Annotated in this window: 97 protein-coding genes, 1 tRNA gene and 1 riboswitch (2 of these 99 cut by a window edge); of the genes, 67 read left to right on the top strand and 31 right to left on the bottom strand. The window is 44.5% G+C overall.

The window, feature by feature from the left end:
* The 7 genes from AC27FN_RS07890 to AC27FN_RS07860 form a co-directional block, all read right to left on the bottom strand.
* A protein-coding gene (locus tag AC27FN_RS07890; protein ID WP_487167458.1) for an ATP-binding cassette domain-containing protein crosses the window boundary here: on the bottom strand, positions 1–1,023 show its 5' portion. It extends 405 nt beyond the left edge of the window; 1,023 of the gene's 1,428 nt are visible here — the first part of the coding sequence; the start codon lies at positions 1,021–1,023; its stop codon lies beyond the left edge, outside the window.
* Between the two features lie 28 nt (positions 1,024–1,051).
* Positions 1,052–1,633 carry an ECF transporter S component gene (locus tag AC27FN_RS07885; protein WP_487167457.1) on the bottom strand — a complete coding sequence of 194 codons (582 nt, stop codon included), beginning with the start codon at positions 1,631–1,633 and terminating at the stop codon, positions 1,052–1,054.
* 125 nt (positions 1,634–1,758) lie between these two features.
* Positions 1,759–1,847, bottom strand: a riboswitch (TPP riboswitch).
* A 200-nt stretch (positions 1,848–2,047) separates the two neighbouring features.
* A complete protein-coding gene (locus AC27FN_RS07880; RefSeq protein WP_487167456.1) occupies positions 2,048–2,659 on the bottom strand; it encodes an ECF transporter S component in 612 nt (203 codons plus the stop codon).
* 49 nt (positions 2,660–2,708) lie between these two features.
* Entirely contained in the window at positions 2,709–3,026 is a 318-nt protein-coding gene (locus tag AC27FN_RS07875) for a hypothetical protein (RefSeq protein ID WP_487167455.1), read from the bottom strand.
* 228 nt (positions 3,027–3,254) lie between these two features.
* Complete coding sequence (locus AC27FN_RS07870) at positions 3,255–4,226, bottom strand: nucleoside hydrolase (protein WP_487167454.1); 972 nt, start codon at positions 4,224–4,226, stop codon at positions 3,255–3,257.
* 327 nt (positions 4,227–4,553) lie between these two features.
* Entirely contained in the window at positions 4,554–5,213 is a 660-nt protein-coding gene (locus tag AC27FN_RS07865; RefSeq protein ID WP_487167453.1) for a metal-dependent transcriptional regulator, read from the bottom strand.
* 160 nt (positions 5,214–5,373) lie between these two features.
* Complete coding sequence (locus AC27FN_RS07860; RefSeq protein WP_487167452.1) at positions 5,374–6,624, bottom strand: aminotransferase-like domain-containing protein; 1,251 nt, start codon at positions 6,622–6,624, stop codon at positions 5,374–5,376.
* Positions 6,625–6,834: 210 nt separating this feature from the next.
* Between AC27FN_RS07860 and AC27FN_RS07855 the strand changes: the two genes are divergently transcribed.
* Both AC27FN_RS07855 and AC27FN_RS07850 read left to right on the top strand, forming a co-directional pair.
* On the top strand, positions 6,835–7,266 hold the full coding sequence (locus tag AC27FN_RS07855) for a CopY/TcrY family copper transport repressor (RefSeq protein ID WP_487167451.1): 432 nt from the start codon (positions 6,835–6,837) through the stop codon (positions 7,264–7,266).
* 226 nt (positions 7,267–7,492) lie between these two features.
* Positions 7,493–9,535, top strand: a complete 2,043-nt coding sequence (locus AC27FN_RS07850) for a heavy metal translocating P-type ATPase (protein WP_487167498.1) — start codon at positions 7,493–7,495, stop codon at positions 9,533–9,535.
* Between the two features lie 83 nt (positions 9,536–9,618).
* On the opposite strand, the gene AC27FN_RS07845 is transcribed toward AC27FN_RS07850, so the two are convergent.
* Positions 9,619–10,191 carry a DUF805 domain-containing protein gene (locus AC27FN_RS07845; protein ID WP_487167450.1) on the bottom strand — a complete coding sequence of 191 codons (573 nt, stop codon included), beginning with the start codon at positions 10,189–10,191 and terminating at the stop codon, positions 9,619–9,621.
* A 135-nt stretch (positions 10,192–10,326) separates the two neighbouring features.
* Between AC27FN_RS07845 and AC27FN_RS07840 the strand changes: the two genes are divergently transcribed.
* The 5 genes from AC27FN_RS07840 (at position 10,327) to lepB (ending at position 14,758) form a co-directional block, all read left to right on the top strand.
* A complete protein-coding gene (locus AC27FN_RS07840; RefSeq protein ID WP_487167449.1) occupies positions 10,327–10,842 on the top strand; it encodes a GNAT family N-acetyltransferase in 516 nt (171 codons plus the stop codon).
* A gap of 278 nt (positions 10,843–11,120) precedes the next feature.
* Positions 11,121–11,264 (top strand): hypothetical protein, encoded by a 144-nt coding sequence (locus AC27FN_RS07835; RefSeq protein WP_487167448.1) that lies wholly within the window; start codon positions 11,121–11,123, stop codon positions 11,262–11,264.
* A 202-nt stretch (positions 11,265–11,466) separates the two neighbouring features.
* Positions 11,467–12,930, top strand: coding sequence for an amidase (locus AC27FN_RS07830; RefSeq protein WP_487167447.1), 1,464 nt, complete (start codon positions 11,467–11,469; stop codon positions 12,928–12,930).
* Positions 12,931–12,946: 16 nt separating this feature from the next.
* On the top strand, positions 12,947–13,942 hold the full coding sequence (locus AC27FN_RS07825) for an NAD(P)/FAD-dependent oxidoreductase (protein WP_487167446.1): 996 nt from the start codon (positions 12,947–12,949) through the stop codon (positions 13,940–13,942).
* A 222-nt stretch (positions 13,943–14,164) separates the two neighbouring features.
* Complete coding sequence (gene lepB, locus AC27FN_RS07820) at positions 14,165–14,758, top strand: signal peptidase I (RefSeq protein WP_487167445.1); 594 nt, start codon at positions 14,165–14,167, stop codon at positions 14,756–14,758.
* Between the two features lie 363 nt (positions 14,759–15,121).
* On the opposite strand, the gene AC27FN_RS07815 is transcribed toward lepB, so the two are convergent.
* Complete coding sequence (locus tag AC27FN_RS07815; protein WP_487167444.1) at positions 15,122–17,209, bottom strand: LTA synthase family protein; 2,088 nt, start codon at positions 17,207–17,209, stop codon at positions 15,122–15,124.
* Positions 17,210–17,383: 174 nt separating this feature from the next.
* Here AC27FN_RS07815 and AC27FN_RS07810 point away from each other — a divergent pair, with 174 nt between their 5' ends.
* The 5 genes from AC27FN_RS07810 (at position 17,384) to AC27FN_RS07790 (ending at position 20,691) form a co-directional block, all read left to right on the top strand.
* Positions 17,384–18,043, top strand: coding sequence for a histidine phosphatase family protein (locus AC27FN_RS07810; RefSeq protein WP_487167443.1), 660 nt, complete (start codon positions 17,384–17,386; stop codon positions 18,041–18,043).
* Positions 18,044–18,110: 67 nt separating this feature from the next.
* Positions 18,111–18,599, top strand: coding sequence for a GNAT family N-acetyltransferase (locus tag AC27FN_RS07805; RefSeq protein ID WP_487167442.1), 489 nt, complete (start codon positions 18,111–18,113; stop codon positions 18,597–18,599).
* A complete protein-coding gene (locus AC27FN_RS07800) occupies positions 18,599–19,084 on the top strand; it encodes a MerR family transcriptional regulator (RefSeq protein WP_487167441.1) in 486 nt (161 codons plus the stop codon). Before AC27FN_RS07805 ends, AC27FN_RS07800 begins: the two co-directional genes overlap by 1 nt.
* Positions 19,081–19,713, top strand: a complete 633-nt coding sequence (locus tag AC27FN_RS07795) for a TMEM175 family protein (RefSeq protein WP_487167440.1) — start codon at positions 19,081–19,083, stop codon at positions 19,711–19,713. The genes AC27FN_RS07800 and AC27FN_RS07795 overlap by 4 nt, the downstream gene beginning before the upstream one ends.
* On the top strand, positions 19,714–20,691 hold the full coding sequence (locus tag AC27FN_RS07790; protein WP_487167439.1) for a linear amide C-N hydrolase: 978 nt from the start codon (positions 19,714–19,716) through the stop codon (positions 20,689–20,691).
* A 70-nt stretch (positions 20,692–20,761) separates the two neighbouring features.
* Here AC27FN_RS07790 and AC27FN_RS07785 read toward each other — a convergent pair whose 3' ends face one another.
* From AC27FN_RS07785 to spxB, 6 genes are all read right to left on the bottom strand, one after another.
* On the bottom strand, positions 20,762–21,679 hold the full coding sequence (locus AC27FN_RS07785; protein ID WP_487167438.1) for a magnesium transporter CorA family protein: 918 nt from the start codon (positions 21,677–21,679) through the stop codon (positions 20,762–20,764).
* A 21-nt stretch (positions 21,680–21,700) separates the two neighbouring features.
* Positions 21,701–22,747, bottom strand: a complete 1,047-nt coding sequence (locus AC27FN_RS07780; protein ID WP_487167437.1) for a YdcF family protein — start codon at positions 22,745–22,747, stop codon at positions 21,701–21,703.
* Positions 22,748–22,787: 40 nt separating this feature from the next.
* Complete coding sequence (locus AC27FN_RS07775; protein WP_487167436.1) at positions 22,788–23,933, bottom strand: VanZ family protein; 1,146 nt, start codon at positions 23,931–23,933, stop codon at positions 22,788–22,790.
* Between the two features lie 282 nt (positions 23,934–24,215).
* Positions 24,216–24,440 (bottom strand): hypothetical protein, encoded by a 225-nt coding sequence (locus tag AC27FN_RS07770; protein ID WP_487167435.1) that lies wholly within the window; start codon positions 24,438–24,440, stop codon positions 24,216–24,218.
* Between the two features lie 32 nt (positions 24,441–24,472).
* Positions 24,473–25,003 carry a GNAT family N-acetyltransferase gene (locus tag AC27FN_RS07765; protein ID WP_487167434.1) on the bottom strand — a complete coding sequence of 177 codons (531 nt, stop codon included), beginning with the start codon at positions 25,001–25,003 and terminating at the stop codon, positions 24,473–24,475.
* A gap of 327 nt (positions 25,004–25,330) precedes the next feature.
* A complete protein-coding gene (spxB, locus tag AC27FN_RS07760; RefSeq protein WP_487167433.1) occupies positions 25,331–27,076 on the bottom strand; it encodes a pyruvate oxidase in 1,746 nt (581 codons plus the stop codon).
* 148 nt (positions 27,077–27,224) lie between these two features.
* Here spxB and AC27FN_RS07755 point away from each other — a divergent pair, with 148 nt between their 5' ends.
* The 6 genes from AC27FN_RS07755 to AC27FN_RS07730 all read left to right on the top strand — a co-directional run bounded on the left by AC27FN_RS07755 (position 27,225) and on the right by AC27FN_RS07730 (position 32,239).
* Positions 27,225–28,124, top strand: coding sequence for an RluA family pseudouridine synthase (locus AC27FN_RS07755; protein WP_487167432.1), 900 nt, complete (start codon positions 27,225–27,227; stop codon positions 28,122–28,124).
* 115 nt (positions 28,125–28,239) lie between these two features.
* Positions 28,240–29,013 carry a TerC family protein gene (locus AC27FN_RS07750; protein WP_487167431.1) on the top strand — a complete coding sequence of 258 codons (774 nt, stop codon included), beginning with the start codon at positions 28,240–28,242 and terminating at the stop codon, positions 29,011–29,013.
* Between the two features lie 125 nt (positions 29,014–29,138).
* A complete protein-coding gene (locus AC27FN_RS07745) occupies positions 29,139–30,239 on the top strand; it encodes a lactate oxidase (protein WP_487167430.1) in 1,101 nt (366 codons plus the stop codon).
* 108 nt (positions 30,240–30,347) lie between these two features.
* On the top strand, positions 30,348–30,671 hold the full coding sequence (trxA, locus tag AC27FN_RS07740) for a thioredoxin (RefSeq protein ID WP_487167429.1): 324 nt from the start codon (positions 30,348–30,350) through the stop codon (positions 30,669–30,671).
* 115 nt (positions 30,672–30,786) lie between these two features.
* Positions 30,787–31,611 (top strand): alpha/beta hydrolase, encoded by an 825-nt coding sequence (locus AC27FN_RS07735; RefSeq protein ID WP_487167428.1) that lies wholly within the window; start codon positions 30,787–30,789, stop codon positions 31,609–31,611.
* Positions 31,612–31,804: 193 nt separating this feature from the next.
* Positions 31,805–32,239, top strand: a complete 435-nt coding sequence (locus tag AC27FN_RS07730; RefSeq protein ID WP_487167427.1) for a MarR family winged helix-turn-helix transcriptional regulator — start codon at positions 31,805–31,807, stop codon at positions 32,237–32,239.
* 101 nt (positions 32,240–32,340) lie between these two features.
* Here AC27FN_RS07730 and AC27FN_RS07725 read toward each other — a convergent pair whose 3' ends face one another.
* Positions 32,341–32,892, bottom strand: a complete 552-nt coding sequence (locus AC27FN_RS07725; RefSeq protein WP_487167426.1) for a TetR/AcrR family transcriptional regulator — start codon at positions 32,890–32,892, stop codon at positions 32,341–32,343.
* 295 nt (positions 32,893–33,187) lie between these two features.
* Positions 33,188–33,367 carry a hypothetical protein gene (locus tag AC27FN_RS07720; RefSeq protein WP_407884873.1) on the bottom strand — a complete coding sequence of 60 codons (180 nt, stop codon included), beginning with the start codon at positions 33,365–33,367 and terminating at the stop codon, positions 33,188–33,190.
* A gap of 587 nt (positions 33,368–33,954) precedes the next feature.
* On the opposite strand from AC27FN_RS07720, the gene AC27FN_RS07715 reads away from it, so the two are divergent.
* Entirely contained in the window at positions 33,955–34,365 is a 411-nt protein-coding gene (locus AC27FN_RS07715; RefSeq protein WP_487167425.1) for a CPBP family glutamic-type intramembrane protease, read from the top strand.
* Between the two features lie 240 nt (positions 34,366–34,605).
* Here the strand turns inward: AC27FN_RS07715 and AC27FN_RS07710 are convergent, their stop codons facing one another.
* Positions 34,606–35,034, bottom strand: coding sequence for an ArsC/Spx/MgsR family protein (locus AC27FN_RS07710; protein ID WP_487167424.1), 429 nt, complete (start codon positions 35,032–35,034; stop codon positions 34,606–34,608).
* 382 nt (positions 35,035–35,416) lie between these two features.
* On the opposite strand from AC27FN_RS07710, the gene AC27FN_RS07705 reads away from it, so the two are divergent.
* Positions 35,417–35,890 (top strand): MarR family winged helix-turn-helix transcriptional regulator, encoded by a 474-nt coding sequence (locus AC27FN_RS07705; RefSeq protein WP_487167423.1) that lies wholly within the window; start codon positions 35,417–35,419, stop codon positions 35,888–35,890.
* A gap of 347 nt (positions 35,891–36,237) precedes the next feature.
* Positions 36,238–36,669 (top strand): MarR family winged helix-turn-helix transcriptional regulator, encoded by a 432-nt coding sequence (locus AC27FN_RS07700; protein ID WP_487167422.1) that lies wholly within the window; start codon positions 36,238–36,240, stop codon positions 36,667–36,669.
* Positions 36,670–36,901: 232 nt separating this feature from the next.
* Here the strand turns inward: AC27FN_RS07700 and lplA (AC27FN_RS07695) are convergent, their stop codons facing one another.
* Positions 36,902–37,927, bottom strand: coding sequence for a lipoate--protein ligase (gene lplA, locus AC27FN_RS07695; RefSeq protein WP_487167421.1), 1,026 nt, complete (start codon positions 37,925–37,927; stop codon positions 36,902–36,904).
* A 417-nt stretch (positions 37,928–38,344) separates the two neighbouring features.
* Here lplA (AC27FN_RS07695) and AC27FN_RS07690 point away from each other — a divergent pair, with 417 nt between their 5' ends.
* The 4 genes from AC27FN_RS07690 (at position 38,345) to AC27FN_RS07675 (ending at position 45,166) form a co-directional block, all read left to right on the top strand.
* On the top strand, positions 38,345–39,676 hold the full coding sequence (locus AC27FN_RS07690; protein ID WP_487167420.1) for a hypothetical protein: 1,332 nt from the start codon (positions 38,345–38,347) through the stop codon (positions 39,674–39,676).
* Between the two features lie 138 nt (positions 39,677–39,814).
* A complete protein-coding gene (locus tag AC27FN_RS07685) occupies positions 39,815–41,971 on the top strand; it encodes a hypothetical protein (protein WP_487167419.1) in 2,157 nt (718 codons plus the stop codon).
* A gap of 45 nt (positions 41,972–42,016) precedes the next feature.
* Positions 42,017–43,546, top strand: coding sequence for a glycosyltransferase (locus tag AC27FN_RS07680; protein WP_487167418.1), 1,530 nt, complete (start codon positions 42,017–42,019; stop codon positions 43,544–43,546).
* Between the two features lie 12 nt (positions 43,547–43,558).
* Complete coding sequence (locus tag AC27FN_RS07675) at positions 43,559–45,166, top strand: glycosyltransferase family 4 protein (protein WP_487167417.1); 1,608 nt, start codon at positions 43,559–43,561, stop codon at positions 45,164–45,166.
* Positions 45,167–45,274: 108 nt separating this feature from the next.
* On the opposite strand, the gene AC27FN_RS07670 is transcribed toward AC27FN_RS07675, so the two are convergent.
* Complete coding sequence (locus AC27FN_RS07670) at positions 45,275–45,538, bottom strand: hypothetical protein (protein ID WP_487167416.1); 264 nt, start codon at positions 45,536–45,538, stop codon at positions 45,275–45,277.
* A 288-nt stretch (positions 45,539–45,826) separates the two neighbouring features.
* Here AC27FN_RS07670 and AC27FN_RS07665 point away from each other — a divergent pair, with 288 nt between their 5' ends.
* The 14 genes from AC27FN_RS07665 (at position 45,827) to AC27FN_RS07600 (ending at position 72,556) form a co-directional block, all read left to right on the top strand.
* Positions 45,827–52,918 (top strand): Ser-Ala-175 repeat protein, encoded by a 7,092-nt coding sequence (locus tag AC27FN_RS07665; RefSeq protein WP_487167415.1) that lies wholly within the window; start codon positions 45,827–45,829, stop codon positions 52,916–52,918.
* Positions 52,919–52,986: 68 nt separating this feature from the next.
* Positions 52,987–55,701: a bacterial Ig-like domain-containing protein gene (locus AC27FN_RS07660; RefSeq protein WP_487167414.1), complete on the top strand. Its 2,715-nt coding sequence runs from the start codon at positions 52,987–52,989 to the stop codon at positions 55,699–55,701.
* Positions 55,667–55,951, top strand: coding sequence for a bacterial Ig-like domain-containing protein (locus tag AC27FN_RS07655; RefSeq protein ID WP_487167413.1), 285 nt, complete (start codon positions 55,667–55,669; stop codon positions 55,949–55,951). The genes AC27FN_RS07660 and AC27FN_RS07655 overlap by 35 nt, the downstream gene beginning before the upstream one ends.
* A gap of 146 nt (positions 55,952–56,097) precedes the next feature.
* A tRNA-Ser gene (locus AC27FN_RS07650) sits at positions 56,098–56,185 on the top strand.
* 437 nt (positions 56,186–56,622) lie between these two features.
* The gene (locus AC27FN_RS07645) at positions 56,623–59,094 is read left to right on the top strand and encodes a CAP domain-containing protein (protein WP_487167412.1); all 2,472 of its coding nucleotides are present in this window, start codon (positions 56,623–56,625) and stop codon (positions 59,092–59,094) included.
* A gap of 439 nt (positions 59,095–59,533) precedes the next feature.
* Entirely contained in the window at positions 59,534–64,552 is a 5,019-nt protein-coding gene (locus AC27FN_RS07640; RefSeq protein ID WP_487167411.1) for a mucin-binding protein, read from the top strand.
* Positions 64,553–64,626: 74 nt separating this feature from the next.
* Positions 64,627–67,023, top strand: a complete 2,397-nt coding sequence (locus tag AC27FN_RS07635) for a mucin-binding protein (protein ID WP_487167410.1) — start codon at positions 64,627–64,629, stop codon at positions 67,021–67,023.
* Positions 67,024–67,212: 189 nt separating this feature from the next.
* A complete protein-coding gene (locus AC27FN_RS07630; RefSeq protein ID WP_487167409.1) occupies positions 67,213–68,034 on the top strand; it encodes a class A sortase in 822 nt (273 codons plus the stop codon).
* A 259-nt stretch (positions 68,035–68,293) separates the two neighbouring features.
* Positions 68,294–68,527: a hypothetical protein gene (locus tag AC27FN_RS07625; protein WP_487167408.1), complete on the top strand. Its 234-nt coding sequence runs from the start codon at positions 68,294–68,296 to the stop codon at positions 68,525–68,527.
* 29 nt (positions 68,528–68,556) lie between these two features.
* Positions 68,557–69,750 carry a hypothetical protein gene (locus tag AC27FN_RS07620; RefSeq protein ID WP_487167407.1) on the top strand — a complete coding sequence of 398 codons (1,194 nt, stop codon included), beginning with the start codon at positions 68,557–68,559 and terminating at the stop codon, positions 69,748–69,750.
* A 30-nt stretch (positions 69,751–69,780) separates the two neighbouring features.
* Positions 69,781–70,413: a WxL domain-containing protein gene (locus AC27FN_RS07615; protein WP_487167406.1), complete on the top strand. Its 633-nt coding sequence runs from the start codon at positions 69,781–69,783 to the stop codon at positions 70,411–70,413.
* 76 nt (positions 70,414–70,489) lie between these two features.
* Positions 70,490–71,512: a WxL protein host-binding domain-containing protein gene (locus AC27FN_RS07610; protein ID WP_487167405.1), complete on the top strand. Its 1,023-nt coding sequence runs from the start codon at positions 70,490–70,492 to the stop codon at positions 71,510–71,512.
* Between the two features lie 41 nt (positions 71,513–71,553).
* Entirely contained in the window at positions 71,554–72,165 is a 612-nt protein-coding gene (locus AC27FN_RS07605) for a hypothetical protein (protein ID WP_487167404.1), read from the top strand.
* Positions 72,152–72,556, top strand: a complete 405-nt coding sequence (locus tag AC27FN_RS07600) for a hypothetical protein (protein ID WP_487167403.1) — start codon at positions 72,152–72,154, stop codon at positions 72,554–72,556. The genes AC27FN_RS07605 and AC27FN_RS07600 overlap by 14 nt, the downstream gene beginning before the upstream one ends.
* Before the next feature lie 395 nt (positions 72,557–72,951).
* Here AC27FN_RS07600 and AC27FN_RS07595 read toward each other — a convergent pair whose 3' ends face one another.
* Positions 72,952–73,416, bottom strand: coding sequence for a universal stress protein (locus tag AC27FN_RS07595; protein WP_487167402.1), 465 nt, complete (start codon positions 73,414–73,416; stop codon positions 72,952–72,954).
* A 338-nt stretch (positions 73,417–73,754) separates the two neighbouring features.
* On the opposite strand from AC27FN_RS07595, the gene AC27FN_RS07590 reads away from it, so the two are divergent.
* The 5 genes from AC27FN_RS07590 to lplA (AC27FN_RS07570) all read left to right on the top strand — a co-directional run bounded on the left by AC27FN_RS07590 (position 73,755) and on the right by lplA (AC27FN_RS07570) (position 79,115).
* Positions 73,755–74,432 carry a metal-dependent hydrolase gene (locus AC27FN_RS07590; RefSeq protein ID WP_487167401.1) on the top strand — a complete coding sequence of 226 codons (678 nt, stop codon included), beginning with the start codon at positions 73,755–73,757 and terminating at the stop codon, positions 74,430–74,432.
* Positions 74,433–74,522: 90 nt separating this feature from the next.
* A complete protein-coding gene (locus AC27FN_RS07585) occupies positions 74,523–75,086 on the top strand; it encodes a recombinase family protein (protein ID WP_487167400.1) in 564 nt (187 codons plus the stop codon).
* Between the two features lie 333 nt (positions 75,087–75,419).
* Entirely contained in the window at positions 75,420–75,803 is a 384-nt protein-coding gene (locus tag AC27FN_RS07580; protein WP_487167399.1) for a MarR family transcriptional regulator, read from the top strand.
* A 217-nt stretch (positions 75,804–76,020) separates the two neighbouring features.
* A complete protein-coding gene (locus AC27FN_RS07575; protein ID WP_487167398.1) occupies positions 76,021–77,940 on the top strand; it encodes an ABC transporter ATP-binding protein/permease in 1,920 nt (639 codons plus the stop codon).
* A gap of 152 nt (positions 77,941–78,092) precedes the next feature.
* A complete protein-coding gene (gene lplA / locus AC27FN_RS07570; protein WP_487167397.1) occupies positions 78,093–79,115 on the top strand; it encodes a lipoate--protein ligase in 1,023 nt (340 codons plus the stop codon).
* Positions 79,116–79,181: 66 nt separating this feature from the next.
* Here the strand turns inward: lplA (AC27FN_RS07570) and AC27FN_RS07565 are convergent, their stop codons facing one another.
* Entirely contained in the window at positions 79,182–80,087 is a 906-nt protein-coding gene (locus AC27FN_RS07565; protein ID WP_487167396.1) for a LysR family transcriptional regulator, read from the bottom strand.
* Positions 80,088–81,217: 1,130 nt separating this feature from the next.
* Between AC27FN_RS07565 and AC27FN_RS07560 the strand changes: the two genes are divergently transcribed.
* From AC27FN_RS07560 to AC27FN_RS07495, 14 genes are all read left to right on the top strand, one after another.
* Positions 81,218–82,489 carry a NupC/NupG family nucleoside CNT transporter gene (locus AC27FN_RS07560; protein WP_487167395.1) on the top strand — a complete coding sequence of 424 codons (1,272 nt, stop codon included), beginning with the start codon at positions 81,218–81,220 and terminating at the stop codon, positions 82,487–82,489.
* A gap of 437 nt (positions 82,490–82,926) precedes the next feature.
* Entirely contained in the window at positions 82,927–83,487 is a 561-nt protein-coding gene (locus AC27FN_RS07555; RefSeq protein WP_487167394.1) for a VanZ family protein, read from the top strand.
* 169 nt (positions 83,488–83,656) lie between these two features.
* A complete protein-coding gene (rsmG, locus tag AC27FN_RS07550) occupies positions 83,657–84,391 on the top strand; it encodes a 16S rRNA (guanine(527)-N(7))-methyltransferase RsmG (protein ID WP_487167393.1) in 735 nt (244 codons plus the stop codon).
* Between the two features lie 26 nt (positions 84,392–84,417).
* On the top strand, positions 84,418–85,260 hold the full coding sequence (gene noc, locus AC27FN_RS07545) for a nucleoid occlusion protein (RefSeq protein WP_487167392.1): 843 nt from the start codon (positions 84,418–84,420) through the stop codon (positions 85,258–85,260).
* Positions 85,261–85,327: 67 nt separating this feature from the next.
* Positions 85,328–86,095: a ParA family protein gene (locus AC27FN_RS07540; RefSeq protein WP_487167391.1), complete on the top strand. Its 768-nt coding sequence runs from the start codon at positions 85,328–85,330 to the stop codon at positions 86,093–86,095.
* Positions 86,085–86,981 (top strand): ParB/RepB/Spo0J family partition protein, encoded by an 897-nt coding sequence (locus tag AC27FN_RS07535; RefSeq protein WP_487167390.1) that lies wholly within the window; start codon positions 86,085–86,087, stop codon positions 86,979–86,981. Before AC27FN_RS07540 ends, AC27FN_RS07535 begins: the two co-directional genes overlap by 11 nt.
* 29 nt (positions 86,982–87,010) lie before the next feature.
* Positions 87,011–87,202, top strand: coding sequence for a DUF951 domain-containing protein (locus AC27FN_RS07530; RefSeq protein ID WP_487167389.1), 192 nt, complete (start codon positions 87,011–87,013; stop codon positions 87,200–87,202).
* Between the two features lie 25 nt (positions 87,203–87,227).
* Complete coding sequence (gene ychF, locus AC27FN_RS07525) at positions 87,228–88,331, top strand: redox-regulated ATPase YchF (protein WP_487167388.1); 1,104 nt, start codon at positions 87,228–87,230, stop codon at positions 88,329–88,331.
* A gap of 29 nt (positions 88,332–88,360) precedes the next feature.
* The gene (locus tag AC27FN_RS07520) at positions 88,361–89,113 is read left to right on the top strand and encodes a DUF1129 domain-containing protein (protein ID WP_487167387.1); all 753 of its coding nucleotides are present in this window, start codon (positions 88,361–88,363) and stop codon (positions 89,111–89,113) included.
* Between the two features lie 173 nt (positions 89,114–89,286).
* Complete coding sequence (gene croR, locus AC27FN_RS07515; protein ID WP_487167386.1) at positions 89,287–89,976, top strand: response regulator transcription factor CroR; 690 nt, start codon at positions 89,287–89,289, stop codon at positions 89,974–89,976.
* 5 nt (positions 89,977–89,981) lie between these two features.
* The gene (locus AC27FN_RS07510) at positions 89,982–91,145 is read left to right on the top strand and encodes a sensor histidine kinase (protein WP_487167497.1); all 1,164 of its coding nucleotides are present in this window, start codon (positions 89,982–89,984) and stop codon (positions 91,143–91,145) included.
* A gap of 251 nt (positions 91,146–91,396) precedes the next feature.
* Complete coding sequence (locus AC27FN_RS07505) at positions 91,397–94,195, top strand: YhgE/Pip family protein (RefSeq protein ID WP_487167496.1); 2,799 nt, start codon at positions 91,397–91,399, stop codon at positions 94,193–94,195.
* A gap of 297 nt (positions 94,196–94,492) precedes the next feature.
* Complete coding sequence (locus AC27FN_RS07500; protein WP_487167385.1) at positions 94,493–95,320, top strand: AzlC family ABC transporter permease; 828 nt, start codon at positions 94,493–94,495, stop codon at positions 95,318–95,320.
* Positions 95,313–95,627 carry an AzlD domain-containing protein gene (locus AC27FN_RS07495; protein WP_487167384.1) on the top strand — a complete coding sequence of 105 codons (315 nt, stop codon included), beginning with the start codon at positions 95,313–95,315 and terminating at the stop codon, positions 95,625–95,627. Before AC27FN_RS07500 ends, AC27FN_RS07495 begins: the two co-directional genes overlap by 8 nt.
* Before the next feature lie 69 nt (positions 95,628–95,696).
* On the opposite strand, the gene AC27FN_RS07490 is transcribed toward AC27FN_RS07495, so the two are convergent.
* Entirely contained in the window at positions 95,697–96,896 is a 1,200-nt protein-coding gene (locus AC27FN_RS07490) for a class I SAM-dependent methyltransferase (protein WP_487167383.1), read from the bottom strand.
* 514 nt (positions 96,897–97,410) lie between these two features.
* Here AC27FN_RS07490 and AC27FN_RS07485 point away from each other — a divergent pair.
* The 3 genes from AC27FN_RS07485 to AC27FN_RS07475 all read left to right on the top strand — a co-directional run bounded on the left by AC27FN_RS07485 (position 97,411) and on the right by AC27FN_RS07475 (position 100,545).
* Positions 97,411–98,544, top strand: a complete 1,134-nt coding sequence (locus AC27FN_RS07485; RefSeq protein ID WP_487167382.1) for an ROK family protein — start codon at positions 97,411–97,413, stop codon at positions 98,542–98,544.
* Between the two features lie 154 nt (positions 98,545–98,698).
* Entirely contained in the window at positions 98,699–99,781 is a 1,083-nt protein-coding gene (locus AC27FN_RS07480) for an AI-2E family transporter (RefSeq protein ID WP_487167381.1), read from the top strand.
* A gap of 77 nt (positions 99,782–99,858) precedes the next feature.
* Positions 99,859–100,545, top strand: coding sequence for a 2,3-diphosphoglycerate-dependent phosphoglycerate mutase (locus tag AC27FN_RS07475; protein ID WP_487167380.1), 687 nt, complete (start codon positions 99,859–99,861; stop codon positions 100,543–100,545).
* Positions 100,546–100,960: 415 nt separating this feature from the next.
* Here the strand turns inward: AC27FN_RS07475 and AC27FN_RS07470 are convergent, their stop codons facing one another.
* Positions 100,961–101,335, bottom strand: coding sequence for a winged helix-turn-helix transcriptional regulator (locus AC27FN_RS07470; RefSeq protein ID WP_407884595.1), 375 nt, complete (start codon positions 101,333–101,335; stop codon positions 100,961–100,963).
* A 141-nt stretch (positions 101,336–101,476) separates the two neighbouring features.
* Here AC27FN_RS07470 and AC27FN_RS07465 point away from each other — a divergent pair, with 141 nt between their 5' ends.
* Both AC27FN_RS07465 and AC27FN_RS07460 read left to right on the top strand, forming a co-directional pair.
* A complete protein-coding gene (locus tag AC27FN_RS07465) occupies positions 101,477–102,658 on the top strand; it encodes an NADH-dependent flavin oxidoreductase (protein WP_487167379.1) in 1,182 nt (393 codons plus the stop codon).
* A gap of 429 nt (positions 102,659–103,087) precedes the next feature.
* Positions 103,088–103,738 carry an endonuclease III domain-containing protein gene (locus AC27FN_RS07460; RefSeq protein ID WP_487167378.1) on the top strand — a complete coding sequence of 217 codons (651 nt, stop codon included), beginning with the start codon at positions 103,088–103,090 and terminating at the stop codon, positions 103,736–103,738.
* On the opposite strand, the gene AC27FN_RS07455 is transcribed toward AC27FN_RS07460, so the two are convergent.
* A complete protein-coding gene (locus AC27FN_RS07455; protein ID WP_487167377.1) occupies positions 103,735–104,151 on the bottom strand; it encodes a pyridoxamine 5'-phosphate oxidase family protein in 417 nt (138 codons plus the stop codon). The two genes, AC27FN_RS07460 and AC27FN_RS07455, sit on opposite strands and share 4 nt — an antisense overlap.
* 231 nt (positions 104,152–104,382) lie before the next feature.
* Between AC27FN_RS07455 and AC27FN_RS07450 the strand changes: the two genes are divergently transcribed.
* Complete coding sequence (locus AC27FN_RS07450; RefSeq protein WP_487167376.1) at positions 104,383–105,462, top strand: AEC family transporter; 1,080 nt, start codon at positions 104,383–104,385, stop codon at positions 105,460–105,462.
* A 32-nt stretch (positions 105,463–105,494) separates the two neighbouring features.
* Positions 105,495–106,493, top strand: coding sequence for an NAD(P)-dependent oxidoreductase (locus AC27FN_RS07445; RefSeq protein WP_487167375.1), 999 nt, complete (start codon positions 105,495–105,497; stop codon positions 106,491–106,493).
* A gap of 113 nt (positions 106,494–106,606) precedes the next feature.
* Here AC27FN_RS07445 and AC27FN_RS07440 read toward each other — a convergent pair whose 3' ends face one another.
* From AC27FN_RS07440 to AC27FN_RS07415, 6 genes are all read right to left on the bottom strand, one after another.
* The gene (locus tag AC27FN_RS07440) at positions 106,607–107,299 is read right to left on the bottom strand and encodes a response regulator (protein WP_487167374.1); all 693 of its coding nucleotides are present in this window, start codon (positions 107,297–107,299) and stop codon (positions 106,607–106,609) included.
* A gap of 15 nt (positions 107,300–107,314) precedes the next feature.
* Positions 107,315–108,931, bottom strand: coding sequence for an ATP-binding protein (locus tag AC27FN_RS07435; RefSeq protein WP_487167373.1), 1,617 nt, complete (start codon positions 108,929–108,931; stop codon positions 107,315–107,317).
* Between the two features lie 267 nt (positions 108,932–109,198).
* Entirely contained in the window at positions 109,199–110,089 is an 891-nt protein-coding gene (locus AC27FN_RS07430; RefSeq protein WP_487167372.1) for a PfkB family carbohydrate kinase, read from the bottom strand.
* Complete coding sequence (locus tag AC27FN_RS07425; RefSeq protein ID WP_487167371.1) at positions 110,090–111,445, bottom strand: purine-cytosine permease family protein; 1,356 nt, start codon at positions 111,443–111,445, stop codon at positions 110,090–110,092.
* 30 nt (positions 111,446–111,475) lie between these two features.
* Positions 111,476–112,504 carry an ADP-ribosylglycohydrolase family protein gene (locus AC27FN_RS07420; protein ID WP_487167370.1) on the bottom strand — a complete coding sequence of 343 codons (1,029 nt, stop codon included), beginning with the start codon at positions 112,502–112,504 and terminating at the stop codon, positions 111,476–111,478.
* A gap of 2 nt (positions 112,505–112,506) precedes the next feature.
* Positions 112,507–113,217, bottom strand: a complete 711-nt coding sequence (locus AC27FN_RS07415) for a GntR family transcriptional regulator (RefSeq protein ID WP_487167369.1) — start codon at positions 113,215–113,217, stop codon at positions 112,507–112,509.
* 499 nt (positions 113,218–113,716) lie between these two features.
* Here AC27FN_RS07415 and AC27FN_RS07410 point away from each other — a divergent pair, with 499 nt between their 5' ends.
* Positions 113,717–114,529, top strand: a complete 813-nt coding sequence (locus tag AC27FN_RS07410; RefSeq protein WP_487167368.1) for a TrmB family transcriptional regulator — start codon at positions 113,717–113,719, stop codon at positions 114,527–114,529.
* An 11-nt stretch (positions 114,530–114,540) separates the two neighbouring features.
* On the top strand, positions 114,541–115,343 hold the 5' portion of the coding sequence (locus tag AC27FN_RS07405; protein ID WP_487167367.1) for a sulfite exporter TauE/SafE family protein. Its footprint extends 82 nt past the window's final position; 803 of the gene's 885 nt are visible here — the first part of the coding sequence; the start codon lies at positions 114,541–114,543; the stop codon falls past the right edge of the window.

The following is a 115,343-nucleotide window of genomic DNA, read 5'->3' as shown; positions in this document are numbered from 1 at the left end:
GGCCTGCTGAAAGACTAGGGCCACCTGTTTAGCATACCGCGCGCGTCGTTGCTTGCTGACTTGTTGATCCTGCCAAGTCAGTGAACCATGGTAGTCTTGCAAACGAACGAGGGCGTTAAAAAGGGTCGATTTGCCAGTTCCGTTGGCCCCGGTGACGACGGTCAATTGATTGGCAAAAAGGTCGAGTGCGTCTTGGACGATCAAGGGATGCTGATGCCCAACAGAGAAATTATTCAATTTAAATACCGGTTCAAGCGTGGCGAGATCAGGTAATGATACGGGCTGCTGCTGATGTTGCTGCTGGTCAAAGTCGGCAAAGCGCGCTGTTGCTTCAGCATTATCAGCAAGGTGGACACGTCGTTTGGTTGGATCGAGAATAAACAACTGATTGATTCGCGCCTGGTAATCAGATAAATCGTGATCTGCAATAAGAATAGTTTTACCCTGCTGGTTAACAAGCTTGGTTAATTGAGCCAATAAGAAGCGCCGTGCCGCTGGATCAACATTTGCGAATGGTTCATCTAATAAAATGACTTGTGCATTAAGTGCGACGATAACTGCTAAAGATACCTTTTGCTGTTCACCGCCAGAAAGCGTTGTAAATTGGCGATCGGCAAAGGCGGTGACACCCGAAAATTCAAGGGCCGCCTGTGCTCGTGTTGGAATATCACTCACGGGAACTTGTAGGTTTTCCAAGGTAAAGATAAGTTCTTCGCGTGGGGTTTGCATCGCGAACTGTTCACTGGGGTTTTGAAACATCATTGAGACGATTTGTGCACGTTTGGCGGGAATCATCTCGGCAATAACCTGCTGATTGACGGTCACCGTGCCAGCTGTTTGAATGCCAGTGAAACTAGGATATAAACCAGCAATGAGCTTGAGGAGGGTTGATTTACCAGTTCCAGAAGGACCCGTCAATAGGTTAAAGGTTCCTTTATCGATGGTCAGTGACTGATCATCTAGAATGGGAGAATCTGTTTCATCGTATTTAAAAGTCAGATGGGAAAGCTCAATCATTGTCATTAAGATTACACTTTAAGTTGGTTTGCGATTAGTGACGACTACGATTCAGCAGTTTCGAGCGATCAAGCAAATGCGTGACAGCTGAAACTAATAATGCGCCAAATACCCACATTGAAATGAAACGCGTGATGAATAATGCGATAATCATCCAGAGATGATACTGGTTGTATCCGGATCGGAACAAGTCCCAACCAAAAGTAACGATCGCAGTCGTTAAGGCAGATAACGTTAAACTGAACATGTCGTAACGTCGATATAGTGTGAACGTAAAGCCTAATTCAGAACCGATCCCTTGGACAAAGCCAGAAATCAACGTACTTGGGCCCCATTGGCCACCGATGATTGCTTCAACGGCAGCAGCCAAAATTTCACCGATTGTTGCCGCGCCAATTTTCTGTAACATAAACGCAGCTAGCGGACCGGCCATCGTCCAAATGCCCAGAATAGAATCATTGGCAAACGGCGCTAAGCCAAAGGGCGTTAACAGTGCAGTTAGCCCGTTATATAAAAAGCCGGTAACAAAGAAAATGATCCCCATAAAAATGGCGATGATGGTAATCAGGATCACATCGCGAAGATGCCAACCGTTAGAATGACTTGCTTGTTGCATAAAAAGACCTCCGTTTGGGGTGACCAGCGCAATCAATGTGCCCGCCATGATGAGGAAAAAAAAGACCCCTCACCAGTGTCGAGCCTGAGTGAGAGGTCGTAAATGTCAATAAGACAAATAATCCGCATTCGGATTACGTAACTCCCTTCGCCGGTATTAACCGGATCAGGTTCAATGGGTTTTATCTCAGCCAATGGCACCCCAGTTATTATTTGTGAAGCAACCTAAGCGTAAAGGAAAGTTTGAAAAAAAGCAATAGAAGATCAGATCAGAGCGTGAGCCAGGCCGTTTTGAGCCCGAGCAACAACTGGAAATCACGGACGGGTGGGTTTCACCCGGTAGTGATTGCAGGTTGTGCACAGGGCTCAGGCCTGGCGAGCGCGTTTACATTATGAGTCAGCATGGTTTCAAAGACTAGCCTCGTGATCGGCGGACGGCCAAGATCGCGCTCCCGACGATCGGCACGATAATGACACCCGCAATCATCTCAGCAATGCCATTGACGCCGACTAAGGATAATAGAATCCACATAAAAGTCCCGCTGTGGGGAATACCAGGGAAGTAATAACCAAAGCCGGCGATTGTAATCCAAGAAAACAAGACGACGAGGGCAGTATTGGTAAAGGAAGCCAAGAATCCTGATAAAGTTAGCGCTAACCCTCGATGCTGACGTTTAACAGCGAGCTCTTGGAAGACATAACCAACCACAATGCCAATCATGATTCGAGGAACAATCGCTGTTACCGGGTTACGAAATAAAAAGGCACCTAGATTATAGACTTGGGTCCACGCTTGAATGAGTGACGCGAGTCCCCAGACGCCACCGATGAGGCCACCCCACCAAGGGCCCATCATAATGGCGGCAATTGCAACTGTAAATTGGATAATCGCGATCTGTAGGCCAACGGCGGTTAGGCCAAGGGGAATGTAACCCAAAAAGGGAACCAAGACCTGAACCAAGACAATGGCAATAAATAAGGCAGCTAAAACTAAATTACGTGTGTTTGATTTTGTTGCTGTTTTCATGAGCGATTCCTCACTTAATTTCATTTAATCATGAGTTGATCCGGGCTGATTAGACAACCAGCATCCGGATACCCATCACAATGTTGTAAAACCATAGAATGACTGACAGCAAACATAGAACACCAATGAACAATAGGGTTAACCAACCCAGACCAGCGGTGGCGCCGATTGTTAATCCGTAGACGGCAATGAAAAAGAATAGCATAAAAGCAAAAATGGCTGGAATTAGTTGGCTCCAAAATGCGTGTGCGGCATGATGGGTGATGTCTGGTTGACCCGCGCCGACAATCCATACGATGAGTGGAAAGATAACTGGTAAGAATAAGATGCTGAGGTAACTGAGCGCGTTAACGATCCGATGTTGCATGATGACACCTCCCATGAACAGTTGCCTGAGTTTTGTATACATTCTACGCTAGGAAGCGTTTGTGTGACAAAGTTTTTTGTTCGCCAGTCCGTAAATTTTTGACTAGCGCAACGGACAGTGAATGGCAGAAAGTTGATTATGATTTTTGAGTAAGAATTGATATTGACTTCAACAAAACCACCTCGCCGGTTAGCGAGGTGGTTGTTTTAGCGAGTATTTAGAAAAAGTTTAGTGCTTAGCGAATAAGTTCGTTAGCAGATCCATAAAGTGAGCAAGATAGCGTTCTTTGTCTACATCAACCGCGACACGCATGTTGGTCGTAGGAGCGTTCAACCGCGCTGTGTCACCGATGGTCCGACCGATGTCAGCTGGATTAGCGGCATCGTCGTGGGTAACTTTCATGTTGAGGTCAATGAGCTTAGCGTAAGAATCGTCAATGGAAATGCCAACCGCTAATGGATCGTGAATGGCACAACCGTTTTTGTCGATGTCTAAGTCATAATAAGCATCGATGTAGTAGTCAGTGATGTCAGCGAATTTTTCACCGGCGACAGTGTCCAAATCACGCCACTGTTGTGTTTCTTTCTTAGTGAGCAGTGTTCGTAACGTGACGTCCAACCCAACCATCGTTGCACGTAATGGTGAACGGAAAACCCGATCTGCAGCGGCAGGGTCTTGATTAATGTTGGCTTCAGTAAAGGCAGTGACGTTACCAGGAACGGTTAAAGCACCGCCCATAAACGTCATATTACCAATTAACTTGGCAACTTCGGGATCCTTTTGGATAGCAGCATCTAGATTGGTTTGTGGGCCAGTAGGGACGAGAATCAAGTTATCACCGTACTTGTGAGCCGCGTCAATAATAAAGTCAACGCCACTGCCACTTTCAACCGGACGTTTAGCCGCTGGAATTTCAACTTCACCAATTCCATTGACACCATGAATCTTTTGACTGATTTCCATCACATCAAAATGATCCGTCGTACTAGAATGTGATTCGCCCAAGAAGACGGGTACATCCGTGGCACCGAGTAACTCGAGTAAGTTCAATGAGTTTTCTGCTGATTTATCAACGAGCACGTTCCCATAGGATGAAACGATCCCAATGAGATCAACTTCTGGTGCAGCGATGGCGTAGGCTAATGCCAACGCGTCGTCAACCCCAGTATCAAGGTCAAGAATCATTTTTTTTGTTGCCATCTTGTTATCCCCACAATCTTATGATTTAAAACAGGTAAAACTGTCTAATTACAATTCCATAATAGACGAATGAAAGCCCTTACTCAAGTCAGCTTGGCTAATTCTCATGACATTGTTAACAATTAACGAATTGTTTTGATTAGCTAGTTTATCATGTTAACGGACCGGTGGCGCTGGGTTAGGCACAGGCATTAGGCTTGACTAGCGGTAGAAAAAACAGCCACTTCCTAACTGCGGGAACTGGCTGCTGTCCAACGGTGCTTATGCTCAAAATAGTTTTAGGCGATGTGTTCACCAACCTGAAGAGGCTGGTGAACTAACGTAAATTTACGAAGCCGATAATTCGTCAACAAAAATATTATTGGCTGCTTTAAAGCTAACATCAATCGTGTGACCAGAGTCCGTTTGAACGGTTATTGGCCCTTCGAATGGCGCATGATTGGTGACGACATAGTCCTGATCGACGGCAAACTTCAAGCTTTCAAGGTATTCAAGTAGGTCATGATTATCGACGAAGCGGGATAATTTGACTCGCTGACCATCTGCAATCGTGGCTAAGGCAATGCGACTGCCCTCATCATAATGGCCCTCGCGATCCGGAATCGCCCCACCGTGCGGGCAGTGTGCCGGGTGGTCCAAAAAGACATCGAGTTGGTCAATCATTTGATCGCTGGAACTGTGTTCAAGTTTTTCTGCTTCTTGATGCACGTTAGCCAATGAATAATTTAATTTGTCAAAGAGAAAGCACTCCCATAAGCGGTGTTTACGAACCAATTCTTCAGCTGCACGCCGGCCGGTTGCAGTTAAAGAAATACCAGCATATGGCGTATGTGAGACGAGCTTTTCTTCGACGAGCTTATTGATCATTTCTGTGACTGAAGCGGCTGCAATGTCTAAGCTCAAAGCGAGCTGTTTGTTTGAAACTTTTTCAGAAACCCCACCTAATTCGAAAATCATTTTTAGGTAGTCTTCCTTCATTGGTGTCATGTCTATCCACCCATCAATTTAGATTTAAGTATGAACTTATTTATAGCCCATTTGGTAGGAAATAACAACCAAACCGATCAAGAGCGAGCATGTTTCTACCAAGGGACAATTGAGGTGGACGTTGGCTGCAAGCAAGGCTAAAGGAAATATTTTGCACCGCTTAGTGATGATTTTGCACGGTTAATTTTGTGGGCGCGGCGGCCTTAAAAGTTGTGGGCTGAGATAATAAGGGCCTCAAAACATTGGTCAAGCGGGTAATGCCAGCTATAATCTCAGCGGGCTCGACCCCAGAAAAATTGAGCCGGAAGGTATTCGTTACGTTTTGGTGTGCGTAAAAGACGCGTCCAGGAACGTAACTGACCTGTGCTTGAGGAATGACGACTTGATTGAGGATTTCGGCTGCGTTGAGACCTGTCGGTAACGTGACCCAGATGAAGAAGCCACCTGTAGGCCGAGTAAAATGAACGGATTTCGGCATCATTTCATCTAGTGTGTCAATCATCGTGGTTAACCGTTGACGGTATCTCGGTAATAGGGTGGCGATATGTTGATCTAAATCATTGGTTTGCATGAACTCATCAACCGCCGCCAACACTAGCGCCGGTGATTCAAGATCGTTGGTTTCTTTTAATTGACGCAATTTATTGATGATGGTAGGGCCAGCGTTCACCCAGCCAAGGCGCAAACCGGGCATCAAGATTTTTGAAAAACTACTGATGAAGATAACGCGGTCAGTCTGATCAAATGATTTAATGGCAGGTAATGGTGAACCCACATAGCTTAAATCGCGGTAAGGCGTATCTTCTAAGATGTAAAAGTCATATTGGTCAGCTAACTGGACTAACCGTTGGCGTTTAGCAGCGCTCATCGTGATACCAGTGGGATTGTGGAAGTCAGGAACGGTATAAAGCAACTTTATGTGCGGATGTTGGCGTAACGTATGTTCTAATCGATCAATATCGAGGCCATCATCAGCTAAGTCGATATCGTAATAGGTTGGCTCGTATTGATCAAAAGCAGCCAGTGCACCAACGTAAGTCGGCGACTCAACGGCAACTCCATCGCCGGGATTAAGCAAGAGTTTGCCCACTAGATCCAGCGCTTGTTGCCCGCCGGTCGTCAATAGGATTTGGTCAGCGCTGGTGGTGATATTAGCCGTTTTTTTCATGCGGTTTGCCAGCTGAGTGCGTAATGAGCGGGGACCGGCGACGGTTTGGTATTCAAATAAATGATTCCCTGATTGATTTAAGACGGAATTAATCGCGGCGCCCATTCGATCAGTGGGAAATGAATTAGGATCAGGATTCCCAGCCGAAAATTTAATGCCTTGGTTGCCTAATTGACCGCCGAATAGTTGAGCTAGCCGACCTTCAGATCCGATTGTCGCGCGTTGTGCAAATTGATTATTCATCAGCATACCCTTCCTTTTCCAAAGACTTGCAGCCAGTATAACGAGGATTTTTGGTAAATAAAACTCATTTATTCCTAAACGTAATGAAACATTTTCACTATAAAGATGACTAATTTTAGGGTTAACTTGGCAAACATGTGGATTGCTAATTTGTGATTACAAGTGTAAACTATGAGTCATAAACGCATAGGTGAGGAGGTTGTCTTGGTCATGGAAGCAACTGTGCAACTAGAGATTAGCGATGCCGAGTGGGAAGTTATGCGAATTGTTTGGACGCTAGGTGAATCAACCAGTCGGCAAATTTCGGCTATCTTAGCCGATAAAATGGATTGGAAACCAGCCACTGTAAAGACACTATTAGGCCGGTTAGTTAAAAAAGGCGCCTTGGCAACCACCAAGGCAAATCAAGCTTTTGTCTATACCCCGCTAGTCACTGAACAAGCAGCGATGGATGCGGCGACTCATGCGTTGTTCGGCCATTTGTGTGAAATGAAAGTAGGCACGACCTTGGCAAGTTTGATCGACGACTTGACCTTAAGTCGCACGGATATTGTCCAACTACAACAGCTGTTAGCAACGAAAGCGGTTGACGCACCGTCAGAAGTTGCCTGTAATTGTTTACCAGATGGATGTCGGCCATAAAAGTTGAAGCGTAAGTGAACCACCGTGGGTATTTGCCGACGGTGGTTTTGTTGTAGTTAAGCATGCTTTATTCCGAGTTATAGGCCACTGTGGCTGTGGTATATCGGCGAAATGAATAAAATAAGCAGTTGACTTGACACCTGTCGTTTACAAATGTAAACTTTGGTTATTGATTACATATGTAAACGGGAGGAACACAATGGATAAAATGCCAAAAGATCATGAAATGTCAGGAATGGACATGTCAATGAATCATCATGATATGGATGATCAGATGGATATGCCGATGGGTGATCACGGTATGATGCACATGGGCAATTTACGGCGTAAGTTCTGGGTTTCCTTAGTACTTACGTTGCCCATTATTGTGATGACACCAATGATGGGACTTAAACTACCTTTTCAAGTTACCTTTCCGGGGAGCGATTGGGTCGTGGCGATTATTGGAACGATTCTTTTCATTTACGGCGGGTCGCCTTTTTTCTCTGGTGCTAAGGCAGAGTTACAAGAGCGCAAACCAGCGATGATGTCGTTGATTGCAATGGGGATTTCGGTTGCCTATATCTACAGTATTTATGCCGTCATCGCCAATGATCTCTTTCACGTTCATCCGATGGTCACAAATTTCTTTTGGGAATTAGCCACGTTAATTGTGATTATGTTGCTTGGTCATCGAATTGAAATGAACGCTGTGATGAATGCTGGATCAGCGGTGGATTCGTTGGCTAAATTACTCCCTGATGTCGCCCATAAAGTGGTTGATGGGCAATTACAGGACGTCAAAGTTGCCGACTTAACTGAAGGTGATCAAGTTTCGGTTCGGGCTGGTGAACAGATTCCGGCGGATGGTGTTTTGATCAAGGGCAGTACGTCGGTTAACGAAGCGATGGTAACCGGTGAATCTAAACAAGTGGCCAAACAAGTTGACGACTCGGTAATCGGGGGCGCCATCAATGGGGATGGGACGTTTGAAATGCGTGTCACCGGAACGGGGGCTTCAGGTTACTTAGCACAGGTAGCTAATTTAGTGACAACTGCCCAACAGTCGAAGTCGCAACAAGAAAATATGGCCGATCGCGTGGCGGGAACCCTCTTTTACGCGGCGTTATCGGTCGCAATTGTGGCTTTTGTGACTTGGTTAGTCGTTGGTAATTTGCCCCTGGCCTTATCGGTCGCTGTCACCGTGTTAGTAATCGCTTGTCCACACGCTCTGGGATTAGCGATTCCGTTGGTCGTTGCCAGAAGTACGTCGATTGCAGCTCGTAATGGCCTGCTGATTCGCAATCGGGATGCCTTAGAGCGGGTCAAGACCCTAAAGTTTGCTTTGATGGACAAGACCGGAACCCTAACCGAGGGCGATTTTAAAGTTAACGCTGTGGGGAGTTATGACGATCAGCGATCTGAGGATCAGGTTTTAGCATTGTTAGCTGGCTTAGAGACTGGTTCTAGCCATCCGCTGGCGGTGGGGATTTTGCGTGCGGCAAAGGACCGGAATGTGATACCGGCTACTATTAATGATGTGAGCCAGATCACTGGCGCTGGTCTATCGGGCACTTGGCAAGGCCAGTCGATCCAACTTGTTTCCGCCGCCTATTTAACGAAACACCAGCTCACCTTCGATCAACAACAATTTGATTCGCTAGCGAGTGCGGGTAATTCAGTTAGTTATTTAACGATTGAGGGTCAATTGGCAGGCTATGTGGCGCAAGGTGATGAGTTGAAGCCGGCCGCCAAAGAACTAATCACCGCTTTGAAACGACAGCACATTACACCGGTGATGTTGACCGGTGACAATCAACAAACTGCTGCCAAAGTTGCGGCGCAATTGGGAATTGAAGAAGTTCACGCTCAGTTATTACCTGAGGATAAGGAAAAATATGTTCGTGATTACCAGCAACGCGGCGCAGTGATGATGATTGGTGACGGCGTTAATGATGCGCCTAGCTTGGCACGAGCAGAAGTCGGGATTGCGATTGGTTCAGGGACCGACGTAGCAATTGATTCGGCTGATGTTGTTTTAGTCAGAAGTGATCCGAATGATGTCGTGGAATTTTTGGAGCTAGCCCGCAAGACTACCGGCAAGATGACGCAAAATCTTTGGTGGGGGGCTGGCTACAACATTTTAGCGATTCCCTTAGCAGCTGGTATTCTTGCGCCACTTGGCTTTATGCTTGACCCAATGGTTGGGGCGATTTTAATGTCGTTAAGTACAGTGATCGTGGCGATTAACGCGATGACCTTGAATATCAAGCGACCAATGGAAAATTAATCGTTGAAATAAAAACGGGACATAAGCCGTGTCACTTGGCTTGTGTCCCGTATTTTTGGTTATTTAGCGTCTTCTTTGTTAGTTTAGTGAGTCGCGGCGCTTGTTGTAAAGCGATTGGGTTGTTGGCCACGTTTAGCTAGTAAAATTAATTCGATTAATTGAATGAGGAGAAAAATGCTAGCAGCAATCAAAATTGTTATCATATTATAAGTGGCTGCAGTCATCTGCTTTTGTTTAATATGTTCAATTACCTGAACAAGCTTAAAGATGATAACGCTTGTGATCAGAAAGCGACTGAACCAAAAGGTAAGTGGCCAACTGGCAGACCAATTAAAGTCGTGAAAACGCCGAATGGTTATGGCTAACTTAGGAATAAGCGTTACAAGTAAGAATAAAAGTGCGATTCCTAGAAAGACATTTGTAATCACGCTGTTATCGCCACCAGCAAACAGCCAGTGGTTAAGATGCGGGTTGCCGGTGCCAATACGGGCGGTTGGATGTTGCTTATAATCGAAGGCCCGAATGTTTTGGGGAATCTGTAATAAAAGTTCAATTGCTAGGTTAATCAAAAAGACGCGCCAAAATTCACCACGGCTGGTGGTCCCCGAGAATTTGAACGCGTGTTGCCAGAATCGTTTATAGTCCGTGATCCACATGTTAATTTCCCCCTCTAATGGCATGCAGGCATTATACCATGGGGTAAAATCGGCAATGGTTAATCCTTCCTTAAGACAGTGAAATTAGTATAATGAGTCATAGTATTTAATTGGAGAAGAAAGAGGGCCAATTTGATGGAATTTGAACGCTATCATCCAATTATGACTGCGCATTACGTCTTAGACTGGTTGACGATGTATAAGGTTAAAGATATCTTCACCTTGCGAAACGATGCGACAGTAGCCGCCAGGAGCGGTCGTGATATTGATGCAGACTTAATGGCCACGACGACTTATGTTAATCGGACGATGAGTCAAGTGATGAACAATGAGGCCTTGATTTGGGGCATTGGGGATAAACTAACGCAGCAATATTTAGGGACATTTAGTTTGCTTCATTTTGATGAGCATCGTGATACTGCTGAGATACAATTTGAATTATTACCAACGATTCAACGACACGGGGTGATGACTGAAGTATTAACCCACATGATTTCCTTTGCATTTGACGAATTGAGCTTAAAACGTGTACTCGCGAACGTCGACGAGGAAAATGGCGCAGCGACCGGCTTATTAATTGCCCAAGGGTTTAGTGTTGTTGACCGTATCAGCCATCGATTGGTCTATGGGTTGAACGCTGATCAACGATAGACCAGCGGAGGCGATTAAGAAATATGGCTGTGGGCCAGTGCCGATGACGTTTGTATCAGATCACTATGAAGTTCAGATTAGTCGGTAGTGACCAAGCTGCTAACGTCTATCTTGACGCTGGTTTAAGTGTTCAACCTAACTAAAGGCTGCCTCCATCCCAAAATGGTTTGGGGTTTAATGTTTTGCTGGAAAGCGCTAGACTAAGGTTAGCGAGCTTTACACCGAGCCAATCACTTAGCGGCGCCCGTTGCTGTTCCATTACAAAAGAGGCGAGAACAATGGCTAAATTGAGTAAGGAAGAACGGAAAGCGTTGATCGAAAAGGCAGAAGAAGATCGTGCTAAGAACCCTCAACCAGCTAATAAAGTGTCTGGGTTTGCCACCATCGATGCGGATGCCAAAAAGCTAGAAGATGAGAATTAATTAAACTAATTAATTCTTATGGATAAAAACATCGCGGACTTGAGCACTCATGATGAGTGACTACTGGTCCGCGATGTTTTTGTTCTGATTTTGTTGTTACTTCGATCTCTTGATTGTTTTATGCTGAGTTTTTCTTCGCTCATTTGCGTAAAAATGCGTATACTGGCGGTAAGCAACTTACCTGAAGTGGAGGTTATTGATCATGTCATGGGATGCAATTGCGTTAGCACAGCAGGTGCGCCAAGGCGATATCACCAGTGAAGAACTCGTTCAACAGGCCTTTGCGCGCATTGACGCGGGTAACGACCAGTTAAATGCGGTTGTTTCAACACGGCGAGCAGCAGCCTTAGCAGAAGCCCGTCAACTAATTGACACAGGCCAACCTTTTTTAGGTGTCCCCTTATTACTTAAGGATTTAGGGCAAAATTTAAAGGGTGAGCCGGCGACATTAAGTTCGCGACTTTTTAAAGACGAAGTTGCTGGTGAAACAGATAATTTCGTAGCTGCACTTCAAGCAGCCGGGTTTATTATTATTGGTCAGACTAATGCGCCAGAATTTGGGTTTAAGAACATTACTGATCCAGTTCTTTATGGTAAAACAGCGAATGTTTGGGATCAGCAACGATATTCAGGTGGTTCATCTGGCGGAGCGGCCACGAGTGTCGCAGCTGGTTTCGTACCGGTGGCGGCTGGTAACGATGGCGGCGGTTCGATTCGAATTCCGGCTTCATTTTCTGGTCTAATCGGATTAAAACCAACGCGTGGCCGGGTCCCAGTTGGGCCAACTGGTTGGCGTGGCTGGGGTGGCGCGTCCATTAACTTTGCTTTGACGCGCTCCATTCGTGACACCGCCACATTATTGGATTGGCTACAAACCTATCAACCGGCCGCGCCGTTTTCGACGCCGATCAACTTGCAAGGCTTCAATGATCAACTGTGGGACCAACCACGTGAGCTGACGATTGCTTATTCGACCAAATCACCTGTTGGCACGCCGGTATCAAGTGACGCCGTTCAAGCTGTGAAAGACGCGGTTGCCTTTTTACAACAGCAAGGTTATCACGTGGTGGAACAAACAAATCCATTAAATGGTCCGGCATTGATGCGCTCTTATTATCAGATGAATGGCGCCGAGACGGTCGCAATGTTTGATGAGGTCAGCCGGCAGCTAGGTCGACCGCTTGTGATGAATGACATGGAACGACTCACATGGCTAATTTATCAGGCTGGTTTAGGTGTAACTGGCGCTCAGTATAGTGCAGCCATCAGTCTGTGGGATACAGCCAGTGCGCAGATGGATGTGTTTCATGATACGTATGATTTATATCTTACGCCAACCACCGCTCACCCGGCACCGCGGTTAGACAATCCGTTAGTTGATCCAGATATTGATGCCCAAATTGATCAGGTTGCCCAATTGGCACCAGCTGATCGATTGCAATTGCTATGGGATTATTTCGAACAAGAATTGACCCAATCGCCGTTTACCCAGCAGGCAAATCTGACCGGTCAACCAGCAATTAGTTTGCCGACGCATCTGACAGAAAAAAATTTGCCAATCGGCATTCAATTCACTGCCCGTAAAGGCGAAGAACTAACCTTGTTACGAATTGGCCGTTTATTTGAACAAAATGACTTATTACATTTGCCGAAAATTAATGATTAAGTAGAAAGAGACAATCATGACTGAGCAAAATTATGACTTAACGATTATCGGTGGCGGCCCAGTCGGGTTATTTGCCGCTTTTTATGCTGGTTTACAAGAATTACACACTCAGGTCTTAGAAAGTTTGCCAGACGTGGGCGGGCAAGTCAGTGCGTTGTATCCAGAAAAGAAAATTTTAGATGTGGCTGGCTTCAGTGGTATTAGTGGGCAAGAATTGATTGATCGATTACGCGAACAAATGACCTTATTTCCGGTAACCATCAAAACTAGCCAGACCGTAGCGAACATCAGTGGACAGTTAGGTGATTTTACCATCACGACTAATGAGGGTGTAACACATAGTAAGGCCGTCCTGATTGCCACTGGTAATGGAGCGTTTACACCGCGTAAACTAGCTGTTGAAAATGCGGCAACATTTGAAAACGAACATCTATGGTATTTTTTGCCAAAACTGTCTCATTTCACGAACCGTGATGTTATGGTCGCTGGTGGTGGGGATGCAGCCATCGATATTGCCTTGATGATCGAACCGGTAGCTAAACACGTCTATCTGATGCATCGGCGCAATGAATTTAGAGCATTGCCACACAGTGTCACCAGCTTGAACGCCTCCAGCGTTGAGCAAGTGACACCATATCTAGCACAAGGATTAGCGGCTACGAGCGACGGTCGACTGGATGTTGACTTGAAAGAAATGAAAACTGATCATCATCGTACCATCACCGTTGATGATTTAGTCGTCAATTTCGGCGTGATATCCGATCATGCGGTATTTGAAAATTGGGAGCTACAGTTTGAACAAAATCACCAACAAATCGCTGTCGATTCCACCATGCAAACGAGTGTTGCAGGCGTCTACGGGGCTGGAGACGCAATTAACTATTCAGGTAAAGTGGCACTGATTGCGACCGGTTTTGGTGAAGCCGCCACAGCAGTCCACAGTGCGGCTTTTGCCATCGATCCCCACCACCATGGACCAGTTCACAGCACCTCGGTTCATTTGCCAAACTAAGGATTCGGTGCTGAGCAACAACCCTTTTAACGAACTTTCGAAGTAAAAGTAAAATAGTCAGGTTTATGCTAATAGTTAAAATTTACCGTGATTTTGGGAATAAAACTACGCTAATGTGTCAAAAATCGTTATAATCAAACACGTGATGGGTGCGTCACTAACTTCAGCATTGATCACACTTAATTTGACATTTGAGAGGATGTGCCCACCATCAAAAAAGTAATGAGTTGGATTTGGCCAGTTGTGATCGGGGTGTTAATCGCCTTTCTTGTACAGTGGTTGTTTGTGGCCCATGTGCGAGTTGACGGCCCATCCATGGAGCCAAATTTACAAAACAATGAAAAAGTTTGGGCGTTTAAAATGGCGTCAATCCGCCGGGATCGGGTGATTGTCTTTAACGCATATGGTGTTGATCCACAAGCGACTGATCATAACGTTAAGTACGTTAAGCGAGTAAGCGGACTGCCTGGCGATGAAATTGACTATCATGCTGATGGTAAGTTATATATCAATGGAAAATACGTTGCTCAGAACTATATTACCAAGCAGCAGCGGATCGCAGGAACTTTAAGCCCCTTACCTCATTCAGGGAACAACTATCAGGGCTTCACGCTAAATAGCTTGAGCTATGATCAAAATTGGACGAAAAATGCCGGTAAAAAGCGGGTGCCTAAGGGAATGTACTTTGTTTTAGGTGATAATCGGGCCGTTTCAAATGACAGTCGTTATTATGGGTTTGTGCCGAAGAACAAAGTTGTTGGCGTTGTAAAGGCTTATCCATGGGCGGCGCATCATGAAGAAATTAATGTGAAGTGATTTTTTTAAACGAAAGCGGGATATAAGTCGGTAAGTAACAAACGCTAAGGGAACTGTGAACGATGATGATTCGGTTACCGCTTGCAGTTCGCTTTTAGGCGGAGTCACTTGACTTATGTCCCGCATTCTAGCTATTTAGAATTGGAAATGAAATCTAGATTTTAGTTTTTGTCCAGCTTGTTTTTTAGTGCCAGTTTTGTCTAAACATGAGGTAGATGACCGTGAATACCAGCCGGTTCGCAGTAAGCGATTAATGTCTAACAGAATGGAATCACATTTTATCTGCGGAACTAGGAAAATAAACAAGCTCGCTTCCACGTTGATGGAAACGAGCTTGTTTTCTTTAAAAAATGAGCAATGAGTCTATTGCCCTTTACTATTCACTTCGGGGGCATCGGTATGATATAGACCTTCGATTGATTTGTCGCCGTTTTGACTGAAGAGTGACGTACTACCAACACCACGATCGCGCTCAATTTGTTCGGCTTTTTGTAGGCCTTTAGTATATTTGTACTTAGTTGGATCAACTGCTGTGAATCCTTTTGGATCATAGAAACGTAACAGATTTTTTTGATTAAGTGAATCAGAGAGTGACAACTCTTTGTCGACTTTGGTCTGATCAGCAGTCACTTGTTTCTTTTGAGCGGCAGTGAGTTTGGCTACTTGACCTGTTTTGTTATCGTAAACAGTACCGGATAATGACGTGTACTTCGGTGTCACAAAATCCTCGTTTCTGAAAGCGACTACTTGATCATGTTGCTTGGAGAAGAGGTCGGTGCCAAATTGTACATATTGCTTGGTGTTAATTCCAAGCAGATGAAGCAAGGTTGGTTCAACATCAATTTCGCCACCATATTGATGCTCAATCTTGCCGTGACCATTACCGGGAATATGGACCATAAATGGGACGCGTTGCAGTTGCGCATCGTCAAATGAGGTCCAGTCTTCTGCATTTTTACCAAGCACAGGCGCTAGACTCTTGTTTTCAGAATTAGAAATACCATAGTGATCCCCGTAAATGACAATCATTGATTTGTCATAAAGTCCCGAAGCCTTTAGAAAGTTAAAGAGTTCTTCGACTGACTGATCCAAATAGTGGTTAGTGACAAAATAATTATTAACAACCGAGCTATCTGTGTCAGTCGTCTTGAAGTCAGGATCTTGGTCTTCTTTATCAAGGTCAAAGGGAAAGTGATTAGTTACGGTCAGGTATTTGACATAAAAAGGTTGTTGCAGGTGTTGCAAGTATTTGACTGAATCGTCAAAGAGCAGTTTGTCCTTTAAACCATAGCCTTCAGAACGATCACCACTATGGTCGTAATACTCTTGAGCAAAGAAATATTGATAGCCTAAGTTAGGATAGACATTATTTCGATTCCAAAAGCTAGGCACATTTCCGTGGAAGACAGCGGTCGTGTAATGTTCTGGTGATTGTTCAAGGATAGCCGGTGCGGCCTGGAACGTTTCGTCACTACCGAGTTGCGCAAAAAGTGAACCTTGGGGCAGACCATACGTGCCAGTTTCAAGCATGTTCTCCGCATCAGAGGTTTTTCCTTGACCAACTTGGTGGAAGAAATTGTCAAAAGCATAGGTATCTTTAGAGTGATACAGACTGTCAAGAAATGGCGTGACTTCTTTGCCATTGATTTTTTGATCGATAGAGAATTGTTGGAAACTCTCCAAGTGAATGACAATGACATTGCGACCTTTAGCGGCACCAAACATCGTTTTATTAGGCGCGGCGTAATGAGATCGGGTGAAATTAGTCACTTCTTTAAGTTCTGATTTGGTTGCTGCGGCGCGCATCGCTGAGGTATGCCATTCACTAGCGCCGTCATAAGCCGTGAAGAAATCTAAACCGAGATATTTAACCACATAACTGCGATCAAACGTGCGCGTCATGAGTTGTGACCGATCCATCTCTGCGACAGCCAAGTTAAAGGTAATCATTGCAATGGCAAATGAAGTCATCGCAAAGCCAGTTTTCTTAGGCAAAGGGAGTTTGTCAAATCTAAGCCAACGAACGATAAATAGCGCCAGGATGATGACGACATCCAGCCAGTAAAGCACGTCATGTGGCATGGTTAAGGCCCAGGAACTACCTGATAAGCCTTGGTTGACCTTGTCATAGCCAGTCATGGTGGACACCGTCATGTAGTCGGTGAATTCTCTAAAATAGATGACGTTCAAATAGAGTAGGACGGTGTTTAAGATGTACGTCAGTCCGAGGATTGGATAAAAATAACGGGCTTTACGCGCATAAAAGGCTAGGCCAAATAATAGCAGGCTGGTGCCAAGCGGGTTAATGAGCATAATGGCCCCTTGAAGCGGGTCACTGATGGTTAAATGAAAATCAACCAGGTACGCCAACATGGTCTTGGCCCAGAATAGAAAAATCAACAGCCAAAATAGGCCAATTCGAGTATTTAGTTTTGCTTGCAACTTACGCATCGCATTTCTTGCCTCGTTCCGGTTCGTGATTAACATCGATTAAGTGTACCACGTGAGTCGGTGACCAAGATAAAAACAGCTGGTGACCTTACATAAACTTTAAATCGTTGACCGTCTTGCTCAGACAACGATCGTGTATAATAAAGATAAATTAATTTGGAAAGGGTGATGGATGTGGCTCGAGTAACGTTGTATTTAGTCCGCCACGGGCAAACATATTTTAACATTTATAACAAATTACAAGGATGGAGCAATTCGCCATTAACGGAGGCGGGGATTGCCGACGCCCAAGCTGCTGGTCAACGGTTGGCTGACATTCGGTTTGCCGCCGCGTATTGTTCCGACACAACCCGAGCACAACAAACTGCCGCGATGATTTTGGCCGCTAATACGGTATCAAATCAAGTCAGTCCATTGAGCAGCCCATTTTTCAGAGAACAGTTCTATGGCTCCTTTGAAGGCGAAAACATGAACTATGTTTGGGATCAAGTGGGTCGCCCACACGGGCTAAACGGATTTAAAGCGATTGAAGAAAAATACTCTATCGCCAAAGCCAAAGACTTAATGAAAGAGGCCGATCCCTTCCACGACGCAGAGAGTAACGATGAATATTGGACCCGTATTGATCGGGGCTTTGACTTGATTCGTAACAACGCGGATCTTGACGATGGTGACAATGTACTCGTAATCAGTCACGGGAACACCTTATTAAGTCTTATGGAACGGTATGGTCAAGGTAAGTTCGATCTATCTGAACGACCAGCCAACGGGAGTGTAACCCGGTTGTCGCTAGATGATCAACAAATCACAGTTTTAGGTTATAACGAGAAATAATCTGGTTCATTACTCAGTAGCACCCGCCCCAGTTTCGCACTGATTTAAAAAAGGAGAATTTATTTAGATGGCATTATTTGGTTTTGGTAAGCGGAAGAATAAAAAGGCCGCGATTGATTTTGAAAAGCAAACCGGTGAAGAAGGTAAGATTTACGATGACGCCAAGGCGGTTCGTAACGCAGTGTTTGTCGACGAACAAGGCATCAGTCAGGAACTAGAATTTGATGGGCATGATGACCAGGCGACTCATTATGTTGGTTATGAGAATGATGCACCGGTCGTGACTGCTCGTGTCACAAAATTAGATAAAGATATCTTACAGATTCAACGGGTTGCCACCATTGATTGGGCGCGCAATAAAGGTTATGCCCGGGCATTGATGGATCAAATCACTGAAGATGCCAAGGACGATGGTTATCGATCGCTTTATTTAGAAGCACAAGAAACCGCTGTCAGCTTTTATGCCAAGCAGTCTTTTGAAGTGTTTGGTCAACCTTTTTTGGAAGCCAATATTTGGCATCGTAAGATGGAAAAGGAATTGTATCCAGAAGATTAATGCAGAAACAAGGTGAACCTATGGATCGGCCGAGCCTACGTGAATCGAATAGTGGCCATATCTTTAGTACAGAGAAGTTGATCTTTGGTATTGGAGAAATTAGTCGGATGACCGGTGTCTCAACGCGACAGTTGCGTTACTGGGAAACAAAAGGGTACATCAATTCCAAAGATCGCCAGGACGAGCAACAACAGCGCGTGTATGGGTATGCAACGTTCCTAAAAGTATCCGGGATAAAGACAATGCTGGACGAGGGCTATACCTTAGCCGCAGCCGCAGCGCATACGGACGCTTTAATGCAAGAAGGACTGACATTACGTAACTTCGTATTAGATGCCTATCACGGCCTTGATGAAATTGCTGGACGAACAATGTTGGACTTAGGTGACTTTGATGAAACTGGTCAGACACGCCTCTATGCCTACGTTGAGGATCATCACGTTCATTATCAGCAAGCCCCAGTCAGTGAGGATCGGCGTCAATGATCATGTCGAAAGCACGTTTGGAAGCATTCAGTGATGGCGTGTTTGCCATATTGATTACGATTTTAGTGCTTGAATTTAAGATTCCTAGTTATCGGACCGGGCATCTGTGGCAAGGAATTACGCACCAATGGCCTGAATTTTTAGCCTATGGTGTGTCTTACTTTTATGTTGGGACGCTTTGGCTGTTCCACCATGATTATTTTGCCAGTCTAAAAGTCATCGATCGGAATCTTAATTTACTGAATTTACTCTCAATGTTCAGCGTGACACTGTTAGATTATCCAATGATTCTCGTTGCTACCGCCATTGCTAGTGGTAGTTCCACTGACATTCGCACCGGCTTTATGATCTACGCCGCGGTAGCACTATTTATCTCAGCGGTCTATTATTGGCTGTATCGCTACTTGCATGATCACCAAGAATTAATGAACCCGGTTAACTTAGTGATTGATCGTAGCGTTCAATTGGATCCTGTCCGGTCCATGGTGTTGTATGGGCTGGCCATTATTGGGGCGATTTGGTCTAATTGGGTTGGCGGGCTATTATTACTCGCGGGAATTATTTTTCATTTTGTTGCCTATTTGCACTTAAGTAAGCACCAACAGACAAGCCACAGTACGGAGGCATAAATGTGTACCAGTATTTTTCAAATTGCCGTTGATGGCACGCACGTCTTATCACGGACCATGGATTGGCCAACGCTGGATAATACACCGGCGTTTGTACCACGTGGTTATCAGTGGCAAAGTGATTTTGATCATCGACAATATACGAATCAATACGCGATGGTGGGTGGCGCCTTTCAGCGACCGGAACGCATTGATTTATCTGATGGCGTGAATGAATGGGGGCTGACAGCGCAAAAGCTCACCTTTGCAAACGGTTTTAAGCATGCAGAAGCCAAGCGGACTGACCGCATTCAATTGGCGCCCTACGAATTTGCGTTCTGGTTGCTGGGCAACTTTCGCTCAATTGCGGAGATTGAAGCTCATATTGATGAAATTGAGCTAATGGCAGATACTTTTAGTGATCATAAATTCGGACGGCCCGAGTTGCACTTTGCCGTGGCTGATCGTACTGGTCGAATGGTCGCGATTGAACCCACGACCATTCCGATGCGAATTGTTGATGATTCGCTCGGCATTCTGACCAATGTTCCCAATTTTGAACGACAAATTGATCGATTAAATGATTACATGACTTTTACGCCAGCCTTTTTGGCAGGACAAGTTCCGTTAAATACGGCGAAAGTGACGACGGGAAATTTGTCAGGCAAATCAATTCCACCGGGTTCCTACAGCCCCTCTTCACGCTTTATTCGCGCTGCGTACTTTAAAGAACGAGCGAATCAACCGTTAGATGAGTCTGGCGCGATTATCAGTAGTTGGCACTTACTGGACGGTGTTGCGGTGCCGCGCAATACGGATCATCAGCAGACGTATTCGGTCTATCGTGCAGCAGCTGTCTGTGAAAGTCGCACGTATTATTTTGAGCCGTATAACCGTGAAACCATTACGAAACTTCAATTAACAGATGACATGTTAGCTTGGACCGAACCAGTCTTTTATCCAGTGGCGAACGAGTTAACGGTTGAAGCTTTAAACTAAAATAAGCGAAAAAAGTGACCTCTATTTCCTAAAACCTTAGGGAGTAGGGGTCCTTTGACTTTGATGTGGATTAACGATCGAAAAAACGATAATGGCGCAAGATGGCATATACCAGTGCACCAAGAACGATCATGATTAAAATTGTGATTTGCCACCCAAATGGATGTGTTTCAAATGGTAGTTTCACGTTTTCACCGAAAAAGCCTGACACGATGGTGGGGACGGTCATGATAATGGAATAAGCGGTCAAGAATTTCATCGTGTTGTTCAAATTGTTATCGATTAAATTTGAGTAGGCGTTAGAGACCCGTTCAACCACGTCTGAGGCCATTTGAGCCATCTCTAAGCCTTGTTGGGATTCAACCACAATGTCCGTGATGTGTTCGCGCTGATCGTCGTTAACTGGCACTACTGGAAGCCGTTGAAGATCTTGCAACATATCGGTATTGGTTTTCAGCGAAGTCAGGTAGTAAACCAAGCTCGTTTCTAAATCCATTAAGTCGTTAATTGCGCTGTGTTCAGGATTTGTTTTCAGAGCTTTTTGAATTTGGGCACGGCGGCGGTCTAACTGGTTAATTTTATCTAAGTAAGCGGTCGTTAATTTGTACATTAGTCCTAAAATTGCGTCGATGGGTTGTTGCTCTTCAATGACTGGTAATTTCAAAACCGTGTTGGAATTAATCACAATATTGTGTACATAGTCAGTATCGCCGCTGGTAAACGTGAAGACGCGCCGTCCCTTAAATAAGAAGCCAACTGGTGCCGTGGCGGTTTCCGGCGATGTATCCGTGATGACGTTAAAGATGATTAATGAAATGCCATTTTCTTTATCGATTTCAATGCGGGCCCGTTCATTGGGGTCGGTCGCATAGCCATACATCTCTTCCGTCAATTTATAGCTATGAATGAGGCGCTGATGTTCAGCGTCCGTTTCATCTTGTACGTCGATCCATTCAAAATGATTATTGATCTCAATCGGTGTCAGCATAATGTATCTCCTGTAAGTGACTTAACCGTAGAACCACGGAATTGCGATGGTCAAGATAAGAATGAGTAACAAGGCAATTTCATGGCGGCGTTTGTGAAGCCAGGTTAGCGCGGCATATTCGCGAATTAACCCGCGCACGTAATAGTTGGAGCCGGTAGGTGCACCAATTCCCAAGCTAGGCAACTTAAGGCTAGCCGCAATGATCGCGGCGCGAAAGACGTGAAAGTTATTCGTGACAAAATCAATCACCGGTTTACCTTCATGAATTTCATCTAGGGCGTATTGGAAGTTTTCAAAGGTACTCGTTGATTTTTCTTCCCGACGAATCGCTGTTTGCGGGTAACCCTGCCCAAGCGCATAAGCGGCCATGGCACTGGCTTCACTGACAGTTTCGTCAGGACCTTGACCGCCTGACATGATGAGCACCGGCCACTGGTGGGTGCGCTGATGCTGCGTAGTCGCGGTCTGAATGGCGACGTCGATACGAGATTGCAATAATTTTGAGAGTTGATCGCCATGTTGCAAGCCACTACCTAAGACGATCACATAATCAGCACCTTGCAAATGTTGGCGACGTGGATAAGTCCAAGTGGCGACTAAAAAATCGGCAATGGTGATCACCATATAGCCACCAAGTAAAGTGAGGCCGGTGTTCATGTATCTTAGCGGCGTTAGCCACGCATGCGGCCAGACACTGCCAGGAATAAAGGGAATCGCCGCTAAAAGTAGTGCGATAATGATCGACAAACAACCGATCAAGCGTAAATGATGTCGCCAACTTGAAACATGCCAGGATAAGAGCATTAGCCAATCAAATAAACCTAGTGTTAGTGCGCCATACCCCAGCAGGCCTAGCAACCGCCAACCAAGCTGATGGGTGTCAACTAATGATGTGAGCAAAATGATTGGTAAACCTAGTAAAATAGTGGCACCGGTCACAATAAACCACGAATTTAGCAAGCGCCGGGGTTCGCGACGATAACCGATGATGGCTAAGGTGATGGCAAGGATAAAGACAACACCGGGAAAATAGATTAAAAACGCAGTGACTTGATCTAATGAAAACATGAAGGCTCCTTAACTGAATAGTTGAATCTGATTAGATGAATTAGTGACGCTCAATTCTGGTTTGATGTAACTGATTGGCTGCTGGTCGATAAGATGAAACCGTCGTCGTTTGGCTTAATCGTTCAAAAAGCAAGGGATAACGAGGCAGAAGGACGGCTAACAGACCATCGAACATCAGCGCCAGGATGATGACGCCGGCGAGAAATAATTCGATGGGATGTGCCGATCGACTGAACCATGGTTGCGCCAGTGCGATCAGTCCGATCAGTCCGATAAGCGGTATGTAACAAACGAGATTACGAACCGCAATTTGCCACGGTTGCGGTGTTTGCCATTTTAGTGAGCGAATTTGTAGGTGGACAGCGCGTAACCCAATCGTTTGACCGTGGAAAAGTTGCTCTGGTAACCATATCAACCCCAGCACGCCAACGGTACTCAATAACCATCCAGGCAGGCCATCATTAAAGACACGCATCACTAATGTCACGATCACAATGCCAATGCCGATCAATAACCAATCGAAAACAAAGGCGGTGAGACGACGCATCAGGCCCACTTGCACGGCATGGCGCCGATTAGCGGCCGAAATTTGAGCTTGAGTTGGTAACAACCAAGTAAATAAGGGGGCTAATAGCCACCCCAACAGGCCGCCGGTCGTATTTAATAACAAGTCATCCACATCAAACAAGCGATAGGGGCGCACGTAAAAGCCGTATAAACCAGACAGCTGGGTTAATTCAAAGAAGAGACTTAGGCCAAAGGACAGCATGACACTGGTCAGCGCACCACGTTTGAAATAGTAGTGCAGGTAAAAACCAAAGGGGATCGTTAGAACAATATTGAAGAAAGGTTGTTGAAACCCAGGCGCGTGAAGTGTTGCTAACCAAGTGCCGGGTTGATGTAGGCTGAACCCCGTCGCGCGAAAATTATAATAAACCAATAGTGGATGAAGATTAATCGTCGGGGTCGTCAGCGCAGCGTCCGCGGCGCGCGTTGGTAACGGCAAAATAATCAGAAAATAAGCGCATAATAAATAGAAATAGAAGCTGTAATTGACGAATACTTGCCATGCAGAAATCGCCCCATACCTGGCATAATGATACACCAATAGGGGAAATGCCATGCCGATTGCCAATAGCGGAAAGACAATGATAGCGACATGAATTGGTTCCAAATATTGGCCCATTTATTAGTCGCCTCCCTAGATGAGTTTACCGCTCATTTTAGCATAATATTGGCGGTACTAGTTGTCATTCCAGCAAGCAGTAAGCATTCAGCTATCCTTGCATTAATTGATTTAAGGCTGCTAAGTAAGCGGCGATCAGTTTACGTTCTTTTTCTAGTTACACAAGCCTGTTGTCTGTACCTAGCCCAGACTTACCAATTGGCCCAGACCGCCAACCGTTAAGTCTCAGCTAGTGCTCGACACCACCCGGCTTGTTTCACCTTGAGGCTTTTGTCAAAATGATTAGCTAATGATTCTAACTGATCCAATTGCTGTTGCTCGATCAAGGTTGGTGACCGGTGGTTCCAATTGCTCGACTAAATTCAGTAAATGGCGTTGGGTTCTACTCAGCGAATCAGCATCTTTTTGCGCTAATGGCGTTGATTGACTGTTTTGTGGTAGATGTTGCAGCGTATTGATGAGGTCACTGATCTGTGTGGCTAGCGCTTTGGTCGAAATTTTAGCCATTGTTGTCTCTCCTATCGAGCGTGGTTAGTCGCTTAGTTGAGGTGGAAAGCTGACGCATAAATTAATTGACCGGTTAAGAAATGAGGTCCGTGTGAATTAATAACGTGAAGCATAAAATTTTCGTCTGGAATTTCAAACGGAGCCGCGAGACCATAATTGCTCGCTGGTCGATAACCAAAGCGTTCATAGTAATTAGGATCACCAACGAGACTGATTACGGTAAAGCCATGTTGCTGTGCGCGCAGTTCTAGTTCTGAAATCAGGTTACTGCCGATGCCCTGCCCTTGAAAGTCCGGTAACACCGACAGTGGGGCTAGCACGCCAATTTTAGTTGAAGGTTGTTCTTGAACGGCCGCCACGGAAAGGGCAGCATGCCCAACAAGCGTGCCCGTTAGATGTTTAGCCACAATTTCCAAGGTAGGTGAATAATTTTTGTCATGGCGTAGCGCCATCGTCAACTCAGCTTCATTTCCATCTGAATGTGGTGCATTGGCAAAGGCGGCTTTAATTAACTGGTTAACTTCATTGTAATTTTGCGGTGTAATGGTTTGCAGTGTAGTCACTCAATTGCCCTCCCTTATATCTGGTTAATTTTAGCATACATCCCGGTGATAACTTGCCTTGGCTAAAGGTAGAGAAATCAGAGCGAAACAAGTCGGGTGATGTCGAGCACTAGCTGAGGCTGACTGGTTGGCGCTCTTTGCCAATTCGGCAGGCTGGGCTAGGCACAGACATCAGGCTTGTGTAGCTCGACAGAGAAATCAGAGCGAAACAAGTCGCGTGATTTTGACCAACTAGGCACAAGATGTCGGCGCAGTTCGCAAAAAAACAGGTCGATGAACAAACCGTAATCGTTTGTCATCGACCTATATCTGTACAATTTATTGGTTTTAACCTCGCAAAATTTCACCCAATGAAGGTTGCTGTTTCGTGTCAATGCCGTAATGCTCAGCATAAGCCTTGACAGTATCTTCACCGAACTGTTGTGGATCAAGCGGCATGAAGGCGGTTGCCACTGGATCTTCTGGATCGATCACAGCGTTTAAGACAATCGGCTTTTTGTTGCCACTAGCCTGTAGGGATTTGATTTGATCAAAAGCTGCATCTAATTCTTTAAGGTTGGTTGCCGTGAGACCGACTGCGCCAAGACCTTCAGCAACCTTTGCCCAATCAGCACCCGTTAAATCAACCCCGTAGAAGTGTTGCTTGGTTTCTTGTTGTTCGTACCAAATGAAGCCGTAACGTTCATTGGAGAAGACGATGTTGATGACAGGTAATTGATAACGTGTTTCAGTGATTAGGTCTTGAACGACCATCGAGAAACCACCGTCACCAGAGAAGCTCCATGCCTGTCCATCTGGAACACTCAGTGCACCGGCCATCCCAGCAGGAATCCCGTAGCCCATCGTGGCAAATAGTCCTGAGATAGCGAAACGCTGGTTTTCTGTCATTTTAACGCCACGAACGGCAAATTCAGATACATTTCCAGTATCAACACCATACGTGTCATTAGGACCAGCCAGTTCACGAGTCTTTTTCATAACCGCTTCTGGTTCAAGTCCTTTACTGTCGTCACTGGCCAGTTGATCGAGCCAAGTAAGCCAGTTTTGACGGTTTGTCCGGTTAGCCCGAATCCAGTCGGTCTCAGGCATTGATTCACCGCTATCGAGGAGCGCTTGTAGATACGTCTTACCGTCTGAAATCACTGCATAGTCAATCGGCACAACTTTCCCAATATCAAAGGAATTGTCGTTGACTTGAATAATTTTAACGTCGGTTGGCCAGAAACGTGCAAAGGGATACTCAGAGCCAATGAAAAGCACTAAGTCGGCATGTTGCATGGCTTCAAACCCTGGCTTCGTACCCAAACGACCGTTAGTCCCTAAATAGTTACGGTGGTCATTTTCCATGATGCCAGTACCGGGCACCGTGGAGATAACGGGAATGTTGAACTGCTCAGACACGCCATCGACCTGTTCGCGGGCTCCTTTTAACCCAGTCCCAATGTACATCAACGGATGTTTGGCGGCCTTGATCATTGCCAACGTGTCGCTCACGGCTTTTGGATCAACCACTTGCGTAAAGTTGTTGGAGACGACGGTTGGCGTCTTGGTCGTTTCATAATCGATTTCTTTGGCAGCTAGGTCTTCAGGGATGACGACGACCGCAACGCCCTTTTGTCGGTAAGCCTCGCGAATGGCCTGATTGACAACGTAAGGCAGTTGTTCAGCGGTTGTCACAGTGCGATTATAGACGGATACGTCAGCAAACATCGGATCTTCATCCATCTCCTGGAAGTAATTCGTGTTCATGACGGGTTGACCAACTTGGCCGACGAGGGCCAGTACAGGGACGTGGTCCATTTTTGCATCGTATAAACCATTGAATAGATGCGTTGCACCAGGGCCTGCGGAACCAAAGGCGACCCCAATCTTGCCAGTGAACTTGGCATCCGCAGCGGCAGCCATGGCACCAACTTCCTCATGACGAACTTGAATGTATTGAATTTTATCTTTTTCAAGGTACAGGCCTTCAACCGTGTGGTTAATGGACCCACCTGGGATCCCATAAATGTGATCCACATCCCAGTCTTCCAAAACCTTAACTAATGCTTGTCCTGCAATCATTTTTGCCATTTGATGCATCTCCACTTCGTTAAAATAATCGATAGAATGATAAACGTCATGACTAACTACAATGTCTATGATAATTCGGATAGAATGAAAGTGCGACTATTTGCACTTGATGTTGCCGGTGGTCGTAAATTCGGTGAAAGGAGCCTTGATGATGACTAAATGGACCAGCCAATATTCTGTCCCAGCAGCACTATCTGGCGTGACTGTGCGTCAGTTATTGAGTGCTTGGATGATTCCTAAGCGGATGCAGCATGACTTACGCGTGAACCACGATGTCGTTGTCAACGGGCAGTACCGGCCCTATAGCATGTTGGTGCACACTGGTGATCAGGTGACTTTGACCGTGCGAGCAGAAAATTTGGGGACCCCCGCGCAAAGTTATTTGCCAGATGACCATGATTGTCTGCCAATATTATATGAAAATAATGATGTATTAGTGGTTAATAAACCCAGTGGCATCAAAAGCCACCCGAATCGCCCGGATGAGTTGGGCACCGTTATGAATTTTTTGACGGCTCAGCTGGCTAACACCAACCAAACCCCAGCCATGGTCCATCGCTTAGACATGGCCACTAGTGGGGCAATGATCGTTGCGAAGACGCCACTGGTGGTGCCTATTTTAGATCGATTAATTGCTGATAAATGGATCACTCGGACTTACCAAGCATGGGTGGCGGGTCATTTTGAACAAAGTGCGGGTCAATTTAATGATTTGATCGGTCGTGATCCAGATGATCGGCGCAAACGTCGGGTTAACGGTGATCACGCGCAAACGGCCCAAACCGATTATCACGTTTTGAAGACCACCGCCACTGCTAGCCTTGTAGAATTAACTTTAGGGACAGGACGAACACATCAATTGCGGGTTCACTTAGCTGCTCACGGACATGCAATTTTAGGTGATCCGTTGTACGCGCCAGCAAAGGCTCTTTTAGCCGCACCGCGCTTGATGTTACATGCGTATCAGCTACACTTACTGTTGCCACTAGATGAAACCGATGTGGTGATCACAGCTCCGGTACCCAGTGATTTCTCGTTGTTAATTTGATCCTGCTTAGATTTAGGATCGATTTAAGGGATGGCGAAGTCGTCAAGTTGCGGTATGATGGACCAATTTGAATCGGCAAGATATTTTGGCATCTAAGGAAAAGAGGCATAACTGAGTGCTGGACGTGATTAAACAATTGTACGGTCCGTTTTTTGACGGGCAGAATTGGGCCACTATTCTAACCAGCCGTAGTGATTGGCTCATCATTGGTTCACTAGTTCTGATTGAATGTCTCTTGTCAGTGGACAATGCTGTCGTGTTGGCGGCACAGACGACCAGTCTCGGTAATTTGCAAGATCGCGAAAAGTCATTATTCTACGGTCTGTGGGGCGCCTACGTGTTTCGATTTCTCATCATCGGTATCGGCACCTATTTAATTCGCTTCTGGTGGATTAAAGTATTTGGGGCTGGTTATTTAGCCTATTTAGTTTATCGCTATTTTCATCATTTAATTACGCAACAAAAACGCCATCCAGTCGGGCAAACGACGGCACCTAAAAAGCAGCGGTGGTTTGGACTAACAACGTTTTGGACAGTGGTTGTTCAAATTGAACTGATGGACATCGTGTTCTCGATCGATTCAGTGTTAGCGTCTCTGGCAATTTCAGATAATGCGGTAATTGTGTTGATTGGTGGGCTAATTGGGATCTTATGTATGCGTGGAATTGCAGAAGTGATCATGAATTTGATGCGTAAGATTCCCGAACTCGAGACGATGGCGTACGTTTTGATTGCGTTGATCGCCGTCAAATTAAGCCTGTCTGTCCCGCAGATTGACGTTGAGATTTCGTCACGTGCGTTTGGCTTGGTCATTCTAACGGCTGTTTTAGTCACGTTATTGATCCATTGGTGGCGAGTACAACTTCGGCATCGCTCAGCGAAAAAATAATGATAAACATTTCACAAGTAGTCGGCCAAGGTGTTGGTCGACTTTTGTTTTATGATGACGTTATGAGAAGAAAGTAATCATGTTAAACCGAAAATCATGCGTTTTTTGAAAGAGAGGACAGGATCATGGCTGAATATCAAGCAAGTACGGCAGAACAAACCCTGAAAATCGATGACTTGGCGGCTTTGGAACCCTTGGTAAAGGCGAACATGGAGCCAGGGGCCTTTGGCTACATTCAAGGTGGTGCCGAGACAGAGTGGACCATGGCCGAAAATACGCGAGCTTTTGATCATGCTCAAATTGTGCCCCGCGTGTTACAGGATTTAGAGAATCCAGATTTGAAAACATCATTATTCGGGATCCCGTTACAAACGCCGTTGATTGATGCGCCTGCTGCAGCTCATGGGCTAGCACACGAACATGGTGAATTAGAAACGGCTAGCGCAGTTGCCGCAGAAGGCACGATTATGTCTGCCTCAACCTATTCAAATGAACGAGTGGGCGACATTGCGAAGGCTGGCCATGGTGGCCCCCAATTTTTCCAACTCTATATGAGTAATGATGATGGTTTTAATCACTGGATTTTAGATCAAGCGGTTGCCAGTGGTTACCGAGCGATCATTTTAACAGCGGATGCCTCATTAGGCGGGTATCGCGAAGCTGACGTCAAAACCGGCTTTCAGTTCCCACTACCGATGATCAATTTAGCCGATTATTCAGCTAGTGATGGTAGCGGAGAAGGCTTAAACATCATGCAGATCTATGCTAAGGCCAAACGTAAATTAAGTTTAGCGGATATTGATGCAATTGCCAGCTACACTCATCTACCTGTGATTGTCAAAGGGGTCCAGTCACCAGCAGATGCCATGGCCGCTATTGGTGCCGGTGCCAGTGGTATTTGGGTTTCAAATCATGGTGGGCGGCAACTTGATGGTGGCCCAGCTTCGTTTGACGTGCTGCCAGACATTGCCAGCGCAGTCAATCATCAAGTGCCGATTATTTTTGACTCAGGAATTCGGCGCGGCGAGCATGCCTTTAAAGCATTGGCTAGCGGCGCTGATGTTGTCGCCTTTGCCCGACCACTTTTCTACGGCCTAAACCTTGGCGGCATTGATGGCGTGCGTTCAGTTATTCAACACTTCAATCAAGAATTGACGATTACCATGCAATTAGCAGGTACAAAGACTATTGAAGCTGTTAAACAAACAGAGTTGCTATGGCGGTGAGCATACTGTGGGTATCCAAAAACACTTGGGCGCACCCAGTCTTGTTCTTCTTCTGAGGTTAACGTATACTAACTTCATTCAAAATGAAAGAAACGGAGGGGAACATGGATGGCGCAAACAGTCTCTTCACAAGCACAAATTGACGCAGCAACAGCTAGTGGTTTAGCAGTTCTGGATGTTTGGGCTCCTTGGTGTGCCCCTTGTAAAATGATGGAACCGGTACTTGCACAGTTAGAGCATAGCTATAGCGATCAAATTCACTTTTTGAAATTGAATGTGGATGATCATCAAGCATTAGCTGAACAATATAAGGTAATGAGTGTGCCTAGTCTGGTGATCTTTAAACAAGGAAAAGCCGCGGAAAAAGTTGCTGGTTACTATCCAGAAGGCAAGTTACGGCGTTATCTGGACGCTAAATTGATGGAACTTTAATTAAAAATTGAGTTTAGTCAGCGCCTCTTCCTCGTAGGAGGCGTTTTTTTACGGTTCCGTCACTCGATTGATTGGTTGCGGTATAATGTAGTTCATCGTAAAAGGAGATGTCACTGTGAGTAAACGTCAGAAAGTTGCAAAGTCGTCGACTCGACGCCAGAATCGTTTCGTGCGGTGGCTGATCATCTGTTTATGTGCCATTCTAATTCTAGCTGGTGTGGTAGTGGGCTGGGAAGCAAGCGAGCAAAAAGAATTAGAGCATGTTCAAGTGAACTATAGTGATCGGCCGACCGTCTTTGTTTCGGGGGACTACAGTAACTGGCTGACGTTTGGCCCGATGAACCAACGTTTACAACGTTATGGATTAGCTCAAGCAGTATGGACGGTTCACGTCGCTAAGAACGGTCATGCGACTATTGATAAGCATCGACCACTGGGCCATCGGAACCCGCTGATTTTGGTACTCTTTGCTGATAATCACAATGCCAAGCGAGAAGCTCACCAATTAACCGGTGTTATGTACCTATTAAGGCAGCAAGAGCACATCGACTCGGTTAATTTCGTGGGCCATTCATCAGGCTGTAATATTATTTATCAATACTTAACTGGTCCGGCAGCCATTCATCGTCAACAATATCCACAGACAAACAAATTCATTAATATCGCAACAACATTTAGTAAACGTGAACAGGAAGCAGCTAATCGATTCCCTAAAGCGACGCGAGTTTTAAATATCGCCGGTAACTTTGCGAATACTGGCGGTGATTTAGGCGTTTCAGTGCATGGGGATCAACAATTAGGTCGACTATTGCAGGACCGGGTTAAAACATATCGAAGCGTTACATTAAATGGTGGTGTGTCTGTCATTCATTATTTGTTACATCAAAATCCGCGAGTAGATCGGCTAATCGTTGAGTTCTTGTGGGGAGAATCGTCCTAACCACACACCTGGCGTCATTGATTGATGAATTGCAAGGACTAGACCAGTAGGTTGGCGCGTTCTAAAAGTGAAACATTTTTATCGAAAATGTTCCGGTGTTGCTGACAATCAAGGGGTATTAGCATAAAATAATAGTCTGTAAATTTAGATTAGAAAGTAATCAACCACAATAAGAATGTGAAGGAAGCTAGTCATGGAAAATGATGATTTAATCAGTGACTATGAAGATGTGTATTTCTACGTTGGCCAATTTTTGAGTCAATATATTTCGCAACCGGACCGGCCCCATGGCTTATCTTACGGACATTTTCTTGTCTTAAAAGGGATTGCAGCAGATGAAAATTGCTTAATGACCAATTTGGCAACACGACTGGAGACTTCGCAGTCCACGGTGGTCAGCGAATTGAAGCGATTGCTAAAATTAGGATTAGTCCGTCAAGTGGAAAATTTAGATGATCGGCGACAGAAATTTCTTCAACTGACTGATGAAGGTGTGACTGTGTTGGCAGAATTGCAGGCCGAACATGCCCAATTATTCGATCACATGGTGGAACAAGTCGGCTATGAGGAAGCTAAGCAATTCATTCAGACGATCAAAAAGGCGCGGGCAGTTCTAGCTGCATCTTAAAGTATCTCGAGCTAAAAAATAAAATGCTAAGCCAAAAAAGTGTGACATATAAGCCGAATGACTGACTTATATACCACACTTTTTCGCTTTAAATTTAATTGTCAGTTGGGTTGGTCTGGAATGTTGATGAAGTTAAATACCATCTGCGCCATTTGTTCAGGAGATTGGGGAGGCTCATTTTGTAACCAAAGCAGAATCATTTCGCTTAACCCGCCAGCCAGATAAACAGTCCAATATTGGGGATCCTGGAGCGTGGTTTGCAATAACTGAGCTTCTACAAGGTTCTTGAGCCAGTCACGGAAATGAAAATATAAAATGTAGCGTAGATTGGCATCAATGAGTTGTTTAGCAGGTTCGCGAAAACTATTAAAGAGTTCAAAGAAGCGAACAGTTTGAGAAAAAGGGTCGTGGATCTGTTCGCGAACGAGAGTATGCAAATATTGATCTCGACGGCGGCTGAATTCGCTAGCAATGATGTCTTCAGGTGATTTAAAATGGCGGTAGAAAAAAGTTCGTGAAATGCCAGCTTGCCGACATAAAACAGTTACCTTGATTGATGCCAATGGATGATCAGCCAATAAATCAACCAATGTTAAAAAGAGCTGTTGTGTCTTTAATTCACGATTAGATAGGAACATAAAATCCTTGGTCATCAGACACCTCAAAGGTTCAAGCGGCATGTTCATTAGCGTGCTGTTTGATTACTTATGCATTTGTCTACAGCTGTTAACTATTCAGCAGTATCTTATCACATGTTGATCAATTAACGTCAAGCATAACATTGGCTATTTTGGGTAGACCTTGACAGCTGTTAGTGATCGGTTATGTACAGATGGTTAAGCGTAAGTTAAATCAAAAACGCGTTGAAACTAACTCTCGAGTGAGCTGGTTTCAACGCGTTTCTTGTTAGTTTGTCTGAGCTAACTCTTCATGGGTGAAGGCTAAGCATCACTGCAGACTCATTCGGTTGTTCTCTCGAGCAGCTTCTAAAAGAGCCATGAGTTCTTTTGAATAGTCTGTCAAATCGTCATAGATGAGTGCTTGGCTCTGATCACTGGCTTGTAATGTATATAGCCAGTTAATTAGTTGAGCATCGTCATCGTTTACATTAATAATCCATTGTTTCATTTTGATGCCTCCGGTTTAGTTGCTTACAACTAAAATGTCTACGATTAAATTTACCACAATTTGAATGAGAAGTGTCTGAATCCTTGAAAAAAATCGGCGCGTTCGGTCGCTTCTTTTGAAAGCGAATTGAGAAAATGTGGGACTAATTGAATCCACTTGTCATCTGTTTGTTTTGACATATCGCTATATGTAATAGATAAGATTATTGTTAAATTAAAATGGAGGACAAAACATAGTGGAAAAGAATTTTTTTTGAGCGGAAGGATGATCGATGACCAATGCCAATCATCGACGATAATGTTTCGATTGGCCGACTTTGGGGGCTGTTTATTTTTCCGATTGGCGTTTTTATCTGTGTTGTATTAGTTTCAAAGTATTATCCGATGAATAGCGCATGGCTTCAATTCGTTGTGCTGGCGTTAGTACCGACAATTGTTTTATTGAGCTCATATCAGCTAATTAGTGGACAAAGACCATGGGCGTTGTTCGGACGTGTGACTGGTAAGGAATGGCGGCACACACTGATGAGGTTTGTTTTGTAGGTTGCTTATGCCGTCGTCATGCAGTCTGTCTTTAGAGCACTTAATGTGACGACTGCTAAAAACCCAGCGGGGATCGGACTGAATGGCGAACATCGTTGGTCGGCCTTTCTCCAACAGGCGTTTAATGATTTATTTGAACTGATGAATGAAGAGTTTTTAGGGATTTTTATTTTCTTGGCTTTTGCGGCCGCTTTAATGGAGCAATTTCATTTTAGACGTAATGTTGCAATTTGGGGTTCCTTGGCAGTTTCAATTATTGTTTTTGGCATGGTTCACTTTGCTGCCTATCAGTGGAATTTAATTCAGATGTTGGTTTTAATTGGCGTTACTCGTCTTTTTTTGACAGGAGCCTATTTATATTCAAAAAGCATTTGGACTTCATTTGCAATGCATTATACTTTCGATACGATGTTCTTTTTAATGCTGGCGGGGGCGACATGGTTCAGGCAATTATAGTATTTGACACGCCCTTTAGCTCGTCGATGGGTAAGCTTATAAAAGAATCTATAAAAAACAGAAAGCTGATCATTGCCCCCTCGGCAACGTTCAGCTTTCTGTTTTTTATTCGCACAACTATTATATAAATAGACCAGCAAGTGACATAATCTGTGACAGGCGGGGCTATTTTTTAATTAGATAGCCTGTTTATTGTTAAAAACGGTTAATTGAACCACGTTAACTTATTGCGATAGTTAATCAACTCGCATCCGTAGCGTTAAGCGCTTTCAATAACTTTGAGAATTCAGCTTCGCGTGTCTGGCGAGGAATGAAGGTCCGAACCTCATTGATTGAAAAGCCAGTTTGAAGAAGATGGTGTTGGTAATCGAATATAATCGGAAAATGCAATAATGTAGCATCATCATGAATAAAAGATAAAAGCTCATGGAGCGGCATTTCGTCAAGATTATGGTGTTGCGTTAAAGCTAAGTATGAAGAAGATTGATGGGATAAAAGACCGTCAACGCCATTTTCAGAAGCGGCCAACATTTGCTTTAAATCATTTAGGTCAATTTTGGTACCGGTACGGCTGATTGGATGTTCTCGAAATTCAATCCCGTGTTCATTAAGAAAATTTACTGCCCGTCTAGAAGGTAAGTTTGAAGTAATAGTGTATAAGTCAATCATAATAATGGCCCCCTCATATTTGATTAACCTGAGTATAATACTTTTAGTAAACCTTGTACATCATTTAAGTTGTACAAAATAAATTTTTGTACAGATGATTAAGACTGGTATAGAGCGGTTTATACCAATGACGCTATCAAAGGAATATAGTTCACCCGTTTCAGCATATACTGTGGAACTAGTTATCACTGGATATTTTTAAGCGCGAAAAAGATGAAGAATTTCCAAAAAGAATTTATTCGGTCAGTTGTATATACAGCAAAGTGGTATAGTATGGCTATCGATTTATTGATATACCGGCTTAATATTTTTTAAACAGTGAAATTGCCTTACGATTTTTAAAACCGGTTTTAGTTAAGTGAAATGTTTGGGGGAGTAACAAATGACAGATTTAGAACTGATGCGTGCGTTTGATGAGGAATATCTTTTTGTTGGTCGCTTTTTGAGTGAGTTTATTTCCGCTCCAGATCGTGAATACGATTTGTCTCACGAACAGTGGTTAATTTTAGAAGCAATTGAAGAGCATGATCGCTGGTTACTTGCAGATTTAGCTGACATGTTGCATGTGACTCGTCCGGCGGTTTCTTCGAAAATAAGTGTGTTGGTACGAATGAGCCTGATTGAACAGCAAGAGGATCCTGAAGACCGACGTAAGAAATTTTTGAAGCTCACCGACAAAGGGAGAAAAATCTTAAAAAAGCTCCGAGATATTCATGCCCAACGTTTTCAAGAATGGTTAGCGGTACTGGGACGGGAAGAAGCGCAACGAGCATTGCTTATTGTACAGAAAATTGAAAAAGAATTAGTACCTAATGATCCTTGGACAAATACGCAACATTTGCGTGACCATGAATAAATAGTTAGCAGCAACGAATAGAGACCCACATAGAAGCGGAGTTTGGAATTAACCGGACGCTGCTTTTTTGTTGCACGTGAACCAAGTGATACGGCATACCAAGGGCGATGTTGCAGAATAGAAAAAACATTGTGATAAAGATACCATTTATAAAGATAATGGTGTAATATTTAATTGATCATTATGGATATAATATACTTAGAGTAATTTATCGGTAATGAAAAATGTCTTTATTAGTTATTTTCGCCAATATACCTCGTATAAACGCGAAGTCTTTATTTCGTTAGTCTTAATGGTTGTATCCTCATTTAAATGAGGTTAAAAATGATTGATTAGGGGAGTTCTTTATGACAGACAATGAATTATTTTCAGCTTTTGAACAAGAATATTTTTTTGTTGGACAGTTTATTAATGATTTTGTTGGGGCGCCGGACAAAGCGGCAGGGATTTCGCATGAACAATGGCTTATCATGAAAGCTATCAAGACACACGAACAGTGGTTGTTAGCGGATTTGGCAAAGATGCTAAGAGTTTCTCGTCCGGCCGTCTCGGCTAAAATTAGTGGTCTGATTAAGTTTGGATATATTCGTCAACAGGAGGATCCGACTGATCGACGTAAGAAATTCTTATACTTAACGGATACAGGCGAAGCGATCGTTGAAAAGCTAGAACAGGCTCACCAAGATCGGTTTCAAAAATTGTCTAAAACGCTAGGAAAGAAACAGTCAGAAAATTTACTAAGTGCAATTAAAATGATTGAGTCAGCGATTACTGCATAAGAGGTTGGACTTCGAACGGACAGTGATGATCGACAACCTAATGGTCGAGTTTTTAATGGTTTTACCGGAAACGTTCAATACAGACGACGAACTTTGGCATCATTTCTTATTTGGAACCAAGCAATGCTAATCTGAAGCAAAAAGCGGTTCGATTCCCGATAATTTCAGGAAAATCGAACCGCTTTTTTTGCTACTGACTAAGTGAGCCCTCGTTCATTTTTTACTCGACAATTTAATGGGCTAAAATCAGCGCCACGAGAGCTTCAACCGGCACATTGCCGATATTATTTTGATAGTCACCAGCTGTCAGAGCAGCTGTGAGGCCTTGCTGAGTGAATGGCACGCCAAGCATGACTGCATCAACGATCGCCGGATCACCACCATTGATAAAATCACCGTACGTTTTAAAGGCGGAAATTCGTTGATCATTCACGCTAAAGTTGAAGGCAACCGTCCCGATATCAAAGTGATGACTGCGGTACTGATCATAGCCAGGGTTCTTGCCGTAATTCCAGGCATCAGTGTCGTATTTACCAGCGAGCCGTTGATCAATGATCGACCAATCATGATCATTGAGGTGATAAGTCTCGACTTTTGCTAAGTCATTAACGTTAAAAATCCGTTTCAATAATTCGGTCCTAAATTGTTCAATGGACAGATTTTGAAATTCCGGTCGCAAATAAGACATGATGTTAGTGACGCGACTATTCACTGATTTAACGCCTTTTGAAGCCAACTTTTCTGCATCAGGTGTTAAAACGGTGGCAGCAGCATCAAGATTTAGGTTGTACATTAAGGTGCCGCCAGCAGCGAAAGCATCGCCGACTTTGAACATCGTCATTCCCGAAAATTTTTGGTTGCCAAGCACCATATCATTTCGACCACGCAGTTGTGCTTGGGTGGCGCCCATATCTTGTAAGGCCTTTAAAATTGGATCTGCGAAAACATTGAAGTGACCGAAATCGCTAGTGTCTCCGATAACGATGTTTTCAAAAATCAGATTACCGAAGTCGTGGTAGACGGCACCGCCACCAGAAGTCCGCCGCACGAGTTTGATGTCGTGATCTTTTAAGTAAGGCAGGTTGACTTCATTATAAGCATTTTGATGAACGCCAATAATGGCGGCTGGTTGATTAACATAAACCATTAGACCGTGACCAGGTAAGTGTAAATCATTGACCAGATAGTTATCTAAGGATTGGTTGACGATGGGGTCATAGACTGGTTGACCATTGCGCGTTACGTCATATAAAAACATCTGCGGCCTCCTTATTTGACCTTTTGTATTCGCTTACATGACTCATTCTACGACTTTTGAGTGGTGACGACTCAACCAATCAAAAATTTACGCAACTAAAAAAGGCTCAGAGCGAAACAAGCCGGGTGATGGCGATCACTAGCTGAGGATGGCTGGATGGCGTTCTTTGCCAATTAGACAGCCCGGGCTATGCACAGGCATCAGGCTTGTGTAGCTCTAAAAAAGCATGTTGGCCAGCCCCAACATGCTTTGCTCGCAAGACATAGCTTGCCAGTGCTCCCAGTGTAGCACATCTAAACAATAAATCTATATAATTTCGTGCATGTATATTTTAAAAATAGTACAATTTGCTTAGTACATTAGTTAAAATTAATGTGCTAAGTGCCGATCGAATCATCATTTTGGAGGTGAGTGGGCATGCAAAAAGAACCTGAACGCGCCCGATCAGGTTTACAACAATTAACCATGATGATGTTAGCTGTGAGCGGTGTCGTGTTTGCAACAACTGCCAAAGTATTGGCCGATCCAGTGACACAGACAAATGTGCCAACCAATCAGTCGACAACTTTGTTTGGCAAAACGAGCCTTGGCGGGGGCAGTCAGCCTAATTCAAGTAGTCAAAATACCGCTCAAGACCAGCGATCAGGTCAGCAACAAGCGATCATATCAGCGGCTGCGGCTGCCGACCAGGTTGAGGGTGTGAATCGTTCTGCCCAGCAAGTTGTCAGTCAAGCGGCCAGCGAGGTTACTCAAACGACCAGTTTAGCGGCCGCGGCGGTCAGTGACTATCCAGAACAAGCAACTTTGCAACAAATTGCCAGGCAAACAAATTCGCAACAACAGCAAGTTAGCCACGAAACCATTCAGATTCGCCAAATAGCTGGTGAGATAACTTCCCAGACGATGGCCCTGCGTCGTTTGGCGCAATTCAGCGATGATGATCAGTTACTGACGAGTGCGGTTCAGCAGGCAACTTCGATGGCTGGAGATCTAAGCTTACTAGCCGATCAGATGCGTTCATTTGCCGTTATTGCCAATGGCTGGCGAGAGATCGCTAATAACAACGCGCAGACAATTCAACAGTTATTGGTGACTCTTTCCGGCCATCAAAATGATGCCTTGCCGGGTCAACCAGCGATGCTTTGGCAACCTGCTGTTGATCGCTTTGTGCCAGTGGTTAGCTCAGCAAGTCCTCAGTCATCAAAGCCAAACACCGTGGTCAGACAAAAATCGAGTCCTCAGGCGGATGAGAATGTAAATGTAATGACATGGCCGGCGGCAGTGGCGGCTAGCCAAGTTGACCAGGCAGCAGCGACTCAGCTATCTGAGCAGCCTGAGCCGAAAAAAAGGAGTCATGAGCAGACTCAGATACTCCATCAGCCTGCAACCGCGACAAAGAATCATCAGAATAACCGACACTCGAGGGCTGCTGGCCAAACGCTTCGGACCAAAAAGATGAGTCGGTTGAATGAAGCTCGTCAAACACTGCAATTTCTTGGCGTCTTAATCCTGATCTTGGCGGTAACTTTGCTTTATCGAATGATTATCCGCCGGGTCATTGTCATTAAAGACGGTCAGTATCTGATTGCTCGAAACGGTCAGGTAACGTTTGCGGCAGTTAGTGTCGATTCGGCAACTGTGCTTTCGAACTATTTTGCGGCTAAACGTTTACTGAATGGTGAACATGGCTACATGATTGTTTCAGCTCATAAATTCAAAGCAGCAATTCGTAAAAAAATTAGAAAATAAATTTTTAAAAGCCTGCTAATTCGGCACTTCTAGCATTAAACGAATTGTTTCGTTTAAAAATAGTTTTGCGAAGGAAAAATAATGTTGTAATATTGTTTTATAAAATGTTTACATTTCTGTTGTGTAGGAGATAGTGGGATGAAACTTTTCGGTAGAAAGAAATACGATAACCTCGTTGATTCACTAGCCAAACGCGAAGAAGATGAGCCGGCAGGACAAACTAAAGACGCCGTTGCTAAAACCGTAGCGGCTCCTGATTCAACTGAAACATCTGCAGACAGTGTTCAATCACAAGCCAAGTCCAATACCAAGGGAGAAGACTCAGTTGCCTCCTTGTCTGGGTCTTTTTCCATGCTTGGTGGTGCAGAAATTGTTTTTGGTGGTGATCCACGGTCGTCACAAGCAAAACCGGCCACGTCTGAGACGACCGTTAAAGTTGATGAAGAACGCGACCAAGCAGAAACAACTAGCCAAGCGGCTCCTGATTCGGCCACTGATCAAGTGTCAGCGTCAACTGAGACAAATGACGTGCAAGAGCCGGCAAAGGCTAGTTCATCTAACGACCCCCAAGCTGATCAAGCGACTACAGCCGATTCGGCAGAGGTCAAAGAGAAGACAAAACAGCCTGAGACGGACGATGAAGATGCCGTCCTGGCCGCCGTTAGAAAAGCGGCTGGTTTAGCGCCAAAATCGAATAAAAATTCATCATCAAATGCTGAAACGGTTGCAAAAGATGATCAACAAGAGGATGCCATGACAGACACAGAAAAGACCGCAACTGCGGCAACAAGTAACGCAGATTCAAGTGATGAAAAATCAGCAGTAGGTGGTCAAACAAGTGAATCAGCAAGCCAGTTAAAGGAGCATACGGATTCTGCGACACAAGTTAAGTCTGATGAGGATATCAGTGAAGTAGCCGCCGATACGGAGCGGGATCAGCCTAGTCAGAAGAGTGACACTAAAGAACAAGTCATTGATGCCAGTAATGTTGATTTCAGTGCATTAGAGGCCGACGTTGTTGAAGATGACGAAGCGCAATCAAGTTACGCTGATGTAGATACCGAAGCACATCAAGCTGATGATGGATTAACGTCAACGGATAAAAGCGTTGAAGAACCAACCGAGGAACCGGTAATGGTTGATTCAGAGGATGTCGAAACGAACGAAACTTCAGCTGCAGCGCAGACGGATCAAGATGGCACTTCTCAAACAGCGGCCGCCAAGTCTGGCAGTGAACAGCCAACTCAGTCAACAAAACAACCGGTGACTGATACTGCCGCCGCTGCTGAGGTGACCATTCCTGAGGATCCGGACCGTGAATTGACGGAGCCGGTTGCGCCTAGCGATGCCGAGAACGAAGAGCAGCCAGTGAGTGTTCAACAGAGCCAAACACTGGTTAACGCCACCATTTCTCAGCAATACAATAACGTGCTTTCGCAAAATAGTTTGTTACTCTCGCAAATTGAGCGGCTGCAAGGCGTCAATGATAAGCTCAATAAACAAATTAGTCGGTGGCAGGAATATCGTAATGAAGCGACGGGATACATTAACAACATTACGATTAAGAGTCAAGATCAAGTCTTGAAGTTAAAGAAGAACCAAGAAAAAGAGCTTGATGAAGTCAACGAAGCTTGGCTTCAGAAGTTTGATGAACGATCCGCAGAAGTTGACCGAAAGTATCAAGAGTTTGAAAAGCGAATTCAAGGCATCATCGCCACTGAAAGCCAAGAAAAGGCTGATCTGCAAGATCAGATTACTAAACTTCAAAAAGATAATATGACGCTCGATAGCGAAGTCACCACACGCGGCTTCAAGATTAATGAGCTCACTGCGAGTCTTGATGAGCTGAAGCAAAGCAATGACGACCTAGAGGCGGCTAAGCGTGAATTGACTGATGAATTGAGTAAGGCTGTTAATGATTTGAACATTGCAGCGGAACGTTCACAGTCTGCAACTAACGAGGTTGCCGTACTTAAGAAGGAAAATGCTGACTGGAAGGATAATCTAGCCCAAGCCAAGGTTGAGTCACTAAACGCCTTTAACAAATCAGAGAGTCGCATGGGCGCCACAATTGCGGACTTGACGGAAAAGTTAGCTAAAGCCGAAAGTGATAAACAACAAAGCCAGAACAAGTATTCTGCCAGTCTGCAGCGGCAACGGGAACTTGAAAGTACCGTTAACGATCTGAATAAGCAAAATAAGACGTTGCTTGATCAGATCAGTGAAATGGAAGCCGGCGACACGAAGGACTACATGAGTGTGCCAACGTTTGAAAATGATTTTCCACAAATGTAAGCTCCCGTTTAGTTCATTATCCTTAATTAAGAAAGAGGTTTTTTTGTGAATTATTTTGTCAACGAAAATATTTTTTCACTCAACTCAGGGACAGAATTCTCAGCAGCAAAACGAATCCAACTGTTTAAGAATCATCAGATTCCTGCCAAAATGCTAACGCGTAATTATAATCCACAGTTGGTTGATGATACACAGCGCATTGGTTTGGAACCAACGGATGTGTTGAATATGTACAACTACTTTCAAGAAGTTACGGATGTCGCCAAACAGGATGTGGATGTCCGTTATACAGAAGTTATCGACAAGAATACTTATCAGATTGAAGGCGTCGATCCTAATGAATCTAAGTTAAACTATCACGGTCGAACCATTGGTAAGGCACTTATTGCACCAGCCACAGTGGGATTAGTAGGCGCTTTTGAATATTACAACGAGATGAATGATACAGTGGCTAAGGACATCTGGGATCGCCGAGGGTTTAAATCGTCTACTCAGTATTATCATCCCGATGGTCAAGAAGGCCCACAGGTGTTCTTTGATTTAACGGGGAAGCCTAAAATCGAGAAAACCCGGATGAACATCAACGGAGACTTACATACCACGATGTATAAATTGTTGGATTACAAAGGACGGGCTTGGCGCTTTAATTCTGAAAATGAATTCTTTGGCTTTTTCATGAATGAATTAGCGCAACAAGAACCAAGCGTCTTTATCAACGACCGGCCATCATTAATTAACGAAGTGGCTGGAATTAATAATGCGGTTGGGAAGTGGCAATACCTGCATAATGCTCACGAAATCAACACAGCCCAACGAGGTGGCTCAAATAAAGTCTTCGACTACATGGAACCACTCTTTAAGACCCATATGAATGATTTTGATGGGGTGATTGTGCCAACGCAGACACAGGCTAAAGAAATCACGAAGTTCTTTGGCTTTCAGCATGTGGCGGTGCTCTGGGACACCTTTAGTGAGCCGCATGAACCTAAGGCGGCTACGGAACGGGATAAAAATAAAGTTATCTTTACTGGCCGCATTTCCCCTGAAAAACAACCTGCCCAAGCAATCGAGGTGTTTGCCCACGCAAAGGCCAAACGACCTGATTTACATTTAGAATTCTATGGCTACAGTGCAGATGAAAAATTGAATCAAACGTTAGCGGACCTGGCCACCAAGCTAGGCGTTAGTGAGGCCGTTCACTACAATGGTTATCAAAATGCAACACAGTTTGCGGAAAAGGTTGCTGATGCTGCGGCAATGATTAGTGTTTCAATGACGGAAGGCTTTGGCGATAACATCCTTGAGGCCATGAGTTATGGCGTCCCAGTGGTGGCTTATGATGTCAAATATGGTATTGATGAATTATTGGATAAGACCACTGGTGCGACGGAACCCTTAAACGCGAGTGAACCATTGGGTGAAGATTTGGCTGATTTATTAGCTGATGAAAATGAGGCTAAGTGGCAAACGGCCATTGAGCGAACGCATGCTAAGGCACAAGCGTTCAATGAAGAACATGCTTGGCAACAATGGGAAACGACTCAAGCCAAAATCAAAAATCTGTTTGTGAAGTAGGGGAGTTAACGGATGATATTTTTTATTAATTCAAGCTTTAATAAAAAGAATTCAGGGATCGAACATGCTCAGTTAAAGCGGGCTGGGCTTTTTCGTGACAATAATGAACCATTCAAGTTAGTCTTTCGTGATTGGAATCCACGAATTCATGACTTTCTTCATGGCGTGGGGGTCACGGATGCAGAAACTCTGAATATGTTTGATTATTTTCAAAGAACTGAAACTGTGCCAACGAAAATTCTCCATGTTGAAGACCTTGATTTTGGTTTAACCGATTTGAGCTTCCTAAAGGAATCAAATAATCATCGTTATATCGTCACTCATGGTGATCAATTTATATCGCGTGTCAATTATTACGGTGATGATGATGCCGAACGCATTAGCTCGGTGGAACAATTTGATGGTTTTGGCAATTTGTATCGGGTTGATAATTATGACTTCCGTGGTTTTAAGACGTTATCTCAATGGTATACACCTGATAACAAGATTGGGACTGAAGTGTGGTATGACTTAGACGGTCGTCCAGTAATTGAAACATTCAATCGTTATGATGGACGGGGTCAATATATCAAGACTGGTTGGCGGTTAACGGAGACGAGTGGGGCAGTTTATAGTTTCGCTAATATTGAGGAGCTGACCCTTCATTTCTACAATCGTCTCAATGAGGATTATTGGAATGAAGACGAACCCAATGTCTTCATTATGGATCGGACTCATTTAGCAGACTGGCACCTACTCAATCTGGAACGGCCAGCTTATACAGTCTTACATTTGCACAATTCTCACGCCGGGGATGCGCAGGATCCAATGCACTCAGTGATGAATAACTTCTATGAATATGGATTAACGAACGCTAATCACTATGATGCCATTATTTCTGCCACCAAGAAGCAGACGAATGACGTCCGTCGACGCTTCAAACCGAAGAGCAAGTTGTTCACGATTCCTGTGGGGGTCGTTCCCAACGAATTGCTGGAACGTCAACGGGTACCAATGGCTGACCGGGTGGCCGGGAAAGTTCTGGTTACAGCTCGAGTGGCACCAGAAAAGCGGATCGATCATATTGTGGAAGCGGTTGGGATTGCCAAGCAACAAGTGCCGAATATTTCCCTTGATGTTTATGGTTATATTGACCATCGAGACAATGATCAAGCCATTAAATCAATCAATAAAATGATTGAAAAATATCATTTGCAAGATAGCGTGACCATTAATGAATATGCTGACAACGTTGGCGAGTTACAACGTCAAGCACAAATTTATGGGTTAGCTTCGATCATGGAAGGATTCAACTTATCCTTGATGGAAGCCATTAGCAACGGGATGGTTGGCGTCACTTACGATGTCAATTACGGCCCTAACGAACTGATTGTCGACGGTGAAAATGGCTACGTGGTGCCATACGAAGGCATTCAAGCAATGGCCGATAAATTTGTTGAATTATTCAGCAATCCAGATGAATTACAAGCCATGTCAACGCGCTCCTATGAATTGGCGGAACGTTATTCTGAGAAGAATGTATGGCGTGCTTGGCAACGATTACTGGGAGATGCCAAAAAGAAACACTTAGAATACGTTGAAAACATTGATCATGGATTAGGTGATCAACGTAAAAAGTAAGTCGAATTTAGCTTTCCGGATTAGGCGATTCGTTTAAAAAACAGCTTTCTTATCAGTGCAGACACTGATTAGGAAAGCTGTTTTTTCGTTTATCTACGCGGTTAAGCCTTACTCAGTGATTGAAGGCTGCTGCAAGTAAAGCTTTTGGGCATCTACGTAAGACTGGCGGAAGCATTCGAGGTTTTCAGCCTCACTGAGCGTCTGTTTATTTTGCATCAGTAGCTGGACATTCAAGCGAGCAAAGGCTAAAGCAAAATCATGAGATCGTGCGTCCTTTAATTGTTGAGCTTGTTGGTCTTTTTGACTCTCGGCCAGTTTGGTTAGTTGTTCAAATGGATTGGGATTAGTACTTGGAATAGTGTCATCGGCCATCGTTTATTTTCTCCTTAATCAAGTATTTTTATAACACACTTATCATACATTTAAATTTACCCATAAACCACTACTGAAATTTAAACTAATTTTGGCTATGGTTTCTAGTTCGAATTGTTAACAAAAACGCGTTCTCGTGCCTTTTTAGGACTTATAGTTAATAACTATTATTAAAAAACATAGTATACGTATATAAAATTGCTGATAAAAAAGCTTTAAAATATTATAGATTTCGCTATAATATGTTGTGTACCATGCAATAAATCTTTTTTAAGGAACGTGGGGGCTATGAAAAAAAATCGCGAGAATAATGATCAGCCTGAAACGAAGAATACTCATTTCAGGAGTTATAAGGCTGGTAAGCAGTGGATGTTTGCTTACAGTATTATCGCTGTCTTAGCCGGCGGTGGTATGGCTGTGACACAAACAGCCGCTGTTCACGCTGATGTGACACCAACCACATCAACGGTACAGCCAAATGGAGGGGCCTTTGCTAAACAAGCGAGTGCTGCCTCTGATACATCAAGTGCTGCAGCAACAACTGCAACACAGTCAACAAGTTCAGCAGCACCAAGTGGTGCTACTGAATCTAGTGCGACACCTTCGAGTGAGGCCCCATCTAATGTTGTGGCCTCAACAACTTCTACTGAAACCCAGGCGAGTGATGTGAAAGCTAGGACGACTTCTTCAAGCCAATCAACCAATAACCAAACGACTGTGGAGACGCCAGCAGCAAATGACACACCAACAAATTTCACACCAAGTGCAACTTCTCAAGCTGCAGTACTGGCCGATATGACTAATGCAACTAGTCAGACTTGGACTTCAGACACTGCGGAAGGCGGAATTGTTACAACCGCTAATAATGTCACCATTTCTGCTGGTGATACATCGTTGGATATGTTAGCGCCTGGAGATAAAGGTAAGTGGGTCGCTGCCACTGGAACTGCCAGTCTGGCAACGGTTAACCCTGCATCAGGAGTCTCCGTGGTTATTAGTGTTGCTGCTAACGACATTGATTACACGCAAGCTTATCCTGGTACTAACAAAGTTGGACCTGTTTGGCAGGTTAACGATGGTACGGACCAGACATTAAATGCGACAGCCGCCGCCGCTGCTGGACACCCTGAATTAGCCGGCACACCGATTTGGAATCCTGACACTGATCGAAACACGCCAGGAACTTATGCGGTAGAGTGGCAAATAAACGGTAACCAGCCTAATCTTGGTCACTCCTTGAGTGTGACCCTTGCTGGATTCACATTGATTACGGTTGTGCCAAATGGTCCAACTTCAAGTGAAATCAGCGATACCGCTAGCCAAGCTAGCAGCACAGCTGATTCGGCGTCCGTCGTTGCCAGCACTGCTTCTACAGTTGCTAACAGCGCCAGTCAAATTGCTAGTACGGCTAGCTCAGTTGCTAGTTCAGCCAACACGATTGCCTCTAGTGCAGCTAGTCAGTATCCAGACAATGCCAGTCTACAAAGCTTGGCAACACAAGCGTCTGATGCGAATAGTACAACGGCAAGCTATGCAACCAAGGCTAGTTCGGATGCTAAGGCTGCTAGCGATCTAGCTGCAACGGTTAGTGCTGCTGATACACAAGCAGTTTCTGCTGCTGGTGCTGCCAACAGTGCAATTGCTGCTGGTGACCTTTCTGCCGCTTCAGGATTTGCAAGTACGGCATCAAGCGCCGCTTCAGTTGCAGCCTCTAATGCAACCTTAACCAGCTCGGCAGCTAGCCAAGCCATGAGTGAAGCTCTCGAAGCTAGCAAGGCGGCGATTATTGCTTCTGCTGCTGGAAGTTCAGCTGGTAGCATTGCAGCTGGCTTGAATGATGATAGTTCGGCTGCTTCAGCTAGTTCGACTGCCAGTGATGCTAGCAGCACAGCTAATTCAGCTTCTGTAGTTGCTAGCACTGCTTCCACTGTGGCCAACAGTGCCAGTCAAATTGCCAGCACCGCTAGTTCGGTTGCTAGTTCAGCAAATACGGTCGCTTCGAGTGCAGCTAGCCAGTATCCGGACAATGATAGTCTGCAAAGCTTAGCTACAGTCGCTTCCGATGCGAATAGTACAACGGCAAGTTATGCAACAAAAGCCAGCTCTGATGCTAAAGCCGCCAGCGATTTAGCTGCGACTGTTAGTGCAGCTGACGCGCAAGCCGTTTCAGCAGCAGAAGCTGCCAACAGTGCGATTGCTGATGGTGATATGCCAGGGGCATCTAACTTTGCGAGTGTTGCTTCGAGCGCCGCTTCAGTTGCAGCCTCTAATGCAACCTTGACTAGTTCGGCAGCTAGCCAAGCGATGAGTGAAGCGCTTGAAGCTAGTAAAGCAGCCATCATTGCTTCCACTGCTGGCAGCTCAGCTGGTAGTATTGCGGCCGGTTTGAGTGATGCTAGTTCGGCTAGTTCAACCGCCGATTCCGCTGGCTCAACGGCCACTTCAGCAAGCAGTAAAGCTAGTTCGGCTGCTGTCGTTGCCAGTGCGGCGTCGACTACTGCTAACAGTGCTAGTCAGATTGCCAGCACGGCTAGTTCCGTTGCAAGTTCAGCAAATACAGTTGCTTCCAGTGCTGCTAGCCAGTATCCGGACAACGATAGTTTACAAAGCTTAGCCACAGTTGCTTCCAGTGCGAATAGCAAAACGGCGAGTTATGCGGTAGAAGCTAGTTCTGATGCTAAAGCCGCTAGTGGTTTTGCTTCAGCTGTTAGTGAAGCGAACTTACTAGCTTCAACAGCTGCATCGATGGCGAACAGCGCGATCTCTGCTGGTGATATTCCAGCAGCAAAACAGTACGCTGATACGGCTTCCAACCAGGCTCAAGTTGCTGCTGACCAAGCTGATTTGGCAAGTTCTGCGGCTGCCCAAGCCATGACTGAAGCCCAAGCAGCCAGCAACGCAGCAAAGATCGCGTTGGGAGCTGGGGATTCAGCAAGTAGTATCGCAGCTGGTTTAAGCGATGCCAGTTCGGCAAGCTCTCATGCTAGCTCCGCAAGTAGCGAAGCCAGTTCAGCCTCTGTTGTTGCTAACAATGCTTCAACGGTTGCTAATAGTGCGAGCCAAATTGCCAGCACGGCTAGTTCCGTTGCTAGTTCTGCCAATAGTATGGCTAGTTCAGCTGCTAGCACCTATCCAGATAACAGTTCATTACAAAGCTTGGCACAAGATGCATCAAGTGCGAATAGCGTAACTTCCAGTTACGCAACGGCAGCTAGTTCCGATGCCAGTCATGCAAGTAGCTTAGCCAACGACGTTAGTGCGGCCAACAAAGCTGCATCAACAGCTGCTTCCTTAGCCAACAGTGCAATTGCCGCTGGTGATAATTCGGCCGCTTCAAATTACGCTGATTCAGCTGCTAGCGAGGCTGCTAAGGCCTCTTCTGATGCGGTACTGACCAGTTCAGCTGCTAGCCAAGCCTTAAGTGAAGCTAATAAGGCCAGTGATGCTGCCAAAATTGCTGCCGCTGATGCAAGCTCAGCCGGTAGCTTAGCAACCAGCATTGCTTCTTCAATTGCTAGTTCGATGGGGTCCGATGCAAGTTCAGCCAACAGCACGGCCACTTCAGCAAGCAGCAAGGCTAGTTCGGCTGCTGTTGAAGCAAGTAACGCGTCGACAGTTGCGAACAGTGCGAGCCAAATTGCCAGCACCGCCAGTTCGGTTGCTAGCTCAGCTAATTCGATGGCTTCGACTGCTGCCAGCACCTATCCATCAAACAGTGCGTTACAAAGTGCTGCTAAGGATACTTCAAGTGCTAACAGTGAAGCTTCCAGTTATGCTGTCTCGGCCAGTTCTGATGCAAGTGTTGCCAGCAGTTTAGCGACACTAGTTAGCTCGGCCAACGCTGATGCTTCTAATGCAGCGTCCTTAGCCAACAGCGCGATCTCAGCCGGGAATATTTCCGCTGCTCAGTCCTACGCTTCAGACGCATCCACGGCTGCTTCCGTTGCTGCTTCAGATGCAACATTAACGAGTTCAGCAGCTAGCCAAGCGATGAGCGAAGCCATTAAGGCCAGTTCAGCCGCTAGTGTAGCTGTTTCAGATGCAAATAAAGCAGGGAGCATTGCTTCTAGCATCGCTTCATCAATGGCTAGTGGCGCCAACTCAGCCAGTTCAGTTGCTAACTCAGCTTCTGTGTCAGCTAGTTCCGCGTCAGTTGTTGCTAATTCAGCAAGTAGTATTGCTAGTTCAGCAAGCTCAACTGCAAGCTCGGCTAATGTGATTGCTTCAAGCGCAGCCAGTGCTAACCCGTCAAACAGTGCTTTACAAAGTTTAGCTAGCGATGCTTCTAGTGCAACAAGCCTAACTTCCAGCTATGCGACACAAGCAAGTTCTGATGCAAGTGTTGCTAGCAGCTTGGCTTCACAAGTCAGTGCTGCTAATAGCATTGCTTCATCAGCGGCTTCACAAGCCAATAGTGCGATTGCGGCTGGCGATAGTTCCGCGGAGGCTAATTACACGAGTGTGGCTTCCAGCGCAGCCTCAGTTGCTGCTTCCAATGCCAACTTAACAAGTTCCGCAGCTAGTCAGGCGATGAGTGAAGCCCAAAAGGCTAGTTCCGCTGCCAGTGTTGCATCATCAGACGCTGATAAAGCAAATAGCTTAGCCTCAAGCCTTGCTTCATCTAACAGCGCGGCTAGTTCACAAGCCAGTTCCGCAAGTGACACGGCTAGTTCCGCAAGCTCAACAGCAAACTCAGCTTCTGTTGCGGCTAGTTCCGCTTCTGTGGTTGCTAACAACGCGAGTGACATTGCCAGCACAGCTAGTTCTGTAGCCAGCTCTGCTAACAATGTTGTGTCAAGCACGGCTAACAATTATCCATCAAACAGTGCCTTGCAGAGTGTTGCCAGTGATGCTTCCAGTGCCAATAGCGCTGCTTCTAGCTATGCAACTCGGGCTAGTTCTGATGCTAGTGTTGCTAGCAGCCTAGCTTCACAAGTTAGCTCAGCTAATAGTGTTGCTTCCTCTGCTGCATCACAGGCCAACAGTGCGATTGATGCAGGTAATGAATCTGCCGCACAATCTTATGCCACTAAGGCTAGTTCCGCTGCTTCAGTTGCTGCATCAAATGCGACATTAACTAGCTCCGCTGCTAGTCAAGCGATGAGCGAAGCCCAAAAGGCTAGTTCGGCCGCTGCAGTGGCAACTTCGGATGTCACTAAAGCTAGCAGCATCGCTTCAAGCTTAGCTAGTCAAGGTAGCAATTACGCCAGCAATGCTAGTTCCAGTGCTTCGTTAGCGAGTTCCGCTGCCAGTCATGCCAGCTCTGCCGCGAGCGAACTTGGCTCTAACAGTGCGATGTCCAGCTTAGCTAGTGATGCTTCCTCTGCAGCCAGTGTAGCGAGTTCCGCTGCTTCACAGGCCAGCTCCGCCGCTAATACCGGTGATGAATCAGCAGCTTCAAGTGCCGCTAGTGTTGCTTCAAGTGCCGCCAGTGTGGCCGTATCTGATGCCAACAAGAGTGACAGTATGGCTTCAAGCTTAGCCAACCAAGGTAGTAGCTATGCAAGCAATGCTAGTTCTAGTGCATCATTAGCAAGTTCAGCAGCGAGTCACGCTAGTTCAGTGGCCAGCAACAATGCTTCGAACAGCGCAATTTCAAGCGCCGCCAGCAATGCTTCCTCGGCTGCTTCAGTAGCCAGTTCCGCTGCTTCAGTTGCTTCGTCTGCTGAGCAGACTGGTAATGAATCAGCCGCTTCGAGTGCTGCCAGTGTCGCTTCTAGCGCTGCAAGCACTGCCGTATCTGATGCTAGTCAAGCTGATAGTTTAGCCAACAGCGCTGCTAACCAGAGTCAAGGTAGTAGCTATGCCACGAATGCTAGTTCTAGTGCATCCTTGGCCAGCTCAGCTGCTAGTCATGCTAGCTCCACAGCAAGTAACCATGCTTCGAATAGTGCTTTATCTAGCTTAGCTAGTGACGCTAGCTCAGCCGCTTCAGTTGCAAGTTCGGCTGCTTCGGTCGCTTCTTCAACTGGTAATGCTGGGAACAGTTCTGCTGCTTCAAGCGCTGCCAGTGTTGCTTCAAGTGCGGCTAGTGTAGCGGTATCCGACGCCAACAAGGGTGATAGCATTGCTGATAGCCTTGCTAGCCAAGGTAGCAGCTATGCTAGCAACGCTAGTTCCAGTGCTTCAGAAGCCAGCTCAGCCGCTAGTGTAGCAAGTTCTGAAGCAAGCAATCATGCTTCGAACAGCTCGTTATCTAGCTTAGCAAGCAACGCGTCATCAGCTGCCTCAGTCGCTAGCTCAGCTGCTTCACAAGCAAGTTCTGCAGCCGGTGCAGGTGATCAATCAGGTGCTTCGAGTGCTGCCAGTGTGGCCTCAAGTGCGGCTAGTGTAGCTAGTTCTGACGCTAGCCAAGCAACTAGCATTGGTTCCAGCTTAGCTAGTCAAAATAGCAGTTATGCAAGTGATGCAAGCTCAAGTGCTTCATTAGCCAGCTCAGCAGCCTCAACCGCCAGTTCTGATGCAAGTAACAATGCTTCGAACAGTGCGATCTCTAGCTTAGCAAGTAACGCTTCAAGTGCTGCTTCAGTTGCTAGTTCGGCTGCTTCAGTCGCAAGCTCGGCTGCCAGTGCAGGCAATGATTCAACTGCTTCGAGTGCTGCTAGTGTGGCCTCAAGTGCTGCTAGTGTGGCCGTATCTGATGCCAACCAAGCTAACAGTATTGGCTCAAGCTTAGCTAACAACAGTGCTTCAGCAAGCAATGCTGATTCAAGTGCTTCATTAGCTAGCTCCGCTGCTAGTCATGCTGGTTCAGTAGCAAGTAACAATGCTTCAAACAGTGCATTATCAAGCTTAGCAAGTAATGCTTCATCCGCTGCTTCAGTTGCTAGTTCGGCTGCCTCAGTTGCGAACTCTGCTGCTAGTGCCGGTAATGGCTCAGAAGCTTCTAGTGCTGCGAGTGTTGCTTCCAGTGCTGCAAGTACGGCTGTCTCTGACGCGAATGCCGCAGATAGTTTAGCTTCCAGCTTAGCTAATAATGGTTCCAATGCTAATGGCAATGGTTCAAATGGCAGTGGCTCTAATGCTAACGGCAATGGCGAGAATGGTAATAATGCTAATGGTAACGGTACTGGTACAAACGGTAACGGAACTAACGGCAATGGTTCAAATACTAATGGCACCGGTGCAAATGGAACTATTGGTAACGGTTCAATGACCAATGGTGCTTCTGGTATGGGTACAACAGGAACTGGTGCAACCAGTAACGTCGCAACCAATGCTGCAACGACTGGGAACACGGACTCAAGCAAGACTGCTAATACCAATGCTTTACCAAATACTGGTGAATCGGACGAAGTTAATGCGGTTGCCCTTGGTGGGTTAGCATTAATGGCAAGTCTGACCATGTTTGGTGTTGCCCGTCGCCGTCGCGAGGACTAGGAACAAATTGATTTAGATAGTTTAGCCGACAATCAAGAAATCATTTTATGTAGAGAGTGGATGAAATTATGTTAAACAAAGGAATTAATAAGTTTAATTCAAAAAATATTCAGGCTAAAAATACACACTTCCGTTCATGGAAGAAGGGGAAAGTCTGGTTGTACGCTTCAGCAACGATTTTATCAATTGTTGGTGCTGGTGCTGCGACAACTAGCAAAGTTCACGCGGACACAACGGCAACGGTTGCGACAACATCAGCGGCTTCAACTGAAGTTACCAGTGCTGCGGCTACTTCAACGGCGCCAAGTTCAGCTGCATCAAGCTCAGCTGCGGCAAGCTCGGCTGCAACCAGTGCAGTGGCTACAGTAACCCCACAACTACAAACCAAGCCAATCACACTGACTAAAGGGAGTTCGTTTAGTCCAGTACAAGCTTTTGTCGGGGCTACAGACAGCCAAGGCAATAAAGTAGGTCTTAATCAAATCTCAGTTGCCGGCATGGTTGATCCTAATGTGCCAGGGGCATACAATTTGTTATTTAGCTTTGTTGATCCAACAACCAAAGCGACAGTTACTGGTGCGGCTCAAGTAACGGTTCAGGCTGAGGAAGTTGCCTCGACAACATTGGCTGCTGTACCTAACACTTCTGTAGATACCTCTACTCAAACAGTGGCTAAAACAGCAGTTGCTGATACACCAGCAACGACAACTCCGGTGGCAACCTCGAGTGTGGCATCAGCTACTGCGGGTAATGCACCAGCCGGGATGAGTCTAGCTAGCAATGCAACGACAACACCTGAACAATCTTCTGGTGCCGAGATGAGCAGCGCTTCCGCGATGCCTAGTGAGGGCACTTCATTAGACCTATCTAGTGTAGCTTCCGAAGCAACTAGTTCATTTGCTTCGGCAACGAGTGAACTTTCATCATTCGCCCAAACTTCGCAGGGAAAAGTTGCTGCCAGTCAGGTGTCTGACTTAATCAATTCAGCAGTCAGCACATTGTCTTCAGCCGCTTCCTTAGCTAGTGACCCAACGGTCGTTCAATTCCAGTCTGCTTTGTCTGCTGCCGTTGCAGCCTCCAATACAGCTTTGGCTCAATCATTGGTTGCTTCCTTCAATGCCACCTCTCAAGGCGCTGCATTGAAGGACTTGGCTGCGACAAGTGCCGCAGCCAATGCGGCGGCCTCTGATAACGCTTCGTTAGCTTCTTTGAAGGCAGCTATCGCAAGCTTGGCTTCTGGTGCAACCGTCAACTCATCGGCTGCTTCCGCGGCCTCTAGTGCGGCTGCTTCATATATGGCGACTAGTGATGGACAAGCGCTATTAGCTAACGCTAAATCCGCGGCTTCTGTTGCTTCTTCCGCCAGTGATGCTGCAGTTTCTGCGTTTGCTAATACTGCCGATGGTAAGGCAATGTTAAATGCTTTATCTTCATACGCTGCCAATCCTGAATTTAGTGCCTTCAATGCTGCTATGTCTTCCGCGGTTGCTGCTAAAGACACGACGTTGGCCTCTTCATTAGCTTCGTCCTTCTTTGCTACAGCTGAGGGTTCTCAATTTATCGCTGACATGAACTCTTACGAAGCAACCGATGCTTATAAGAGCATGGCTTCGGCCATTTCAACGGCTCAAGATACGGCACTTTCTCAAGTGCAGTCCTCCATTTCTTTGGCTAGTCAAACGCTTGCCAGCAGTGGCTTCGACCCTTCAACTATTTTGGGTAGTATTACCGGCGGAATTTGGAATGCTGTCTCTTGGCTTGCTACCAATATTAACCCGATTAAGCTAGTTCCAAACCTCACTGGTTGGGGTCAATTTGGTGAATTTTTAGAGTCATTAGTTGGCTCTACTGTTGGAGCTACTTTCTATGGAACTGTTGGATCGGCTGTTACGGGTTTTGTTGCTAATGGGATTTCATTTCTACCCTCAGTTATTGCAAATACCTTAATGTCAATAGTTCCAATCTTGGGCTGGGCTGGTAATATTCATCCTTGGGTATCCATGGGATGGATTGGTGGTATCGCTGCTTGGTTTGGTGGTTCAATTTCTACAGCAATGGGAGCATATTATGGCGGAACTATGTCAAATGGCCTCTCGACTGACGGACACGTGGATAACATTGTGAGTGGTACAGCGTTAGGCGCGACAATTGGTTCAGTTCTTGGGACTACCTTAGGCGATTGGGTATTTGGTTATATTGGGGCTCACATCGTTATGATGATCCCTGCTGTTATTACGACAATTGTGGGTACAATTGGTACAATTACTGCTTTATTGCCACCATTAGATACCCCACTTGCATTACCAGTTACACCGATTTTAGTAGCTCTTGGTACGCTAGTTGGTGCTCCAATTGGTTCAGTAATTGGTGGTGTGATCGGTGGGGTCGTTGGTCTTATTTCACAACAGCTTGGAATTAAGTTAAACCTTCCTGATGCTGGTCAGCTGGTCAAAGATATTGCAGCCTTGCCTGGTATTTCAGACCTACTTGATACCATCCAGACTGTTACTGAAAAGACTGGTACGATCGTAACTAAGGCTGTTTCCCTTGCCAAGGGTGCTAGCTTTAGTCAGTTGAGCGGATTCACTAGTGCCACTGATAGTAATGGGGCGACTGTTCCATTGAGCCAAATCTCCTTTAGTGGTACGGTAGATCCATCCGTACCAGGTGCTTACATTGTTGATTACAGCTACACCGATGCTGGCACACAGAAAGTTGTCAATGGTTACTCAATCGTGACAGTTACTGATGACGCAACACCAGCAACGCCAGCGACGGTATAGACAAATGAGTGGCTTGCTTAAATTAAAAAAGATTACGTTGACCCAAATAGGCCCCTTCGTTCCATTACATTTAGTTGTTGAAGCGAAGGATTCTCACGGGGAAGCAGTTAGTCCAAAGCAAATTACGATGGAAGGATCGGTGGATTTACAAGTTCCTGGGGAGTACCCAATCTTGCTTCAATTTATTGATCCTTATACTGAAACGCCAGTTAAGGCCATGACGATGGTGACTGTCGTTCGAGCTGAATAGACTAATAGTGTCAATTAAGAGTGTTACTAAATTCCGGTTTTTGAATTTAGTAGCACTTTTTTTAATGGATGTAATGAATTTATGGCTCAGTGATGTTATTCTATAAAGGTACAATATTAGTTATTTCGTAGATGCATTATTCGTTTGGAGAAGTACTCAAGTGGCTGAAGAGGTGCCCCTGCTAAGGGTATAGACCGTGAAAGCGGTGCGAGAGTTCGAATCTCTCCTTCTCCGTTCAAAGAGAATCAAGCTGAATTATCAAATCCAGCTTGATTTTTTTTGCGTTTATCAACTCACAGCGCAAGCTTTGTCAGCTTTAATGTGTCTGGTCCGAGCCCTAAGTGTAGTTGAGGACAATGGAAAAAACAGTGACGCTATTTTTTGAGGCGCTTACCATAAACATGGATGACCACGATATTCGGATTAAAATTTATCATTTGGCGTGTAAATAGCCTTCTTTTTGTTTTAACATCGTTCGTAATAGAAATAATATCTAGAAAATAAAATGCTTTTACCTATTTATTAAATTCAAAAACTATAATATCATTAAGCTGTTAACACTAAATCAATTGCTCGGGTTGATCTGCGCTGGACTGTTCTCGAAATTGGAGCCGGCAACTCGTTAACTTTGATGATGTTTTTCACGAATTAAGTGAAAGAGGAAAGTAAAAATGAAAAATTATCTAGAAAAAAAGCACTTACATAGACAGAGCAAAATTACCAATTTTAGACGATGGAAGTCTGGTAAGCAGTGGTTGTATGCGGCAAGTGTTTTAACCTTAATGGCCGGTGGTGCCGCCACCGTTGAGCAGGTTGAAACAACGAGTGTGCATGCTGATACGATTTCGACGACTCAATCAAGTGTTGCTTCTTCGTCAGTGGCAATTAATAATCTTTCAAATAACAGCGCAACAACTAGTCAAGCTAGTGTTGCCGTTAGCTCGGCGATAATAATTTCTGATCCTGTTAGTTCGACGGAGACAGGCACAGCAATTACGAGGTCTTCAGCCGCTACGGTAGCGGAGGTTAGTAGTTCGGCCGTGGAAAGCTCAGCGACTGCGGTCAACGTTTCTTCAACGGCATCCAGTCAAGTTAGCACAAGTGAGGCGGCTTTAAACAATAACGAGGCTGCTTTAAGTCAGTCCATATCACAAGTTGCTAGTTCAGGCCAGACCAGTGTACTAGACATGCCAATTAGTCAAGCGGATATCGTCTTGGCAACCGTAAGTAGTGCAGCTACAGCAACTTCTAGCGCCGTTAGTTCGACCTCAGTAGTTGCCCCCGATCTTAGCGGGGTTGTAGCAGGAATTGGTGCTGCTTATAATGAGACACTTAGCGGTGTGATTACGCAACTTATCGGAAGTGCTGGCGTTAGCAATGCTGTGACGTTATTAACTAATGTCATTTCACAAGCGGGATCATTTTTTAGCAGCGTTCCTGGAGTTAGTAATGTGGTGACGGTCGCTAATGGTGTTTTAAATGGCGTTACTCAAGCGATCAACCTTGCAAATGGTTTAGGAATTGATCCCAGTGGGTTAGTGGTTACAGCAATCACCAATGGCATGAATGGGTTAGGGCAAGTGGCTCTGACAGCGCTGACTCCAATAATTAATAACATCCCAGTTATTGGATCAGGATTACTGTCGGTCGTTAAGCCGATTCTATCGAATCTATCTAACGTCAGTCCCTCATTAGTCGTGTCTACCTTAGCCAGCGCTACTGGTCTAGGTGGTGTGTTGTCAACAGTTTCAAATATTGCAGCTAGTGTAGCACCACAAGTTATTAACGCCGTTCAAGGTGTCTTGAATACGGCCGTCAATGTGATCAATGGAGTGAAGGGTTTCATCAACAACGCTATGAATGTAGTGGCCCCAATCCTTCAACCAATTGAAAATGTTATTAATGGATTGATTGCGCCAATTCAAACAGTTTTATCTAACATTATATCTTCACTTAAAAATGCAATTTTTCCCAATACTTCATCTAACGCTACGACAAGTTCAAGCTCAGCAACGAATTCTAGCTCCAGTGCAACGACGAGTTCTAGTTCATCAGCAACATCTAGTAGTTCGGCTGTTTCAGTAAAGCCAGCTTTAGTTACAAAAGCGACGACCATTCGTCAAGGTAGTAGTTGGAATGCCTTACAAAATTTCGTTAGCGCTACCGGATCTGATGGACAAAAAGTCTCATTAAGTGAGATCACCATGCAGGGAACGATTGATCCACAAGTTCCGGGGTTGTACTATATCATGTTTCAATTTGCGGATCCTGTTACTAAGGTAATCGTTCAAAATATGGCTGCCGTCACAGTTCAAGCGATAGACCCAGTAGCGGAAAGCTCGGCCGCAAGTGAGGTGGCACTTGCGAGCTCAGCCGTGGCACAAGACATCGTTGCGGTCAGTGCAGCAACGAGTGCTATTAATGCTTTGCCACACTCGACAAGTAACATAACCAATCGTTTTTCATCAACCAGTAACTATCCAAGCTCACAAGTCGTTTATTTGTCAGCAGCCAGTAGTGATGCAACACCTGATGTAAATGTATTAGGTAGCGATGTGATGCAATACGTTAATGAATTACGTTCAGCTAACGGACAGCCGGCTTTAACGTATTCAAGCAGTGAAGCTACATTTGCTCAAACTCGTGCACAACAGATTGTAAGTGATTTTAGCCATGATAAATCGAATAAGTCGACGGAAGACATTGGTGGGAGTCGTGGCATTACGGATCAAATGCAATCGTCACAAGAAATGGCTTACTTTATCGTTATGGATTGGTATGATGAATCTGATAACCCAGAAGCAGTCGGCAATGGCCATTATGGTCATCGTGCTAATTTATTATTTGGGGGCCCGACTATGGGTGTGGGTTTTGTTAGAAGTACTGATCCGACGACTACATTTACTGATTATTACAGCTTTGAAGCACCATCCTACCAAGATGTTTCGCTATATAACCAGGCGGAGACGATGGCAAATGCCAAGAGCAATCCATCGACGATCCCCCTACCAAATATCACCTTTGTCTACGTTGATTCGCCTGATTTTGATCTGTTGTACAACAAATTAACTCAGTTACAGCAACAACTAGCTAGTGATCAGGCCGCTTTGGCAGCCGCACAGAACAAATTATTGACGGTGTAATTTGTAAAACAGACAGCGCGAACAGATAAGTTCAGAAAAATCTAATTTAAGTTAAAGGACACTTTGCGGAGTGTCCTTTTTTGTAGTGCGCCGATCTTGATGGGCTTAGTGTTGACGAAATTTTAAAAGGCTGCGAATAGTGATCGGTCGGGTAACTTCACATTACTGCAAAACAATGATCTAACGACACCTTTATACAGAAGATAGTTGAACGATAGGTTCAAACTTAGCTCAGACTGAGCAGTATAAAAATAAAACAACTATTAAAAAATAATGTCATTTATAAAGAATACGCAAAAGCAAAATATAACTTTAAAAATACTTTATAAAGAATATAATTAAAATTAAGTGTTTATCAATTAGGTTGTTAGCAATTGATAAATATAAACATCATAGCAATAGCTAAAAAGCAAAAAAGATGTCCGAGGGGAGCGATACAATGAATTCTGAGACACACTTTAAAATGTATAAAGCCAAAAAAAGATGGTTGGTCGCTGGAATGGCAGCAGCAGCTTTTTATTTGGGCGGGCCAATTGTAACTCAAGCAAAGGCGGCAACACCTGAACAAGACCAAGGATCGACATCATCAGCGGCAACGGCTAGTGAGCGGCCAGCTCTGATTGCAACGTCATCGGCAGCAACGTCAAGTGCTGCCACTAATACAATGGTTAGTGCGAATTCCGTAAACGCTGCGACTATGAGCAATCCGTCTACAAATGACAGTGGTGCTTCACAATCGTCTAATGCCACTGTTGTACCAACAAGCAATGCAATCTTAACTGATCAAATCAGTGATGCAGCGGTGGTGGCGAGTTCATCGGTTAACGGATCGTCTCAAAATGTGTCGGCTTCTTCAGTAGCGACGAACACGTCAACCATGACTTTGGCAACTATGGCTCCTGCTGCTAGTGATACAACTATCGGTGAAACGGCCGCTTTGGCGGATATTACCGATGAGTTTAGCAATCAAGTACCGATTAACGATCAAAGTGTCGGCGCCAGTGTATTAGGCACCTTAACAACTAGTTACCAAGGGTCCGGCTTTGCGCCACTGACGGCGGCCCAACAGTCTGCTTATGTGCAGACATTGAGTGCTTATACGGCTGGGATTACGGCGGCTGAAAGTGATTTGATGACTTCAACGGCGTCAGGTTTTGCGGGTAATTATGCGGCAGTTACCATGGAGGATCAGAGTGCCGGGCTCAGTGTGGCAAACTTAACGATCCGCTTCGAACAGGTCGACACAAACCTAAATCAAGCATTTGCTTATGGTTATAATTTAGCTGCCTTTGGGGATAGTTATTTAGATGCAAGTTTTAATAATTTGTATACAACTCCGCCAGAAGATCTTGGTTATTACGGGATCGCGCAGGAAATGCAGAAATTTTTAGCAAGTATTGTAGCTGGTACCTCTGACGCACTTGGACCTAGTGTAGCAGCTGCTGCGCCGTTGCTGAATTCGTATGGTTATCCAATGCCAAATGGATTAAGCGACCGAACACAGTTATTAAACGATGTGTTAGCACAGTTGAGCCCGATTTACGTTGCCGGCGGTGAAAATGGTGCTCGAGAAAATGCTGAAGCAGCGCCTTCAGTTGATTTTTCAACTTATGCGGCTGCCAACCCATTACAATCCAGCGTTAAATTATTGGGCGTCGATTACGCAGCTGAAATTTACACTGCGGCTCAAAGCTCTTTTCAAAAAGATGGTTCAGGCATTTATGTAAATATTGAAAAATATGCAGAGGCTGATGTTCATGCTAATTTGACCCAATTTTCTGATACATCTTGGGCCAAAACATTGCAAATTTGGGGTAGTAACGCGACTAATAACCCGCTGTCAGTTACGATTCTAAAAACAATTGGGTCTGAAATGGTTAGCGTGGGTCACTCTGTGTTTAGCAACTTAATTAAAACGGCGGAAACGACTTACAGCAATGCTGACAGTTTTAGCGCGTTAACTAATCTTGCAGCCACGATTAATCCTTATGTAACCCAAAATTTACTAGGTACCATGTATCAAGATATTTTAGGGGGAATGATTAAAAGAATTGATAATGCACCTGCAACAGATCCAACGCCGGGTTTAACGGTAATTCAGCAACAAGCAATTAATTCCGTTGAAAACTTATCGGCACAACAAAATTTGGGCGCAGATCAATTAGGAACTGGTGCCATTTATGACCCGAATTGGTTTCCATATTATCAGAACACAACTGACCCTGGTTTGCTCGTTACATATGCGGGGGATCTAGCAGCTTTAGCTGCAATCGGACAGAATGCTTATACAGATGCGTTAGGTACTCGGCCGGCGTCAACTCCTACTACAACAGGCAGTCAACCGCATACCACCATTGGGGCCTGGGATGACGGCGTTCTATTTGCCGAGCAACAGCTCAACCCACTAGCACTTGATGCAAACAGCGCCTTAGCAACTGATCCGACAACTTATGCCAGCTTTGCTGATGTTTTGGCTGCTTATAAGGGTACCGATTATGATTACACGAGTGTCGTTAAAGCGGCTTACAATTTCCAGCGCTCAAAATTAGGTCAATTGGATCTGAACTATGTGCGTAAGTTAGATGGCCAATCGATGATAATTGATGGCAAAGGTAGTGTCGATCTATGGGGCTTTGTACCAGATACGCTGTCTGTCAACAGTGATGGACAATCAGTTGAATTTACCAATGGCACGACTCAGACGAAGACAGCGTTGGATTTACCACCGGTTGACGGTGTGGTTTATACAGCCATTCCTTCAGATGCCGATAATCCAGCAGCTCAGTTATCTGGCAATCGGACAGCTACTGGTTATTACGCAAACGTTAAGACCATTAATTCAACGTTATGGTTAAAAGCAGCCAATACATTAGCTAAGGTGACGATACCAGGAGGCTTGACGAAAGGGCAATTGACGCTAACTGTAAGTCAAATCACTGCTCAACCAACTTTTGCAACGAATGGTACAACACAGACAACCGGCACCCAAGTCTTTGATTGGACTTCAGCGACCTTGCCAGCCGGGTGGGCCTTTGCTAACGGTAATTTGACTTACAGTGGTGAAATTTTGAATCCACAGGGCACGACGTTAAATTTGACCGATAAAGTCGGGGATACATTAACGGTGACGATTGGCTTTACCAACACGCAGACCGCAATTTTTAATTTTGTCGATGCGACAGACAATAACCAGTCAATCAATTCATTGACCAATGTGCCAACGGATGCTGATCGAACTGTTAGTGGCACGTTCAATCAACCAATCGTGCCAACATTTACCAATGGTGCAACGTTGCAAGAGATTGTTAATCAGTTAACGGCTCTGCATTATCATTTAGTGACTGATTTAACTAGTCTGCCATTGACCTATGATGAAGATGATCAAACAACCCAATCCTTTACGATTGCCTTTGTTCATGATCAGACTGTTGTGACGCCCGATAATCCTAGTCAACCAGGACAGCCAATCGACCCAGCTAATCCGAATGGACCAAAGTGGCCAAGTGGAACTGCCTTAGCCTCATTACAAACGATTGGCCAACGAACAATTACCTATGTTGACGCCAATACGTTAGATCCGATCAAAGTTGCACAGACCAATAATGGTGAAGTGGTTCAAAAAGTTACTTTTGATCGGCACGCTGTTGTGGATGAAGTGACCGGGACAATCCTTGGCTATGACACCAATGGTGATGGGGCAGTTGACGTTGAACCAGACAATGGCAATCAGGCTTGGCTACCAAAGACTGGTACGTATGCGGCAGTGACGAGCCCGGACTTAAGTGAATATGGCCTGATTAATCCTCACGACATCACCTCACCAACGCCCACTGGTTTACCTAATGTGCCAAGTGCTACCGCGATGCCAAATGATCAGTTATCGGTGACGATCGCTTACGATCATCAGTTAGTACCAGTAACGCCAGGTCAACATTTGGTTCCTGGTGATCCGATTAATCCTGATAATCCTAATCAACCAGTGTGGCCTGCTGGGGTTGCTGACAGTAACTTGACCAAAACCGTGACGCGGATGATTCATTACGTTGACGCTAACGATCCAAGTAAGTCAGTGGCGCCTGATGTAATTTCAAGTGTGAGTTACAATCGGACAGCGGTTGTTGATGCTGTGACTGGCCAACTATTAGGTTATGCACCTGATCCAACTACCGGCAAGCCAACGCAAACGGCCAGTGATGGCGGCTGGGAATTAGCCAGTGCTAGTGACACACTTGGCGCAGTATTATCACCCGATTTAACTAGCCAAGGGTATTCAGCGCCCGATCAAGCGATCGTTGCAGACCAAGTGATTATGCCAGATTATTCAGGCGCTGATCAATTTGCGGTGACAGTTATGTATGCACATGGTACGGTCCCAGTAACACCAACTCAGCCAGGCCAACCAGGGCAACCTCTTGATCCTCAGAATCCTGATGGACCAAAATGGCCTACTGGTACTGCTGCTACTGATTTAAGTCAAATTTCAACTCGGACGATTAACTACTTTGACCGGCAAACGGGCGCAGTGGTGGCTAAACAAGTGCAACAACAAGTAAGCTACTCGCGAACCGCAATTGTGGATCAAGTCACTGGCGCATTGTTAGGTTATGATACCGTTGGCAATGGACAGGTGACGACCACTGATGCCAACCAGGCGTGGGTATTAACCAGCCCTGATGATACTTTTGCGGCTGAAGTTTCGCCTGATTTAACGGCAGCGGGTTATCTATCTGCTTCACTGAGTCAAGTCGATGCGCTCAAAGTGACGCCAGATAACGGCGGTCAAAGTCAGGTGGTCAATGTGTATTATGATCACGCAACGACGCCAGTCACCCCTAACCAACCACAACAACCTGGTCAACCAATCGATCCCGCTAATCCCGATGGACCAAAATGGCCGGCTGGGACAGATATTAACTCACTGACCAAGACGGTTATGCGAACCATTAACTATTTAGATCAACAGACTAATGCTGTGGTGGCCCCTGCGATTAACCAAGCCGTGACCTTGACCCGCACCGCGATTGTGGATCGAGCAACCGGGGTCTTATTGGGTTATGATCTAGATGGGAATGGTACCGTTGACACAACGGATGGGACAGCAGCTTGGCAACCGAGTGGATCTGATGTGTTGGCAGCTGAGACGTCACCAGACTTAACGAGCCATGGTTACCAACCGGCAACGCTTAAACAAGTCCCAGCTCAAACCATCACTGGTGACTATGACGGCGACAGCAACTTAGTGGTGAATGTCTATTATGCGCACCAGTTGCAACCTGTTACACCGCAACAACCAGGTGTACCCGGTCAACCAATTAATCCGAACAATCCAAATGGACCAAAATGGCCAACCGGAACGGACGCAGGTTCACTAAGCCAGACTATCACGCGCACGATTAACTATCTTGATAAGCAGACTAATGCGGTGGTTTCACCGCAGGTTAATCAGGCGTTACTTTAACGCGTACGGCGATTGTCGACCAAGTTACCGGTAATATTGTCGGCTATGACACGACCGGCGACGGTAATGCCAATGTGACTGATGCTGCACAAGCGTGGGTCATTAAGGGTACGGATCAATTAGCTGCGGTAACCTCACCAGATTTAAGCGATTTAGGCTATCAGTTAGCCAATCCGACTGTAGTGGCTGGTCAAACGATTGCAACCACCTATACAGGTACACCGCAGATTACAGTAAACGTCTACTATGATCACCAAACGACGACTGCGACGCCAGCCCAGCCGGGCGTACCAGGCCAGCCAATTAATCCCGATGAGCCAAATGGGCCAAAGTGGCCAATAGGAACGGATCAGGCGGATTTAAGCAAAACTGTGACCCGGGCGATTAACTATTTGGATCGACAGACAGGTCATTCAGTCGCTACCGCAGTGACACAACAGGTAACTTTTGTGCGTACTGCAATTATTGACAAGGTAACTGGTGCGTTGTTAGGTTATGACACCACTGGCGACGGCCAAGTCGATACGACCGATGCAGATGAAGCTTGGCGGATCGAAGGATCTAACCAATTAGCCACGGTAGTTTCACCGGATCTCGTTGCTGATGGCTATCAGGCCGCTGATCCACAAAGTGTGAATGCATTGACACTAACGAATAGCTACAGTGGTGATCTGGCCATGATTGTGAATGTTTATTACGACCACGCAACACTGCCAGTAACGCCAACTACCCCAGGTCAGCCTGGTAAACCAATTAATCCGAATGAGCCAAATGGGCCAAAGTGGCCAGCAGAGACTGCTGCTAGCGATTTAAGCGAGACAGTAACGCGAACAATTAACTATTTGGATCAACAAACCGGACAAGCTGTATCTACGCCGGTTGTTCAACAGGTCAGTTATGACCGGACGGCGATTATTGATCAGGTTACTGGGCAACTTTTGGGTTATGATACGACTGGTGACGGAAAAGTAGATACGACAGATTGCCAGCGAGCATGGGTAAGCGTCGGAGCGACTCTTCTAGCCGCAGTGACTTCACCAGATTTAAGTGCTCAAGGTTATCAATCAGCTACACTTAAGCAAGTCGCGGCTCAAATGATTTCGGCAAATTACAAAGGAGAGATGAATCTCGTTGTGAATGTTTATTATGATCACGCAACCACTTCAGTAACGCCATCCTGGCCGGAACAGCCCGGTCAGCCAATTGATCCAGCGCAACCTAATGGACCAAAGTGGCCACAAGGCACAGCTGCTGATGATTTAACGCAGACGGTTACGCGAACCATCAACTATCTCGACCGGCAAACCGATTTGCCACTGGCTACACCAGTCGTGCAAACGGTCAGTTATCGTCGAACGGCCATTGTTGATCGAGTTACTGGACAGTTGCTTGGTTATGACATTAATGGTGACGGACAGGTAGATACAGATGACGGGACTACTGCCTGGCAGGCGGACGGTTCAACTGAATTAGTGGCCGTAGTTTCACCAAACTTACAAAGTCTCGGGTATTCGGTAGCTAGTCAGTATATGGTCGATGAATTACCAATTCCAGCTGATTATCGTGGAGCGCGTCAATTAACTGTCAACGTGTATTATGATCATCAGGTGGTATCAACGACTCCAACTCACCCTGGTAACCCCGCTGAACCAATCAATCCGGCCGATCCAAACGGACCAAAGTGGCCAGCAGAGACCAGTCTCGATCAATTGACAAAGACGATTACACGGACGATCACTTATTTGAATCGGTCAACAGGCACTGCGGTGGCAACCCCAGTGGTTCAGACGGTCACTTATCATCGAACCGCGTTAGTTGATGCTGTGACTGGGCAATTACTTGGCTACGACATCGATGGGGATGGGATGGTTGATACGACAGACGCATTAAATGCTTGGGTCGTTGATGGAACAGATACCTTAGAGGCGGTTACTTCACCACAATTAGATGGTTTTGGTGAACCTTCCCTACCAGTTATCGGTGAAAAGGTCATTCCTGGTTCATACAATGGTGATCGAGCAATGCATGTGATTGTCTACTACACTCCATTAACTCAGCCGGTTAACCCAGTTGAACCGACTCAACCAAGTGAACCAACAACACCGGTTGAACCGACTCAACCAAGTCGACCAACAACACCGGTTGAACCGACTCAACCAAGTCGACCAACAACACCAGTTGAACCGACTCAACCGGATCAGCCAAGCGAACCAAGCGAACCAACAACCCCAGTTGAACCGGATCAACCAAGTGAATCAATCACCCCAGTTGAGCCAAGTGTTCCTGTTGAAGCAGTACCGGTTCAAACGAGAATGCAACGGTTTAATCACCAACCGCAACCAACTGCACCACAACGTGCCAGCTTACCGAAGACAGATGCGCAACGGCATGGCTTATTAGCAACGATATGGTTAGCAGTGCTTAGCTTATTCGGTCTGGGTAGTTTGCGGAGAAAAAAGAACGTTAAGTAATTTGTTTTTAAGGCTTAAACGTGTTACCAAAAAGACGTCGACGTATGCCGGCGTTTTTTCAATCCAAGGCTTGATCGAAGTAATGATCATATAACTCACTAAAATCTTAAAAGATAGTCTTTTTCGCGAATGTACAGTATGATTATGTACAGAATTTAACGCCAATGGTGTTTATAAGGGAGACAAAATTTGATTAGGAAAATAATTCGCGGGCTGCTGCTGTTAATTTGCCTCGGATCCCTCGGCTACATTGGGTATCAATACAATTGGCTCAACGTGCGCAGTAACGTGACTCGGTATCAGACGACGCACCAAGTCGCCAAGCTGAGCCACAACAAGGTTAGCCAAGGGACACGTCAGCGCATTGAACGGCAAATTATGCGCCAAACGCAATCTGGTCAAGACTTAACTAAACAAGGATTCGTCAGCATTCCTAATGTGGGCATCTTGCAACCAATCTTTAATGATGCATACTCAGATAAAGGTTTAGCCGCTGGGGCCAATTACGCGAATCGGAGCGCCGTTGATCCAGATGGCAAGAATATTCCGGTCATGGGTCAAGGTAACTATGGTTTAGCCAGTCACAACTTTAATGATGGCAAAACGGGTTTTAGTGCCCTACAAGATAAGTTAAATGAAGATGCACCATATTTAGTTAACGGTAAATTAAAGGGTAGCAATTGGTTAAAGGGCAAGATGCTGTATTTGGCCAATGACAAAGGGATCTACGCCTATAAAATTGGTCGGCAAACGTTAGTCAATGAAGATGACGTTAGTGTCTTGAATCCAACTAAGAAGCCAGTCGTGACGATCATCAGCTGTCTGTTTCCAAGTACGCAGTATCGCATTATCACGAATGCCAAACTGACGAAGACCTATACGTGGCAGAAAGCGCCGGCTAAAGTGGTCAATCTATTTGACCTGGAGAAGCAAAATACCAATGTTCACGCCAGTTGGTTTAACCCGGGTACTGAAGAAGGTGCTAACGGGGATGCTGGTGGCAGTAAGTAATTAAATTATGCATCGCAAGACGGGTGTCGATCAATTTGATCGACACTTTTTTTGTGATTTTTTGGGTAGTTTAATAAAGTTAACGGGGTCAATTATATCAATGGATTTGAGGATATAAATCACACAACTTAATTGTGCGAACGTTGATAAATCAAGGGTTTGCGAGGCATATTTTTTCGTTTTAACTAATCAACATGATAATCTTTGAACCACAAAAGGAACTCGCAACTGGCAACCACTGGAAGGAGCTGTTTACATTGTGAAAATAATTCACCGACCGACAGGGATCATCAGAGTTGTACTGACATTGATTCTGGTGATTCCGTATCTGCTGGCGACCACGACGGCAACTGCTTCAGCGACAACAACCATTGCAAGCAACGAAGCAGGCGCAGCCAACGTGACCTATACAGTTAACCCCACTAATCACGAGATTGACTGGCAGGTGCGCATGACTAAGGAGAAGAGTGCCGCGCCCGGTCCATGCGCCTAAACCTGACCAAGGGGGCCCGTCTAACTGAGGTGACAGATTTTGCGGTCACCAGCGATAGCGGTCAAGCGGTGGCCTTTACCAACGAACGTGCTGGGAGTAGCTATCGTGGTCCCAAAGACGCAGATGCCAAACAGTACTTAGCAACCTTTAAGACCAAGTATGAGGAAGGAGTGATGAGTGACGCAGCCTTGACCATCGGGTACGACATCTTTGAAGAAGCGGACGGTCAGGCGGTGCAGAATGTATTGACTGGGATGAAACAAGTTCAGATTAGTGTGGCCGAATTGATAGATCCGGAAAATGAAGTAGAAAAAGAGACTAATGGCGATGATGCCACGTCAACTCAGGTTTCGGAATCTCCTAGTACTAGTCCTAAAAGTGATTATAGTACTGAATCGGAACAAGGTACTATAGATGATAGGACAACGAATAAAGATTCAAGAGCTTGGGACGCTACAGGTATAGTGTTAGTTAATGACTCAGAAACGAAAATGAACTTTGAGACATTTTGGAGTTGGCAGTCAGCTTCAAATAATTCAGAGACCAATGTTGGCACGATTTCTTACCGCGATAAGGTTAGATTTACAATCAAATGGGATTCATTGATTTTGGAAAATACACTTTCATATCGAACAGTAAAAGGTGGGGCTTGGACTGAAATTGCTAGGAATCCTGGATCTGGAAATTATGATGACGAAATAAAACTCGAAGATTTAGAAGGAAATACATTAGATCAAATTCGAGCTGTAAAAAATACAGACGGATCTCTGACCTTCACCAATGAAGATGCGTCGAATGAAGCTATGATCCAATTTAAGGCAGCAGGTCCGCTTTTTCGGTCTGAGAGTAATTGGATGAAATTCACTTCATCAGGTGAAAAATTTAAACTTACAGTCCCTAAGCTTGATTTCGGAACGATTGATAAACTAGGTCAGATTACTGAACAGCCATTTGTATTTGACCTCGAACAGAATACCGGCAAGACGCCTTTTTCCCTAAAAGCAACGAACCAAGCAGATACAATGCCAATAGAAAATCCATTTCGCCAACTAAATGCACTTACGTCTGGATCGAAGACTTTAAATCCAGGTGAAACACAAACTATTTTAGAAAATCAGGTTGATGAGATCCCCCCGATTCTATTCGGAATTAACGTTCCTGACGTTGGGTATCTAAGTGAAAATTATAGTGCACCAATTAGATGGGATTTAGTTTTTAAATAACAATAAGTCAATTAAAAAGGAGAATTCACTATGATTAAAACAAAATTAATTACCCTTTCGACGATTGCAACCTTAGCTTTGGGTGGTATTGCGCCAATGGTCGCGAATGCGGATGTGTCGTTCAATGGAGAAACTGAAGCGACGTTAAATATTGATCCGAATGCACCGGGCGGTAAGACACTATCTTTCGACCAAGCGCCTAACATGGATTTCGGATCAGTCGGGTTACAAGACTTAATTAGTGGCTCAGTCACCCGACCATTAACTGGCACAACGCGTGATGATAAGCCTGTTCCGACAGATAATACACTGAAAATCTCAGATACTCGTGACTTAGATAATAAGTATTGGGAGCTAACGGCTTCGATGACCAATTTTAAAGGTAGTGGGCAAGATATTAATGTCGATAACATTACGATGGGGAATCTAACTGCAAGTACCGGGGCGGTGACAGGTGGCAAAAAAATTAGCAAAGTAACCAGTAAAGTTTTAGATAGTACCACTGATGGCGCCGCCAAGGCAGCTAATGCTCGGGCGGCGATGAAGCTAGGGACTGACACCGTACTGAATTTACCACGTAACTCGCACTTGGATAGTACAACTACAGGTGCTCACAGTGCAACGATGACTTGGACCCTTTCCGACGCACCACAAGTTAAATAACCACTAATCTTTTCCAAAGGTGAATGGCCAATCGCCGTCACCTTTTTTAATCAACAACCCAAAGAAGGTGACGGTAATGAAAATGATGCAACGATTTGTTAAATTAATTGGCCTCCTGATGGTGGGCTTGACTGTCTTAGTGGGAGTCAACACCACTACAGCGAATGCCGCGGATGGTGCAGGCTTTACGGTAACGGCGCAACTGCCTGACAACCAAAAGAATAAAGATGTTTCTTACTTTGATTTAGCAACTAAACCAGGCGAAAAGCAGAAGCTGACAGTGACGTTGAAAAATACGACGACCAAGACGCAAACACTGTTGGTCAGCCCTAATGACGCGTTTACCAATAGCAATGGGGTGATCGAATATAGTAAGCGAAACGTTAAGAAGTCAGCGAGCGCGAAGTATCAGTTTAGTGACTTGATCAAAGAAAAGACGAAAAAGGTTGATGTGGCACCTGACGAGTCTAAGGAAGTTACCTTTACGCTCTCAGTACCGAAAAAAGGCTTTAAGGGCGATATTCTCGGTGGCTTTTACGTGACGCCTGAGGAAGATAAGCACCAGGCTAACAACCGTTCTGATGGTTTAGGGATCGAGAATAAGTTTGCGATGCTGGTCGGTGCGCATTTACATGGTCAAGGTACTGCTCAGCCGGCGTTAAAGTTGAACAGCGTAAAGCCTAAGGTTGAAGATGGGCAGGCTGTCGTGGCTGCTCAGTTGGAAAACACGCAACCAGTGTTGTTTGGTAAGTTGCAAGTGAAGTCCACCATTACTAAGCGTGGCAGCGACAAAGTGCTATATGAAGACACCAAGAAAGACGTGTCAATGGCACCTAATACGTTGTTCACCAACTTGGTCAAGCTAGATGATGACAAGTTTAAAGCTGGTGATTATACCTTAAAGATTGCTGCCACTCGTAAGGGTAAGACATGGCACTTTAGCAAGAACTTCACGATTGATGACAACACCACTAAACTCAATAATAAGCTGCGCAATCAACCGAAACGTGATTTAACCTGGCTCTACGTGAGTGTCGGTGGTGTGCTTGTCATCATCATCGCTGGATTAGCCTTCTGGTTGGGCCGGCGGAAACGGTAATTAGAATTAGTCACAACAATTAATGAAAGGAGGAGATGATCATGCAGAAAAAAGCGCTGCTCATGTTAGTTACAACAGCGCTAGGACTCAGCAGTGGTTTAGGCAGCTTATCTGTTCAAGCGGATTCGACCGGGACGTCGGTCGGCGAAGTGACGATTGATAATTCGAATATTCGCCCGCTACGGTTAGATTCGGTACCGCAATTAACCTTTGAGCGCGTTCACCGTGATGCAGTCATGGATGCACCAACAGAATCATTAGACGCAATGACCGCTGAATCGGTGAATGGACATCCAGATGGGCACTTGGTTGTTAGCGATGAACGATCGTCAGGTGAGCAAGCCCAAGACCCTTGGTCAGTGAATGCTCGCTTGGTGGCCGTTCAAAATGAAACGACGGCTCACGAATTGATCGGAACCACGATGAGTCTTACCTTGGCAGATCAAGCACCAGTCGTCATTTCGCAGCAGGCGAGTCGGGTGGTAACCGCACCCCAAAATGGTCTGACGGGTGGACGATATACCAACGATGTAACGGATGCTCAGCTGATGATTCCCGCCCAGTCACATGCGGATGTGGGCCATTATCGAGTGCTAGTTGAATGGCAATTGGTGAACTCCGCCGGAAATGAGGTGGATGATGAAGTGGATTAAAAGCTTCCTCGTTATCTTGATGGCCGGGATCATGATCGGCGTCAGTATAACTCCGGCCAGCGCGTCATCATATACAAATAATACGTTTGAAGTCTATGATGACAATACTGGCGGTAGCGGTGGAAATCAAGGTGGTCAGACCGGTCAAAATGCAGGTCAGTCAGCTGGCGGATCGCAAGCGACACCTCAACCGATCACGCAACAGCTTAAAGCGGATGCGGCCGGGATGTTACCCACCCCCGTTCAGCGAGCTTTAGGATTACCGACGACGAGCGCGAATGGCTGGTCGGCAGGATCCAGCTGGTTACTACTCATTATCGGTGAATTGTTAGCCTTGATCGGGCTAAGCGCCTGGACCTTTGTCAGATATCATCGAAGAACACGAGAATAGATAGTATTTGGAACTGATTCAGGTTGGGATTTGTTTAGAATGACGCGAACCACTAAAAAAGATTCGAAAATCATTTGGTGTTCGATTTTCGAATCTTTTTTATATTGGAATACTAAAGTGAATTAAACGCGTGGGTCGTTTCGTTTGGCCACATCATAGTAAGCGCCGGCTGCCGTTGTTGGCGCCCCAGTGTGGAAATGCTCAGTACTGAGGCCCGGACGTTTGACCGGTTCAGGATCTTCTTTAAGACATTCGAACCGCCGCCCCGCACCATCTTCAATGAAGAAAACGCGGGCATAGTGATTTTGACTGGTTACTTTATGGCAGTCCGTATGGGCCGTCCCAAAAATATCATAGTAAGTCGTGAGGGTAGATCCTTTCTTTATCGATAACAGTTACTTAACAACGGTGACGGTCTTAGTCGACTGGCGAATGACGTAATCTGCCACGGAACCAAGGAGATTACCGGTTAGGCGGTGAGTCCCAAGGGCCCCCATCACTAACTCGGTCACATCTGGTTCACTGACCGCATCAACTAGACGTTGTTTAGTATTACCCTCGAGCACTTGAATATCAAGGTCGGCTGGATTTAGACCTTGTTCATGAGCAAGCTGTTCCAGGTAATTACGCGTGTTTTGTAACAAGTGGTCGTTTTCATGTTCGATCTCACCGTTCATGGTGACGTTGCGGGTAATGATGTCGTTGGCCGTCACACTAATGTTGTACGGGTTACTGGTGGAATGGATAACGCTTAGTAAACGTAAATTAAGGCCATCCAACTTGGCTAGCTTAGCAGCATAGTTCAATACTTTACCAGCTTCTGAGGAGGCATCAACGGCCACAAGAATTACTTTATTCATAATAAAAACCACCTTGTCGTTAGTTTGTGAACAGTAGAAGGCTTCAACTCAAGTATAGCATTGCAAGAGCTGGACGAATAATTTTGCGTTTTTATAAGGGCGGGTAGGGTAGTTTGAGTAGGACTACATTTTGGTTGAGTGCTAGCATAGATTGTTATATTAATGGCAACTTATTTATATTTGGAAGTGAGCGAGTGCTATGCCACTGCATTACTTACGGATTAAATGGATTTCAGTCTTATAGTTAGTTTTGAAGGACAAATCAGGCTTTTTGTCGGACACCCTCCTATAATGCAGATAACAATGTTTGATAAACAGCCTGGTAGGAGGTTACTAAAATGAAATTAATTTTCCATGGTCATTCATGCTTCGAATTGGTGCTATCAACGGGACAGGTCTTGATTTTTGATCCATTTATTACGGGTAATCCGCAGTCCGACCTCACGTTACCGCATCATGTTGACGCAATTTTTGTCTCTCATGGTCATGCTCATCATGTTGGGGATATGATCGAACTTTCGATCGCCAATCAAGCCCCAATTATTGCCGTCACCGAATTAGCTAATTACGCTGAAACGCAAGGTGCCAGCGGCTACCCAATGAATTTAGGCGGTAGTGCCACGTTGCCCTTTGGCTTTGTTAAATTAATGCACGCCCAGCATAGTGCTAGTCTAACGTTGCACGGTCAGACCCGTTATGTTGGTGATGCCTGTGGTTTTCTTATTCGGGCAGAGGGAAAAACCGTCTTTTATGCGGGAGATACTTCCAACTTTGGTGATATGGGGTTGTTCGGCAAGGCCTTTAATATTGATGTTGCCGTGTTACCAATTGGCGGACGGTTTACAATGGGTCCCAGTGAAGCGGCAATGTGTGCGACACGCTTACAAGCGAAAACAGTGATTCCTGTGCATTACAACACATATGATACAATTCAGCAGGATCCCCGAGAGTTACAAACTAAATTACCGACTGGCGTTGTCCAGGTGCTTGCACCTGGCGAAGTGTTTAACTTTTAAAAATAAGGGAAGCATGTAAACGATTATAACTCGTGCAATGTTTCGGTGCTGTATAATTGACTGGCGAAACATAAAAAATGAGGAGAAACTATGGCAAAAATAATCGCTTATGTACGAACCAGCACCAACCACCAAGATCTTGGCATCGAGTTTCAGCGCCAAGCCGTTTCAAAATTTCACCCGCAACAAATTTTTTCCGAGCAGATTTCTGGGCGTAAATCCAGTCGGCCAGAGTTAACTAAAGCTTTAGCCTGTTTAGAAGAAGGCGACACGTTGCTTGTTTACAAGCTTGATCGTTTAGGACGTAGTGTCCGCCAGCTGGTTAACATCGTCGCCGAGCTAGATGAACGCGGGGCTCGTTTTCGCTCGATTCATGACAATTTGGATACTGGAACCACAAATGGTCGCTTTATGTTTAATATGCTGTCAGCCGTGGCGGAATTAGAAGCAGATATGATTAGTGAACGAACCCGTGATGCCTTGAAGGTGACTGATAAACCACTCGGTCGGCGGCGAAAGTTGTCGCCAGAGCAAGAAGATAAAGTTTGCACGTTACATGCCAAACGCAGGTTTACGGTTAGGGAATTGAGTGAACGATTTGGGGTCAGCGAATCATACGTTTATAAACTTTCAAAAAGTCGTCAAGTGAGATAGAACGAAGCTTGATCATTTTTGATTCAAAATATAATCAGGGCGACACTATTAACGGTTGAACAGATATATGAAAAAGTTTATAATGGTAAAATATAAGATAGTAATGATTCGGCTGGAAAAAACCAACGTTTTTTCGTTTAAGGACAGGGTGGGATTTAACGATGGCAAAATGCCGTTGTTATCAAGTTGACCATGAGCGTCTGACGGCAAAAAAATAACTGGAAAAAACGTTGGTTTTTTCCAGTGTTGTTGGTGTACCAAAGCCGTGATTCACGACACTTTACATACGAGATTGGTTGCTAAATGACCGATTGACGAAATGAGGGATTGACAATGACTGCAAGGGATTACATTGAACGTTATTACCAGCTTAGTGCACTAGTTAAACAGGCGAACGTGATCGATTCAGGCGATATGAATGAGAGCGCGTGGCGAATTTTATTTACGGTTTATCAAAACGATAGTGTCTTTGGCGTCAGCGAATTGGCCGATCGGTTGCAGGTTCGTCGCTCGGTATTATCCAGTCAATTAAAGCGTTTATTACAAAACGGGGCGTTAATCACGGAGCGTAGTGAGGTCGATCGCCGCCGTGAACAGGTTCACTTGACTGATGATGGCAAAAAATTAGTGTTAGATGGACTTAAGCGCACTGATGCAAAGTTGAAGCAAATAACAGAGGATCCACTTCAGCCAGTTGCTGATTATATTGGTAAATAGTTATTGGCTATCGATTGAATGAATAACCACCTGCGATGTATTTAATTGCAGGTGGTTATTTATTTAAAGAAATAAGCTATCTTTCCTCAGGAAACAATTAATTAAGAAAGAGTAAGGGTTTGAAATCTCGTCGTTGATTATTTGTGTACTAATGATGAGTTTGCTACTGTTATAGTCAATCGATCTTAAACTTATAAATGATTGTGAGGGCGACATAGTGAGCTTTCTGGAATTAAAGGACATTCACAAGTCTTATTACGTGAATAAAGAACCATTTCCGGTCTTAAAAGGCATTAGCCTGAAATTCGAACGTGGTGAATTCGTGTCGATTTTAGGTGAATCTGGTGGTGGTAAATCAACTCTGATGAATATCATCGGTGGATTGGACCGCAATTATGAAGGTGATGTGCTATTAGACGGGAAGTCAATGCATGCTGCCAATGACCGGGAGCTGGACAACTATCGCCGGCAGACGATTGGGTTCATCTTTCAAAGCTTTAACTTAATTAGCCACCTGACGCTATTAGATAATGTCATGGTGAGTTTAGAAATGACGAATCTATCGCATAGTGAGCAGGTCAAACGGGCGACAAGTCTGCTCGAACAAGTTGGCTTGAGTGAACATATCCACAAATATCCTAATCAAATCTCCGGTGGACAAAAACAGCGGGTCGCAATCGCACGGGCATTGGCATCTGATCCAGACGTCATCATTGCTGATGAACCAACTGGCGCGTTGGACTCACAAAATACCCAAGAAATTTTGGAATTGATGGATGGAATTGCTGAAAGTGGCAAATTGGTCATCTGTGTCACCCATAGTGAAGCAGTCGCCGAACACGGAACGCGTATTGTGCACATGGAAGATGGCAAGATCAATGAAGACCGAGAATTAAAGCCAGCCTTTCCTGTTGAAGGCAAGCAATTGTCGACGCAAACGAAGCATTTGAGTTTTCGTTCCACATTAAAGATGAGCTTGAAACACATGCAGTACAACACCAAACGTAACCTGCTGATTATCTTCGGTGGATCAATTGGGATCTTTAGTGTCATCTTGATGCTAGCCCTTGGTAACGGGGTCAAGGCTTACATGAACGATCAAATCATGAGTCAAATCAATCCGACGACCATTCAAGTCGCGAAGAAGACCAACCAAGAATCAGTCAAAGCTGTTGAAATGACGAAAGCGGATCGGGATCGAATTGATAAGATTAGTGGTGTCACCCAGGTCGTACCGGGTAGCTATGTGGCCAATGGTGTGCAAGTCGCTTATCAGGGCAAGACCCAGAAGATTTTTCAATTCCAAACCTGGAATAAGACGGAAAAAGCTAGCGACATTAAAACCGGTCGTAAACCAGGTAAAAATGAAATCTTGATTACTAAAGCGACGGCCAAAAAGTTGGATAAAGACTATAAGTCATTGATTGGGAAGACGTTGAACTTTAGTACAACCACGGTTGATGACAATAATCAACCGGTTGGCTTGCAACGTAACTTAAAGGTTTCCGGGATTATCAATTCTGGTACCGATGCCATGTCTTATGCGACGTTACAAAGTATGTACGCGGAGAAACACGTCACGTTGCGGCCTAATTTCGCGGCTGTTTCAACGAAAGATGTTCAAACAACCAAAACGGTTCAAAATAAGATCAAAGCATTGAAGACTAATGGTAAAACAGCCTTTACGATTACTGGGGTTGGCGCAATCTTGGATAGTCTAAATACCTACATTTCCTTGGCTTTCTACGTTCTAGCAGGGATTGCGGCTATTTCATTATTAGTCTCTGCAATCATGATTATCGTCGTGCTCTACATCAGTGTTTCTGAACGAACCAAAGAAATTGGGGTATTACGGGCTTTAGGGGTTCGACGTAGTGATATTCGCAACCTGTTTGTTTCAGAAGCCTTCTTCATTGGGTTGTTTAGTGCCATCCTGGGGGTTATCCTCGCCTGGCTGGTTGAGTTGTTGATCAACCACTTCGCGAGTGGTGCCATTCACTTCGCCATTATTCAGATGACCGGCGGCTATGTCATCTTCGGGCTCTTAGTGAGTGTCATCATAAGTTTATTGGCGGCTTTGGCTCCGTCCCACCAGGCGGCCAAGCTAGACCCAATTGAATCATTAGCTGTGGAATAAGCAAGAATAGTCTTTTTAAAACGGTACTTGATCCGAAATCCCATTGATCGGGGTGATTGGACCAGCGCCGTTTTTAATTTGGCCAAACGACTGATGATTTTCAACCACGGCAGCCAAAAGAGGCCTACAATACCAACAGAGGTGAGTGACACATGAAATATTTAGCGAGCAAAAGTCGCGATATTCGTGAGAATTTAGCGATTGAAACCTATTTGATGGAACATGCCGATTTATCAGAGCCGATTCTTTACTTTTATATCAACGATCCTTGCATTATTGTCGGCCGGTACCAAAACGTATTGGAGGAAATTAATCAAGACTATGTCGATCAACATCACATTATTTTGACACGGCGGACCTCTGGCGGTGGGGCAGTCTACGATGACTTGGGAAATGTGAGTTTTAGTTTTATTGCGCAAGATGATGGGGACGCAGTCGGTAATTTCAAACGATTCACTGATCCAGTGATTAAGGCGTTGCATGAACTAGGCGCAACTGGGGCCGCGATGACAGGGCGTAATGATTTGACGATTGACGGTAAAAAGTTCTCTGGCAATGCGATGCACGCCGAAAATGGGCGGATGTTTTCGCATGGGACGTTGATGTATGACGTGGATCAGTCGGTGCTTGCTAAAGCACTAAAGGTGCCAGCAGATAAAATCGCGTCTAAGGGAATTAAATCGGTCCGGAGTCGCGTAACTAACCTGAAACCATACTTCAAACCAGCCTATCAGCAACTAACAATTGAATCTTTTCGTGATAAGCTTGCGAAACGAATTCTTGGGATCAGTGATTTAAGTCAGGCCACACCTTATGAATTAGATGCGTCAGCTCGCGCTGGCGTACAACAACTGGTAACCGATTATTTTAAAAATTGGGATTGGATTTACGGCAAATCACCAGCGTTTAGTGTTCAACGTCGCCGCCATTTTCCAGCAGGGACAGTCGAATTTTCATTTGATGTGGATGAAGGACGTATTACTCAAATGATGATTAGTGGTGACTTTTTCGGACAGGCGCCGATTAGTGACGTAGAAAAACAGTTGGTGGGCATACGGTATGATCGCCAAAGTGTTGCCGATGTTTTAAACAAACTGCCATTAGCTAATTACTTCGGTAAAATTAGTGCCGATGAACTGGTAGATTTATTAACCAAGCAAGCGCCAAGCGCTTAGAGTAGGAACGATGACTCAAAAAAATCCGTTTTCTTCGCCTTAATTGTTAGCGAAGAAAACGGATTTTTATTTTTGCCAGAGTAATTGTTGACCATATTGAGCTAACAGTTGCTGGTGAATAACCTGCATCATTTTAGTGGTGGTGGGCGCTGACGCTAAAGATTTGTTCGCGACCACACACAAGGTGCGGTAGTGCGGCTCGTCAAAGGGATAAATATTAACATCACCACTCACTCGTTTTAGGGCTAAATCAGGTAGCACACCAAAGCCAAGATCAGCTTCGACCATGGAAATAATCGAAGCATCGTCGACCGAATAAGTCAGTGAGTTGGGGGTCACGTTGTATCGATCGAGCGTGAGCTTCGTATCACGATCATAGTCAGATTGTTGTAAAATGAAGGTTTGATTCGCCACATCACGACTAGTGACGACCTGACCATTTTGGGGCACGTAATCTTTAGGTGTGACGCAAAAAATTTCATCTTTGATTAAGGCGTGGATCTGGACGTTCTCTTCAATGGGCAGGGCCGAAAAACCAACATCTAACGTGCCTAAACGAACCCGCTCAGCAATATCGTTGAAATTGCCCTGGTAGATACTGACATTGATTTCTGGATAAGCTTGGTGAAACTCACGGATGATCCCAGGTAGCCAGTTCAATAGAACTGATGAAAATGCGCCAAGCCGCAAAGTCCCGTTAGTTAAACCATTGATATTGGCTGCCTCTTGGGTTAAACGATGTTCAGAATTAAGAATGTCCTGGATAATCGGATAGACGGTTTTACCATCCGCCGTGAGCGTGACGCCGGTTCGTCGACGAATGAACAGTGGAAAGCCAAGCTGATTTTCCAACTGGCTGATCGAATGACTAACGGCGCTAGGGGTAATATTGAGCGCCGTTGCGGCGGCTAAAAATGTATGCCGCTCAACGACCGTTGCGAAAACTTGGTACGCAAAAGATGAAACTGCCATGATCTGCCTCACTTGTCGTTTGTTTTCCTGATCATACCAAGAACAAGCACAAACAAAAAGCCCTGGGATTTACATTTCCCAGGGCCTTTCTTAATGACATCAGTCACCGGTAGATCGGACGAATTAACGAACGACAACCTTCACGTTGGCTGATGCCTTAAGATTATCTCCGATAGTCAAAGGGCATCACCTCCTTTTTGATGTACACACTTTAACGCGTGGATGAATGGAAGTCAATTGATATGAACTTAGAGCGTGAGCCAGACCGGGTGAGGCCGAGCAACAACGGACAATCGTAATTGGGCGATCTTGGCCCAGTTACGGTTGTTGGTTGTGCACAGGACTTAGATCTGGCGAGCGCGTTTTTTACCAGTATGCGAGCCATCAGTTTAGGCTAGCGCTGGATTACTTAGGTTGGCCTGCTCTGAACCCGGAAGACCACCGGATTCACAGTCAGGCCTTATCGTAAGCGAAGTCCGCTAACGTTCAGACTAGTCTACTTTCCGGTTTACGTTTACTAACTCATATTTTGCAGCTAGACGTCATTTGAAGTGTACCAGGATTGACGCATCCTTGAGTCTGCAAAATAAACTGATCAGCGACTCAGTTGAATATTTTGCCAATTGAGCCTTGAGAATATGGATCAGGCAGAGAGTCCCCAACATTGGTGAAATGGCTTCGATTGATTAACAACCATCAATTTCCATCACATACCGCAAAGATAAACACAACGGGTGCGTTACGACGGATAAGCTCATTTTAACGGAGTTGTGAGGTTGGACAAATGTTAAAAATAAATGATAAAGGTTAATACTTGCTTTAGTTCGGAAATTACTAGTCGCAAGCGGTTTCAAACAGCTTTTTGGACCACCAAAAATGGCTAGTCGTTAAAAAATCGGGACTCCCCACGAATCAATGTTTACACATTCTGAAAATAACGGTACTATGAATTGGTCAGGATGGGTGTATCAGTCACTTCTTTACGGCGTGAACAACCTGCCATTATTTTGTTTTTTTCTGATACGGTCATCTGCTCAAAGAGGGGTGAGATCTAAGTTGCGGTAGCTAGCTTGAATGGGAGCATTCAAGTGGAACATATCTCCAATCATTTTAGAAAGAAGGATATATTGATGTACTTAGTTGTTAACATCATTGGTGTGCTCGTCTACCTCTGTATTGCATGGGCACTTTCCAAGAATCGTTCCAAGATTAAGTGGCGTTCAGTTGGGATTATGGTGGTCTTGAACTTAGTCATTGCTTGGTTATTGACGAGTTTCACCGGTGGTCGTGATGCGGTTAAAGGTGCTGCTGATGGCTTTAACTGGTTAGTTCAAGTGGCTTACCAAGGGATTAACTTTGCTTTACCTAACTGGGTTGGGGCAACCGGGACGCATCCAGCGCCGGTTAACTTCATCACCAGTGCATTGCTACCAATCTTATTGATTGTGCCAATGTTTGATATCCTGACCTATATCGGGGTATTGCCTTGGATTATCAAATGGATTGGTCGTGGCTTAAGCTTTATTACGGGCCAACCAAAGTTCGAATCATTCTTTGCCGTTGAAATGATGTTCTTAGGTAACACTGAAGCGCTAGCCGTTTCAAAGTTACAATTAACAACCATGAAGGCAGAACGTGATGTCACTTTGGCAATGATGTCCATGAGTTGTGTGACGGCTTCCATTTTGGGTGCTTATACACAAATGGTTCCTGGTCAATTTGTTTTAACGGCCGTACCGTTGAACTGTATCAACGCGTTGATCGTAACGAACATGTTGAACCCAGTTGACGTTGCACCAGAAGACGACACGATTGCTAAAATCGGGAACGTTGCTGACGAACCTGGTGAAAGTGAAGCAGCTGCGCAAGAAACTGGCGCGGTAGAAGCTAACGGCAAACGCGAACCATTCTTCTCATTCTTAGGGGACTCGATCCTCGGTGCCGGGACGTTAGTCTTGATTATCACCGCTAACGTTATTGCCTTCGTTGCTCTAGCGGCTTTAATCGACCGTTTGTTGGGTCTGATTTGGAAGCCATTATCACTAGAAAGTATCCTTGGGGTTGTCATGTTTATTCCAGCTTGGTTGATGGGATTAAACGTTCACACTGCCTGGGACTTCTCTCAATTGATGGGGTTGAAGTTAGTTACGAATGAATTCGTTGTTATGGGTCAAGTGACTGGCAAGATTAACCACTTTGCTCCTCACTACCGTGCCGTATTGACGGTCTTCTTAACTTCGTTTGCCAACTTTGGGACTACCGGGATGATCATCGGTGCCTTCAAAGGAATGGTTGGTAAAGAAAAGAACGACATGGTTTCCAGCAACGTTGGTTACATGCTCCTCTCAGGGATTTTAGTTTCACTACTTTCTGCCGGGATGGTTGGTTTATTCATTTGGTAAACTGATATTCGTTAAACTTAGATCAAAACCTACTCAGTCAAAATGTCCTCGATTATCGAGGACATTTTTTTGTTGATCTGATTAGGATAATCTTTTTAAATATCAATCGCAGAAGTTAAATAATTTCTCAAAGCCAGGCTCAAATTCAGACATTTTTGGGGACACGCGGTAAGCTTGAATTGTGGAAACGCGCTCGCCATCACTGAAACCTGTGCCCAACCCAAAATCCTGTTCGGGCCAAAAACGCCCGCTCATGATTTCCCGTTGGTGCTCGGCTTCACCCGTGATGGCTCACGCTCTAAAAAACGCGCTCGCAAGACCTGAGTCCTGTGCACAATTAACAATCACTACCGGGTGAAGCCCACCCGTCCGTGCTTGTCCCTTGTTGCTCGGACTCAAAGCGGCCTTGCTCACGCTCTAAAAATGGAGGTGGCATCATGACCATTTTTAATGAACATGGAATGATCACGAGTGCCAGCTTGTGGTTACCTTTAGCGATCTTATTTATTGGACTTGTTGTCGTAGACTGGCGCAAGCAACGGATTAGCTTCACACGGTTATTATTTGAGGGCTTGTTATGCGTCTATCTGTGGGGACTATTTGAGATGACCTTGTTCCCAATTAATGTCAGTCGCAGTACCGCCACATTAATGGCCAGTGGTGAAACATTTCAAGGAGCGATCGCAACTCATCCGCTGGCATTGTGGTACAACTGGCAACAACCAAGCAGTTTGTATCAAATCGTCGGTAATGGATTGATGCTGGCACCCTTAGTTTTGCTAGTTGGTGCGCTTAGCGTGCGGATGCGGCGGTTTCGACGCAGTTTGACACTAGCTTTTGCGACCTCGTTGTTTATTGAATGTACGCAACTATTAATGAACTACTTTAATCTGGGCGATCGCACCTTTGACATTAATGACTTAATCTTAAATACTTGTGGCGGTCTAATCGGTTGGCTCTTCTTACAACTTGGACTGTTAATTTGGCGGCGAATTTAGGACGGCAAACTGTAATCAAATTGAGATATCAAAAGCAATCGTTAACTGGTGCTAAAACAAGGTAGAACCTGGTTTTCTCGCCGCGGCTGACGGTTGTTTTATTGTGCTTTTTTCGGTAAACTTAACAAGTACGTGAAACATGGAAGTTGTTTCACATTAAGGAGTTTAGATGAATCCAGAACAATTTGTCACTGCGTTGCAAGATCATGGCTTAACGGTTACTGAACAACAGCAGATCCAATTTGACCAGTATCTACAGCTATTATTAGCAACCAATCAGAAGTTTAATCTCACCACGATCACAGAACCAGCCGATGTTTATCTGAAACATTTTTATGATTCACTGACCGTCGCCATTTATGTGCCACAATTGCAAACCCAAGCGGTTTCACTATGTGATGTTGGTGCCGGGGCCGGTTTTCCATCGATTCCACTAAAAATCATGTTTCCTCAGCTAAAGGTGACGATTGTGGATTCACTGAATAAACGAATTGGCTTCCTGCAAGAACTTGTTGACACATTAGGGTTAACTAACGTGACGTTGGTGCATGACCGCGCCGAAACGTTTGGAGCCAAAAATGCACCAGCACGGGAGACATTTGACTATGTCACAGGCCGTGCCCTAGCACGCATGAGCGTGTTAAGTGAACTTTGTCTACCACTGGTTAAAGTTGGCGGGCAATTGTTGGCGATGAAGGCTAGTGGCGCTGATGATGAGTTAACGCAAGCTTTGTTTGCGATCAAAACCCTCGGTGGTAAGGTCACTCACAGTGATCAGTTCGAGTTACCCTTATCAGGGGATCCGCGCGAAATTATTGTGATTGATAAAATCGCGTCAACACCGAAGCGATACCCACGACGGCCGGGTACGCCGAATAAAGAGCCTTTATTAAGCCGCCATTAGTGTGATTTGGAAAGGAAAGCAACGTCATGGCGTTTTCATTGTTCGGAAATCGCGGTAAAAATGAAGAGAAACCGCAACAACGAATTGAACAAATTCCACTGACCGATATTGTGCCCAATCGGTTTCAGCCGCGGCATACGTTTGATGACCAGGCGATTGCCGAGCTGGCCCAAACGATTCGTGATCACGGACTGCTACAACCCATTGTGATTCGGGAGTACGAGGACCATCAATATGAGATTATCGCTGGCGAACGGCGTTTCCGGGCTGTTTCGGCGCTGGGGTGGGCGACCATTCCGGCAATTGTTGAAACCATGGATGATCACGAAACCGCGTCGCTAGCGTTGATTGAAAATTTACAACGGGAATCGTTGTCAGCGGTTGAAGAGGCGCAAGCTTATCAGCAATTGATGAAGCTAAATCAACTCACGCAGACTGAGTTGGCCAAGGGGGTTGGTAAAAGCCAGTCCGCAATTGCCAATAAATTACGTCTATTAAAACTCAGTGATCCAGTCCAGGTGGCGATTAGCCAGCATAAAATTTCTGAACGTCACGGGCGAGCTTTATTACCGCTCAATGCGGAACAACAAAAAACAGTGCTTCAACAGATTGAAGACCGGGACCTTAACGTTAAAGCAACGGAACGCATCGTTACCGATCTGTTGACAGAACATCCAGTGATGCCGCGCCGACCGAAGAAACGTTTACGTGGGCTAACTGCCGATACACGAATTGCCGTGAACACGATTAAAGAGTCGGCTAAGATGGTTCGTGACGCTGGCCTAGACGTACATGTGCACGAAGAAGCTACCGCGGATGGTTATCGAATCGTGATCGATCTACCAAAAGATGGCGGGCATCAATCATAAGCAAGCAAATTTTTTTAGAAGCTGAATGATCAAATTAGGTTACAAAGGATATGAGGAGTAAACGTTGATGGGATACGTAATTGCACTCGCCAACCAAAAAGGCGGAGTGGGGAAAACAACGACTAGTGTTAACCTAGGCGCCTGTTTGGCTGACCAAGGGCAAAAAGTCTTGTTAATTGATACGGATGCGCAAGGAAATGCCACAAGTGGTAGTGGTATCCAAAAGGCCACCATTCAAAAAGATATTTACGATGTTTTAGTCAATGAAACGCCGATTTCAGAAGTGATTTTGGCGACGTCACATCAAGGAATGGATATCGTTCCGGCGACAATTCAACTCTCAGGTGCGGAAATTGAATTGACTAATTTAATGGCCCGAGAGACGCGGCTGAAGGATGCCTTACAGGAAGTTATTGATGACTACGATTTTATTCTCATCGATTGCCCACCGTCGTTAGGTCTGCTTACGATCAATGCGTTTACAGCCAGTGATTCCATTTTGATTCCGGTTCAAAGCGAGTATTATGCCTTGGAAGGACTGAGCCAGTTGTTAAACACGATCAAATTAGTCCAAAAGCATTTCAATCGTAGTCTGCGCATTGAAGGCGTCTTATTAACCATGTTCGACGCCCGTACCAATTTAGGGGCAGAAGTTAATGCGGAAGTGCAAAAGTACTTTGGAGATCGCGTTTACAAGACGATTATTCCGCGAAATGTGCGTTTATCAGAGGCACCAAGTCATGGATTAGCCATTATTGACTATGATCCGAAGTCACGTGGGGCAGAAGTGTATTCAGAATTAGCAGAGGAGGTCCTCGAAGCGCATGGCAAGTAAGAAAACAACCAGTAAAGGTTTGGGGCGCGGCATTGAGGCGCTCTTTGAAGATAATGGGCTAACGGATAACCTAAATGACGTCACTGCCGAAAATGTCCAAGAATTAACGTTGGCGGACATTCGACCAAATCCTTATCAACCGCGAACAAATTTTGATCAAAAGGCGTTAAAAGAATTGGCGAGTTCAATTGAAAAATCGGGGGTTTTTCAACCGATCATTGTGCGTCAACCGGACGCTAACTTAGCTCGCTATGAAATTATTGCCGGCGAGCGCCGGTTCCGTGCTTCAAAATTAGCTAACAAGACCACGATACCTGCAATCATTCGGACCATGAACGAGCAAGAAATGATGGAAGTTGCGGTCTTAGAAAATTTGCAACGAGAGGATTTAACCCCCCTCGAAGAAGCAGAAGCTTACCAGACTTTGATGACCAAGCTCAACTTGACCCAAGCTGAGGTGTCAGCTCGTTTGGGTAAGAGTCGGCCGTATATTGCGAATTACCTACGCTTATTGGGACTACCAGAAGCGATTAAGACGATGTTGGCTGATGAGGAGTTGTCAATGGGTCAGGCAAGAACGTTGCTTGGCTTAAAGGATAAACGTAAAGTGGTTGCGCTCGCTCGTCGGGTTGTTAGCAATGGCATGACGGTCCGTGAACTTGAAAAAGTGGTTGCGGAAATGAACAGTAATAAACCGGCAAAAACAACCAAGATGCAAAAGAAGTCGCCCTATGTCCAAGCTTCTGAGAATCAACTGCAAGAAAAGTTTGGCACAAAAGTGCAAATCTCAAATAGCACCGCCGGACAAGGACACATCGAAATTGACTACATGTCGACTGATGACCTGACCCGGATTTTGGAAATTCTTGGTATTTCGTTGGACTAGACGATGTAAAAAGCAACGGAGGAAAGTAAATGTACGATAAAGGCGACGTTGTTGAAATGAAAAAGCCTCATCCGTGTGGCGCCAACGAGTGGGAAATTACACGGATGGGTGCAGATATTAAAATTAAGTGCTTAGGTTGTGGGCATCTCATCATGATGCCACGGCGCGAATTTGAGAAAAAGCTCAAAAAGATTCTCAAAAAAGCGTCCACAACTGACTAAATCAAGGAAAGTGTGAGTTTTAAACATGGCTTTAACAGCAGGAATTGTGGGATTACCCAACGTCGGGAAATCAACCCTCTTTAACGCGATCACCAAGGCTGGGGCCGAAATGGCCAATTATCCGTTTGCGACAATTGAGCCAAACGTTGGAATGGTGGCGGTGCCAGATGATCGTTTGGATCGCATTCAGGCCATTGAACCAGCTGACAAAGTGGTGCCAACGACCTTTGAATTTACGGATATTGCCGGAATTGTCAAAGGTGCTAGTCAGGGTGAAGGACTGGGAAACAAGTTCTTAGAAAACATCCGGCAAGTGAATGCGATTGTTCACGTTGTCAGAGCATTTGACGATGACAACATCACCAGCGTGACCGGTACCGTCGATCCCTTGGAAGATATTGATACGATCAACACTGAACTAATCATTGCCGATTTGGATGCCGTTAATAAACGGTATGCCAAGGTCGAAAAGTCAGCCACGAATGCCAAAGAAAAAGATGCAATGGCTGAATATAATGTGCTTAAGCAGATTAAACCAGTGTTGGAAGCTGGCAAATCCGTGCGGACGCTGGAATTCGACAAGGATGAACAGAAGATCGTCGATGGTTTATTCCTGCTGACATCAAAGCCAGTTCTATATGTTGCTAATATTGCTGAGGATGATATGGCTGACCCCGAGCAATCAGCCTATGTTCAGCAGATTGAAACCTTCGCGGCGACTGAAGGTAGTGGCGTGGTGGCCGTTTCAGCTCGAACCGAAGAAGAAATTGCTGAGATGCCTGACGAAGATAAGCCAGAATTCCTGGCCGCTGAAGGGGTTGATGAGCCTGGCTTGAATAAACTTATTCGCGCTTCCTATAAGTTACTTGGCTTAGAAACATTCTTCACGGCTGGTGGTAAAGAGACGCGAGCATGGACGTTTAAGGCTGGTACTAAGGCACCACAGGCCGCGGGAATTATTCATTCAGATTTCGAACGTGGATTTATTCGCGCTGAAGTGATGTCATTTAGTGATCTGGATGAATTAGGTTCTGTGAAAAAAGTTCGAGAAGCCGGTAAGTTACGGGTTGAAGGTAAAGATTACGTGATGCAGGATGGCGATATCGTGGAATTCCGCTTTAATGTTTAGTCAGTTGGGCAAGGGAAAGGAAGAACAACGTGAGTGAAGAGAATCGGGAACGAAATGCCAATGCGAAGCAGGCCCATCATGGCCAAATTCGCACGGATACAGAACAGTATAATAGCCTCGGTTTAACCAAACGTAATGAAGAATTTATGCACCAATTAAATAAAATTCTGGATCAGCGCGGTTTTGGTGGGGATAAACGAACCGTTGGGGTGACCGACACACTGGCTAAATTACAAGCAGGTCAAAAGACCGGTCAGACTGCTAAACAGCTCTTTGGCACGCCAACTGCCTATGCAGAAATTTTGATTAATGGACCAGCAAAATCGACAGCAGCAGGCGGTGAACAGGCTGGCTTTTGGCCGACCATGGCAGATAGCGCATTAAGTATCTTGGCCATTTTCTCTGCGATGTATGGGATCTTAGGTCTATTTTCTAAGAGCCCAGCGGCCAGTGCTGGCCAAATGGGCATCGTCGGGATTCTACTGGTTTCCATTGTCTTCGGACTAGGCTGGGCTTGGCTAACCCCTATTTTGAACCCAAATGACAAACGCAAACGGTTACCATTATGGCGGATTTTGCTCTACATGGCTGCCTTATTGGTTGGAATTTTAGTCTTGTTTGCGGCGGTTAGCTTACTACCACCAATGCTCAATCCAATCTTGCCAGCTGCGCTCTATATTGTTTTAGCAGTGGCCGCTTTTGGTGGCGATCTGTGGCTACGGCGACGTTTCAACGTAACTGGTGGGATGTTTGCCAGTCAGCGGAATCAACGGCGTCGGTAATTTACTAGCGGTAACGATATGAATTAAGAAAGAGGAAGGATCCCGCCGATAACAGGGTATTCCTTCCTCTTTCTTAATTTGTCGACCACCGCAAACTCTAGTAGAATGAAACAAAAGGGCCGTGCTCCGCAAAGCGTTGAGCACCCTTTAGGAATTCGGTGGAGGAAATAACCATGAAGATTTTAGTTGTTGATGATGATAAAGAAATCGCTCAGTTACTTGAAATTTACATTAAGAATGAAGGCTATGAGCCGATCTCAGCTTACACAGGTAAAGATGCCTTGACCAAGTTGAACACTAACCCAGATATTGGCTTGATGATTCTTGACATTATGATGCCAGAGATGAGCGGCATCGAAGTCGTTAAACAGGTTCGCAAAGACTCACAAATTCCGATCTTAATTTTGTCTGCTAAAACGGGCGACATGGATAAGATTCAGGGATTGATTTCCGGAGCGGATGACTATGTGACCAAGCCATTTAACCCGCTGGAAATCATGGCCCGGGTGAAATCACTATTGCGTCGTTCTGAAGATCACGTCACATCAGACACGCCGGATATTTTAGATATCGGTCCGCTAACAATTAATAAAGATTCTCATGAGGTTAAGACGATCGATGGTCAGACTATTCAATTGACAGCCTTAGAATTTGGAATTTTATATCTATTAGCTAGTCACCCGAATCGGGTGTTCTCCGCCGACGATATCTTTGAACGAGTTTGGCAGCAGGAGTCCGTTGTTTCGGCTAAGACGGTGATGGTACACGTCAGCCACTTGCGCGACAAGATTGAGGAAGCGACGAATGGCGAAAAAGTGATCGAAACTGTTTGGGGCGTCGGCTACAAAATTGAGGCGCACTAATCATGATGAAATTAACACCACGCGAGAAGTGGTCACTAATCTTTGAAGGAGTGGTAACCGTCGTGTTGCTGCTCCTTTTGAATCTGTCGTTAGTCATTATTCTAAATGATGTCTTGCATTCCAATCCCGGGATTGCCGGTGGGGTCTACATGATCAAACGCTCATTGGTCATTGGCGGTCGCTACATTTGGAGCTATCAAAATCTGTTCATCGCAGTGATGATTATCGTTGATTGTGCCGTTTTGTACTGGCGACTGATTCGACGCTATCACCTCTATCAAATGAATCATATTATCGCTGAATTACATTATATTTCTGACGGTCATTTAGAGCATCGGATTACATTTAAATTGAGCAAGCGGCTCCAACGAGTGGTTGATTCAGTGAACTCACTGGTTGATTCGGCAACGCAGTCCATGAATGATGAACGGCAGGCGGAACGTTCAAAAGATGAACTCATCACTAACGTTAGTCATGATATTCGCACGCCACTGACTTCCATTATCGGCTACCTTGGTTTAATTGAAGACCACCAGTATCAAACGGAAACGGATCTCACCAAATATGCCCACATTGCTTATCTAAAGGCGACCCAAATGAAGTCGCTGGTTGAAGATTTGTTTGAGTACTTGAAAATGCGCGGTGCTGAGACTGAATTAAATGTCAGTGATGTTAACTTCAGCCAAATGTTAGAACAACTGGCCGCCAGTTATGAACTAGAGGCGAGCCGCAAGCACCTGACAATTTCTTCGTCAACGCAACCAGACAACATTATGATGGAAGCAGATGCGGAGAAATTAGGGCGCGTTTTTAATAACCTCATTTCTAATGCATTAAAGTATGGCGAGCAGGCAACCTTTATTGAGTTAACCGCGAAGTTGACTGGTCGTGAAGTGGTGGTGCGGGTTTCTAATGATGGTCGCGAAATTCCCACCGCCGCCCTGAATCAATTGTTTGAGCGGTTCTATCGTGTTGAAGAATCACGCTCCAAAGAAACTGGTGGGACTGGGCTTGGCTTGGCGATCGCGCAAAGCATTGTCGAGCGGCATGGTGGCTACATTTATGCGGAATCTGATAAGAACCTCACTAGTTTTGTCATTCATCTGCCGGTCCATCAAGATCGACCGTTGCCACGACCGGTGCGACAGGACCCCAAGCTCACTAAGTAGTTGTCATAATGCTATCCGTGTTTTAGTCGGATAGCATTTTTGATAACATAAAAATAGTTGACGGCCTGACTAACTAAATATTGGCTAAAAATTAGTGTGAGGATGAGACATTTAGTTGAGGTTTGTTAACAATCGGTGTATATTGTGGATTTGTAATGTCCTTAATGGCCGACTAAGTCAATCAGGCCAGGTGTTTATCATGATTAATTAAAGCAATCATAGTGAGAGAAAGAGGTGGACCACGAGTGAAAATGTTAGCGAACGAATGGAAATTCATTGGCAAAAACCGATTGATTTTAATTTCGGTTTTGGCAATTATGGTGATTCCGTTTCTATATAGTATTTTCTTCTTAAAGTCAGTTTGGAATCCTTATGGGGAGACGCAGCACCTGCCAGTTGCCGTCGTTAATAATGACCGTTCTGTCAATTATCAAGGTCAAAAGCTAAGTGTTGGTGATCAAGCGGTCAAATCCCTCAAAAAAGATCATCAGTTAGGTTGGCGGTTTGTTTCCGCTAAGCAGGCTAAGCAGGGGTTGAAGGACAAAAAGTACTACACGATTGTCACATTCCCTAAAGACACTTCCAAGAATGCGGCATCAGTCCTTAGCAAACATCCGAAAAAGATGAAGCTAGAGTATGAAACCAATGGTTCATTGAACTATATTGGGGAAGTTATCAGTCAAATCGGGTCCACCGGGTTGAATGAGAAGATTCGTCAAACCGTGATTAAGGCTTATGCAGACGCCACCTTCCAACAGATTAAAAAGGTTGGTCAAGGCATGGGGACTGCAGCCAAGGGCGCCAAGAAATTATCTAATGGTCAAAAGACATTAGGTAGTGGGATTGACACGTATACCGCCGCCGTCAGTCAAGTTAATAACGGCGTGCAAACAATGAAGATGAGTGTTGGCCCGTTATCTAGTGGCGTCAGTCAATTGGCTGCCGGTGGAAACACGCTCAATACCGGACTACAGCAGTTGAATGGCAGTACGGGTCAATTGGCCGGCGGGGTTGGTCAATTGACTAGCGGTTCTAATCAGCTAAGTGCTGGGCTAACGTCCTACACAAATGGTGTCAGGAGCTTGAACAATGGACTCGGTCAACTAAATGGTGCAACGGGTCAATTGGGGAGTGGCACAACTCAGCTCATGAATGGCTCTCAACAACTGTTAGACAACGCGACGGCGCTTTCGACCGGGGTTAGCGCCTTGGGTCAAGGGGCTAACCAAGTTAATGCGCAGTTAGCTAGCTTACGGCCACAACTCCAAGCTGCTCAAGCACTGATGAATGGCATGTCTGACAGTCAGACAACGATGCAAAATGTCCAGTCGTTACAGCAGGAACTACAAAATGCGCACTTGAAACAAACCTTGAGTGCTTTGCAGCCATTGATTAGTAATGCCACGCAGATTAAAGCACAAATCGCTCAGTTGAACGCGATGAGCGGGCAATTAAGTCAGGCTCAACAGGGTGCTTCAAGTATCCAAGCTGGTAATCAACAGGCGATTGATGCATTAAATGGTGTAGCAGCTTCGGAATCTGACGCAACGCAAAAAGCGAAGATCCAAGCAATTGCCGCAGGATTACAGAAGTCAGTAGCGGGTGCCGGTCAATTAAGTGATCAACTCGGTGCTGCTGGTAAAGGACTTTCTGGGTTAAACGGTATTGCTGATCAGCTTGGGCAATTGACGATTTCTGATGCTGATATTCAAACATTGACGCAGATGCAGTCCCAATTAGATCAGATTCAAAATTCAAATACGGCGAAGACTTTGTCAAGCAAGCAAACAGCACAAGCTTTACAGCAATTACCAACAGTCTTAAATGATGCTTTGAAAAAAAATGGCACGCTAGATGGCTTGCAAAATTTTGCAAATGGCGCAAGTCAACTAAATGCCAAAGTTAATCCATCACAGGGACAAAGCTTAGTCAGCGGTGTTTCTCAACTCAATGACGGATTGAAGTCGCTTGGCAGTAACGTGCCAACCTTAACGAATGCAGTTGCACAATTAGCCGCTGGTTCAGCTCAACTAAATGCCAATTCTGGCGCTTTAGTTTCCGGTGCTAATCAATTGAGTGGTGGGTTAGGTCAGCTTAATGCCCAAGTCCCACAATTGGTCAGTGGTGTGAGCCAGTTGGCTAATGGTTCTTACCAACTTTCTGGCGGTTTGAACCAGTTGAATAGCCAAATTCCAGCATTGACTAGCGGTGTAAACCAGTTAGCAGACGGAACATCGCAACTGAACGCTAATTCACCACAGTTGCAGAGCGGGTCTAAACAATTGGTTACCGGTTCGGTTGACTTGTCGGACGCGTTGGGTAAAGGTGCTAAACAGGTTAACAGTATCCCACTGTCACAACGGACAGCTAACATGTTTAGCGCACCAACTCAGTTGAAGCACAAGAGTTACAGTTACGTGGCTAACTACGGCCATGCGCTAGCCCCTTATGTCTTATCAGTTGCTTTGTATGTTGGGGCAATTGTCTTCAACTTTGCTTACCCAATTCGGAAGATTTCGATGGAAGATCAAAGCGCAACAGCTTGGTTCTTCAGCAAAGCATCAGTTGGTTTAGTAGTTGCCGTGGTTCAAGCGGTTGCTGAAACGGGGCTGATGTTGTTATTCGGGCTGATGGCTGACAACCCTGGTCAAATGTTTGCCGTGGCCATTGCATTCTCGATTGCTTCGATGTTCTTGGTCATGTTCCTATCAATGCTATTAGATAATCCAGGTCGTTTTATTGCGATGGTCGTCTTAATGTTGCAACTTGGTGGTTCAGGTGGGACCTTCCCGATGGAAGTGACAAATGGCTTCTACAATGCTATCCACCCGTTCTTACCAATGACTTACTCGATTCTTGGATTACGGCAAGGATTGACTTCTGGTCTCGGTGCCAATACGGCGTGGAGTGCAGTTGGCTTGTTGCTGGTGATGGCCGTAATCTTTGCAATCTTATTATGGCTTTCAATGATTTTCTTACAACGCATTCATTTGCAAGGATTCTCGCAATTGGATAACAATCAAAAGTTACAGGAAGTTGAAAAGCAGTAGCGATTTAGAAAAGCTTTCATTCACAGATGTGGACGAAAGCTTTTTTACTGTCATGAATTTGGTTAAGGGAAAGCGCTATTTTGAACTAAAAATGTTCCAGTTATTTAAAATAAAATCGCTTACATTAATCCTTATGTTCGGGAATCTCGATTGGTGTGGTTACAATGAACTTTTAAACATGGTAAAATATATTCGCATTGTTTCAAGATTTTGATCGCACCTTAAGTAGGTTTAACAAGACCGGCTCATTGTGAGCGGTTCGGGACACAAACGTGTTTCACAGATGGAGGATGCATTTTGAAAAAGGAACAGGCAAACTGGCTGGCTGTCCTAAAAGTTGCGATGCCGCTATGTTTAAGCTATATTCCCATCGGGCTAGCGTGTGGGGTGTTATTACATGCTGGCGGGTTGAATACCTGGTTGATCGGCCTAGTCTCCCTGATTGTTTATTCAGGTGGGGCTCAATTTTTGATTGCCACGATGTTAACGATCCATGCCCCAATTTCTCAAATCGTGATTATGCTTTTTTTCCTTGAACTCCGTTATGCGCTATTGGGGTCAAGTTTGTCACATTATCTCAAGAAATCTTCCCATCGCTTTATTCTGGGCTTTGCGTTTTCTTTAAACGATGAAAACTACGCTGTGAACTATTTGAAGTTTGCCACGGATAAGTTTTGGACGCCCGGCAATGCGCTGTTAGTGGAGCACTATGCATTGTACACCTGGGCGTTATCCAACGTGATTGGGAGTCTGATTGGTTCTTCACTGACGATTAACTTAGTGATCGTTGATTTTGCATTAACAGCATTGTTCTTGTTCATGGTGACGATGCAGGTTAAGAGACGCTTGACGTTGCTGACAGCGATTCTGTCGGGGCTGTTATCAGCCTTCTTCTGTGTCGCGATGAAGAGCACCTTGGGGATCGTTATTGCGACCTTGTTGGCTTCTACAGCTGGATTTCTCGCCGATCGGCTGATTCGCTCGATGGCGCCGGACAGTTCCTTGCTCTATAAAGTGCGCGGACCTTCGGGGACCCGAGAGACGATTAACGATCAAGAATTGACCGAAGAACGTTTGTTAACGGAACAACACAAGCAAGCAAAGGATGCAAACGACCATGAATGATTTAGTGTTGGTACTCTGCGCGGGCGTTGCCGCTTTTATTCCTCGATACTTTCCAATGCTATTTTTCTCTAAACGGAAAATTCCTGCGTGGTTTAATGAATGGATGGGCTTTGTCCCAGTTTCCTTATTTACCGCTTTAATTGTGAAACAAATTTTTGTGACCTCGACATATGCTTTTTCCATGGGCAATATTGCGGCCATGATCTCAGCAGTCATTGTAATTTTAATTGCGTATTTCACGCGCTCAATGACCTTATCCGTTGTTTTAGGGTTACTGGTTATGTGGGGCTTGACCTTGTTCTTATAACGCAAAGATAAAGTAAAGACAGGATTACCGATCGATTTTCGGTAATCCTGTCTCTTTGTTTTGGTCTAGTTATTCCTTTACTGTTTCAGTTTGTTGATTGTACATATAATCGCGGGTCATTGGTAATACGCGACCTGAGGCACCTTTGGTCAACAAGAACTGAATTACATCGATATTGCCAGATTGAAATGAGGCCGCTGAAGCTTGTAGATATAAGTCCCACATGCGCGCGAACCGTTCATCAAAATGGGCCACGATTTCATCGCGGTGCGCATTGAAATTTTGATCCCACATTTCTGTCGTTCGCTGATAATGGCGCCGCAAAGGTTCCATATCATCTAGTTGTAGACCAGCGTCAATCATATGATTGATGTTCTCGGTTAAGCCAGGTACATAGCCGCCAGGGAAGATATATTTGTCCATCCAGGCATTTGTCGCACCGCCTTGTTGCCGCGTAATACCGTGGATAAGTGCGACACCATTTTTCGTCAGGTATTTAGCCACACATTGGAAGTATTCGCCAAGGTTTTCTTTACCAACGTGTTCAAACATCCCGACGGACGTGATGTAGTCCCAAGTCTCATTGCCGAGTTCGCGATAGTCTTCTAAGCGCACTTCAGCAACGTCTTGGAGCTTATCGTCAATGATTCGTTGCTTGACCAAGTCGTATTGTTCCTGACTTAAGGTAATGCCCGTTACCTTAAGTCCATATTCTTTAGCAGCGGTGAGCATCAATGTGCCCCAACCGCAACCGATATCTAGCAGGCGTTTGCCCGGTTGTGGGTCGAGCTTTTGGATAATGTGGCGAACCTTATTCATTTGTGCTTGTTCTAAAGTGTCATCATCGTGTTCGAAGTAGGCACAAGAATAAGTTAACGTTGGATCGAGCCACAGTTCATAGAAGTCGTTCCCCACATCATAATGACTTTGGATGTCTTGCTTAGAGTGGGACTCGTTATGCGATTGTTTGGGCATAAACTTCTTAAACTTACTATTGTTGAAGAAGCTATCCGCGCTTTCGTAAGCAGATTCAATTAATTTCTGAATACTGCCGTTGATTTCAATACGACCGTCCATCACCGCTTCCCCTAACGCTAATGAGGCGTTGTGGGTTAGTGAACGCACAGGGACGACCTCATTAAAGGTGACGGTGACTTCCGGTGTTCCATCACCACCATAGACGTCTGAGGTGCCATCCCAGTAATTCACGCGGACGGGGATGTTAAAAGAGTGACTCAAAAAGGTTTTGTAAAATGTCTTGTCTAGCATATTCCTGTCCCTTCCCATAAAAAGTTACTAGATTAGTATAACGCTGATAACAAATTGACCCAAGAAACAGCAATCAATTTTGTGACAAACCTTACAAGTAATTTGAAAAAAATTGCTAAATAATAGTCGTCCTCGGACCAATTGAGTGCTAAATGTTTGTTTATTCAACGTACAAACTACGGACTAAAAATCAGCGGTCTTGAAAAAAGTAACCAAGGCTTATTCTAGCAGTGAGACAACCGGCTGTCTTTGTTTTTTAGGAGCGAACATTTACGCTGAAAAAGTTGCCTCGTTGACGTAGAATGCAACGTATCTGCGGGTATTTGACAAGACATTTGGTTGAAAGCAGAACAATGCGATGATGAACCGTGTACAACTTTTATAAATCGTTTTATTATACAAGCAATCTATTTATCTGTTTAAACCCGTGAAGGGGGGCAAATCAACGACTAGCAGGTGCGGGGGAACCTGGATAAGGCCGTTGTAAACGATCATGATTATCAATAAGCGAATCATGCGAAATTGTAACGAAAAACAAGTCCTTCAACAAATTATTAATGAAGGACCTGTTTCACGAAGTCAGATTTCTCGAAACTTAGCTTTGAATAAAGTTACCGTCTCTGATATTTATAACCAATTGTTACATCGGGGTATTATTCGCGAAATTGGTCCTGGGGCAAGCACCAAAAGTGGTGGTCGCCGCCCGCTGATGAGCATGTTAAACACTGATCGTGATTTTGTCGTGGTGATTTCATTGCAGAAGCGCCAGCTTGAATTATTGGTCGGCAGACTTGATGCTAGTGAAATCAGTCGCGAACAGGTTCCCGTAGCTGGTATTAATTTAACTGCGGTCATGGATCTGTTAACTACCAAATTAACCGCACTAGTGACTTCATCAGCAAAAGTATTAGCGGGGATGATTTTTGCTGTTGATGGAACGGTTGCCAATAACCGAATTATCACCACTGAGTTAAGTGGATTAGAACATTTCGATTTGGCTAAGTACTTTCGCGACCAGTTTCGGGTCCCAGTAATTATTGAGAATAAAGCCAACCTAGCCGCGATTTTTGAACGGGATTTTGTTTCACGTCCCGATGAAGCTAATGTGCTGACACTGTGGCTGGATCATCAAGTGCAGGTGGGAATCATTGCAGATGGTCATTTGTATCGGGGGCATGAGGGAAGGGCAGGAGAAATTGGCAGTGCATACTTAAATGAAGCGTTAGCAGTAAGTGTTGACGAGCGTGTGAGCCAACAAGCACTGATGAATCGATTGCAATCATTGCTCGATTCGGGAGCGCTTAGCGAAGCGACGCTGAAACAAGCGATTAAAGCGCATGATGAGGCTGTTACGACGTGTTTAACAACGTGGAGTAAAGACGTCGCGGTGGTTATCCAACGACTGACGATTAATTTTGCCCCCGATGTGATTGTTTTAAATGCAGAAATTTTAGACTGGGATCCCAGTCTGTTAGCCATGATTCAATACGAATTAGAACAATTGACGCCAGCTATTACAACCCCCGTTATTTTGACGCAGGATCATATTGAAACCATGTTACTAGGTGGGATGGCTGCGATTATTCATCACGCCCTAGGGTTGGATGAATTAACATTACGCTTTAAACAGTCCAGAAATGAATCATAAAGAGGAGCTAAGGCCTGTCAATTGAGTCATAGAAACGCCGGCCTGCTTCAGGCTGAATACTGGTTAAAACTTTCCAAAGTCAGATGCTAGTGGTGGCCGAACTTTCCCGGCTGCGGTACAGTTAAGCCAGCATAATTAACGGGGGAAAGTCATTGTGAGTTATTATCAGCGCCTGATCCAAAATGTAGCCTTGCGCCGGTGGACCGTATTGGGGCTAATTATTTTAGTCTTATGGCTCATGCGGTCCATGATTAGTATCGTATTGTTGACCTTTGTCTTCACATTTTTAGTGACCAGATTGGTTCAATTTATTCAACGGTTCATTCGCATTCCGGGTCCGGTTATCGTGATTGCGATCTACTTATTAGTCGTCTTAGGGTTGTATACGGGAGTAACGAGTTATCTGCCAAAGCTTGTGAATGAAACCGTTAAAATGGCCGATACAGTGTATGCGTTTTATCGCAATCCGTCCCACGATACGAATTATGTCGTCAATTTTATTACGCAGTATGCGAAACGTTTTGATTTTATGAACCAATTGAAAAATTGGGCCACCATTATCTTAAATTACGTCGGTTATATCGGTGGCATGGCGTTAACGTTATTCTTCTCGCTAATCCTAAGTTTCTTTTTTACCGTCGAAAGTAAAAGAGTGCAAGAGTTCTCTCACCTATTTTTGGATTCAACGTATGGCTGGTTTTTCCAAGACATTGCCTATCTAGCTAAGAAGTTTGTTAATACGTTTGGGGTGGTGATCGAAGCACAATTCTTCATCGCCTTGTGCAACACGATCATTACCACGATTGCGTTGGCGTTTCTGTCGATGCCCCAATTGCCGACACTGGCTTTAATGATCTTTATTCTCAGTTTGATTCCGGTCGCCGGGGTGATCGTATCGGTGGTGCCACTTGGGCTGATTGGCTACTCGGTGGGTGGCTTAGATACGGTCGTTTATATCCTCGTGTTGATTTTAGTTGTGCATACCCTTGAAGCCTATGTATTAAATCCGCAGTTTTATGCGAGTCGGACGGAATTGCCGATCTTTTACACATTTGTGATTCTGCTGATTGGTGAACGACTCTTTGGCGTCTGGGGACTTATTTTTGGGGTACCACTCTTTACCTTTTTCCTCGACCTATTGGGGGTGAAGTCAATCGGCCATCAACGCCCGTCGATCAAACAGTTGCGCGCACGACGAAAGGCAAAGCAACAAGGGCATCAGAATGGCGAAAAATAATGGTGGCGCTGTAAATCGTGGCTTATTTCAGGTATAATCAACGCGTAATTACTTATACGAGAAAGAGGTAAATTTACATGGCTAAATTAGTATTAATTCGTCACGGTCAGTCACAATGGAACTTATCTAACCAATTCACCGGTTGGGTTGACGTTGACTTGAGTGACCAAGGTGTTGCCGAAGCTAAAGCAGCTGGTCAAAAGGTTAAAGAAGCTGGTTTGGAATTTGACTATGCTTACACGTCTGTTTTGACGCGTGCTATCAAGACATTGCACTACGTTTTAGAAGGTTCCGACCAATTGTGGGTTCCTGAAACGAAGACTTGGCGCTTAAACGAACGTCATTATGGTGCTTTACAAGGCCAAAACAAAGCCGAAGCTGCTGAAAAGTGGGGCGACGAACAAGTTCACATCTGGCGTCGTTCATACGATGTATTGCCACCATTGTTGAGTGCTGACGACGAAGGTTCCGCTGCTAAGGACCGTCGTTACGCCAACCTCGATCCAAAGATCATTCCTGGTGGGGAAAACTTAAAGGTTACCTTGGAACGCGTTATGCCACTATGGGAAGATGAGATCGCACCAAAGCTGCTTGATGGCAAGAACATCATCATCGCTGCCCACGGTAACTCACTTCGCGCATTGTCCAAATACATTGAAGGCATCAGCGATGAAGACATCGTGAACTTGGAAATGGCTACTGGCCAGCCAGTGGTTTATGACTTTGACAAAAAGTTGAACGTATTAAGTAAGGAAAAGTACTAGAAATTAGAGCGTAAAATAAGGCCGCCAATCCGTTGGGATTGGCGGTTTTTTGAGTGGAGTGGGCGCTAAATGGACGCTACCTAGGTTGAGATAGCGTTGCATAGTTTGGGCAAAGTAGGGTAAAAAATTACCGTTGCACTAAATTCAAAGCGAATGGAGACCGTTGGAACGTCACTTGCCACCGGTTAAGAGCCAAATTGGGCGAAGTCTCGAGGTCCTGCGGCTTCAGAAATTAGGTCTTTGGTGCCAAACTCAACTAATTTGACATTGCATTTGCGCTACGACCAAGGCATCTCGACGATCATCTTCTAAATTTTTTGTCGTCCATTCATAGTTATTCTGCGTTAATGTCATCGCGTACATGATGTATATGCCAAGGCTAACAACATACTTCCCCCCAAAAAAACAATGTCACTCAGTAATTCAAGTAGCCACTATAATCAGGATTCTTAAGCTCAATTAATTCGCCATTGGCCCGCTTTTGCGCAATCGTTGTTTCACCCCATTCGGACATTGCCACCAAGACATGTCCAAGGCTCTTGCCCTGTTCGGTGAGTGAGTATTCCACTTTTGGTGGCACTTGCGCATAGACTTTGCGTGAGATAATGCCATCCGCTTCTAATTCCCGTAATTGTTGCGTCAACATTTTTTGGGTAATTCCTTCAACTTTCCGATGTAATTGACCGGGACGCTGAGGCCCATTGCCTAAGTGACAAAGCAGTAAAGGTTTCCACTTGCCGCCAATCACTGCCAGCGTGGCTTCAATTCCCAGTTGATAAATTTTTGCCATAATGCCCACTCCTATCCAATGCTTACTTTTTGGTACCTATGCAACAAGAAAGTGGGTACTAGTTAAATTAAGCAAACCCGCTATACTAAGAACCACTCACGTACACTAACAAAAAATAAGTACGGCGGCAAGGAGAAAAGCATGACAAACGAATTTCTTAATGAGTATACTTTTAAATCTGGTTTGACAGTCAAGAATCGGATCATCATGAGTCCCATGACAACGATGACCAGTTTTTATAATGGGATGGTCACATCTGACGAGGTCGCCTATTACCAAAAACGTGCAGGCGGTCCTGGGATGATTATTACGGGTGTTGCTAATGTTTCAGAGAGTGGTAAGGGGTTTGAGGGTGAGCTTTCTGTTGCCAGTGACGATATGATTCCGGGTCTCGCTCAAATCGCCGCCGCAATTCATCACAATGGGACTAAGGCAATTCTGCAGATTTTTCATGCGGGACGCAAAAGCACTAGTAAGATTCTTCATGGTGCACAGCCAGTGAGTGCGAGTCCACTGGCTGCAACTTATCCACCAAATTCTGAAACCCCACGGGAACTGACAAGTGACGAGATTGAGACAATTATTGACGACTTCGGACAAGCAACACGGCGGGCAGTAACTGCCGGTTTTGATGGCGTTGAACTTCACGGAGCTAATACCTATCTGTTACAACAGTTCTTCTCACCCAACTCAAATCAGCGCAGTGATCAATGGGGTGGTGATCGCACACAACGATTAGCTTTTCCGCTGGCCGTAATCGCGAAGGCTCGAGCAGCGGCTAACAAAGCCACTCGTCCATTCCTTGTGGGTTATCGGTTGTCGCCAGAGGAGATCGAGACACCAGGCATTCGAATTGAAGACTCACTTTTCTTTGCGGAACAGATTCGTGACAAGGTTGATTACCTGCACATTTCGATGGGGAGTTACAAACGAAGCTCGCTAAATGATAAATCTGATACAGAGCCTTTATTGGCTAAGTTCGCAGCTGTTGTTAGTGGACACACGCCGCTGATTGGTGTCGGTTCTGTGGAGATACCCCAAGACGCTGATAATGTCCTTGCTCTCGGTGCAGACTTTGCTGCTATGGGACGTGAGCTCATTCGCGAGCCTCAGTGGGTTCAAAAGGTTGAAAATAATGATGGTGGAAGTATTCGCACCGAACTTAGTCCCTATGATATGACAGAACTTGCGATTCCAGCTGTCATGCAGGTTTACTTGAGTGAATCCTTTAAACCAGTCATGCACTTCACAACTGACACGGATCAAGCGCAAGACTACCAAAATCAGCTTGCACCAATGGAAGGTTTCGAAAAGAAGCTGTAGTTCAATCAAATGCATCCGTCTTATTTATCCGCTATTGTCACATCGGTTCAAAATTTAAAATAATGCGTCGTGAGTCAATGATTTGGCTCACGACTTTTTTGATTTAATGGCAGTAAAAAGCCTCTCTAAAAAGTTGAATCACGACAAAGGCGTTGTAGTGAAGTTAGATGGTCTTAAGTTGGTAGAATGGTAAAAATTGAGACCATCACCAATGGGGTGCGGGTTCAATTTAGAAGAAATAAAAGTAAGCTGTTTTAGATTAGGATGATTTAGAGAATTAGCTTTAAAAAATAGCTAAAATTTTACACTTGAGTGTAAACTAATGACATAGCTAGAATAGCCGAAGTTGCTTAGATCATGATAACCACTCGGAGCAAGGTTGCATTAGGATAAATAGAGCACATTAAATTTGCAAAAAGGTAGGACAAAATGTTAACAGACAAACAAATCGTCTGGGCTATTCACCAGATGGAGGCTGAAATTGGGCCCGTTAAAGAGTCATTAGATTCCCGGACACCATTTCAATACTTAATCTCAGTTATTTTGAGCGCTCAGGCAACGGATTTATCAGTCAATCAAGTGACGCCGGCTTTGTTTGGGCGTTATTCAGATCCGAAAAGTTTAATGAACGCCAATGTTGAAGAGGTTGAGTTAATTATTCGCCGCGTCGGACTATTTCACAATAAGGCAAAAAACATTATTAAAACGGCGCAAATTATTCACGAAGACTTACATGACGTTATTCCTACTGACCGAAAGGGGATTATGGCACTTCCAGGGGCTGGTCGCAAAACAGCTAATCTCGTGTTAAGTGATGTCTTTAAACAGCCAACTTTTGCAGTTGATACGCATGTTTCTGCGATTTCTAAACGGCTCCATTTTGTTCAACAATCAGCTTCAACCCTACAAGTCGAACAAAAAATTGTCAGTGTTTTAGGGCCTGAAGAACTCTACCAGGCTCACCACACGATGATTGAATTCGGGCGGAAGTATTCTATGAAATTGGCGCCTGACCAAGAAGTGAGCCAATTGATTATTGCTTGTGATAAGTTGAATGAAGAAAATGAGGGGTTGTCTTAATCCTGTAAATCAGAGTAAGAAATATGGCCGGCTTCGCGAATTTTAAAGGCTAGAGACGTAAACCGCAAGATAGATGGATCTGGATAATTTAGCGAGCGCTGAAAACTATTCAGGGCTTCTTGCCAAGGTCCGGATAGGCTGGATGGACTCACAATCATAAAACGCCCCTTTAACATTAATGAAGAGTGTTTTGATTCATCAAAACAATAAATCGCTGCATTAGTGGAACGACTTAGGTTTTTTACCGTGGACGAACTATGGGTCGTGTAGAAGAAGACGGTATCTAATGAACGATCTAAAGGCAAGGGAGTCAGCGCAACAATATTTGGAAAACCAAGTTTATCGATAGTCGCCACTTGAAATACGGTCGCTTTATCTAACATTTTTTCTGCTTGGTTGATGGTTTCTAACATATCGTTGCCTCGTTTCATAAGTTTCAATCGTATTCATATCACCTTAACGCAAACAAGCATTTTATTGAAAGATAACGCCTGAAATGAAACAGCCGAAAATCATGCTCATATTTACACTTTCATTAGTTACAAAAGGTTTCAATAGTTTATTAATGTTCGCTAATTCACAATGACTGGTTATACTCGATTCGTTGACAATTTAGGTCGTTTAAAACAGTCGGAGGGATTAACATGAGCATAGCGAAAGCACTTGAGGCTACATTCACAAATGTGGCGATTATTAGTTCTATCACATCAACAGTTTTTATCATCTTATTGGGCTTTTATCTACGAAAACGCGGCACGTTTGGAGAAACTTTTGGCAAAATTTTGTCGAAGGTCGTTTTATCTGTGGCATTACCTGCCCTAGCGTTTAATTCGTTTATGCAGCCCATTAACCATGAAACATTTACCCAAGGATTAAATGTGTTAATCTGGGGAATTTTAATTTATATCATCCTAATTTTTGTGACACCATTTTCTTATACGAAATTTCCAAAAGACAAGCAGGAAACCTTAGCTATCTTGACGACATTTGGTTCAACCACGTTCTTTGGTATTCCTATTGTTGGTGCGGTCTTTGGTGCCAAGGGGATTATGTACAGTTCCATTTTTAACATTGGTTACCGTATTTTTCTTTACTCATATGCCTACATCAAGATGTCTGGTTTGAAGATGGAAGCGGCTAATATTAAGAAAATGTTTTTGAATCCAATCGTTATCGCAACCTTTGCTGGTTTAATCTTATGGATGGTCCAAGATTTCATGCCAATGGTTACGGTAAAGCAAGCAGTTAGTGGGGTGATTGCTCCAAATGCGCCAACAATTAATGTTGCCTTTTATCGGATTGACCAGACAGCGTTGTGGCTATTTACACCGCTGCAGTATCTGGGTAATTTAGCATCTCCATTAGCTTGGTTATCCATTGGCGCAACATTAGGTTCAATTTCGATGAAAGACGCTGCTTCGGATAAAATTTCATGGTACTACAGTTTTAACAAGGTTATTCTTGTTCCACTATTGAATTTAGTGCTATTAGCCGTGTTAACGATTACCCACATTCTGCCAGTCAGTTATGTTGCTTTGGCAACAGTGATCATCATGATGGCGACGCCAACTGCTTCAGTGGCATCTGCATATGCAATTAGTTTTGATCGTGATGCAGTTATGGCTTCTAATGCTTCATTAATTTCGACAATTTGCGCCGTCGTGGCAACGCCAATTTGGATTGCATTGCTGGAAGTATTAAATCAAGTCGGTATTTTTAAGTAACCGAATCGATTATTAGAAAGGAAGCCAGACGAATGTTTAAAATTACTGCTTACGGGGTTCGTTCAAACGAGGTCGCATACTTTAACGATCTAAATAAATACGATTATGATTTAAATTTAGTCGAAGATCTATTAACACATGAAAATGTCGAAACTGCTAAGGATTCTGATGCAGTGTTATTGCGCGCAAATTGTATTGCAGATGCCACTAATTTAGCTAAGCTTAACGAGTGGGGAATTAAATATATTTTTACGCGAACAGTCGGATTCAATCACATCGATCTGAGGGCAGCTGCGCGCTATGAAATGAAAGTTGCCCGCGTACCTGCATATTCACCATACGCAGTAGCAGAACTAGCTATGACGCTTGGTATGATGTTACTACGGCACACAGCTTTAGCAACCGATCATACAAATCATGGAGATTTTCGGGTTGCTCCAGCGTTATTTTCTCGTGAAGTGCACAGTAGCACGGTTGGCATTGTTGGGACAGGTAAAATTGGTGCGACCGAGGCTAGTCTTTACCAAGGAATGGGAGCTAAGGTGCTGGGGTATGATCCTTATCCCTCTGATTTTGCCCGGCAATTTGTCACCTTTGTTGAATTAGACGAACTATTGGCTCAATCTGATCTTATCTCACTTCATGTGCCGTATTTCCCTGGGCAAAATGAAAACATGGTGAATGCTGAATTTTTGAGCAAAATGAAATCTGATGCAGTATTGATCAATACTGCCCGCGGAGAACTAGTGGAGCATGCTGCAGTATTGGCAGCGCTAAAGGCAGATCGACTGGGCAGTTTTGCGACAGATGTCCTCCCAGACGAGAAGTTGATTTTTGGGCACGCCTTTGATGAAAAACTACCGAACGAAACTGTTGAAGCGCTACGTGAATTATATCCCCGTGTATTGATGACACCACATGTAGGTTCATATACGAAACCAGCGTTGACGGATATGATTGCGGTTAGTTATGAAAACTTCAACCAGGTGCTGACAACTGGTCACACCGATAACGATGTTCCATTAGTATAATTTTTATTATTTAAGCAAGTAACTCAAGAAAATAATCTTACTAAAAAACTAGCTGTCATAAGATAGCTAGTTTTTTTGGATCAGGAACTATTTTAAATATAAATCTACGTGTTTTAACGAGTTAACTGATAGACCGTCAACGGTCGACCAACAGAAAGATATTTAATCGTGGCCATCAACTGATGAGTCCCGAGTAGATAATCAAGATATTTTTTGGTTGAGATGCGGGAGAGCTTAGCGGCTTGGGCTGCTTCCTGTACGGAGAAAGGGGATGGTAAAGAATCAATCGCCGTCGTGATACGATCTAACGACAATTGAGACAGACCTTTAGGAAGCTTGGCAGTCCGCTTCAAGCCAGAAATTTGAGCGGAAGAGTTGGCAAAGACAGCATCAAGTGCCTGTTGAGAAAGTGGCGCTTCGTTAGCAAGTGAAGTATATAGGTATAAAAATTTATTTATTGCTTGTTTAAAACGATCAAAGGTATAGGGTTTCACTAAATAGTCTAATACACCATAATTAACCGCTTCTTTAACATGGTCAGAATCGTTAGCTGCCGTCAACATGATGACTTGGGGATGCTGTTGATGATGCAAAAGCCAATTCAAAACATCAGTTCCAGATAGTTTTGGCATGTAAACGTCTAGTAAGATGAGATCCACAGGTTCGTCACTTAAGGAAACGATTGCATCTGATCCGTTGTCGACAGTAGCGATGTTTAATTGCTCACTTGAAATGACTCGTGAAAGATATTGCTGGTCGACGGCTTTGACCATTGGATCATCTTCAATGATTAACACCTTAATCATGGAGTAACCGCCTTTCTAAGAAATATTTGGTGAAACTGGAAGTTCAATATAAAAGGTAGTGCCGCTACCCGGATTACTAACAACTGAAAGATAACCGTGATGTGTGTCAATCACTTGTCTAACTAGAGTGAGACCATACCCGCGGTCTAAGCCTTTAGTGGAATAATGTTGTTCAAACATATGCGCTTTGACACGATTATCAATGCCATCACCATTATCTGCTACCTCAATGATTAAAACATTACTTTCCTGATCATAATTTATTGAAGTAGTAATCCTTGGCTGGGAAACTTTGCCGACATTGACTGCATCAATTGCATTGTCGATTAAATTCCCCAAAATTTTAATTAAATCGGTACTGAGTGATTCAGAAACGATCGATCGGGGCAGCAAACTATCAGGGGTAATGGTCAGATCAACCTGTTGCTCGTGTGCTTGATTTAATTTTCCCATGAGAAACCCTGCCACAGCAGGCGATTGGACATGGGTGTTTAAATTACCGAACTCAGCTTGGTAACTAGACGTCGTAGTTGTTATAAAGCGTTGGACATCCTTGTATTGATGAAGTTCGATTAAACCTGAAATGGCTTGTAATTTATTCAAAAATTCGTGTGTCTGCGCACGCAGTGCTTGGATATATTGGGTCGTTCCAGCTAATTGATCAGCAAGTAATTGATATTCAGAACGATCGCGTAATAGAGCCATATTGCCCAAGCGTTTGTGTGCAGAAATCAAAGGAGTAGTGGAGACGATTAGCTCCTTAGACTGAACCAGGACTGATTCATTAATAGTGGGATTAGCTCCAGCAAAAGACTGACTAAATAATGCGGTGAATAAGTCGTCAGGCAGTGGCTCGCCAATAGCCAATTCAGGAAATAAAGACTGGGCAATGTGATTAGCTGCGATTAACTGGCGATTTTGATCGATGGCAATTAAACCTTCAGACATGCTTTCATTAATAACAGATAATTCCGTGACTCGTGTGGCAATCTCTTGTGGTTCCATACCTAGTAAAAGTCGACGAACATGCGTCCCTAATAGCCATGCTGCAATTATACCAATGATTAAGCCAAGCAATGATCCTAAGATAATTGGCCATTCTGCGGTTCGAATATCTGTGTTAATGGATTTTTCGGTTAACCCTACACAGACAATGCCAATTTGATGATTGTGGTTATCATAGATCGGTTTAAAAATACGGTAACCATTGCCTAACACGCCGGTTTCACGAGAAAAGTGAATCCTACCATGAAGTGATTTAGCTGCATCGTTTAAAGAACTGAAATGTTTACCAATGACTTGTTGGTCTGGGTGAGAATACCGAATGAGTTGTTGATTCATAACAACGATGAAGTCGACTTTAGTGGCGGCTTGTATTCGTGTTGCATATTTTTGGATATTGCCAGACTTGCTAGGGGTTGCCTGGCTTAGATGATTTTTGACAACATTGCTCTCAGAAACAATCGTAGCAGTGCTTTGGATGTTGCGTTTAATGGATTGTCGTTGCGATTTAGCTACATTATGAGAGGCCAATAGTCCAGCGGCTAACAGAGAACTGGTAACAGTGAGCAAGACAACTGAGATGATCGTCACACGAAGTGAGAATTTACGTGGATGTGTGAAAACGGACATGTTTTATTGTGACTCCGTCCTTTATATTGGATATCTATTCGAAAATTATACTCTTTAGGCGCCTTCATTGATTTAGATAACGTAGATTTTAAAATAAAGAACTCTTCAGTAAAAATTGAATAATATCGATAAATGATTAAATATATTGGTTAAACGTGTTGTTTTTTTGATTTACCTCAGGATTTTAATAAAGGAGTAGCCCATGGCTTAGGATTCTTACGTCAATGACCGCCGCTTAAACTTTTCTTTGGCCGAACTTTAACTTGATTATTCGAGGGCACCACTCTCTTGATTTACAACAAGAGCAGACACATGATTAGCCTGTTTGATGCTTTCCCGAATGGACATTCCTGACGATAATCCAGCTAAAAATGCTCCACAGTGTGAATCCCCAGCACCGATTGTATTGATAATCGGTATGTGTTCAGCGGGAATGAGCGCTTGATCATTATAGGTCAAGAAGAACGTGCCAGCAGAGCCCAGTGTAATTACCACAGGTTCTTGTGTCATATCAAATATCTTCTTTGCTGCGAGAGCATAGGAATCAGTTGTATGAGCTAAAATATTTGCTTCTGCTTCATTACAGTGAACGATGGTTCCTGGTCGTAGAAGGCGCTTAATCAATGATTCAGAGATGTATGCTAAACGCGGAGAGGCATCGAACAATACTTTTGCATCACGTTTTCTTTTACCCAATTCGTCCAACAATATTATTGCGGACTGATCGTTTTCTAGTTCATACCCAGATACGTAAATATAGTCATAATCGTGAAGATTAACTTGTGAAAACCACCTCCGCTGGTACATTTGTTCAATTCCTTGAACGGTTAAAAATGTACGTTCGCCGTCTTTTTCAATAAATGAAATGTCCCAGCCGTTGTCAGCACGTTCATCAATTAAAGATTGCGTGAAGTTACGGCGTTTAAATTCGTGTCTAATGATATCGGCGTAAGGGCCCTTCCCAATGGGGGCAAAGAGATCACTATTTCCTTTCAAGTAAGCGATTGCACTTTGAACATTATATGCAGAGCCGCCAACTTTAACTGACTTCATTTGACCAGTGATGTCTTCACCGGTTTTAGGAAGTCTCGTGAGTCCAACAATGATATCAACAAAAATTGCACCGGTAACCAAAATTTTTTTGTTTGTGGCGATCATTTATGACACGCTCCTTGGGTTAATTGAGCGAAGGATAAACATACAAATTACTGCAGCAATTCCGGCGATAAAAACTCCCAAACTATTATCTTTAAAAATCCCATAAGCGAATGGACCATTCCAAATTGCATTATTTGTAAAGAGGAAACCAACAATAACGGAAATTAGCCACGAGGTGACACCTTTCCAGTTGAATTTGTTCTTGGAATTAGCTTCAAGGTCAGTTATGACATAGCCGGATTGACGATACATAACGTTATCGCACAGAAAAATGGCAACCCAAGCAGCCAAGCAAATACCAAGAAAACCAAGAAACAACTCAAAATTGGCGAGAAAATCACCAGAAATGAATAAAACGTAAATCGGAATGAGAATCACAATAGCACCGTGAATGCCTAAGGAGGTTCGTTGCGAAACGTTAATGCCGATAGTGGCTAGATTAATTCTGGCAGATAGAAGACTAATGATACATTGAGGGATTAAACCCCCAGCCGCGACTATAAAATAAATTAGTGATAGCCAAGAAGGCAAAGCGTGATACATCACGTCAATTGGATTTGAAGCGGTGGCAAGTGATGGTTCGACAGTGCTTAATAAAACACCGCCAAACATTAGGATAAATAATGGGATTGCGCCACCAAGCGTTGTATTCCAGAAAACTGATCTGTGGGATGCTGAAGGTCTTACGTAAGCGCCCCAGTCAGCAGCGGCCATAGACCAGCTAATTCCTGAACCTGCAGCCACAATTGACACAGCAGGCCAGAAGCCGCTGAGCCACTTTCCGCTAGGCATCGATAATGCTTTGTCCCAATCGGCTTTTATTAGAAAAATGATTAGGATTAATAATGTTAACGCACCAAAGATATATGAAATCCAAGTTTGAATTTTCCCTAATGTTTCTTCTTTAACGAGACCGGATAGTAGAACTAATATGGCGAAAATAAAGAGTGCACCGGCTGTACTAAAGGCGGTTTTACTAATATGCATAACATCAAACAAGGAGATAATTAACAGCGATCCCGTGACTACATTAACTGCTAACCAACCGACCATATTGACCCATGCTAGGGCGTTGGGAATTTTATTTCCACTAACTCCGTAGGCAGCACGTGACATTTTGAAAGTTGTAATCCCATTTTTCTTGCCAATCGCAGCTACCCATCCAGGAATTGCGAATGAGAGTGCTCCCACAAGTGACGCAAGTGTTGCTTGAAAAAAGGAGAGGTGATAGCTTACAATCATTGCTCCAAATACGATCCCCATAATTCCAATATTTGCAGCAAACCAGTTATAGAACAACTTACCGGGTGTTAATGTTTTGTCTGCATCTAAAACCTTAATTTCTTCATTGTCCATTTTTCTTTCGCCTCCAAGAACGGTTTAACTTTAAGAAAAATCACGACGACTATTTTCTGCCCGAAATCTTTCGATCTTCGGAACATAAGCGCTAATATCATGCTCTGGGTTCTTGTCATCAATTGTGGTAATCCAATCGGGGTTAATCGACTTGTATCCGTTTTTTGATCCACAGATTGCTGTGGCCATCGCTCCGATGGTATCCGTATCACCACCAAGGTTTGCACAAAGGAGAGCACATTTTTCAACATCCTTTGTATAGTAAGCAATTGCAACGGCAGCTGGGATTGATTCGCTGATTGGTGTTCCAGTCCCGACCGTTTCATAAATTGCTGATGCAAATTTGTCTTCATCCTGTTGATAGCGATTAGCTAGATCTAACCCAACTCGCAAGCGTTCACGGTTAGACGCGGCCCAAGTTGGTGCACCAAGTTGAAAGGCTTTGTCCGAAGCTTTAATCGCATAGTCAATCATGTTGTCCCAGCTGTAGTCAGCCAAGCCAGCCGTGACCATTGCTGCAACCATCGCCGCACCAGAAAATGCAACATCAGATGAGTGGGTGATTCGTGTGACTTCGTAGACCATCTGGATAAGGTCGTTCATTTGGTCTGGCCTGTATAAACTGCCAATCGGTGCAATTCGCATAGCACAACCATTAGTTAAGGCTTTATCAGTAATGGGACGTGGGTTTTCACCTTCTCGAATTGCAAGGAGAGCCGCTTTTGAGCTAGGCCCTAAAATATTGTTTGACCATGCGCCAATTTCATCCGCCCATCGCATAATATGATTTACTAGGATTTGTTGATTTGGATGCCAATCTGTTTCGATTAGTGCATCTAAGATTACTAATGCTTGGTTTGTGTCATCTGTATATTGACCCTTAGTGAAATTTAAAGCGATATCATTTGTCTGTGGGCCATCTAGAAAATCAGTAATTTTATCGGAAAAGTAATCACGAATTTGTTGGACAGGCCATAGCTCTGATGGCATGCCCATCGCATCTCCAATGGCTTGGCCATATAAGGTTCCTAAAATTTTGTCTTTTGACGTTGTGATCATGATTAGACCCCCACAATGAATTTAAAATTTGCTGAACTGCTGTAAATGATTTTGACATGCTCAACCAGTTCGTTTTCATAAGTGACTACGTTCCCAGCTACTTCTAATAAAGGGTTGCGTTCGCTCTCTTCCAATAATTCGATTTGCGTTACTGATGGTAAGATTGCCGTAACACTGAGATTGGCAGTAGCTGGATTCACATTGTATTTTTGACGAAGTGTTTCATACAGGGAACGTGTTTCTAGGTCGTAGTTCTCTAAACCGGGGAATTGTGACAGTCGTAGTCGGGATTCATCGATTGTAAGTTGCGTAACTTCATTTTCCTGTTGAATACCTCTAAGACGCGTTAGCTGTAACACCTGGTCGTTTCCGATTCCTTGGATAGTCTTGTTAATGATTTTAGTGACAGGTGTCGCGCCAATACGTCTCGCATAGTCTGAGAAACCCGAAAAATTAAACATGTCAATTTGGGGTTTCTTCAATTTGACGTAACTACCTTTTCCATGGATTCGTTCAATGACGCCTTGTTCTTCAAGTTCCTTTAAAGACCGTTGAATGGTTGTACGGGCAACATGATATTGTTTTACGAATTCTGCTTCACTTGGTAATCGGTCACCAATTGATCGATTTTTAAAGATGTCTTGTCGAATATCAGCGGCTATTTGTTCTTGTATGCTGATTCTTGCATTGAATAATGATGTATTAAGAGGCATAAAGGCTCCTTTCTTTTATTTGACTACTTGAGTACTCAAGATTACGAATTGAGAATATCACTTAACTCGTCAAACGACAACGCTTTCATTATTTCGGGAGATTATTATCTATTTGTGCTTTTTCCAATACGATAGAATTAATCTTTCCAAAAGTTGACGCAGTTGAAAAATTAGATGAAAGCGGTGAGGCGAATCAATGAAAAATTGTGATTAACTGCGCTTTGTTTAATTGATATGGAATATATCAGACCGATTATGCGATCTACGTTAGTTAAAAGATGAGACGCGGTGATGAAATTGAGCTTTGAAATTATTGTCGAGATCACAGGTATTGCATGGTTTTCTAGATATTTCTGCTCGCTTTTAAATAACGAATAATGAACTATAATGCGGATAGTTATACATTTTAAATTAGAATAATAAATCACAAAGTATAGACAAATAAATTGAAAGACTATATAGTAGTACCCAATGGTAGCTACTATTTTTTGAGGATATTATGACACAATCAACAGAATTACTGATGCGCTTTGGCCTAACGGAGAGCGAGGCCAAAGTGTATGTGACCTTATTGCAGATGGACGCATCGACAGGTTACAAAGTTAGCAAGCTTTCAGGAGTTGCTCGATCAAAAATTTATAATATCTTGTCTTCGTTGGAAGACAAACACTTTGTGCTTCAGTCTAAGAACGAAACGCCATTGTATACAGCAATTCCTGTGGATGAGTTAGTTAGTCGTTTAAAGACAGAAGCCCTTGAAGATATTTCAAGTATTGAAACAAGTTTATCTGGCTTGGGATCATTTACTAGTGATGGGTCAATGTGGTCATTAGAACATTATGATCAAGTTTTCGAAAAGATCTTATTTCAGGTTCAAAATGCCAAGAAGAGCCTGTATGTACAAATTTATTCTGAAGATTTGACACCAGCTATTATCCAAGCGCTGGCTGACGCTGAAAACCGACTTCACGAGTTTGTTGTTATCTTATTTAGTCAACATCATCGCTACGAGTTGCCCTTTAGAAGATTTTATAAGCATTTTTTTGAAGCCGATAAGGTGTTGGATTATGGGGGTCGTTGGGTAAACGTCATTTCGGACGGACAAGAAGTTGTTTACGGTAAACTGCCTGCTCATTCAGTTAATACAGATGTTATTTGGACAAAAAATACATCAATGGTTTTTTTAGCACAAGAATACGTATTACATGATGCATATAATTTGCGTACTCTTTCATTGTTAAATGATGAAGCCGAAAAGAAATTTGGTTCAGATTTAGAAGGGGTGCGTGACGTCTACTTTGATAATAATTAAGGGGAAAAATCATGCTAATTGCCTTAATCACGGCCATTATTTTAATTAATTTATTATTTATCTTTGTGTTTGTACGCGACCTATTAAGACACAAGGACGAAGTTATGCAGGAACCTGCTAGTAATATTTGGACACCAGTTTCACAAGCAGTTATTTATTTTCTATCTACATTTGGCATTTCGGATTTTGCTATTTCGACTGCAATTTATCCAAAAGCTAAATGGGTAACAATGAAAAAACTGCCAGGAACTTTAAACACACAATGTGTTATTCCAGTGTTTGTAATGTCTTTGGCCTACATTACTAATATTTCTGTTGGCATTAAAACTTTACTGGTTTGTATTGTCTGTCAAGTGATCGGGGCATATTTAGGCCCCCGTTTCGTGGTTAAATTACCAGAGCGCGTCATTCGAAATTTTGTAATTGTTGGTCTGATTGTTGCCACTGCTTTAATCTTGGCCGGAAAGTTTGGCTGGATTCCTTCTAACGGAACAGCAACTGAGCTGTATGGTTGGAAATTAATTACAACTGGTTTTCTGATGTTTACTTATGGGGCCTTAAACAATATTGGAATTGGTTCATACGCGCTGACTATGGCAACGGTATACGCGATGGGTATGAATCCAGTTGCCGCTTTTCCAATTATGATGGGTGGCTGCACTTTCTCGGTTTCAATTGGAAGTATGCAGTTCATTAAGCTGAATGATTATTCTCGTAAGATCACAATGTTTTCTGTCTTTGGCATTGTGGGGGTACTAACTGCAGTGTTTCTAGTTAAGAGTCTCAATACTGCGGTTATCCAATGGATTGTAAT

The sequence above is a fragment of the Furfurilactobacillus sp. W61-4 genome (genome assembly GCF_057545565.1).
This window is presented reverse-complemented; position numbering and strand designations above follow the sequence as displayed.

Bases quoted from the DNA above. Each gene is read 5' to 3' on its own strand.
- croR (WP_487167386.1), top strand. From the start codon at position 89,287: ATGAAGATTTTAGTTGTTGATGATGATAAAGAAATCGCTCAGTTACTT.
- AC27FN_RS07690 (WP_487167420.1), top strand. From the start codon at position 38,345: ATGCAAAAAGAACCTGAACGCGCCCGATCAGGTTTACAACAATTAACC.
- AC27FN_RS07655 (WP_487167413.1), top strand. From the start codon at position 55,667: ATGACGCAACACCAGCAACGCCAGCGACGGTATAGACAAATGAGTGGC.
- AC27FN_RS07755 (WP_487167432.1), top strand. From the start codon at position 27,225: ATGATGACTAAATGGACCAGCCAATATTCTGTCCCAGCAGCACTATCT.
- AC27FN_RS07660 (WP_487167414.1), top strand. From the start codon at position 52,987: ATGTTAAACAAAGGAATTAATAAGTTTAATTCAAAAAATATTCAGGCT.
- AC27FN_RS07430 (WP_487167372.1), bottom strand. From the start codon at position 110,089: ATGATCGCCACAAACAAAAAAATTTTGGTTACCGGTGCAATTTTTGTT.
- AC27FN_RS07590 (WP_487167401.1), top strand. From the start codon at position 73,755: ATGAAATTAATTTTCCATGGTCATTCATGCTTCGAATTGGTGCTATCA.
- AC27FN_RS07880 (WP_487167456.1), bottom strand. From the start codon at position 2,659: ATGAAAACAGCAACAAAATCAAACACACGTAATTTAGTTTTAGCTGCC.
- AC27FN_RS07790 (WP_487167439.1), top strand. From the start codon at position 19,714: ATGTGTACCAGTATTTTTCAAATTGCCGTTGATGGCACGCACGTCTTA.
- AC27FN_RS07410 (WP_487167368.1), top strand. From the start codon at position 113,717: ATGACACAATCAACAGAATTACTGATGCGCTTTGGCCTAACGGAGAGC.
- AC27FN_RS07540 (WP_487167391.1), top strand. From the start codon at position 85,328: ATGGGATACGTAATTGCACTCGCCAACCAAAAAGGCGGAGTGGGGAAA.
- AC27FN_RS07560 (WP_487167395.1), top strand. From the start codon at position 81,218: ATGTACTTAGTTGTTAACATCATTGGTGTGCTCGTCTACCTCTGTATT.
- AC27FN_RS07510 (WP_487167497.1), top strand. From the start codon at position 89,982: ATGAAATTAACACCACGCGAGAAGTGGTCACTAATCTTTGAAGGAGTG.
- spxB (WP_487167433.1), bottom strand. From the start codon at position 27,076: ATGGCAAAAATGATTGCAGGACAAGCATTAGTTAAGGTTTTGGAAGAC.
- AC27FN_RS07605 (WP_487167404.1), top strand. From the start codon at position 71,554: ATGCAGAAAAAAGCGCTGCTCATGTTAGTTACAACAGCGCTAGGACTC.
- AC27FN_RS07795 (WP_487167440.1), top strand. From the start codon at position 19,081: ATGATCATGTCGAAAGCACGTTTGGAAGCATTCAGTGATGGCGTGTTT.
- AC27FN_RS07865 (WP_487167453.1), bottom strand. From the start codon at position 5,213: ATGACACCAATGAAGGAAGACTACCTAAAAATGATTTTCGAATTAGGT.
- AC27FN_RS07850 (WP_487167498.1), top strand. From the start codon at position 7,493: ATGTCAGGAATGGACATGTCAATGAATCATCATGATATGGATGATCAG.
- AC27FN_RS07600 (WP_487167403.1), top strand. From the start codon at position 72,152: ATGAAGTGGATTAAAAGCTTCCTCGTTATCTTGATGGCCGGGATCATG.
- AC27FN_RS07530 (WP_487167389.1), top strand. From the start codon at position 87,011: ATGTACGATAAAGGCGACGTTGTTGAAATGAAAAAGCCTCATCCGTGT.
- AC27FN_RS07460 (WP_487167378.1), top strand. From the start codon at position 103,088: ATGTTAACAGACAAACAAATCGTCTGGGCTATTCACCAGATGGAGGCT.
- AC27FN_RS07420 (WP_487167370.1), bottom strand. From the start codon at position 112,504: ATGATCACAACGTCAAAAGACAAAATTTTAGGAACCTTATATGGCCAA.
- AC27FN_RS07860 (WP_487167452.1), bottom strand. From the start codon at position 6,624: ATGAATAATCAATTTGCACAACGCGCGACAATCGGATCTGAAGGTCGG.
- AC27FN_RS07785 (WP_487167438.1), bottom strand. From the start codon at position 21,679: ATGCTGACACCGATTGAGATCAATAATCATTTTGAATGGATCGACGTA.
- AC27FN_RS07445 (WP_487167375.1), top strand. From the start codon at position 105,495: ATGTTTAAAATTACTGCTTACGGGGTTCGTTCAAACGAGGTCGCATAC.
- AC27FN_RS07770 (WP_487167435.1), bottom strand. From the start codon at position 24,440: ATGGCTAAAATTTCGACCAAAGCGCTAGCCACACAGATCAGTGACCTC.
- AC27FN_RS07675 (WP_487167417.1), top strand. From the start codon at position 43,559: ATGATATTTTTTATTAATTCAAGCTTTAATAAAAAGAATTCAGGGATC.
- AC27FN_RS07465 (WP_487167379.1), top strand. From the start codon at position 101,477: ATGACAAACGAATTTCTTAATGAGTATACTTTTAAATCTGGTTTGACA.
- AC27FN_RS07665 (WP_487167415.1), top strand. From the start codon at position 45,827: ATGAAAAAAAATCGCGAGAATAATGATCAGCCTGAAACGAAGAATACT.
- lepB (WP_487167445.1), top strand. From the start codon at position 14,165: ATGAGTTGGATTTGGCCAGTTGTGATCGGGGTGTTAATCGCCTTTCTT.
- AC27FN_RS07775 (WP_487167436.1), bottom strand. From the start codon at position 23,933: ATGGGCCAATATTTGGAACCAATTCATGTCGCTATCATTGTCTTTCCG.
- noc (WP_487167392.1), top strand. From the start codon at position 84,418: ATGGCGTTTTCATTGTTCGGAAATCGCGGTAAAAATGAAGAGAAACCG.
- lplA (WP_487167397.1), top strand. From the start codon at position 78,093: ATGAAATATTTAGCGAGCAAAAGTCGCGATATTCGTGAGAATTTAGCG.
- AC27FN_RS07425 (WP_487167371.1), bottom strand. From the start codon at position 111,445: ATGGACAATGAAGAAATTAAGGTTTTAGATGCAGACAAAACATTAACA.
- AC27FN_RS07745 (WP_487167430.1), top strand. From the start codon at position 29,139: ATGGCTGAATATCAAGCAAGTACGGCAGAACAAACCCTGAAAATCGAT.
- AC27FN_RS07485 (WP_487167382.1), top strand. From the start codon at position 97,411: ATGCGAAATTGTAACGAAAAACAAGTCCTTCAACAAATTATTAATGAA.
- AC27FN_RS07640 (WP_487167411.1), top strand. From the start codon at position 59,534: ATGAATTCTGAGACACACTTTAAAATGTATAAAGCCAAAAAAAGATGG.
- AC27FN_RS07700 (WP_487167422.1), top strand. From the start codon at position 36,238: ATGACAGACAATGAATTATTTTCAGCTTTTGAACAAGAATATTTTTTT.
- AC27FN_RS07645 (WP_487167412.1), top strand. From the start codon at position 56,623: ATGAAAAATTATCTAGAAAAAAAGCACTTACATAGACAGAGCAAAATT.
- AC27FN_RS07825 (WP_487167446.1), top strand. From the start codon at position 12,947: ATGACTGAGCAAAATTATGACTTAACGATTATCGGTGGCGGCCCAGTC.
- AC27FN_RS07780 (WP_487167437.1), bottom strand. From the start codon at position 22,747: ATGTTTTCATTAGATCAAGTCACTGCGTTTTTAATCTATTTTCCCGGT.
- rsmG (WP_487167393.1), top strand. From the start codon at position 83,657: ATGAATCCAGAACAATTTGTCACTGCGTTGCAAGATCATGGCTTAACG.
- AC27FN_RS07800 (WP_487167441.1), top strand. From the start codon at position 18,599: ATGCAGAAACAAGGTGAACCTATGGATCGGCCGAGCCTACGTGAATCG.
- AC27FN_RS07490 (WP_487167383.1), bottom strand. From the start codon at position 96,896: ATGCTAGACAAGACATTTTACAAAACCTTTTTGAGTCACTCTTTTAAC.
- lplA (WP_487167421.1), bottom strand. From the start codon at position 37,927: ATGTTTTTATATGACGTAACGCGCAATGGTCAACCAGTCTATGACCCC.
- AC27FN_RS07435 (WP_487167373.1), bottom strand. From the start codon at position 108,931: ATGTCCGTTTTCACACATCCACGTAAATTCTCACTTCGTGTGACGATC.
- ychF (WP_487167388.1), top strand. From the start codon at position 87,228: ATGGCTTTAACAGCAGGAATTGTGGGATTACCCAACGTCGGGAAATCA.
- AC27FN_RS07840 (WP_487167449.1), top strand. From the start codon at position 10,327: ATGGAATTTGAACGCTATCATCCAATTATGACTGCGCATTACGTCTTA.
- AC27FN_RS07470 (WP_407884595.1), bottom strand. From the start codon at position 101,335: ATGGCAAAAATTTATCAACTGGGAATTGAAGCCACGCTGGCAGTGATT.
- AC27FN_RS07805 (WP_487167442.1), top strand. From the start codon at position 18,111: ATGGCATTATTTGGTTTTGGTAAGCGGAAGAATAAAAAGGCCGCGATT.
- AC27FN_RS07450 (WP_487167376.1), top strand. From the start codon at position 104,383: ATGAGCATAGCGAAAGCACTTGAGGCTACATTCACAAATGTGGCGATT.
- AC27FN_RS07845 (WP_487167450.1), bottom strand. From the start codon at position 10,191: ATGTGGATCACGGACTATAAACGATTCTGGCAACACGCGTTCAAATTC.
- AC27FN_RS07610 (WP_487167405.1), top strand. From the start codon at position 70,490: ATGAAAATGATGCAACGATTTGTTAAATTAATTGGCCTCCTGATGGTG.
- AC27FN_RS07885 (WP_487167457.1), bottom strand. From the start codon at position 1,633: ATGCAACAAGCAAGTCATTCTAACGGTTGGCATCTTCGCGATGTGATC.
- AC27FN_RS07830 (WP_487167447.1), top strand. From the start codon at position 11,467: ATGTCATGGGATGCAATTGCGTTAGCACAGCAGGTGCGCCAAGGCGAT.
- AC27FN_RS07720 (WP_407884873.1), bottom strand. From the start codon at position 33,367: ATGAAACAATGGATTATTAATGTAAACGATGACGATGCTCAACTAATT.
- AC27FN_RS07670 (WP_487167416.1), bottom strand. From the start codon at position 45,538: ATGGCCGATGACACTATTCCAAGTACTAATCCCAATCCATTTGAACAA.
- AC27FN_RS07685 (WP_487167419.1), top strand. From the start codon at position 39,815: ATGAAACTTTTCGGTAGAAAGAAATACGATAACCTCGTTGATTCACTA.
- AC27FN_RS07730 (WP_487167427.1), top strand. From the start codon at position 31,805: ATGGAAAATGATGATTTAATCAGTGACTATGAAGATGTGTATTTCTAC.
- AC27FN_RS07705 (WP_487167423.1), top strand. From the start codon at position 35,417: ATGACAGATTTAGAACTGATGCGTGCGTTTGATGAGGAATATCTTTTT.
- AC27FN_RS07835 (WP_487167448.1), top strand. From the start codon at position 11,121: ATGGCTAAATTGAGTAAGGAAGAACGGAAAGCGTTGATCGAAAAGGCA.
- AC27FN_RS07595 (WP_487167402.1), bottom strand. From the start codon at position 73,416: ATGAATAAAGTAATTCTTGTGGCCGTTGATGCCTCCTCAGAAGCTGGT.
- AC27FN_RS07455 (WP_487167377.1), bottom strand. From the start codon at position 104,151: ATGTTAGAAACCATCAACCAAGCAGAAAAAATGTTAGATAAAGCGACC.
- AC27FN_RS07495 (WP_487167384.1), top strand. From the start codon at position 95,313: ATGAATGATTTAGTGTTGGTACTCTGCGCGGGCGTTGCCGCTTTTATT.
- AC27FN_RS07725 (WP_487167426.1), bottom strand. From the start codon at position 32,892: ATGACCAAGGATTTTATGTTCCTATCTAATCGTGAATTAAAGACACAA.
- AC27FN_RS07580 (WP_487167399.1), top strand. From the start codon at position 75,420: ATGACTGCAAGGGATTACATTGAACGTTATTACCAGCTTAGTGCACTA.
- AC27FN_RS07535 (WP_487167390.1), top strand. From the start codon at position 86,085: ATGGCAAGTAAGAAAACAACCAGTAAAGGTTTGGGGCGCGGCATTGAG.
- AC27FN_RS07875 (WP_487167455.1), bottom strand. From the start codon at position 3,026: ATGCAACATCGGATCGTTAACGCGCTCAGTTACCTCAGCATCTTATTC.
- AC27FN_RS07565 (WP_487167396.1), bottom strand. From the start codon at position 80,087: ATGGCAGTTTCATCTTTTGCGTACCAAGTTTTCGCAACGGTCGTTGAG.
- AC27FN_RS07815 (WP_487167444.1), bottom strand. From the start codon at position 17,209: ATGCGTAAGTTGCAAGCAAAACTAAATACTCGAATTGGCCTATTTTGG.
- AC27FN_RS07710 (WP_487167424.1), bottom strand. From the start codon at position 35,034: ATGATTGACTTATACACTATTACTTCAAACTTACCTTCTAGACGGGCA.
- AC27FN_RS07870 (WP_487167454.1), bottom strand. From the start codon at position 4,226: ATGGCAACAAAAAAAATGATTCTTGACCTTGATACTGGGGTTGACGAC.
- AC27FN_RS07505 (WP_487167496.1), top strand. From the start codon at position 91,397: ATGTTAGCGAACGAATGGAAATTCATTGGCAAAAACCGATTGATTTTA.
- AC27FN_RS07440 (WP_487167374.1), bottom strand. From the start codon at position 107,299: ATGATTAAGGTGTTAATCATTGAAGATGATCCAATGGTCAAAGCCGTC.
- AC27FN_RS07415 (WP_487167369.1), bottom strand. From the start codon at position 113,217: ATGCCTCTTAATACATCATTATTCAATGCAAGAATCAGCATACAAGAA.
- trxA (WP_487167429.1), top strand. From the start codon at position 30,348: ATGGCGCAAACAGTCTCTTCACAAGCACAAATTGACGCAGCAACAGCT.
- AC27FN_RS07585 (WP_487167400.1), top strand. From the start codon at position 74,523: ATGGCAAAAATAATCGCTTATGTACGAACCAGCACCAACCACCAAGAT.
- AC27FN_RS07855 (WP_487167451.1), top strand. From the start codon at position 6,835: ATGGAAGCAACTGTGCAACTAGAGATTAGCGATGCCGAGTGGGAAGTT.
- AC27FN_RS07555 (WP_487167394.1), top strand. From the start codon at position 82,927: ATGACCATTTTTAATGAACATGGAATGATCACGAGTGCCAGCTTGTGG.
- AC27FN_RS07475 (WP_487167380.1), top strand. From the start codon at position 99,859: ATGGCTAAATTAGTATTAATTCGTCACGGTCAGTCACAATGGAACTTA.
- AC27FN_RS07615 (WP_487167406.1), top strand. From the start codon at position 69,781: ATGATTAAAACAAAATTAATTACCCTTTCGACGATTGCAACCTTAGCT.